General features: G+C 41.8%; 109 protein-coding genes and 3 other annotated features (2 of these 112 running past the window's edge). Of the genes, 83 read left to right on the top strand and 26 right to left on the bottom strand.

Annotated elements, in window-relative coordinates; translation table 11 throughout:
• Positions 1-315, top strand: partial view of an acetate--CoA ligase gene (acsA, locus tag MHI23_RS13545; protein WP_024426174.1) — the 3' end only. Its footprint begins 1,410 nt before the window's first position; 315 of the gene's 1,725 nt are visible here — the last part of the coding sequence; its start codon lies beyond the left edge, outside the window; it ends in the stop codon at positions 313-315.
• Positions 316-374: 59 nt separating this feature from the next.
• Positions 375-606: a binding site (T-box leader), on the top strand.
• Between the two features lie 52 nt (positions 607-658).
• Positions 659-1,927, top strand: coding sequence for a tyrosine--tRNA ligase (tyrS, locus tag MHI23_RS13540; protein WP_111926295.1), 1,269 nt, complete (start codon positions 659-661; stop codon positions 1,925-1,927).
• 75 nt (positions 1,928-2,002) lie between these two features.
• Here the strand turns inward: tyrS and MHI23_RS13535 are convergent, their stop codons facing one another.
• The gene (locus tag MHI23_RS13535; RefSeq protein ID WP_056768222.1) at positions 2,003-2,359 is read right to left on the bottom strand and encodes an antibiotic biosynthesis monooxygenase; all 357 of its coding nucleotides are present in this window, start codon (positions 2,357-2,359) and stop codon (positions 2,003-2,005) included.
• A 207-nt stretch (positions 2,360-2,566) separates the two neighbouring features.
• Between MHI23_RS13535 and MHI23_RS13530 the strand changes: the two genes are divergently transcribed.
• The 3 genes from MHI23_RS13530 to MHI23_RS13520 all read left to right on the top strand — a co-directional run bounded on the left by MHI23_RS13530 (position 2,567) and on the right by MHI23_RS13520 (position 5,108).
• Positions 2,567-3,208, top strand: coding sequence for a triacylglycerol lipase (locus MHI23_RS13530; RefSeq protein WP_103132353.1), 642 nt, complete (start codon positions 2,567-2,569; stop codon positions 3,206-3,208).
• 396 nt (positions 3,209-3,604) lie between these two features.
• Complete coding sequence (locus MHI23_RS13525) at positions 3,605-4,153, top strand: hypothetical protein (protein ID WP_339240137.1); 549 nt, start codon at positions 3,605-3,607, stop codon at positions 4,151-4,153.
• Between the two features lie 388 nt (positions 4,154-4,541).
• On the top strand, positions 4,542-5,108 hold the full coding sequence (locus tag MHI23_RS13520) for a cysteine hydrolase family protein (protein ID WP_103132354.1): 567 nt from the start codon (positions 4,542-4,544) through the stop codon (positions 5,106-5,108).
• Between the two features lie 26 nt (positions 5,109-5,134).
• Here the strand turns inward: MHI23_RS13520 and MHI23_RS13515 are convergent, their stop codons facing one another.
• From MHI23_RS13515 to MHI23_RS13505, 3 genes are all read right to left on the bottom strand, one after another.
• A complete protein-coding gene (locus MHI23_RS13515) occupies positions 5,135-5,695 on the bottom strand; it encodes a hypothetical protein (protein ID WP_103132355.1) in 561 nt (186 codons plus the stop codon).
• A gap of 297 nt (positions 5,696-5,992) precedes the next feature.
• Positions 5,993-6,595 (bottom strand): 30S ribosomal protein S4, encoded by a 603-nt coding sequence (gene rpsD / locus MHI23_RS13510; RefSeq protein WP_024424838.1) that lies wholly within the window; start codon positions 6,593-6,595, stop codon positions 5,993-5,995.
• Positions 6,596-6,898: 303 nt separating this feature from the next.
• Complete coding sequence (locus MHI23_RS13505) at positions 6,899-7,396, bottom strand: GAF domain-containing protein (protein ID WP_024426170.1); 498 nt, start codon at positions 7,394-7,396, stop codon at positions 6,899-6,901.
• 126 nt (positions 7,397-7,522) lie between these two features.
• Between MHI23_RS13505 and refZ the strand changes: the two genes are divergently transcribed.
• Positions 7,523-8,188, top strand: coding sequence for a forespore capture DNA-binding protein RefZ (gene refZ / locus MHI23_RS13500; RefSeq protein ID WP_024426169.1), 666 nt, complete (start codon positions 7,523-7,525; stop codon positions 8,186-8,188).
• On the opposite strand, the gene hisJ is transcribed toward refZ, so the two are convergent.
• Positions 8,158-8,973: a histidinol-phosphatase HisJ gene (hisJ, locus tag MHI23_RS13495; protein ID WP_342492012.1), complete on the bottom strand. Its 816-nt coding sequence runs from the start codon at positions 8,971-8,973 to the stop codon at positions 8,158-8,160. The genes refZ and hisJ overlap by 31 nt on opposite strands.
• Before the next feature lie 340 nt (positions 8,974-9,313).
• On the opposite strand from hisJ, the gene ezrA reads away from it, so the two are divergent.
• Entirely contained in the window at positions 9,314-11,017 is a 1,704-nt protein-coding gene (gene ezrA / locus MHI23_RS13490; protein WP_025092280.1) for a septation ring formation regulator EzrA, read from the top strand.
• A 41-nt stretch (positions 11,018-11,058) separates the two neighbouring features.
• Here the strand turns inward: ezrA and brnQ (MHI23_RS13485) are convergent, their stop codons facing one another.
• Positions 11,059-12,402, bottom strand: a complete 1,344-nt coding sequence (brnQ, locus tag MHI23_RS13485) for a branched-chain amino acid transport system II carrier protein (RefSeq protein ID WP_208945929.1) — start codon at positions 12,400-12,402, stop codon at positions 11,059-11,061.
• A 214-nt stretch (positions 12,403-12,616) separates the two neighbouring features.
• Positions 12,617-13,957, bottom strand: coding sequence for a branched-chain amino acid transport system II carrier protein (brnQ, locus tag MHI23_RS13480; protein ID WP_342492011.1), 1,341 nt, complete (start codon positions 13,955-13,957; stop codon positions 12,617-12,619).
• Between the two features lie 186 nt (positions 13,958-14,143).
• On the opposite strand from brnQ (MHI23_RS13480), the gene MHI23_RS13475 reads away from it, so the two are divergent.
• From MHI23_RS13475 to MHI23_RS13450, 6 genes are all read left to right on the top strand, one after another.
• Positions 14,144-15,286, top strand: coding sequence for a cysteine desulfurase family protein (locus MHI23_RS13475; RefSeq protein WP_208945931.1), 1,143 nt, complete (start codon positions 14,144-14,146; stop codon positions 15,284-15,286).
• Positions 15,287-15,290: 4 nt separating this feature from the next.
• A complete protein-coding gene (gene thiI / locus MHI23_RS13470) occupies positions 15,291-16,496 on the top strand; it encodes a tRNA uracil 4-sulfurtransferase ThiI (RefSeq protein ID WP_342492010.1) in 1,206 nt (401 codons plus the stop codon).
• An 89-nt stretch (positions 16,497-16,585) separates the two neighbouring features.
• The gene (locus MHI23_RS13465; protein WP_024424829.1) at positions 16,586-16,798 is read left to right on the top strand and encodes an alpha/beta-type small acid-soluble spore protein; all 213 of its coding nucleotides are present in this window, start codon (positions 16,586-16,588) and stop codon (positions 16,796-16,798) included.
• Between the two features lie 226 nt (positions 16,799-17,024).
• Positions 17,025-18,605, top strand: coding sequence for an acyl--CoA ligase (locus MHI23_RS13460; protein ID WP_342492009.1), 1,581 nt, complete (start codon positions 17,025-17,027; stop codon positions 18,603-18,605).
• 132 nt (positions 18,606-18,737) lie between these two features.
• Entirely contained in the window at positions 18,738-19,352 is a 615-nt protein-coding gene (locus MHI23_RS13455; RefSeq protein ID WP_034624225.1) for a LysE/ArgO family amino acid transporter, read from the top strand.
• Between the two features lie 262 nt (positions 19,353-19,614).
• Complete coding sequence (locus MHI23_RS13450; protein ID WP_342492008.1) at positions 19,615-20,967, top strand: amidohydrolase family protein; 1,353 nt, start codon at positions 19,615-19,617, stop codon at positions 20,965-20,967.
• A 38-nt stretch (positions 20,968-21,005) separates the two neighbouring features.
• On the opposite strand, the gene MHI23_RS13445 is transcribed toward MHI23_RS13450, so the two are convergent.
• The 10 genes from MHI23_RS13445 to MHI23_RS13400 form a co-directional block, all read right to left on the bottom strand.
• On the bottom strand, positions 21,006-22,943 hold the full coding sequence (locus tag MHI23_RS13445) for an ABC transporter permease (RefSeq protein ID WP_342492007.1): 1,938 nt from the start codon (positions 22,941-22,943) through the stop codon (positions 21,006-21,008).
• Positions 22,933-23,694, bottom strand: a complete 762-nt coding sequence (locus tag MHI23_RS13440; RefSeq protein ID WP_024426158.1) for an ABC transporter ATP-binding protein — start codon at positions 23,692-23,694, stop codon at positions 22,933-22,935. The genes MHI23_RS13445 and MHI23_RS13440 overlap by 11 nt, the downstream gene beginning before the upstream one ends.
• A 105-nt stretch (positions 23,695-23,799) precedes the next feature.
• Positions 23,800-24,804, bottom strand: coding sequence for a sensor histidine kinase (locus tag MHI23_RS13435; protein ID WP_125587160.1), 1,005 nt, complete (start codon positions 24,802-24,804; stop codon positions 23,800-23,802).
• Positions 24,804-25,493 (bottom strand): response regulator transcription factor, encoded by a 690-nt coding sequence (locus MHI23_RS13430; RefSeq protein WP_025092270.1) that lies wholly within the window; start codon positions 25,491-25,493, stop codon positions 24,804-24,806. Before MHI23_RS13430 ends, MHI23_RS13435 begins: the two co-directional genes overlap by 1 nt.
• Positions 25,494-25,602: 109 nt before the next feature.
• Positions 25,603-26,523 (bottom strand): iron-hydroxamate ABC transporter substrate-binding protein, encoded by a 921-nt coding sequence (locus tag MHI23_RS13425; protein WP_024424819.1) that lies wholly within the window; start codon positions 26,521-26,523, stop codon positions 25,603-25,605.
• Between the two features lie 197 nt (positions 26,524-26,720).
• Positions 26,721-27,320 (bottom strand): response regulator transcription factor, encoded by a 600-nt coding sequence (locus MHI23_RS13420; protein ID WP_024424818.1) that lies wholly within the window; start codon positions 27,318-27,320, stop codon positions 26,721-26,723.
• On the bottom strand, positions 27,317-28,453 hold the full coding sequence (locus MHI23_RS13415; protein WP_024424817.1) for a sensor histidine kinase: 1,137 nt from the start codon (positions 28,451-28,453) through the stop codon (positions 27,317-27,319). Before MHI23_RS13415 ends, MHI23_RS13420 begins: the two co-directional genes overlap by 4 nt.
• A gap of 118 nt (positions 28,454-28,571) precedes the next feature.
• Positions 28,572-29,627 carry a fatty acid desaturase gene (locus MHI23_RS13410; RefSeq protein WP_034624211.1) on the bottom strand — a complete coding sequence of 352 codons (1,056 nt, stop codon included), beginning with the start codon at positions 29,625-29,627 and terminating at the stop codon, positions 28,572-28,574.
• A gap of 188 nt (positions 29,628-29,815) precedes the next feature.
• Positions 29,816-31,258: a DEAD/DEAH box helicase gene (locus tag MHI23_RS13405; protein ID WP_327831376.1), complete on the bottom strand. Its 1,443-nt coding sequence runs from the start codon at positions 31,256-31,258 to the stop codon at positions 29,816-29,818.
• Positions 31,259-31,371: 113 nt separating this feature from the next.
• Positions 31,372-32,175: an NAD kinase gene (locus MHI23_RS13400; protein WP_024424814.1), complete on the bottom strand. Its 804-nt coding sequence runs from the start codon at positions 32,173-32,175 to the stop codon at positions 31,372-31,374.
• 445 nt (positions 32,176-32,620) lie between these two features.
• Here MHI23_RS13400 and sppA point away from each other — a divergent pair, with 445 nt between their 5' ends.
• The 14 genes from sppA (at position 32,621) to MHI23_RS13330 (ending at position 46,179) form a co-directional block, all read left to right on the top strand.
• Complete coding sequence (gene sppA / locus MHI23_RS13395) at positions 32,621-33,622, top strand: signal peptide peptidase SppA (protein ID WP_342492006.1); 1,002 nt, start codon at positions 32,621-32,623, stop codon at positions 33,620-33,622.
• Between the two features lie 14 nt (positions 33,623-33,636).
• Complete coding sequence (locus MHI23_RS13390) at positions 33,637-34,161, top strand: RDD family protein (protein WP_024424812.1); 525 nt, start codon at positions 33,637-33,639, stop codon at positions 34,159-34,161.
• Between the two features lie 98 nt (positions 34,162-34,259).
• Positions 34,260-34,967: a DUF2953 domain-containing protein gene (locus MHI23_RS13385; RefSeq protein WP_101676765.1), complete on the top strand. Its 708-nt coding sequence runs from the start codon at positions 34,260-34,262 to the stop codon at positions 34,965-34,967.
• 14 nt (positions 34,968-34,981) lie between these two features.
• A complete protein-coding gene (gene ytfJ / locus MHI23_RS13380) occupies positions 34,982-35,434 on the top strand; it encodes a GerW family sporulation protein (protein ID WP_007501733.1) in 453 nt (150 codons plus the stop codon).
• Positions 35,435-35,546: 112 nt separating this feature from the next.
• Entirely contained in the window at positions 35,547-36,047 is a 501-nt protein-coding gene (tpx, locus tag MHI23_RS13375; protein WP_024424810.1) for a thiol peroxidase, read from the top strand.
• 88 nt (positions 36,048-36,135) lie between these two features.
• The gene (locus tag MHI23_RS13370) at positions 36,136-37,110 is read left to right on the top strand and encodes a class I SAM-dependent methyltransferase (RefSeq protein ID WP_342492005.1); all 975 of its coding nucleotides are present in this window, start codon (positions 36,136-36,138) and stop codon (positions 37,108-37,110) included.
• A 412-nt stretch (positions 37,111-37,522) separates the two neighbouring features.
• Positions 37,523-38,707, top strand: a complete 1,185-nt coding sequence (locus MHI23_RS13365; RefSeq protein ID WP_024424808.1) for an acetate kinase — start codon at positions 37,523-37,525, stop codon at positions 38,705-38,707.
• 105 nt (positions 38,708-38,812) lie between these two features.
• Positions 38,813-39,328: a MogA/MoaB family molybdenum cofactor biosynthesis protein gene (locus MHI23_RS13360; RefSeq protein WP_024426150.1), complete on the top strand. Its 516-nt coding sequence runs from the start codon at positions 38,813-38,815 to the stop codon at positions 39,326-39,328.
• Positions 39,329-39,501: 173 nt separating this feature from the next.
• Positions 39,502-40,713, top strand: a complete 1,212-nt coding sequence (locus tag MHI23_RS13355; RefSeq protein ID WP_024424806.1) for an argininosuccinate synthase — start codon at positions 39,502-39,504, stop codon at positions 40,711-40,713.
• The gene (gene argH, locus MHI23_RS13350) at positions 40,710-42,083 is read left to right on the top strand and encodes an argininosuccinate lyase (RefSeq protein WP_034624205.1); all 1,374 of its coding nucleotides are present in this window, start codon (positions 40,710-40,712) and stop codon (positions 42,081-42,083) included. The genes MHI23_RS13355 and argH overlap by 4 nt, the downstream gene beginning before the upstream one ends.
• Before the next feature lie 119 nt (positions 42,084-42,202).
• Entirely contained in the window at positions 42,203-43,108 is a 906-nt protein-coding gene (locus MHI23_RS13345; RefSeq protein WP_268478636.1) for an aminoglycoside phosphotransferase family protein, read from the top strand.
• 95 nt (positions 43,109-43,203) lie between these two features.
• Entirely contained in the window at positions 43,204-43,959 is a 756-nt protein-coding gene (locus tag MHI23_RS13340; protein WP_342492004.1) for an SDR family oxidoreductase, read from the top strand.
• 65 nt (positions 43,960-44,024) lie between these two features.
• The gene (locus tag MHI23_RS13335; protein ID WP_044334924.1) at positions 44,025-44,708 is read left to right on the top strand and encodes a metal-dependent hydrolase; all 684 of its coding nucleotides are present in this window, start codon (positions 44,025-44,027) and stop codon (positions 44,706-44,708) included.
• Positions 44,709-44,856: 148 nt separating this feature from the next.
• Positions 44,857-46,179, top strand: coding sequence for a CBS domain-containing protein (locus MHI23_RS13330; RefSeq protein ID WP_024424801.1), 1,323 nt, complete (start codon positions 44,857-44,859; stop codon positions 46,177-46,179).
• A gap of 37 nt (positions 46,180-46,216) precedes the next feature.
• Here MHI23_RS13330 and MHI23_RS13325 read toward each other — a convergent pair whose 3' ends face one another.
• A complete protein-coding gene (locus MHI23_RS13325; protein WP_003216665.1) occupies positions 46,217-46,519 on the bottom strand; it encodes a YtpI family protein in 303 nt (100 codons plus the stop codon).
• Positions 46,520-46,666: 147 nt separating this feature from the next.
• On the opposite strand from MHI23_RS13325, the gene MHI23_RS13320 reads away from it, so the two are divergent.
• A complete protein-coding gene (locus tag MHI23_RS13320; RefSeq protein ID WP_024424800.1) occupies positions 46,667-47,608 on the top strand; it encodes a bifunctional oligoribonuclease/PAP phosphatase NrnA in 942 nt (313 codons plus the stop codon).
• 52 nt (positions 47,609-47,660) lie between these two features.
• On the opposite strand, the gene MHI23_RS13315 is transcribed toward MHI23_RS13320, so the two are convergent.
• The 3 genes from MHI23_RS13315 to MHI23_RS13305 all read right to left on the bottom strand — a co-directional run bounded on the left by MHI23_RS13315 (position 47,661) and on the right by MHI23_RS13305 (position 48,796).
• The gene (locus MHI23_RS13315) at positions 47,661-47,846 is read right to left on the bottom strand and encodes a hypothetical protein (protein WP_003216400.1); all 186 of its coding nucleotides are present in this window, start codon (positions 47,844-47,846) and stop codon (positions 47,661-47,663) included.
• A gap of 108 nt (positions 47,847-47,954) precedes the next feature.
• Complete coding sequence (gene ytrI, locus MHI23_RS13310) at positions 47,955-48,458, bottom strand: sporulation membrane protein YtrI (protein ID WP_003216226.1); 504 nt, start codon at positions 48,456-48,458, stop codon at positions 47,955-47,957.
• Complete coding sequence (locus tag MHI23_RS13305) at positions 48,455-48,796, bottom strand: YtrH family sporulation protein (protein ID WP_024424798.1); 342 nt, start codon at positions 48,794-48,796, stop codon at positions 48,455-48,457. The genes ytrI and MHI23_RS13305 overlap by 4 nt, the downstream gene beginning before the upstream one ends.
• A 137-nt stretch (positions 48,797-48,933) precedes the next feature.
• Between MHI23_RS13305 and dnaE the strand changes: the two genes are divergently transcribed.
• From dnaE to MHI23_RS13270, 7 genes are all read left to right on the top strand, one after another.
• On the top strand, positions 48,934-52,269 hold the full coding sequence (dnaE, locus tag MHI23_RS13300; protein WP_342492003.1) for a DNA polymerase III subunit alpha: 3,336 nt from the start codon (positions 48,934-48,936) through the stop codon (positions 52,267-52,269).
• Between the two features lie 141 nt (positions 52,270-52,410).
• Positions 52,411-53,643, top strand: a complete 1,233-nt coding sequence (locus tag MHI23_RS13295; RefSeq protein ID WP_025092260.1) for a malic enzyme-like NAD(P)-binding protein — start codon at positions 52,411-52,413, stop codon at positions 53,641-53,643.
• Positions 53,644-53,946: 303 nt separating this feature from the next.
• Positions 53,947-54,822 (top strand): acetyl-CoA carboxylase, carboxyltransferase subunit beta, encoded by an 876-nt coding sequence (accD, locus tag MHI23_RS13290; RefSeq protein ID WP_024424796.1) that lies wholly within the window; start codon positions 53,947-53,949, stop codon positions 54,820-54,822.
• The gene (accA, locus tag MHI23_RS13285) at positions 54,807-55,784 is read left to right on the top strand and encodes an acetyl-CoA carboxylase carboxyl transferase subunit alpha (protein WP_024424795.1); all 978 of its coding nucleotides are present in this window, start codon (positions 54,807-54,809) and stop codon (positions 55,782-55,784) included. Before accD ends, accA begins: the two co-directional genes overlap by 16 nt.
• A 341-nt stretch (positions 55,785-56,125) precedes the next feature.
• Positions 56,126-57,085 carry a 6-phosphofructokinase gene (pfkA, locus tag MHI23_RS13280; RefSeq protein ID WP_024424794.1) on the top strand — a complete coding sequence of 320 codons (960 nt, stop codon included), beginning with the start codon at positions 56,126-56,128 and terminating at the stop codon, positions 57,083-57,085.
• A gap of 27 nt (positions 57,086-57,112) precedes the next feature.
• Entirely contained in the window at positions 57,113-58,873 is a 1,761-nt protein-coding gene (gene pyk / locus MHI23_RS13275; protein WP_024426143.1) for a pyruvate kinase, read from the top strand.
• Between the two features lie 99 nt (positions 58,874-58,972).
• Positions 58,973-59,362, top strand: a complete 390-nt coding sequence (locus MHI23_RS13270) for an FxsA family protein (RefSeq protein ID WP_024424793.1) — start codon at positions 58,973-58,975, stop codon at positions 59,360-59,362.
• 26 nt (positions 59,363-59,388) lie between these two features.
• On the opposite strand, the gene ytvI is transcribed toward MHI23_RS13270, so the two are convergent.
• Positions 59,389-60,507 carry a sporulation integral membrane protein YtvI gene (gene ytvI / locus MHI23_RS13265; protein WP_024424792.1) on the bottom strand — a complete coding sequence of 373 codons (1,119 nt, stop codon included), beginning with the start codon at positions 60,505-60,507 and terminating at the stop codon, positions 59,389-59,391.
• A gap of 100 nt (positions 60,508-60,607) precedes the next feature.
• Between ytvI and MHI23_RS13260 the strand changes: the two genes are divergently transcribed.
• From MHI23_RS13260 to MHI23_RS13165, 20 genes are all read left to right on the top strand, one after another.
• Positions 60,608-61,072, top strand: coding sequence for a DUF441 domain-containing protein (locus tag MHI23_RS13260; protein WP_024424791.1), 465 nt, complete (start codon positions 60,608-60,610; stop codon positions 61,070-61,072).
• A 376-nt stretch (positions 61,073-61,448) separates the two neighbouring features.
• Complete coding sequence (gene citZ / locus MHI23_RS13255) at positions 61,449-62,567, top strand: citrate synthase (RefSeq protein WP_024424790.1); 1,119 nt, start codon at positions 61,449-61,451, stop codon at positions 62,565-62,567.
• Between the two features lie 148 nt (positions 62,568-62,715).
• On the top strand, positions 62,716-63,987 hold the full coding sequence (icd, locus tag MHI23_RS13250) for an NADP-dependent isocitrate dehydrogenase (RefSeq protein ID WP_024424789.1): 1,272 nt from the start codon (positions 62,716-62,718) through the stop codon (positions 63,985-63,987).
• 34 nt (positions 63,988-64,021) lie between these two features.
• Positions 64,022-64,960, top strand: a complete 939-nt coding sequence (mdh, locus tag MHI23_RS13245) for a malate dehydrogenase (RefSeq protein ID WP_008356047.1) — start codon at positions 64,022-64,024, stop codon at positions 64,958-64,960.
• 185 nt (positions 64,961-65,145) lie between these two features.
• Positions 65,146-65,874: a response regulator transcription factor gene (locus MHI23_RS13240; protein WP_024424788.1), complete on the top strand. Its 729-nt coding sequence runs from the start codon at positions 65,146-65,148 to the stop codon at positions 65,872-65,874.
• Positions 65,867-67,609 carry an ATP-binding protein gene (locus MHI23_RS13235; RefSeq protein ID WP_024424787.1) on the top strand — a complete coding sequence of 581 codons (1,743 nt, stop codon included), beginning with the start codon at positions 65,867-65,869 and terminating at the stop codon, positions 67,607-67,609. Before MHI23_RS13240 ends, MHI23_RS13235 begins: the two co-directional genes overlap by 8 nt.
• Positions 67,610-67,864: 255 nt before the next feature.
• Positions 67,865-70,504: a DNA polymerase I gene (polA, locus tag MHI23_RS13230; protein WP_285709274.1), complete on the top strand. Its 2,640-nt coding sequence runs from the start codon at positions 67,865-67,867 to the stop codon at positions 70,502-70,504.
• Between the two features lie 27 nt (positions 70,505-70,531).
• Positions 70,532-71,365, top strand: a complete 834-nt coding sequence (mutM, locus tag MHI23_RS13225; protein WP_025092256.1) for a DNA-formamidopyrimidine glycosylase — start codon at positions 70,532-70,534, stop codon at positions 71,363-71,365.
• A 174-nt stretch (positions 71,366-71,539) separates the two neighbouring features.
• Positions 71,540-72,172 (top strand): sporulation membrane protein YtaF, encoded by a 633-nt coding sequence (gene ytaF / locus MHI23_RS13220; RefSeq protein WP_025092255.1) that lies wholly within the window; start codon positions 71,540-71,542, stop codon positions 72,170-72,172.
• A 13-nt stretch (positions 72,173-72,185) separates the two neighbouring features.
• The gene (coaE, locus tag MHI23_RS13215) at positions 72,186-72,791 is read left to right on the top strand and encodes a dephospho-CoA kinase (RefSeq protein ID WP_025092254.1); all 606 of its coding nucleotides are present in this window, start codon (positions 72,186-72,188) and stop codon (positions 72,789-72,791) included.
• Between the two features lie 172 nt (positions 72,792-72,963).
• A complete protein-coding gene (locus MHI23_RS13210; protein ID WP_024425707.1) occupies positions 72,964-73,986 on the top strand; it encodes a glyceraldehyde-3-phosphate dehydrogenase in 1,023 nt (340 codons plus the stop codon).
• Between the two features lie 235 nt (positions 73,987-74,221).
• Positions 74,222-74,602 (top strand): adenosylmethionine decarboxylase, encoded by a 381-nt coding sequence (speD, locus tag MHI23_RS13205; RefSeq protein WP_003216492.1) that lies wholly within the window; start codon positions 74,222-74,224, stop codon positions 74,600-74,602.
• Between the two features lie 184 nt (positions 74,603-74,786).
• The gene (locus tag MHI23_RS13200) at positions 74,787-75,173 is read left to right on the top strand and encodes a hypothetical protein (RefSeq protein WP_024425708.1); all 387 of its coding nucleotides are present in this window, start codon (positions 74,787-74,789) and stop codon (positions 75,171-75,173) included.
• Between the two features lie 4 nt (positions 75,174-75,177).
• Entirely contained in the window at positions 75,178-75,636 is a 459-nt protein-coding gene (gene nrdR / locus MHI23_RS13195) for a transcriptional regulator NrdR (RefSeq protein WP_003216720.1), read from the top strand.
• 101 nt (positions 75,637-75,737) lie between these two features.
• Positions 75,738-77,162, top strand: a complete 1,425-nt coding sequence (locus MHI23_RS13190) for a replication initiation and membrane attachment family protein (RefSeq protein WP_342492476.1) — start codon at positions 75,738-75,740, stop codon at positions 77,160-77,162.
• A gap of 16 nt (positions 77,163-77,178) precedes the next feature.
• Positions 77,179-78,108, top strand: coding sequence for a primosomal protein DnaI (gene dnaI, locus MHI23_RS13185; protein WP_024425710.1), 930 nt, complete (start codon positions 77,179-77,181; stop codon positions 78,106-78,108).
• Positions 78,109-78,141: 33 nt separating this feature from the next.
• Positions 78,142-78,780, top strand: a complete 639-nt coding sequence (locus MHI23_RS13180; protein ID WP_125587150.1) for a TVP38/TMEM64 family protein — start codon at positions 78,142-78,144, stop codon at positions 78,778-78,780.
• 60 nt (positions 78,781-78,840) lie between these two features.
• Positions 78,841-79,710: a putative sporulation protein YtxC gene (gene ytxC, locus MHI23_RS13175; protein WP_125587149.1), complete on the top strand. Its 870-nt coding sequence runs from the start codon at positions 78,841-78,843 to the stop codon at positions 79,708-79,710.
• A 43-nt stretch (positions 79,711-79,753) separates the two neighbouring features.
• Positions 79,754-80,001: a binding site (T-box leader), on the top strand.
• Between the two features lie 45 nt (positions 80,002-80,046).
• Positions 80,047-81,987 (top strand): threonine--tRNA ligase, encoded by a 1,941-nt coding sequence (gene thrS, locus MHI23_RS13170; protein WP_024426134.1) that lies wholly within the window; start codon positions 80,047-80,049, stop codon positions 81,985-81,987.
• Positions 81,988-82,143: 156 nt separating this feature from the next.
• Positions 82,144-83,064, top strand: a complete 921-nt coding sequence (locus tag MHI23_RS13165) for a methyl-accepting chemotaxis protein (RefSeq protein ID WP_342492002.1) — start codon at positions 82,144-82,146, stop codon at positions 83,062-83,064.
• A gap of 53 nt (positions 83,065-83,117) precedes the next feature.
• Here MHI23_RS13165 and MHI23_RS13160 read toward each other — a convergent pair whose 3' ends face one another.
• A complete protein-coding gene (locus MHI23_RS13160) occupies positions 83,118-83,897 on the bottom strand; it encodes an HAD family hydrolase (RefSeq protein WP_024426132.1) in 780 nt (259 codons plus the stop codon).
• A 176-nt stretch (positions 83,898-84,073) separates the two neighbouring features.
• Here MHI23_RS13160 and MHI23_RS13155 point away from each other — a divergent pair, with 176 nt between their 5' ends.
• The 8 genes from MHI23_RS13155 to MHI23_RS13120 all read left to right on the top strand — a co-directional run bounded on the left by MHI23_RS13155 (position 84,074) and on the right by MHI23_RS13120 (position 89,648).
• On the top strand, positions 84,074-85,831 hold the full coding sequence (locus MHI23_RS13155; RefSeq protein ID WP_125587147.1) for a sensor histidine kinase: 1,758 nt from the start codon (positions 84,074-84,076) through the stop codon (positions 85,829-85,831).
• Positions 85,828-86,565, top strand: a complete 738-nt coding sequence (locus MHI23_RS13150; RefSeq protein WP_125587146.1) for a LytTR family transcriptional regulator DNA-binding domain-containing protein — start codon at positions 85,828-85,830, stop codon at positions 86,563-86,565. Before MHI23_RS13155 ends, MHI23_RS13150 begins: the two co-directional genes overlap by 4 nt.
• 137 nt (positions 86,566-86,702) lie before the next feature.
• A complete protein-coding gene (gene lrgA, locus MHI23_RS13145; RefSeq protein ID WP_024425718.1) occupies positions 86,703-87,146 on the top strand; it encodes an antiholin-like murein hydrolase modulator LrgA in 444 nt (147 codons plus the stop codon).
• 14 nt (positions 87,147-87,160) lie between these two features.
• Positions 87,161-87,856: an antiholin-like protein LrgB gene (lrgB, locus tag MHI23_RS13140; protein ID WP_024425719.1), complete on the top strand. Its 696-nt coding sequence runs from the start codon at positions 87,161-87,163 to the stop codon at positions 87,854-87,856.
• Positions 87,857-87,983: 127 nt separating this feature from the next.
• Positions 87,984-88,115 (top strand) — a sequence feature (ribosomal protein L20 leader region).
• A gap of 71 nt (positions 88,116-88,186) precedes the next feature.
• Positions 88,187-88,702 (top strand): translation initiation factor IF-3, encoded by a 516-nt coding sequence (gene infC / locus MHI23_RS13135; protein WP_024425720.1) that lies wholly within the window; start codon positions 88,187-88,189, stop codon positions 88,700-88,702.
• A gap of 24 nt (positions 88,703-88,726) precedes the next feature.
• Complete coding sequence (rpmI, locus tag MHI23_RS13130) at positions 88,727-88,927, top strand: 50S ribosomal protein L35 (protein WP_003216324.1); 201 nt, start codon at positions 88,727-88,729, stop codon at positions 88,925-88,927.
• 31 nt (positions 88,928-88,958) lie between these two features.
• A complete protein-coding gene (rplT, locus tag MHI23_RS13125) occupies positions 88,959-89,318 on the top strand; it encodes a 50S ribosomal protein L20 (RefSeq protein WP_007501659.1) in 360 nt (119 codons plus the stop codon).
• A 63-nt stretch (positions 89,319-89,381) separates the two neighbouring features.
• Positions 89,382-89,648 (top strand): DUF1294 domain-containing protein, encoded by a 267-nt coding sequence (locus MHI23_RS13120; RefSeq protein WP_024426128.1) that lies wholly within the window; start codon positions 89,382-89,384, stop codon positions 89,646-89,648.
• A gap of 17 nt (positions 89,649-89,665) precedes the next feature.
• Here the strand turns inward: MHI23_RS13120 and MHI23_RS13115 are convergent, their stop codons facing one another.
• Entirely contained in the window at positions 89,666-90,070 is a 405-nt protein-coding gene (locus MHI23_RS13115) for a hypothetical protein (protein WP_024426127.1), read from the bottom strand.
• 179 nt (positions 90,071-90,249) lie between these two features.
• On the opposite strand from MHI23_RS13115, the gene MHI23_RS13110 reads away from it, so the two are divergent.
• Together MHI23_RS13110 and cstA are read left to right on the top strand one after the other, a co-directional pair.
• Positions 90,250-91,338: a M42 family metallopeptidase gene (locus MHI23_RS13110; protein ID WP_039180527.1), complete on the top strand. Its 1,089-nt coding sequence runs from the start codon at positions 90,250-90,252 to the stop codon at positions 91,336-91,338.
• A 344-nt stretch (positions 91,339-91,682) separates the two neighbouring features.
• Positions 91,683-93,479 carry a carbon starvation protein CstA gene (gene cstA / locus MHI23_RS13105; protein ID WP_041086552.1) on the top strand — a complete coding sequence of 599 codons (1,797 nt, stop codon included), beginning with the start codon at positions 91,683-91,685 and terminating at the stop codon, positions 93,477-93,479.
• Positions 93,480-93,521: 42 nt separating this feature from the next.
• On the opposite strand, the gene sspI is transcribed toward cstA, so the two are convergent.
• Entirely contained in the window at positions 93,522-93,743 is a 222-nt protein-coding gene (sspI, locus tag MHI23_RS13100) for a small acid-soluble spore protein SspI (protein ID WP_024425725.1), read from the bottom strand.
• A gap of 113 nt (positions 93,744-93,856) precedes the next feature.
• Between sspI and MHI23_RS13095 the strand changes: the two genes are divergently transcribed.
• The 4 genes from MHI23_RS13095 to MHI23_RS13080 all read left to right on the top strand — a co-directional run bounded on the left by MHI23_RS13095 (position 93,857) and on the right by MHI23_RS13080 (position 99,711).
• The gene (locus tag MHI23_RS13095; RefSeq protein ID WP_125587145.1) at positions 93,857-94,600 is read left to right on the top strand and encodes an RNA methyltransferase; all 744 of its coding nucleotides are present in this window, start codon (positions 93,857-93,859) and stop codon (positions 94,598-94,600) included.
• A 376-nt stretch (positions 94,601-94,976) separates the two neighbouring features.
• The gene (gene pheS, locus MHI23_RS13090; RefSeq protein ID WP_041107190.1) at positions 94,977-96,011 is read left to right on the top strand and encodes a phenylalanine--tRNA ligase subunit alpha; all 1,035 of its coding nucleotides are present in this window, start codon (positions 94,977-94,979) and stop codon (positions 96,009-96,011) included.
• Positions 96,012-96,026: 15 nt separating this feature from the next.
• Positions 96,027-98,441 (top strand): phenylalanine--tRNA ligase subunit beta, encoded by a 2,415-nt coding sequence (pheT, locus tag MHI23_RS13085; RefSeq protein WP_125587144.1) that lies wholly within the window; start codon positions 96,027-96,029, stop codon positions 98,439-98,441.
• A 119-nt stretch (positions 98,442-98,560) separates the two neighbouring features.
• Positions 98,561-99,711, top strand: a protein-coding gene (locus MHI23_RS13080) for an IS3 family transposase (RefSeq protein WP_149125678.1) whose coding sequence is annotated in 2 segments (ribosomal slippage) — positions 98,561-98,834 and positions 98,834-99,711 — 1,152 coding nt in all. Because the reading frame shifts where the segments join, the coding sequence is not laid out codon by codon here.
• A 56-nt stretch (positions 99,712-99,767) separates the two neighbouring features.
• On the opposite strand, the gene rnhC is transcribed toward MHI23_RS13080, so the two are convergent.
• Positions 99,768-100,691: a ribonuclease HIII gene (gene rnhC, locus MHI23_RS13075; protein WP_125587580.1), complete on the bottom strand. Its 924-nt coding sequence runs from the start codon at positions 100,689-100,691 to the stop codon at positions 99,768-99,770.
• Positions 100,692-100,825: 134 nt separating this feature from the next.
• Here rnhC and zapA point away from each other — a divergent pair, with 134 nt between their 5' ends.
• The 14 genes from zapA to uvrC form a co-directional block, all read left to right on the top strand.
• The gene (gene zapA, locus MHI23_RS13070) at positions 100,826-101,083 is read left to right on the top strand and encodes a cell division protein ZapA (RefSeq protein WP_012010831.1); all 258 of its coding nucleotides are present in this window, start codon (positions 100,826-100,828) and stop codon (positions 101,081-101,083) included.
• Between the two features lie 7 nt (positions 101,084-101,090).
• The gene (locus MHI23_RS13065) at positions 101,091-101,624 is read left to right on the top strand and encodes a CvpA family protein (RefSeq protein WP_125587581.1); all 534 of its coding nucleotides are present in this window, start codon (positions 101,091-101,093) and stop codon (positions 101,622-101,624) included.
• A 114-nt stretch (positions 101,625-101,738) separates the two neighbouring features.
• Entirely contained in the window at positions 101,739-103,451 is a 1,713-nt protein-coding gene (gene polX, locus MHI23_RS13060; protein ID WP_125587582.1) for a DNA polymerase/3'-5' exonuclease PolX, read from the top strand.
• Between the two features lie 21 nt (positions 103,452-103,472).
• Positions 103,473-105,830, top strand: a complete 2,358-nt coding sequence (locus tag MHI23_RS13055) for an endonuclease MutS2 (RefSeq protein WP_024423224.1) — start codon at positions 103,473-103,475, stop codon at positions 105,828-105,830.
• Between the two features lie 14 nt (positions 105,831-105,844).
• Positions 105,845-106,249, top strand: coding sequence for a DUF350 domain-containing protein (locus tag MHI23_RS13050; protein WP_007501637.1), 405 nt, complete (start codon positions 105,845-105,847; stop codon positions 106,247-106,249).
• 162 nt (positions 106,250-106,411) lie between these two features.
• Positions 106,412-106,867, top strand: a complete 456-nt coding sequence (locus tag MHI23_RS13045) for an immunity 63 family protein (RefSeq protein WP_122631840.1) — start codon at positions 106,412-106,414, stop codon at positions 106,865-106,867.
• A 99-nt stretch (positions 106,868-106,966) separates the two neighbouring features.
• Positions 106,967-108,685 carry an AMP-binding protein gene (locus MHI23_RS13040; RefSeq protein WP_025092455.1) on the top strand — a complete coding sequence of 573 codons (1,719 nt, stop codon included), beginning with the start codon at positions 106,967-106,969 and terminating at the stop codon, positions 108,683-108,685.
• A 168-nt stretch (positions 108,686-108,853) separates the two neighbouring features.
• On the top strand, positions 108,854-109,438 hold the full coding sequence (locus MHI23_RS13035; RefSeq protein ID WP_024423221.1) for a TetR/AcrR family transcriptional regulator: 585 nt from the start codon (positions 108,854-108,856) through the stop codon (positions 109,436-109,438).
• Between the two features lie 26 nt (positions 109,439-109,464).
• Positions 109,465-110,244, top strand: a complete 780-nt coding sequence (locus tag MHI23_RS13030; RefSeq protein ID WP_061109447.1) for an enoyl-CoA hydratase — start codon at positions 109,465-109,467, stop codon at positions 110,242-110,244.
• 35 nt (positions 110,245-110,279) lie between these two features.
• Positions 110,280-111,053, top strand: a complete 774-nt coding sequence (locus MHI23_RS13025) for an electron transfer flavoprotein subunit beta/FixA family protein (RefSeq protein WP_048239049.1) — start codon at positions 110,280-110,282, stop codon at positions 111,051-111,053.
• 43 nt (positions 111,054-111,096) lie between these two features.
• The gene (locus MHI23_RS13020; protein WP_197198339.1) at positions 111,097-112,074 is read left to right on the top strand and encodes an electron transfer flavoprotein subunit alpha/FixB family protein; all 978 of its coding nucleotides are present in this window, start codon (positions 111,097-111,099) and stop codon (positions 112,072-112,074) included.
• 75 nt (positions 112,075-112,149) lie between these two features.
• Positions 112,150-113,628 carry an alpha-N-arabinofuranosidase gene (locus MHI23_RS13015; protein ID WP_326349526.1) on the top strand — a complete coding sequence of 493 codons (1,479 nt, stop codon included), beginning with the start codon at positions 112,150-112,152 and terminating at the stop codon, positions 113,626-113,628.
• A 246-nt stretch (positions 113,629-113,874) separates the two neighbouring features.
• A complete protein-coding gene (gene trxA, locus MHI23_RS13010; protein ID WP_007501629.1) occupies positions 113,875-114,189 on the top strand; it encodes a thioredoxin in 315 nt (104 codons plus the stop codon).
• A 139-nt stretch (positions 114,190-114,328) separates the two neighbouring features.
• Positions 114,329-115,343, top strand: the 5' portion of a protein-coding gene (gene uvrC / locus MHI23_RS13005; protein ID WP_025092459.1) for an excinuclease ABC subunit UvrC. It continues 758 nt past the right edge of the window; only the first 1,015 of its 1,773 coding nucleotides appear in the window; it begins with the start codon at positions 114,329-114,331; the stop codon falls past the right edge of the window.

Below are 115,343 nucleotides of genomic sequence, written 5' to 3'. Positions count from 1 at the left end.
CCATTTGAGGTGGAAAGTAAACTGGTCGAACATCCAGCTATTGCGGAGGCTGGTGTCATTGGAAAGCCAGATCCGGTCCGCGGTGAAATTATTAAAGCATTTATAGCGCTTAGAAGCGGATATGAGCCGACAGATGAGCTGAAAGAAGAGATTCGTACATTTGTGAAAAAAGGACTCGCAGCACATGCGGCACCGCGAGAAATTGAGTTCAAAGACAAACTGCCGAAAACGAGAAGCGGAAAAATTATGAGACGTGTGCTAAAGGCGTGGGAGCTGAATTTACCTGCTGGCGACCTTTCGACAATGGAAGATTAAATTTTTTCATCAGTTGACTTGATATCAAAAGTGTGTTAAAAATGACATTAGTTGAATATGAAAAGGTTTTGACTGAGATTCAGTAGAATGATCTTTCCCTGTTGAAGAGAGCTGACGGCTGGTGCGAGTCAGTACAAAGAGATATTCGAATTACCCTCACGAACCGCTTTTACGAAAAGGAGCATGCCCTGATTAGTGAAAGAACGGATCTGTCCGTTATCAGTGTAAGTGAAAAGACGAGATTTTTTGTCTTTTAAGCAGGGTGGTACCGCGATATATATCGTCCCTTCGTTCATTCGAAGGGGCGTTTTTTTGTTGAATTGTAAAAAAAGGAGATTTGGAAATGAGTCAATTGATGGAAGAGCTATCGTTCAGAGGATTAATTCAGCAGCAAACAGATGAAGAAGGTTTAACAAAATTATTAGCAGAAGAAAAAATCAAACTATACTCCGGCTTTGATCCGACAGCTGACAGCTTACACATTGGTCATCTATTGCCAATTTTAACATTACGCAGATTCCAAGAAGCAGGTCATCATCCGATTGCTCTTGTTGGCGGCGCAACTGGACTAATCGGCGACCCTAGCTTCAAAAAAGCAGAACGTTCACTCAACCCAGCAGAAATCGTCGAACAGTGGTCAGAAAAAATCAAAGGACAGCTGTCTCAATTTCTTGATTTTGAAGCAGGGGAGAATCCAGCCGTTATCGTGAATAACTACGACTGGATCAGCCAAATGAATGTCATCACGTTCCTTCGTGATGTTGGAAAGAACTTTGGTGTAAACTTCATGCTGGCAAAAGATATCGTGAGCTCACGTATCGAAACAGGGATTTCTTACACAGAATTCAGCTACGTTATCCTTCAGTCTTTAGACTTCTTAAATCTTTACAGAAATGAAAATTGTAAGCTGCAAATCGGCGGAAGTGACCAGTGGGGAAATATCACATCTGGACTTGAGCTGATCCGTAAGTCTGAAGCAGAAGGGGCAAAAGCATTTGGTCTGACGATGCCGCTTGTCACAAAAGCAGACGGCACAAAGTTTGGTAAAACAGAAGGCGGCGCCATCTGGTTAGATAAAGAAAAAACGTCTCCATACGAGTTCTACCAATTCTGGATCAACACAGATGACCGTGATGTCGTGAAATACTTAAAATACTTTACGTTCTTATCAAAAGAAGAGATCGCATCGTACGAAGAAAAAGTGCAAACAGCACCTGAAAAGCGTGAAGCGCAGCGCCGTCTAGCAGAGGAAGTGACAACACTTGTACATGGCCGTGAATCACTAGAACAGGCTGTTAACATCTCAAATGCACTATTCAAAGGTGAGATCAAATCTCTTACAGCTGAAGAAGTGAAAGTAGGCTTTAAGGATGTTCCATCAATGGAGAAAAGCAGCGCAGAAGAATTAACACTAGTCGATATCCTTGTGGAATCAAAGCTGTCTCCATCAAAGCGTCAAGCGCGTGAAGATATCACAAATGGTGCTGTCTCCATCAACGGAGAAAGACAAACAGATAAAGATTATGTTCTTTCCGCTGACGACCGAATTGAAAACCAATTTACCGTTTTAAGAAGAGGGAAAAAGAAATACTTCCTCGTGACGTATAAATAAATCTTTATGAAACAGTAAGCATCATGGAAAAGCACCCCAACATTGAGGTGCTTTTCTTTTTTATGTAGAAGTAGCTCATTCGTCTGCTTCTTGTTCAAGGAGTGAATCTTTGTTTGTATAAGCATGTTCTACCTTACAAATTCGGGTTGTGTAGGATTCATACCAATCTTTTTTCCCCTTTTTTTGAACACGCTGATGTGCTGTATGTGCTTTCCATTCTTTGATGGCTTCTAATGAATCCCAGTAAGAGACAGTGATTCCAACACCATGTTCATCTCGTACACTTTCTATTCCAAGAAACCCATCTAGATCTTTCGCTAATTCTTCCATTTTTTGAGCAGCTGCAGCGTATTCTTTTTGCTCGACATTTGTTCGTTTTGATGTGAAAATCGCGGCATAGTAGGGTGGTGCAGGTGTTTGAGTAAATAGCATCTAGTAGAACCTCCTTAGTCTATTGATATTATATATGAAAGAAAGAAGGTCTCGTAGTCTTTTTGTTTTAATTTAAAAAAGTCCAAGGTGCTTTTTGATTATTTATATTTTTGTAAAATCATCTCATAAACATTACCTTGTTCACTTTTCTGACATATTTTTCTTGTATAAAATAGAGTCGTATAAGATGAATAAGGGGGAATGAAAGTGATGTTTGTTAAGAAAAGGAGTTTGCAAATTCTCATTGCGCTTGCATTGGTGATTGGTTCAATGGCTTTTATCCAGCCGAAAGAGGTGAAGGCGGCTGAGCATAATCCGGTTGTGATGGTACACGGCATTGGCGGTGCCTCTTATAACTTTTTTTCTATTAAAAGTTATTTGGTTGGACAAGGCTGGGATCGAAACCAATTATATGCTATCGATTTCATAGACAAAACAGGAAATAACCGCAACAATGGTCCGCGTCTATCCAGATTCGTCAAAGATGTGTTAGACAAAACGGGTGCCAAAAAAGTAGATATTGTGGCTCATAGTATGGGCGGAGCGAACACATTATACTATATTAAGAATCTAGATGGCGGCGATAAAATTGAAAACGTTGTCACAATTGGTGGAGCAAACGGACTCGTTTCAAGCAGAGCATTACCAGGCACAGATCCAAATCAAAAAATTCTTTACACATCTGTCTACAGCTCAGCTGATCTCATCGTCGTCAACAGCCTCTCTCGTTTAATTGGCGCAAGAAACGTTCTGATCCATGGCGTTGGCCATATCGGTCTATTAACCTCAAGCCAAGTGAAAGGCTACATTAAAGAAGGACTGAACGGCGGAGGACAGAATACGAATTAAAAAAACGAAAAGACAGCGGCATATGCTGTCTTTTTTTTGTTAACGGTGAAAAAAGATTGTTTTTTATATTTAATATGAATCTAGAGGGAGATTAAAGTCCCGCTTTGTAATAACAATATCATTATAATAGTAGTTGTTTTGACTAGTGATTAATAACTAGTATGTTTAATAAATAATATGTACGAGGTGCTCTATACTTGCTGATTGGTTTAATTTTAGTATGAGCATATAAATATGAAAATAATACATTATAGAATAAAACTTTTATCTCAATAAATGAATGGAAAAGGATGTTATAGTATGTAGATGTTAGGGGGGAAGCGAATGTTTCATCTAAGAAGTTCACTCTTTAGATTACATATAGATTTTTAAATATTGCATTTCAAGGGGGATATAATGAGAAACAAATTATTCTTTAAAAAAACAACTTTTATTATGATAGCATTATTTTTGGGTTTTTCCGTTATTGCTTCACCAATCGCAGCTGCCAAATCAAACTCTAATGAAGAAAGTGTGAATTTACTGGCTAAAGATTTAAAATTTTTAATGGAGACAGCTAGTATATATGAGCAAAATAATCAGTTGGTTGGCTTTAATTTTGAAAAATTAAGAGAGAGATTTGGAGATACAAAAGAATTTACAATCTTAGAAAATGAAATAAAACAAAGTGGAATTCAATTAGAAAAGTCTTCAGATTTAAAAACTCAGGATGCTAAAGGAACTTGGGGCGATTGTATGATTGATTCATTAAAGGATCATTTTGGGGTGGCAATGATAGAAGTGGCTTTAACTGGTGGTCTTTGGAGCTATCTTGAAAAGAAGGCTTATAAAGAAGCTGCTAAGCTTTTATTGAAGATTGGCATTGGGGGAAATGTTATCGGTTTAGTAGCCTTCCTTACTTGGTATTCAGCTAAATGCATGGAGGGAAGAGGTCCATGGGCATAATTAACCGGCTTAATATAATAGGAGGAAGACAATGATGCAAAAACTAAAGTTATATTTCTTAGGTTATTTCCTTTATTTTCCTTTATCTTTTTTCATCATCTATTTCATATGGATGTTTATGGTCAAATCAGATAAACTATTTGATGTTTTTTCTAACAGTACATCAATCATTGGAATATATTATATAATTGTCAGTGTATTTTTTGTTTTTTTACTTCGTTCCAAATTTAAAGATGCTAATAGAATAAATTAAATTCATTGAAAAAGAAGCTGGTAAGTCTGCAAATGACTTCTAGGTTCTTTTTTCAATTTAATAAAAACATGTACAAAACGTCCGCTATTCCTTACACTACATGTAGTGAATGTGAATATTCGGAGGTGGGCGTTTGTGAAAACGAATCAAAAGGCTTTCATCATTGTAGATGTACAAAAAGCGTTCGAGCATGAAAAGTGGGGAGAACGCAATAACCTAGAGGCAGAGGAAAATATCAGCCGGCTATTGACGTTTTGGCGAGAGAAAGGCTGGAAAGTGATTCATATTCAGCATACATCCGACAAACCGAACTCTGTATTTCATCCGGCAAATGAAGGGCACCTTTTCAAAGATATGGCTAACCCGCTAGAGGGAGAAACAGTAATACAAAAGAAAGTCAACAGCAGCTTTATTGGTACTAACTTAGAGGAACATCTAAGATCCAACCAGATTGACACGGTCGTAATTGCAGGACTCACAACGCCTCACTGCGTATCAACGACCACAAGAATGAGCGGAAATCTTGGCTTTGATACGTACTTGATCTCAGATGCAACAGCCGCCTTTGGACTAACAGATCAAAACGGTACGTATTTTGACCCAGAAACGATCCACCGGCTTTCACTTGCAACCCTGCATGATGAATTTGCGACTGTTATGACAACAGAGCAGCTTATCACAAAATGGACAAGTCAAGAATGAACGATTGAAAGCTCCTAGAAAGATATCTAGGAGCTTTTTTGCGTATTAAGCGATTGTTTTCGTTGTTTCATACGTGAGTAAACGAGATCAATCTCAATAAATAAAAAACTGAGAAAGAATGATAAAATCAATAGGCCGTCATCCTCTATCGATACATTCATTAAGTTTAAGTAAAGGACATACTTGATAGAGAGATGTGAAACGATCCAAGAACTCACCCATTCCAAAGTATAAATGAGCCATAAAGGAAGTTTAAGGAGATAAGCCAGTCCTTTGCCTATGAATAGAAGGAAAGGTGACCAAAAAACGATGATAATACTCACGAACAAAGAGAAAGAGATCAAAGAAAAAAACGAATCATACGTGATGGTTTCTCCAAAAAGAAAATTCACGCCTAAAACGGCGATGTATAGCAATACACATGGAACCGCGATCACAAAGCAGATAGAAAAAAAGAGCAGGAAGATAAACAGACATGCAGCAAATCTATTGGGCGGCTCATCGATAACCTGTTTTTTTCTTAAAAGAGAATAGGCGATCACTGATAAGATTAAAAGTAAGAATAGAATGATTATGATACTAAACATGGAACTCCTCCATCTAAGTACTATAGAAGACCATACGACTGATATGTCATTCATCATTATTGTACCAATAGGAAATAGGCAATTCAATGAATTATTTCCTATATTTGTATTTAAAAATCAAGACAGGTTTGATCGAAGTAAGAATGGAGCAGGCAGCCGGGGAAAATAAGTGTTGAAAATGGAAGATGACTTCAAATGATTTCATGTATAATTGAGAACATACAAAAAAACCCTAGAAATCCTTGAACAATCAAGGGATCTAGGGTTTGTTTGCTCTCTCTTAGAGAAGTAATGAAATTAACGAGAGTAGAACTCAACGATTAGTTGTTCGCTGATTTCAGGCGCTAATTCAGAACGCTCTGGAAGACGAGTGAAAGTTCCTTCAAGCTTTTCAGCATCGAAAGAAAGGTATTCAGGAACGAAGTTGTTTACTTCAACTGATTCTTTCACTACTGCAAGGTTTTGAGATTTCTCACGAAGAGCAATCGTTTGACCTGGTTTCACAGAGAAAGATGGGATGTCTACACGGCTTCCATCAACAAGGATGTGACCATGGTTTACTAGCTGACGAGCTTGGCGGCGAGTACGAGCAAGGCCAAGACGGTATACTAGGTTGTCAAGGCGAGTTTCAAGAAGGATCATGAAGTTTTCACCTTGTTTACCAGGAAGTTTAGCAGCTTTGTCATATAGTGTACGGAATTGACGTTCGTTGACACCGTACATGTGACGAAGCTTTTGCTTCTCTTGTAATTGTAAACCGTATTCAGATAGTTTTTTGCGTTGTCCTGGACCATGTGGGCCTGGAGCGTAAGGGCGTTTTTCAAGTTCCTTACCTGTTCCGCTTAATGAAATGCCTAAACGGCGGGAAATCTTCCAACTTGGACCTGTATAGCGAGCCATAATGTGACTCCTCCTTATTGTTTTTATTTGTGAAAAATAAAAACCGTCTGTTCTTCCTCTTTTTCGTCATTATGTTTTCATGCATCCTCGCTCCAGCAGCAGGGAGTTACAAGATGCACCTTCATAATATAGAAGGAACAAAATGATACAAAAAAGCCGAACAAAAAGGCTGCCATATTTCACACAAACTCTATTATATGACGCTGGGTAGGAGAAGTCAACCTATTTAGAGGCAAAGGTGACGTTCTCCATTATATAAAGAAACATAAAAAAGCAGACAATGTGTCTGCTCTTTCTACATGATTACGCATCCGTAGAGACGGATAACGCCTGTTGGAGAATTTCTGTAAACTGAATAAGGTAGGTCTCATCTACTTCACTGAAGCGGTCTTTCACAGGGCTGTCAATATCGAGTACCCCAATGATCTGTCCATTGACCTTGAGCGGAATGACTATTTCAGATTGCGATGCGGCATCACAGGCAATATGTCCAGGGAATGCATGGACATCAGCGATACGCTGCACTTCACCTGTCGCAAAGGCTGTACCGCAAACGCCTTTTCCAGAAGGGATGCGCACACATGCAGGCAGTCCGTTAAATGGTCCAAGCACAAGCTCGCCGCCCTTTGCTAAATAAAACCCGGCCCAATTGACTTCAGGAAGTGAGTGATAGAGTAGCGCAGCTGCATTTGCCAAGTTGGCAATCAGATCAGGTTCACCATCTGTAATGGCTTCTACCTGTTTGACAAGCAATTGATAGTCTTTTGAAGGATCGCCAGACTGTTTTTCGACATGAAACATGAAAATCTCCTACTTTCTATCTTAAAAATACATAACTTGCGTCTCGCATGTGGGATTTGTCGAGCAATTGTAAAAGGAACTTCCGCCTTCATCTTGAAGTATGTACACATGAAGAGGGGTGAGCGGATGAAAACATCAACAACCGTGCAAACAAAAGATCGTATTATGGATGCTGCCATCAGACTTTTTAACCAAAAAGGATTTTCTGGAACCTCTGTCCGTGAGATTGCGAAGGAAGCAAACGTCAACGTTGCCCACATTTCTTATTACTTTCAAGGAAAAGGAGGGCTGCTTGAGCAGCTCGTATCCGATTTTTATGAAGGCTACATTCACATGATTGAATCACATCTCCATCACATGGAAACCCGTCATGCAAAAGAATGCTTACTACATGTGGTTTTTGATATTTTATCTTATCAGCACAAGCACCGTCAATTAACCCGTTTCGTTTATCGGGAGGTGACGATTGATTCGACACTCATCAGAGAAATCATGTCGACATATTTAACAAAAGAAAAGTATTTGTTTCAGCTCATCATTGAAAAAGGAAAAAGCACCCATGTCATTTGTGAGCAGCTTTCACTCGCATCCTTTATGATTCAGCTAAAATCACTTCTCATGATGCCATATTTACAGCCGCAATATTTAACAGAGGTGCTTTATTTGAACCCAAGTGAGCCGTATTTCTATCAAATGTACTTTAAGGAGCTGAGCCGCTCGCTTCATTATCTGTTAGAACCAAAAGAGCCGGCACTAGATTCTCATCTGAACCTCATGATGTCCTCGAATTGATCATACGCATATCCGAGATCTTCCGCTTGATGGGCATCAGAGCCGAATATGAGCGGAATTTTTTTCTTTTTTGCAAGCTCAATCATCCATTGATCTAAATAGATACTTCTGGCATATGTTTTACGAAGACCTGATGTATTAAAATCTAAGGACATGCCTTTTTTTGCCGTTTCTTCAAGGCAGAGGGTGACCTTTTGACAAAGTTCAGGTGACATTTCATATGGAAAAAGCTGTTTGAATTTCTGGACAAGGGTGATATGACCGATTCTCTTTGGCTTATATTGGCCTAAAGATGATAGAATAGAAGAATGAATTTGGTCATAGTAGCTTTGATAGACCTGTTCGATGCTGCCATAGATGCTTATTAGCTGCTGGAAGGCATGCTCGTCAAAATCAAGGCAAATATAATCATTGCCAGCAGGAAGAAAGTGAACAGATAAAATGGCGTCGTCTAGTTCTGGACCGTAGCAGTCTAAAAAGGTTCTTGTTTCCTCTTCATACTCTTTGATAAAGTCAACCTCAAGCCCAGTTTTTACTATTAATTGTCCTTTGTATTCTTGTTTCAGCTGAGCCAGTTTCGTTATATACGCTTCAAGGTCTTGGCGCTTCATGGCACTATCCTGCTCAGGTGTTGGATCTTGAAACGATGGAGGCAGCGGGGCGTGCTCGGTAAAGGTTATGGAATCAAATCCCTTTTTGATGGCTTTTTCAATATAAGAATGAAAAGAATCAAGCGAACCGTGCGGGCAAAACGGTGTATGTAGATGTGCATCTTGTTTCAGCATGTCGTCACCTCTTGTCGATATTTTGAAAAACGTGATGTTTATCAGCGAAAATAATGAAAAATCATGACCAAAAATGCTGGTTACATGGTATCATAATAACAATGAAAACGACAGCTTCCGCATACATAAAAGCAGGTCACATTGATACGTGTGATCAAATGATAGAAAGCGCACAAATACTTTCTTGAAAAAACATACATAAAACCGTGAATGGATGGTATTGGAAAACATACGATCCTGCTTATAAAAAACAAATGCAAAGCGGACACGAAAGGGTTCTCAGGTCTACTCGGGACACTTTTACCCTGACATCACTTAGATCACAACAAGGGGGCTCATTATGGAGTTAATCATCGGTTTAATTGTCATTTTGCTTGCTTTGTTTTCAGTCGGTTATTTCCTGCGAAAAAATATATATAAAGAGATTGACCGATTGGAAGCATGGAAAATTGAAATTTTAAACAGATCAATTGTAGAAGAAATTTCAAAGATCAAACATTTAAAAATGACCGGAGAAACAGAGCAATTTTTTGAAAGATGGCGTGCAGAGTGGGACGATATCGTCACAGCCCATCTTCCAAAGGTAGAGGAGCTATTATATGATGCAGAAGAGTATTCTGATAAATATCGATTCTCCAAAGCCAAGCAGGTTCTTACGCACATTGAGGACTTGCTGAGTGCTGCTGATTCGAACATTGAAGACATTTTAAAAGAGATTGCAGACCTTGTCACAAGCGAGGAGCAAAATCGCAAGGACATTGAAAAGGTCAAAGAACAATATCAAACAGTTCGAAAAAATCTGCTTGCGTACAGCCATTTATACGGCACCCTTTATGACAAAATGGAGCAGGACTTAGATGAAGCCTGGGAAGGGATCAAGCAGTACGAGGAAGAGACAGAAAACGGCAACTATATGAAAGCAAGAAAGATTTTGCTTGAGCAAGACCGCAGACTCGATCAGCTTCAGCTGTATATCAATGATGTACCGAAGCTCATTGCAGACTGCAAACAAACCGTACCAGGCCAGCTGACGAAGCTGAAAGACGGATATAAAGAAATGACAGACAAAGGCTACAAGCTCGAACACATCCAGATCACTAAAGAGCTTGAGAATTTAAACAAACAGCTGACCCGTGCGGAAAAACTGCTTATTGATGAACTCAATCTGGATGAGGCATCAAGCATTCTCCAAATGATTGATGATGCCATTCAGACGCTGTATGATCAGCTGGAAGCGGAAGTAGAAGCAGGTCAGGAAATCAAAAGCAAAATGCCTGAGCTGACGGAAGCGTTTGAAAAGCTAGAGCAGGATCACACCCAAACAAAGGCAGAAACAGCTCTTGTAAAAGAAAGCTACAAACTGACAGCCGGAGAGCTTGATCAACAGAAGGCGTTCGAAAAACGCTTAGAAGAAATTGAAAAGCTCATGAAACAAATTCGCGAGAAACTTGATCGTGATCATGTCGCATATTCCCTATTAATGAATGAAATCAATCAGCTTGAGACCTTTATCGATGATGCAAAAGCATTGCATGATACATTTAAGGATCATCTTCAATCATTAAGAAAAGAAGAGCTGCAAGCGAGAGAAACACTGGCTGAGCTCAAAACGATGCTGACAGATACAGTGCGTCAGCTGCAAAAAAGCAATATTCCAGGTGTACCTGCTGACATGAAAGAGCAGGCTGAAAAAGCGCAGGAGATGATTCAGCAAGTGCACGAGCAGCTGGAGAACCTGCCGCTCAACATGCCAGCTGTGAATGGGCAATTAAAAGAAGCCTCTGACACAGTGAGACATGTTGTGAATGAGACGGAAGAAATGCTCACAAAAGTGGATCAAATTGAACGAATCATTCAATATGGCAATCGTTTTAGAAGCCAAAATCATATTCTTTCAGAACAATTAAAAGAGGCAGAGCGAAGATTTTATGCGTATGATTATAACGGTTCATTTGATGTAGCAGCATCAGCTGTGGAAAAAGCATCACCTGGAGCCGTTCAGAAGCTATTAGCTCAGCACGAAAAAGAATATCAGCATCAATAAAAAAGCTGAAGTCCATTGATAGGACTTCAGCTTTTTTTGTATTATGATGCCTGCTTCTGACGTTCTTCTGAAGCAGAAGAAGTGAAAAGGGAGATCACGAACCCAATGGCGACTCCAAGTATCGCAGGGACAAGCCAGCCAATGCCAAGGTCATAAAAAGGCAGCACTGTTTGGAAAATGTCTTTTACTGGACCGATTGGAAGCTTTGCTGCTGCTAAGCCGTCAAATAAGCTCACGCACCCTGTCAAAATTAACGAGAGGACATATACAGGTCTTCTATGTCCAAGCCATTTATCAGCAAGTGATAGAACGATGATCACAATCGCCAGCGGATAAATCGCTGTTAAGACTGGAACAGAGAAAGCAACAATATGAGCAAGTCCAAAGTTAGAAATAATGAAACTAAACAATGTAACAAGTGTCACGACCATTTTATAAGAAAGCTTGGGAAGTAACTTTGAGAAATACTCTCCGCATGATGTGACAAGACCGATACTTGTTGTTAAACAAGCGACTGTAATAGCAGCTCCTAACACAATATTTCCTAGACTGCCGAAAAGGAATTGAGAAGACTGAGCTAAAATTTTGCTTCCATCTCCAACGAATCCAATGGCATGTGTACTAGAAGCACCTAGATATGCAAGTGACAGGTAAACGAAGGTTAATCCAGCAGCTGCAATCAAACCCGCTTTGATACAAGCAGAAGCCAGTGCCTTTTTACTTGTCACACCGCGTCCTTTAATCGCGTTGATGACAACAATTCCAAATACAATAGAAGCAAGAGCATCCATCGTTTTATAGCCCTCTAAAAATCCTTTGAAAAACGATCCGCTGCTATAAGATACATCTGGTGTACCAATGACGCCCATCGGTGTCAAAATGGCTTTGACAATGATAATAAAAATGATCGTAAATTTAATCGGTGTTAATATTTTCCCTACACGATCCACGATTTTCGTTGGATTTAAAGCAAGGTAATACGTAATACCGAAAAAGACGAGTGTAAATAAAAGAAGGGACAGCCAAGCTGGCACACTTGATAAAAATGGTAATGCCCCAATCTCATACGAAACTGTTCCTGTACGCGGAATAGCGAAAAGCGGCCCAATGGATAAATATAAAATGACGGTGAATGCTGTTCCAAACACTGGGTGAGCCTTATCTGCAAGTCCTTTTGCATCACGCCCTGTTAAAGCAATCGCAATAATCCCGAGTAGAGGTAAACCGACACCTGTTAATAAAAATCCGCCCATTGCTCTCCAGACATTTGTTCCGGCATATTGCCCAAGCTCTGGCGGATAAATCATATTTCCGGCGCCGAAGAATAAAGCAAATAACATAAAACCTATAATAATCGTATCTTTCGTCGACAATGTTGCCTTCATTGAATATAAAGCCTCCAATATTATGTTGAAATATTCTGTTAATTAGCTGCTAAAACGGTTCTTCATTAACATTCACTAATTATAAAGGATGTACGCCTGATGTCAACATGTGTTTTCATACAAAAGTCATGAATTTTTCTATTTTAGTATATGAAGAACAATAAAAAACATCCCCTTCTCCTATGAAGGGGATGTTTTTTGATTTGATGCTTGATTAAGCAGGCTGTTTAGGTGGGCTCGTAAACAAAGAAATAAGAAGACCAATAATGGCTCCAAGTACGGCAGGGATAGCCCAGCCGATCCCAAGTTTGTATAAAGGAACAGTAGCTTCTAAAATTTCATTTAAACCGCCAAGAGGAATCTTTGCTGCCACTAACCCGTCGATGACGGCAAACATACCTGTACAAATGAGTGAAGCGATATAAATAATCCGTCTTCCGTTGATCCAGCGATCAAGAAAAGATAAGAGAATGATCACGATGGCTAACGGATAAATCGCAACAAGAACCGGAACAGAGAGCGAAATAATTTGCGCCAGCCCAAGGTTTGCCACAAATGTACTGAATAAAGATACAACTAAAACAACAGTGCGATAAGAAAAGCGTGGAAATAGTGAAGAAAAATATTCCCCGCAGGATGAAACCAGTCCAATACTTGTGGTCAAACAGGCAAATAAAATTGCAGCCCCTAGCACAATATTACCAGCAGAACCAAATAAAAAGTTCGCCGCAAGCGAAAGGAGTTTTCCACCTTCATTTGCCCCGACCATACCTGTTGCCTCAGGACTTGATGCTCCGACATAAGCGAGTGATATGTACACAAGAGCTAGTCCAGCAGCTGCGACAAGCCCTGCTTTAATACAGGCTGCGGCAATCGATTTACGTTCTGTCATACCGCGCTCTTTCACAGCCGTGACAACGACAATTCCGAAAACGATTGAAGCAAGAGCATCCATCGTTTTGTAGCCTTCTAAAAAGCCGGTAAACAGCGGGCTTCCTTCATAAGTTGGATGCGGACTCCCAATTCCACCCATTGGTGTCGCGATCGCTTTGATCACAATTAAAGCAATGACAGCGAGTAAAATTGGTGTTAAAATTTTACCGATTCGGTCAACAAGCTTCGATGGATTTAAAGCAAGAGCATAGGTAATGCCGAAAAAAGCAATCGAAAACAAGAATAATGGAATCCATGATTCAGACTGCGCTTCAGACAGAAACGGCGCCAGCCCAATTTCATAAGAAACCGTTCCAGTACGAGGGATCGCAAAGAAAGGCCCAATGGATAAATATAAAATGACAGTGAAAATGGTACCGAATGTAGGATGAGCTTTGTCAGCAAGCCCCTTTGCACCAGTTCCTGTCAGGGCAACGGCGATGACACCTAAGAGTGGAAGCCCAACTCCGGTCAGTAAAAATCCACCGATCGCAAGCCATACGTTTTCACCTGCGTACTGTCCAAGTACAGGAGGGAATATCATATTGCCTGCGCCGAAAAAGAGTGCAAACAACATTAAGCCGATGGCTAATGTGTCTGTTTGACTTAACTTATTTTTCATAAGGTTATCCCCCTATTATTTTATTTTTCCGCCATGTTTAAATATTCTGTTAATTTAGGAAAAAATATGACAATGGCACTATGCATGATATAGTGAATTGATGAGGTTGTCAATATACCGCTTTATATTGAAATAAAAGGAATTCGGATCATATTAGTTAAACGCAAGAGGATAAGGAGTTTCGCAATGATGTATCTTGATAATAGTGCAACCACAAAACCGTACCCTGAGGTTTTACAAGTATATCAGCAAGTGAGTGAACGTTATTTTGGAAATCCATCTTCGCTTCATCAGCTCGGGATAGATGCAAGCCGGCTGTTAAATGAAACGAGAAAACAAATGCTTCACTACACGGGCTTGAAACAATATGAGATTATTTTTACGTCTGGTGCAACAGAAGCGAATAACATCGCCATTAAAGGAGCAGCACTTGCCAAAATGAACCGGGGCAAGCATATTGTGACCACAGAAATAGAGCATCCTTCTGTTATTGAATCGTTTGAACAGCTGAAGGCGTTATTTGGCTTTGACATCTCCTATATTCAAGTAAATGAGCATGGCCATGCAGATATGACTCATTTAAAAGAAGTGCTTCGCCCTGATACAGTGCTTGTCAGCATGATGCACGTCAATAACGAAACCGGTGCTATCCAGCCGATTGAAGAAGCTGCTGGTATCATTCGTGAGCATGCCGAAAACGCACTTTTTCATGTCGACGGGGTGCAGGGAATGTGCAAGGTCGCACTCAATAAACAGCTGGATGTAGACCTTTTGACGATGTCAGGCCATAAAATTCATGGATTAAAAGGCACAGGAGCACTCTTTTTAAAGAAAGATGTCACTCTCGCCCCTTTCATTACTGGGGGAGAGCAGGAATTAGGACTTCGTTCAGGTACTGAAAACCCTGCTGGAGCTGTCAGCTTAGCAAAAGCCATGAAACAATCATTTGAACAGCTTGACAAGTATCATAATGAGATGCTGAACTTAAAAACGCAGCTGCAAAAACAGCTTGGAGAGATAGAAGGTATTGTGATGAATACACCGAGGGCGCAAAGTGCGCCGCACATTGTGAATTTTTCAGTACCGGGTATTCAAATTGAGGTCCTCCTCCATATGCTTGAAAAAGAAGGCATATATGTTTCTACAACCTCTGCCTGTTCAGCCAAGAAAAAAGAGCCAAGCCGTGTACTGCTGGCAATGGGAAAACCAGAGGAAGTAGCCAAAAGCAGTATGAGAATCAGCTTGACGTATGGACAAGGACCAGAGCTAACGCCGCAAATCATCACATCGATCGCACAAAGTGTGAAAAAATTAAAAGGAATGAGATAACAGCATGAAATATGATCATATTTTAGTCCGTTTTGGTGAGATCTCAACAAAAGGGAAGAATAGAAAGAAATTTATTGAAAAACTAAGAAAGCACATTCGGTTCGTCTTAAAGGATTTTGAAGCATTAAAGGTTGCATCTGATAGAGACCACATCACGATTATGCTGAACGGAGAAGACCCTGAACCGATTTCAGAACAGCTCAAAAGTGTATTTGGTATTCAGAGCTTTAGTCTTGCGGTTAAATGCGAGACAAATCTAGATGCGATTAAAGAAGCGGCACTAACAGCAGTACAGGAAGTGTATGAACAAGGAAATACATTTAAAGTCTCAACGAAACGCTCTTATAAACAATTTGAACTTGATTCAAATGAAATGAACCGTGAAATTGGCGGACATGTTCTAAAGAATACGGAAAACTTAACGGTCAATGTGAAACAGCCGGATGTGCATTTACGCATAGAAATCAGAGAGCAAGCAACGTACATTACATTTAAAGATGTCAAAGGTGCAGGCGGCCTGCCGGTTGGTTCTAGCGGAAGAGCGATGCTCATGCTTTCAGGCGGCTTTGACAGCCCAGTTGCCGGCTATCAAGCAATGAAACGCGGAATTGAAATCGAAGCTGTGCATTTCTTTAGCCCGCCGTATACAAGTGAACGTGCCAAACAAAAGGTCATTGATCTTGCAGAATGCCTGGCAGCATATGGAGGCGAAGTGAAGCTTCACATCGTACCTTTTACAAAAATTCAAGAGCTGATCCATAAACAAGTACCTGAAAACTATACAATGACATCAACAAGAAGAATGATGCTGAAAATAGCTGACAAAATAAGAGAAAAGCGCGATGCCCTTGCGATTATTACCGGAGAAAGCCTTGGTCAAGTGGCAAGCCAGACACTTGAAAGCATGTATGCTATTAACCATGTGACCAATACACCAATCATCCGCCCGCTTATTGCTGTCGATAAAAATGACATTATTGATGAAGCGAGACGAATTGGCACATACGATACAAGCATTCAGCCTTTCGAGGATTGCTGTACGATTTTTACGCCGCCGTCTCCTAAAACCAAGCCAAAGCTTGAGAAGGTAGAACGCTACGAAAGCTTTGCTGATTTCGAGCCGATGCTGGACGAGGCAGTAGAGCAAATTGAAACAATTATTGTGACAAATGAAAAGAAAGCGGCAGACGAATTCGCTGATCTATTCTAAAACGAAAATTTCATAATAATTACCATAAAATCAATCGCATGAAGTCATGTGTTTCTACACATTCTATATTCACAAGGAGGTGAGAACACATGGCTCAACAAAACAGACAAAGCAGTTCTAACCAATTACTAGTACCAGGCGCTGCACAAGCTATCGACCAAATGAAGTACGAAATCGCTTCTGAATTTGGTGTAAACCTTGGTGCGGAAACTACATCTCGCGCTAACGGATCAGTTGGTGGAGAAATCACTAAGCGTCTTGTATCTTACGCTCAACAACATATGGGTGGCGGATCTTTCTAAGACACACAATTTAAAAGCTATGGCTTATGAGCGGGATCCTTCCCGCTCTTTTCTTTTTGTACATATAAATAGTTAGAATATTTTTAAAAAAGAAGACGGATTTAAAAAATTATGGCATAATACTAGGAGTAGGTCCTAATTCAAGCATTTTTCAGTTATGAGTGTTAGAATAGGTAAATTGAAACATGTTTCGTTTCATAAGAAAGAGGCTAAAAGGAGCTGTACCATGAAAAGAGAAGACTTAATTGCACCAGAACAATATAACTTAGTCAGTGAGATTGAAGCGTTCAGTCATGACAAGGAGAAAATGGCTCTGCACTGGCAGGACGGCAATGGCCACGAAGCACATGTGACGTATGCAGCATTAGTGGAAGAGGCAAATAAAATTGGACATGTTTTATTAAAAGCAGGCTTCAAAAAAGGCGATAAAATCATTGTGATGGTGCCGCGCATGCTCGAGGCATACAGCATTTATTTAGCAATTTTAAAAACAGGAATGGTCGTGATTCCTTGTTCTGAAATGCTGCGTGCGAAAGATTTAGATTACCGAATTGAACACGCAGAAGCAAAAGGAGCGATCGTCTACTCTTCATTCATTCAATCGTTCGACGGAACCAAAAAACCAAACGATTTTAAAACATTTTCAATCGGTGAAAACGATCATGGCTGGACAAACATTCTAGCGCAAAAGGAAGAGCAATCAAAGGAACTTGAATTGGCAGATACAAAGCGCACAGACATGGCGTTTTTATCCTATACATCAGGTACAACAGGGAACCCTAAAGGGGTTGTTCATACACACGGATGGGCGTATGCACATTTACGCACAGCTGCCAAAGCATGGCTCTCCATTAATGAAGGAGATAAAGTATGGGCGACAGCAGGACCAGGCTGGCAAAAATGGGTGTGGAGCCCCCTCTTATCTGTGTTAGGAAGTGGAGCAGAAGGCTTTGTATATGGAGGGAAATTCAATCCAAATACATACTTAGAGCTGCTTCAAAATAATGAAATCAATGTCCTATGCTGTACACCGACAGAATACCGCTTTATGGCAAAAGTAGATGATTTGAGTCAGTACGAGCTGCCGAAGCTGCATAGTGCTGTTTCTGCGGGAGAGCCGCTGAACCGTGAAGTCATTGATACATTCAAAAAGCATTTCGATATAGAAGTACGAGACGGCTATGGCCAAACTGAAAGCACACTGCTCGTAGGGGTATTAAAAGGAATGGACATCAAGCCAGGCAGTATGGGAAAACCAACCCCTGGCAACGAAGTAGATATCATTGATGAGGATGGAAACGTCTGCGCACCTGGAGAAATTGGTGACATTGCGGTGCATCTTGAAACGCCGGCTTTGTTTAAGGAATACTATAAAGACGAAGAGCGTACAAAAGCGCAGCGCCGCGGCAATTACTTTATTACGGGTGACCGCGCGAAAAAAGACGAAGATGGGTACTTCTGGTTTGAAAGCCGCAGAGATGACATCATTGTCAGCTCAGGCTATACAATTGGACCGTTTGAAGTAGAAGATGCACTGATCAAGCATCCAGCAGTGAAGGAATGTGCAGTTGTGGCGAGCCCAGATGAAATCAGAGGATCAATCGTCAAAGCATATGTCGTCCTTCGTGATGGAACTGATCAAAGTGATGAACTGATCAAAGAGCTGCAAACTCATGTGAAAAACACAACAGCACCGTACAAATACCCAAGAGAAATCGAATTCATTGACGAACTGCCAAAAACTCCGTCAGCGAAAATTCGCCGTGTAGAGCTGAGAGAAAGAGAGCTTGCACGAAAAGGTCAATAATAAAGAAGCGAGAAGCGTTCGGATGGAAGCATCCGGCGCTTTTTTTGTACGGAAAATGAAATTCGTTGAAAGCAAGCAGGGGGCTTTGTGTTAAAATATGTAGGAATTTCTGAAAAAGGAGAATGTTAGTAGATGTCCATTGCGATCATTCATGGAATTGTGCTTGCCTTTGGTCTCATTTTACCTTTGGGCGCACAAAATGTATTTGTATTTCAACAAGGAGCGCTGCAGCCTCGATTATATCGAGCAATGCCTGTCGTCATCACAGCTGCTCTTTGTGACACACTTTTAATTGCTTTAGCTGTCATAGGTGTTTCTGTTGTGGTGTTTACCATTCCTGTGCTGCAAATCGGCCTTTATATCATTGGTTTTTGTTTTTTAGTGTATATGGGATGGTCTGTATGGAACACAAGCTCATCTTCAGGTGACCAAGAGAAGCAGAAATTAATGCCTGCAAGAAAACAAATTGTATTTGCCTGTTCAGTTTCTCTTTTAAATCCCCATGCGATTCTCGATACGATAGGTGTCATTGGTACGAATTCGCTGCAATATAGCGGAGCAGAAAAGCTGGCGTTTACACTTGCCTGTATCATCGTGTCCTGGTTATGGTTTATGGGGCTCGCCCTTTTAGGGAAGATGTTAGGAAAGTTAGATACAAACGGCAAATGGATGAACCGTATCAATAAGGCTTCGGCGGTCATGATCTGGCTGGTAGCGTTATACATTGCGTATCAATTGATTGTGTAAAGGTACATAGAGAATCAAACAAAGAAGCGTTTGGACGTAATGATCCTGCGCTTTTTTATGTTGGAAGTGTAGCAGCCTTACAATATATCGGAATCAAACCTATGAAATTCTTTGAGTTTGGGATGATCGAAAGAACTATTTCAGAAACGTCTGCTCTTCATATATAAGATAAGTCACTTTTCTTCTAATTCGATCCTGTTCTGTTTTAAAATGTCATGGAGGCGGGGGCATTTATCCTCGTCATTTGAAAAGGGGGATATGGATGAAGAAAACATTGTTTAAAGATGCAGCTCTCTTAACACTGGATCCATCTTTAGGTTTTCTTGAAAAGGGAGATTTGTTAATTGAAGGGAAACATATTTTAGAAGTTAGGCCTTCAATTGAAGTAAGTGATGCAGACATCGTTGATGCATCTGATATGGTCATCATGCCAGGTCTTGTAGATACACATCGGCATGTGTGGCAGTCTGTCATCCGGGGCATAGGGACGGATTGGTCTTTGCAGACATATTTGAGCAAAATCTATTATGGCAACTATGGAGCGATGAGACGCCCATCCGACGATCGAATCGCCAATTATTTAGGGGCATTAGAGGCTTTAGATGCAGGTGTGACCACGTTTTTAGACTGGACGATGATCAATTCAATGGACCATACAGAAGAGCTCATTGAAGGATTAAAAGATGCGGGCATACGAGCTGTTTTTGCTTTTGGGTCCTCTGGAGATGCTGAATATTGGGATAGAGAGAGTACGCTCACTAATATGGAGGACGCAGCACGTGTGAAAAAAGCACATTTTCAATCATCAGATCAGCTTTTAACAATGGGACTTGCGATTCGTGGTCCAGAGTTTTCATCATGGGAGACGTCGGTATTTGAAATTGAAACAGCCCGTTCTCTAGATGCTCTATGCAGTATGCACATCGGCTTTGGGAATTGGGGAGCGGAGGATCGATCGATTGAGCGGCTTCACTTAGCAGGGTTACTCGGACCGGATTTGAACATGGTGCATATTAATGCAATTGATGCGGATCAAATGAAGATGCTGGCAGACAGCGGAAGCTCCATATCCATTACCCCTGAAATTGAAATGATGATGGGTCACGGTTATCCTGTCACAGGACTTGCGATTGAACAAGGTGTTCTTCCAACACTCGGTGTAGACGTAGTGACAGCGACAGGAGGAGATTTGTTTGCCCAAATGAAATTCGGACTTCAAGCAGAGCGCGCGATCCAAAATCAATCGTTGTTAATGGATGGGATCATGCCGGGGCCTGAACTTGGGCTGTCTGCTCATCAAATGCTTGAGGCTGCGACGATCAATGGGGCTCGTGCATTACAGCTCGATCATAAAATTGGGTCGCTTACACCTGGGAAAGAAGCTGATTTCATCCTAATCGACCGGACAAGCATGAATCTTCTGCCGATGACAGATCCGGCTGGCGCGGTTGTCCAAACGGCACACCCTTCAAATGTTGATTCTGTTTATGTGGCTGGAAAAGCAGTGAAACGAAACGGAAAGCTTGTTGATGTGAACCTAGAAGAGGTCAAACGAAAAGCTTATGCAGCAAGAGACCATATTTTATCACACAAGTTTGAATCGACACCTTCGTAAATAAAATAACCCCATAGGCGATGCCTATGGGGAATTGTTTACAAGGATTCTTTGATGACCTTTTTATAATATTGGACAGACAGGAATCCGAAGACAGAATAGAGGGCAGTGTAAATCGACATGACGATAAGCATTGGAGTCCACAATTCTCCGCCGAACAAAAACCAGCCTGATTGTACAGCAAAGTAGCTGTGCAGCAATCCGATGATGAGCGGAATCCCAAAGTTAAACAGCTGTTTAAGCCGGATGCCTTTTAATAGATCCTTCTCAGTAAAACCAAGCTTACGCAAGATCGTGTAGGAGCTTTGTTCCTCTTCACTTTCATTCATTTGTTTAAAGTATAAAATACAGCCTGAGGTGACAAGGAAGCTGAGACCTAAAAATCCGACCACAAACATCATTAGTCCTATTGTTTGTTTTTGCTGCTGAGCTGAAGCTAATTGAGACATGCTTTTGTCACTTAGTTTTAAAGATGTAAACACGCGATTTGCTTGTTCAAGATTTTTATTATCTTTTATATTGACTGCGTTATATTGGCTATTCTCAAACTGCAGCTTTGGATCTTTCTGTTTGTCGAGCTGCTCAAAAACATGTTGACTCACGACGGCAACAGGCAGACCGCCAAAAGTGAAGTTGTATGAAATGAGATAATCTTTCTTCATATCCATGACTTTCAAATCAACAGGCTCCTTGATGAGAAGCTTCACATCGCCTGAGCTTTGAATCGGCATGAATTTCTTTAATAGATCACTGTAGCCGCTTAAAATAACTTCGTTGTTCTCTACATGAATATTTGGTGCGTTTTTCTCACTGATCACAGGCAGTGTCAATACGCCTGGATCATTTTTCATATTTTTCAATTCTGAATCCATGATTTTTTTCGCATCAAATTTCGCTTGAATCACTTTGACGTGCTTTTGATCATAAGCAATATGTTTGTCAGAAAGTGCACGAGTGAAGGTTGCTGCTTCTTTTTCTGAGCCCATGACGAAATGAGCTGGAATTTGCTGCTCAGCGGTTTTTTCCGCTGAGTAATAAGAAATGTAGCTAAGAGCCAGCAAACCGATGGCAAGTGCAGATACGGTTGTAATAATCGTTAAAAGCAGTGCATTTGATTTTAGCCGGAACATAATGGATGACAATGATAACACTTCATGAATGGCGAGATAGCCATTTTTTCTTTTACGTACGATATTGGCAATGAAAGAAACAGAGCCTTTGTAAAAAAGAAAGGTACCGATGATGACAGAGGCTAGAATATAAATCATGGCTAAAAGTAACTCAAGCATCGACGTATATGAGCCGGTAAAAAGCTTAGAAGAAATATAATAGCCTGAGCTGATCAAGACAATACCGAAAACCCCAATGATGATTTCAAACACAGAGATCTTTTTCACACGCTGTTCTGTCGAAGATGTTGTTCTAAACAAAGATAAAATCGTCTGTTTTTTAATAAAACGCCTATTTCTCAGCATAATCAATCCATAGATAATGAAAAAGACAATAAGTGTTTGCAGAAGGGCCATGCCTGAAAAATGCAGATTGGCGATGGCGTTCACGCCGGTTACTTTAAATAACACCATCAGCATCAGCTTTGAACCGATAAAGCCGGCAATGATGCCGATAACCATAGCTGTCACGTATAGGATAAAGTTTTCTGCATTGAGCAGCCTGGCAATTTTTTGTTTCGTCATACCGATGAGCTGCAGGAGACCTATTTCTTTTCCTCTGCGTTTAATAAAAATGCTATTCGCATATAGCAGGAAAATACCGACGATCGCAATGAGCAGCACCGAAGCGGCTTTAATTGAAGCGCCGCCTTTAATGGAGCCTTTTACACCATCAAGTGCTGGCGAGTACTGCAAGGTGACAAAGGAAAAATAGAGCGCGACACTAAACACGAGAGCAAACACATATAAATAGTAATTCTTCAAATTTTTCTTCAAGTTACGGAAGATGAGCTGATTAATGTTCATGCTTCACACCGCCTAAGACACCTTGCGTTTTCATAATATCCTCGAAAAACATTTTTCTTTCTAAAGCGCCTTTATTCAACTGTGTATAAATCTGTCCATCCTTGATAAAAATGACGCGGCTTGAATAGCTGGCTGCGACAGGATCATGTGTCACCATCACAATGGTCGCTTTTCGTTTGCGATTGAAATCTTGCAGCTTGTTGAGCAGGTCAGATGCCGATTTGGAATCAAGTGCCCCTGTAGGTTCATCAGCGAAAATAAGACTTGGCTCATGAATGAAGGCACGAACCGCCGATGTCCGCTGCTTTTGTCCGCCAGAGAGTTCATTCGGGTATTTGTCTCTTAGTTCATAAATGCCCATGTCTTCTGCAAGCTGCTGAAAACGTTCAAAAGCTTCTTTTTTTGGCGTTTTGGATATGGATAAAGGCAAAAGAATATTTTCTTTGACTGTGAGTGTATCAAGTAAATTATAATCTTGAAAAACAAAGCCAAGCTGCTTTTTTCTAAATTCCGCAAGCTGCTGATCCTTCATTTGTGTCATCTCAGCATCTGCAATACGAATGGATCCGCTGGACACATGATCGATAGAGGACAATACGTTCAGAAGGGTTGTTTTCCCCGAGCCTGATGGCCCCATGATACTAACAAATTCCCCGGCTTCAATGGTCAAATCAATGCCGCTGAGCACCTCTTGTTTGTTGAATTTATTTCCATAGCTTTTATAAATTTTGCGAGCTTCTAAAATGTTCATTTGCTGAACCCCTTTTTCTTTTAATTGATAACTCTAGTATAAAAAGAAGCCTGCCAAACGTCCTTCGATTTGGCGAACAAAACAGACGAGCATGTGACATTGTTGTCACATGCTCGCAATATGAACAAAATCATTCTTTTTCGGAAAGATGAAGGTGAAAATTGTACCTTGATCTATCGTGGAGTTGACCTCGATCGTCATATGAAGAGCGTCTGCTCCTTTTTTCGTTAAATAGAGCCCCATTCCTGTTGAGGCGGTGTCATTGTGATGTCTAGTTGAGGTAAAGCCTTTTTCAAAAATACGAGAGATGTCTCTTGGATCAATTCCTCTCCCTTGATCTGTGATCTTCAGCATGACTTGGTCATTTATTTGCTTGCTTTCAATGACAATATCGGAAGAATGGCTGTATTTGACTGCATTTGTGAGTACCTGCCTGATCATAAAGGATAACCATTTTATATCACTTAATACGGTGCGTTCCTCCAGCGCCAGCTCAAAGCCGATTCCTTTTTGCATACACCATGATTGGAGCGCTTTGATTTCTTTCGCTATGATGCTTTGCAGGTCCAGCTTTTCAATGAATAAATCATTTTCGATATGACGTACTCTGCTTTGGTGCAGCTGGGCATCAAGTAATAAATGTATTCTGAGCCACTCATACGTCATATTTGATTTCAGCTGCTGATCTGTTAAGCGGTCAATCATTAAGCGCATCGCTGTAAGGGGGGTTTTGACCTCATGTATCCAAGAGAGCAATTCATCTTTTTCTTCTTCGAGAGCGATTTTCTGCTCTGCTGCCATCTGCCGGTAGCGTGCAATTTGCTCTGACGTTGCATCATGGATGAGCTGCTCAAATGGGGAAGAGGGGGTTAGCCGTATTTGATGTTCAATGTCATCATCCCATTCTTTCAACCTCTCATAATAAGCCGTTTCTTTTCGGTATCGGAAAAAGAGGAAGACAATCATAAGAAACGTAGACAATAGCACAATATAAAAAAGAGAAGCGATTGGAATGGTCGTATCCAAATAAGCAACAAACAGAATGAGGAGCTGCAAACTAAGAAAGAAAAGAATCCAGCTTCTTCGTTCTTTTAAAAATGCTTGCAGCATCATTGATCATCCTTTTCCTTTGCAAGATAGCCTTGACCCACTTTTGTCTCAATGAAGGCGCCAAGGGAGATCTCGTCTAGTTTTTTTCTGAGGCGGTTGACGTTTACAGTCAGTGTATTGTCACTGACAAAACGTTCATCCTCCCACAATGCTTGAATGAGTGATTCACGGCTGACGATATGATTTTTATGCTGAATCAATTCCTTGAGAATAAATAACTCATTTTTTGTTAATTCAACCTCACCATGATCATTTGTTACGGTATTTTTTTCTAGGTCAATCGCAGCGCCGCACCATACCTTTAGGCTGGCCGGTTCTGCATTATAATCATGCACGCGGCGAAGAACAGCACTTATTTTGGCAATGAGTACGTCAAAATGGAAGGGCTTTTGCACAAAATCATCGGCACCGAGCTGCATTGACATGACCATATCAGCTGGATGGTCTCTTGAGGAGAGGAAGATGATTGGAACATTTGAATGATGCCGAATCATCCGGCACCAGTGAAAGCCATCGTATTTTGGCAGCTGTATATCTATAATGACGAGATCAGGCTGGACAGACGTGAATTCCTGCAGCACCTGATGGAAATCTTGAATCCCATAGACATCATAGGACCAGTTGACTAGACGTTCTTTGATTTCCTGGAAGAGGGTTGTATCATCTTCAATTAGTAAAATCTTAAACAAAATCAGCACCACACTTTTTGTATTCGCTTGTTGTCATTGTAGCGGAAAAAAGGACCTGCCGCTAGAACCAGACAAGAAAAAAGCAAGGGAAGAGGTCCCTTGCTTCAGCTTATTTACCTAAAAAGTGCTTTTTAAAGAATGATAGTTGGAATTCAAGTGTAAGTGGGTCATTAAAATAGAATTCCTCTGCATTGGCTTCATACACACGATGTTTTTTGACAGCTGGGATGGACTTGTAAATTTCACTGTTTTGATAGGAATTGTCCATTTCGCTGTTTTTACTAATGATCATATAGTCTCCAGCAAATTCAGGAATGACTTCCTGTGAAACTGCGTAGTAGCCGGCTTTTAATGCTTTTTCTTTCACTTTCTCAGGCATTTTCAGTTTCATTGCTTGATAGAGAATTTCTGTTCCGCGGCCCCATGCATCTCCAAAAACGTAAAGATCTTTTGTGCCGCTTTCAAAGACAGAAACTGTTGCATCTTTTCCGATTTTTGCTTTGATTTCTTTTCCAGCTTCAGCTGCGCGTTTTTTGAAATCTTTTACCCAAGCTTTTGCTTCTTTTTCTTTGTTTAAAACTTTTCCAATTTCAATGTGCTGCTGAAGGTAATCAACTTTGTTATACGTAAACAAAACGGTTGGTGCGATTTTTTTGAGTTTTTCTACATTTTTAGTATTGCTTAAGCCAATGATGACATCAGGCTTTAGCTTCATGATTTTCTCTACATTTGCATCAGATACTTCTTCCACATTTTTTAATTTCTTTTGGAAACGCGGATTCTTTTTGGACCAAGAGTCAACGCCGACAAGGTTCACACCAAGTGACATGACATTCCCTGTGTAAGAACCGAGCACAACAACACGTTTTGGATGCGCTGGCAGCTTCACAGGCCCATTTTCAGATTGATATGTAATTTTGTCTGATGATGCTGATTGATTTCCTTTATTTGAGGAAGAGCTGCTGCTATTGCCACATGCGCTCAATGCAAGTACAAAGATGAGCATCAGAGGGAACAATATTTTCTTCATGAATGTAGACTCCTTTGAAATCGGCGCATAAGCCGGATATTGGTTGTATTAGTGATAATGATAATTATTATCACTTGGATATCATATCATAGGACTGTAGGTTGTTGTCAATGACATTTTGATAGCTGGTAATAAAAAATAAAGGGGGGATTTTCAATAAAAAAAGATCAAGGCAGCATGTGTCCTGATCTTTTTTCTTATTTAAACCAGCCTTTTTCTTTTGAGCGTGTAATGGCTTCGATGCGGTTTTTCACTTCCAGCTTATCTAAAATAATGGAAATGTAGTTCCGGACAGTGCCGCTTTTGATGCTGAGTTCTTTTGCAATTTCTTTTGTGTTTTTACCGTCTGCGACGAGTTCAAGGACCGATTTCTCTCGCTCCGTTAAAGGATTTTCATCACTATATAAGTCTTCCATCAATTCAGGGGCATACACCTTTTTCCCTTTCATCACACTGCGAATCGCACTTGCCAGCTCCTCGCTTGGACTGTCTTTCAGCATGTAGCCGCTGACGCCCGCTTTTAGCGCTCTTTGGAAATAACCGGAGCGGGCAAAGGTCGTTAAAATAATGATTTTCACATCTGATCCTTTGAGCTCTTCTGCTGCATCGAGTCCGGATTTTCCCGGCATTTCAATATCCATTAAGCAAATATCAACAGGATGTGTTTTGGCAAAATCGATGGCATCTTGGCCATTTGTACCTTTCCCAACAACCGTCATATCGTCTTCTAAATCGAGAAGTGAACCGAGTGCACCAAGCAGCATTTGCTGATCTTCTGCGATAAAGATGTTGATCATTTCATTCCCTCCTTTTCTTTTGCTGCTGAATCATTTGGAATGCTCATAATGAGCTTTGTCCCGTCCTTTGTTTCAATCCGCAGGCGGCCATTTGCAAATTCCAATCTTTCTCTTATTCCTAAAAGACCGTGACCCTTCGTTTGAGAGGATGGATAGTCGCCTTTAAATGTTCCGTCATCCTCAACGGTGATGATGGCTTCCTTTGACTTTTGGTGAATGGTGATTTTACAAACCGTTGCATCACTATGTTTGACAACATTCGTCACCGCCTCTTTGATACACATGCTCACAATGTTTTCGTTCAGAAGTGAGATGTGTTTCGGTGCTTCCTTTTCATCATAAATCAATTCAATTCCAGCTGCTTCGAGAATTTGCTCGATGTTCGACATTTCATCTTTAATTCGGATGCCTTTCATGGAGGAAACAATCTTCCGCACTTCATTGAGAGACGTTCTGGCGGTCTGCTGGACGCTTTTGAGTTCGGCACGAGCCTGTTCAGGGTCTTTATACACGAGTTTACGGGCAAGATCACTTTTTAAACCGATCAAAGAAAGCTTTTGTCCAAGGGTGTCATGCAGGTCGCGTGCAATGCGCTGCCGTTCTTCAAGCTTCACAAGATCTGCAATCCGTTCATTGGCATATTCTAATTTCTCCTCAAGCCGTTCACGTTCCTTCCTGCTCCGAATGCTGAGAGGAAGAAGAATGGCACTAATCAGAGTGATGACGACAAAAGGAATTTGTGTGAGAAACCAGCCCTTTTTTAAGATCAAACTAAAGTTCACTGCCACGGCGGCGCTCGCCAGATGGATATAGTACAAGATATAAAAGGGAACTTTTCGTTTAATATGTCCGTTAAAATAGGCGATGCAAAAAGCGAAATAAATATAGCTGTAGAGCATCACATAACCAGTTGAAATACCGATCAATAATAGGCCAAAGACATATAATGACCAGCCTTTTGCAACAAAGGCAAAACGATACACAGCGAAAAAGACGACGTTCAAAATAATGCCGATCACAATACCTAAAGTCGAAGGTGTCTTAAGGATAAAATAGAAGGGCAGGATGAAAAAAATGGCCCATATATAGGGGGAAATCCCATGCAATTTTTGAAGTTTAAACTGTTTTTTCATCCGTGTGCCACCTTTTTTCGTTTTTCATTGTTTTTCCTTACTTTATCAAATTCATCCTATTGGTGCATCCTGTAAATGACAACAAGCTCCTTCTCGTGTAAGAAAGAGCCTGCGCCGATTATGCATTTTTCTTGAGAATGTCTCCTTTGATAACAGGAACGTTCATCTTCTTAGCTTGCCGTGCTTCTCTAAACGTCACAAATGCTTTCGTTTCCTCATCCCACAGTCTAAATTTCATCGACTCAAGGCTTGTTTTCAACGTGATGGTCGGGACATTTTGCAGCGGTTCACTTTGGTCATGGGCATGCTCTAAAAGATAGTTCGGTACTCTTGGGCTTAAATGATGGACATGATGGTAGCCAATATTACCTGTTAACCATTGAAGAAGCTTTGGCAATTTGTAAAAGGAGCTTCCTTCAACAGCTGCCTGCACATAGTTCCAATGTTCATCTGCTTCAAAATAAGAGTCCTCAAACGTATGCTGTACATAAAACAACCATACACCGATAGATCCTGAGATCAGGAAGATCGGACCTTGAACAAGCAGGAATTCCTGCCAGCCAAAAAGAAGACATGTTGCGGCTGCTAACGCAATGATGCTCACGTTTGTGAAATACGTGTTCCAACGCTCTTTTTTACGAGCATTTTTGACGTTGAAACGGTTTTTTAAGAGAAAGACAAAGATCGGTCCTAAAATAAACATCACAAAAGGGTTACGATAAAATCTGTAGCGAAATTTCGTCCATGCTGATGCTTCTTGATATTCTTTGACTGTTAGGAGCCAAATGTCGCCAGTACCTCGTTTGTCTAAATTACTGCTTGTGGCATGGTGAATTGAATGATCTCGTTGCCATTGAAGATAAGGGAAAAGGGTGAGTACGCCCGTTAAAAAACCGAACAGGTGATTTAGCGGCTTCTGTTTAAAAAAGGATTGATGGCAGCAGTCGTGAAAAATAATAAAGACACGCACTAAAAAACCAGCTGCAATAACCGCAAAAAAGAGGGTTAAAAGGTAGGAGATATTCAGGCTATAATAGGCAAGAAACCAAAGCCCTAAAAATGGAATGAATGTATTAAAGAGTTGAATGATACTTTTTTTCGAATCAGCACCAGAGAATTGCCCCACTTGTTTTCTTAAAGTAGCTTGCTGCTGTGTGTTTGTTGAAGTCGTCATGAACGTTCAAGTCCTTTCCGTTTCTTTCTACTTCAAAGTATAGAAGGAAAGGTGTCATGCTCATAGTAGCACCCATCATGTATTCAATATGACATTTGTCATGTTTGTCATCAAAAAGGCTGATGGGATACGGTTTTGAGCTTATTTTAATATAAATAAAAAAAGTAAAGGCGCTGGGCCCTCACTTTTTATGAACGTGCTTCATGTACTTTTAACTGCTTGCCTTTAATGGTTGTGTGGCGCATGGCATTCAGCACAAGAGGGCCTTTGCCGTTTAAAATATCTACATATGTTTTTGTGTCTTGGATCGTAATAATCCCAATGTCATCGAATGCAACGCCTTCTATTTTGGCAATGGTCCCAACAAAATCAACAGCCCGCAGCTTCTTTTTCTTTCCGCCGTTAAAATAAAGCTTCATAATATCCTTCTCAACGCCTGCCTGTTTATTTTCCTTTTGAATAGGCGTTTCAATCTTTTCTTCAAAGCTTTCTACATGCTTTTCTGCTTCTTCCTTTGTCGGATAAGGCTGAGTTTGAAAGTCTATGCCGGCATCCTGCTTTAATTCATCAATGAGCGGTTTTGCATTCTTTGTCATAAACGCAATCGTTTTCCCGCTTTTTCCCGCTCTGCCTGTTCTGCCAGTCCGGTGAATATAGCGCTCTTTTTCATAAGGAAGATCATAATGAATGACATGTGTCATATCACTGACATCAATTCCCCGGGCTGCTATATCTGTTGCGATCAGATAACGGAATTCACCTTTTTTAAATTCATCCATCACATCAAAGCGGTCTTCCTGTCTCATACCGCCATGAATTTTGTCACAGGGCACATCCCATTCGTCCAGCTTCAGCGTGAGTTCATTCACCCTGTCTTGTGTATTACAGAAAATAATGCAGCTATCTGGATTTTCAATGACGATCGTACGCTGAAGAAGGGAGAATTTCGATTCTTCTTCCGTTTCAATGACGGTGTGGGTGATTTGCTGTACAGACGTTTCTTCATGTGCAATCTCAATGACTTTTGGTGATTGTAAAAACTGTTCGCTCAATTTCTTCATGTCATCAGACATTGTCGCTGAAAACAGCATCGACATGCGCTTTGGCGGCAGATACTGAATAATAGAAGAGACTTGATCGATAAATCCCATGTTCAGCATCTCATCCGCTTCATCTAACACGAAAAATTTGAGATTTTCTAAAGAAAGGGTGCCTTTCTCAAGGTGATCCAAAATGCGGCCTGGTGTCCCGCACACAATATGGTTTTTCTGTGAAAGCTCTATTTTCTGCGCTTGAAAAGAGGCTTTTCCATAAATGGCTGCGGCTTTGATTCGTTTGAATCGCCCAAGGCTTGTGAGGTCTTGTTTGACCTGCATGGCGAGTTCTCGTGTCGGAACGAGGATGAGGGCTTGAGGTTTATTTTCAGCCCAATCAACCATTTCACAAATCGGCAGACCATAGGCTGCGGTCTTGCCGCTGCCAGTCTGAGATTTGACGATTAAATCCTGCTTTGAAAAAGCAACGGATAATGTCTCGTGCTGAACGGGTGTAGGTGTATGGAAGCGAAGCGCTTCTAACGCTTGTTTCAATTCATCACTTAATGGATATTGATCAAAATGTTGTAATGTCATCGTGTTCTCCTTTTCGTACATTCATACTTGTGACATCATACCATAACCATGGCCGTGAATGAAAAGACATAAAAAAAGCCCCATAAAGGAGCTTTCAGCGTGCGGACAAATTCTCAAAGGAATCTGCGTTTTACTTTTTCCCAGTAAGAGTTGTCTTTTAATTTCACCGTTTTAATGACTTTTCCTGAAAGGCCAATGTCAATTTGTTTGACGTGTTTTGTGCCGAGCGCTTCGTTATCAAGCCCGATAATTGGATGATCGTTTCCATCCTGCACTACCTTGAGCGTCAGCTTGCGGTCACTGCTCAAGATGAAAGGAGCGCCTAATGTACGGTACGAGTTGTTATTCAGCGATGCAAGCTCTGTGACTTGCATACAAGGAAGCATCGGATCAACCACGGCGCCGCTCACGGATTTATTGTAAGCCGTTGAACCAGTCGGAGTGGAAATAATCATGCCGTCGCCTCTAAAAGTTTCAAAGTGGAAATCATCTATATACACATCGATCACAAATGTTTTAATAATGCTGGAGCGGATCGACAGTTCATTTAAGCAATGGAACTGGTTTGTGCTGTCAACGCTTACATCGATGATCGGATATTTTCTCACTTCAAGCTGTTCAGTGTTCATGGCATCAATCATTTTATCAAAATGCTCTAACGAGAAATCGCAGTATAAGTGCGTATTTTCTGATTTTGATACCCCTACATACAAGCAGTCATCCCGGAAGTTTGTTTTACGTACTGCTTGAAGAAATGTGCCATCCCCGCCAATTGAAGCAATAATATGGGCATCCTCTGCACGCTTGACGACGTGAAAGCCCTGATCGGTAGCGAGCTTCTCGAGAGAAGAAATGTGTCCATCCAATTCATGATCTTTTTTGTAAAAGAAAAATACATTGCGACGATTGTCTGTCATTGACGTTCTCCCCTTTGCTGTCAAAAATAATTTTCAATGATAAAGGGCTTACATGAAAACCCTTGCTCACATTTTACACTTTTTTCATATGAAAGTAAAAACTTTAGAAAGAACCGTCTGATGACCGGATTGCTTTATGAGAAATGAGTCGATGTGAGTGATTTGAAATGGCTGAATCCTGAGCATAATTGAATAGCCGTTTCTTTATGAAAGAATGGTTTAGGTGTTTCGTTGCGGTGGAGATATAGCCTATTAGGTGTAGGGAGAGGATAAAAAAGCCAATTTTTCGTCATGCGCTTGTCTAAGTAGACGACGTAAAGTTGATCGTTATTTAAGAGAGGTGCTATCATATGCCTACATGAAATGTAAAAAAACCACAATTCCTGTGAAACATTTCATGTGGGCATTCGTATGAATGAAGTGAGATAAAAAGGAGGAGAAAAAGATGAATGCGAAAAGATGGGTAGCGCTAATTATTGCACTTGGTGTTTTCGGATTTTCAATTGTGATTAGTGTCACGATGGCCTTGTTCGATAGCTTCAATGACAATAAAATGAGCTATCAATTCGGGGATGAAATAGAAGAGAAGGTACTAGAGAATGGCAGCGGTGCAGGCAAGATTGCTGTTCTTGAGATTAATGGAACCATTCAAGATAATGGCGGCGCATCGAGCCTATTAGGCGGAGAAGGTTATGATCATCGTGCATTCCTCAAGGAACTAGATAAAGCGAAAGAGGATGCTTCTGTAAAAGGTGTACTTCTGCGCGTAAACTCTCCTGGCGGCGGTGTCTATGAAAGTGCTGAAATACATAAAAAATTAGAAGAAGTGAAAAAAGCGAAGAAGCCGATTTACGTATCTATGGGTTCAATGGCAGCTTCTGGCGGCTACTACGTGTCAACTCCAGCGAAGAAAATCTTTGCTTCACCTGAAACATTAACAGGGTCGTTAGGGGTCATCATGCAAAGCTTGAATTATTCTAAGCTTGCAGATAATCTGGGTATTAAATATGAAACGATTAAGAGCGGGAAATTCAAAGATATCATGTCTCCAAACCGTGATATGACAAAAGATGAGCGCAACATCATGCAAAGCATGGTCGATAACTCTTATGAAGGATTTGTCAAAGTAATCTCGGAAGGACGCGGCATGTCAAAACAGGAAGTCAAGAAAATTGCCGACGGCCGAGTATATGACGGGACACAGGCAAAATCGAACGGATTAGTCGATGAGCTTGGGTATTATGATGATGCATTAAAAGCGATGAAGAAAAATGAAAAAGGCTTAAAAGGAGCAACAGTGGTCAGCTATTCTCAAAGCTTTGGCTGGAACTCTCTCTTCAACATGAGTGCAAGCAAGCTCTTTAAAAGCGAAATTGATTTTCTGAATTTAAAAGAAACACTGGCTGGCTCAAATGGGTCTAAACCGATGTATCTCTATTCAAAATAAAGGAGGGATCATAGATGGATTCTACATTCGATGAAGTAAGCGAAAGCCGCAGCCAAGAGGAAGAATCGAAGCCGGCCTTTGTGAAGCGCGCTTCAATTGAAGCACAGGCGTTTGCAGGTTTTTGGATTAGATTTTGGGCATTTATTCTTGATTGGCTCGTCGTCTGGGGTGTAAACCATTTGACGGTTTCTCCAATCTTTAGTCTGTTTGGCTGGTCCAAAGGAGGGGGATGGTTTTCTCCATTTTCCGTCACAACGACGATTGTATTCCTCCTTTATTTCGCCATCATGACGAAAATCTTTCAACAAACACTTGGCAAGATGGTGTTTGGAATTAAAGTGGTCTCACTTCAGCCTGAGAAGAAGCTGGCATGGGATGTCATTTTCTTTAGAGAGATTGTGGGGCGCTACATTAATACGATCTTTATTCTCTATGCTATCGTTGGGTTCTCACCGAAAAAGCAAGGGGTTCATGATTACTTTGCCGATACGGTGGTCGTCCATGAACATTTATATGAAAAAACAGAATCAAACGTATAATCAGAGGAGTTTGGCCGGGTACCGGTCAAACTCTTTTTTGTTGATTGGGTATAAAATCCAGAATGAGAGCCATAATCGTAGGGGAAGCATCATTTGTTATGGAGGAAGTGAGCACAGTGCTTTACGTTTGGATCGCAGCGTTTTTGTTTCTTGTGATCTTGTTGATTTTCATGAAAGTAACCATTTCGCTGGACTATTCGCATACAAACGACAATGACCACATTGCACTGAAGGTCATCACCTTATATGGATTGGTCAGACTCAAAAAAGATATTCCGATGGTGAGGGTCAATCCAGAAGACCAAACGATTGATATTCGTGAAAAGAAAATGGAAAGCGCTAAAAACCCTGATCACGAAAAAGAATCGATGCATAAAAAAGTAGGAAAGCGTGATATGAAGCAAATCCTTCATCAAATGGAGCGCATCACAAAAGAGATTGTCGATTTAAACCGGATCATGCGCAAGTTCTTCATTCACATAAAGGTTGTCTCATTTCACTGGTCGACATGGATCGGCTTTCATGACGCCGCTTTAACAGGTGTAGCAGCCGGCGGTGTGTGGTCAGTGAAAGGAGCACTGCTTGCCTTTATGCAGGAGCATCTCACCTTTAAGCATAAACCGGTGTATGAAGTCATTCCGGCCTTTCAGCACAATGTGTCACAGACTCAGTTTACATGTATAGCATATTTTCGTATTGGACATGCTATGCTTGCAGCCATTCGTTTACTTGTCCATTGGTTAAAAGGAAGAAAGGCGAGAAAAAGTGCCTCTCTTCAAGCAACGAAGAATGAATCATCTGTTTAAGGAGGAACCCGAAAATGGCAGATCATCCAATCCAAGGTCTCATGAAGACAGCGATGGAAAACTTAAAAGAAATGATAGATGTGAATACAATCATCGGCGATCCAGTCGAAACCCCTGACGGCAGTGTCATTCTCACTGTGTCAAAGGTTGGTTTTGGATTTGCAGCCGGCGGCAGTGAATTTAACGGGAACCAAAAGAAAGAGAAACGTTCTGATGAACAGGAACGAAAAGAGCCGAGACTCCCATTTGGCGGCGGAAGCGGCGGCGGGGTGTCGATTACACCAATCGCCTTCTTAATTGTAGGAACAAACGGAGTTCGAATGCTTCATTTGGATGAACACACACATCTGCTCGATAAAATATTGGATTCTGCTCCTCAAGCAATTGAACGTCTTCAGCACATGTTTAAGAAGGATGAGCGGGAGCACCGTCACAAAGAACGAAAACTAGATGACATAGACCTTTAAAAAGTTAGCTGCGCTGCAGTTAACTTTTTTTGCAAAAGGGACGATTAGGCTTTGCAGTTTTTTGCTTTCTCTACTATGATAGAACCATACATTTGAAAAGGGAGGAATTGTTTTGGCATCGATCACATTTAAAGGAAGTCCTGTCACGCTTGTAGGAAATGAAGTAAAAGTAGGCGAGCAGGCTCCTGATTTTACGGTATTAACGAACTCACTTGGAGAAGTTTCACTTTCTGATTTAGCAGGAAAAGTGACGATCATCTCAGTGATTCCTTCTATTGATACAGGTGTGTGTGACGCACAAACAAGACGTTTCAATGAAGAGGCAGCGGGTTTAGGTCCGGTCAATATTTATACGATTAGTGCAGACCTTCCATTTGCACAAGCACGCTGGTGCGGAGCAAACGGAATTGAAAATGTTGAAACATTATCTGATCACAGAGATATGTCATTTGGTGAAGCATTCGGAGTGTATATGAAAGAATTGCGTTTATTGGCGCGCGCAGTCTTTGTATTAGACCCTAACGGAAAAGTGGTTTACACTGAATACGTAAGTGAAGCAACGAATCATCCAAATTATGAAAAAGCCATTGAAGCTGCAAAATCACTGTTATAAAAGCAGCATCGACAAGAGCTCCGGCTTCAACCTGGGGCTCTTTTCAATGAGAACATATAGCTTTTAACAAAGCGAGGAGAGAAAAGCATTGCAGAAAGATCAAGTAAGTACTATTTTTGAACTGCTCGATACAGCTTCTATTCGATTAAAAAAGGAACAGGGCATTTCCTATATTGAAGCATTGGCAGAAGCAGGAGAAGCCTTTTTCCAAGCAAATGATCGAAACGGTTTATTAAAGGATTTAATAGAAAAGGCAGATTTTGCTTCTTATGATCATGAGCAGATTCGTAAAGCGTTTCAGCTCGCCGTATTGAAAGGTCAAAAGGATATTTCTCACCCAAATCGCCAGATGACACCAGATACGATTGGACTGTTTGTCAGCTATTTGGTGAATAAATTTTTAGACGGTCAAAAAGAGCTCGTAGTCTTTGATCCAGCAGCGGGAACAGGAAACTTACTTCTTGCTGTTTTAAATAATCTCACTGCAGAAACAAAACGCGGCTTTGCATCTGAAATTGATGATGTGCTCATTAAAATTGCTTGGGCCCAGGCGAATTTAGAGGAGAAAGAAGTTGAGCTTTTCCACCAGGACAGTCTTGAGCCGCTTCTGATCTCACCGGCAGATGTCACTGTATGCAGTCTCCCAGTGGGCTATTATCCAAATGATGAGCGTGCAGCAGACTTTGAACTAAAGGCAAAAGAAGGACATGCCTTTGCCCATTATTTATTCATTGAACAAAGCCTTCGCTACACAAAAGAAGGCGGCTTCTTATTCTTCATCATTCCAAATGATTTGTTTGAAGGAAAAGAGAGCGTACAATTAAAGGATTTCATCAAAGATCATGCGTATATGAATGCGTTAATTCAGCTGCCAGTGTCCATGTTTAAGGATAAAAAACACGCCAAAAGCTTATTTGTGATGCAAAAGAAAAAAGAAGGGCTGAAAGCACCAAAACGAATGCTGTTTGTCAATCTTCCATCTTTCTCACAGAAGGAAGCAATGGTCGGTGTGATGAGAAAATTAGACCAGTGGTTTATAGAAGAAAAAGAAACGAAAGAATAGCCAGAGTGATTTCTGGCTATTTCAGCGTGTAGACAAACCCTCGCATTCGCCCGCAGTTCTGCGCTCCGGTGCTCACGAATCCCAAATTCGCTCTACTCCGGTGCTCGCCCTTCCTAGAGCTGCAAAGGTTTTCTATCACGCTGAAAAGAAAACAAAGAGCTAAAATAAAAATCATTTCAGCTCTTTGTCAATAATCTGGATATTTTACTATTCAGAAAATAACGACTTATCGATGTAAGCGATAACAGTTTGAAGGTGCACTTGAAATGCAAAGTTTTCAATGTTTAAATGAAAAAGTCAGATATTTTTCGGACTTATCGTTAAACTATAAAAGACCCGTCAAACAGGTTGAATATAGCACCGGAAAAAACGTGAAACCTTATATAACAACTGAGTAAAAGGAGCGACAGTAATGTCCAAAATTATTGCAATCAACGCAGGAAGCTCATCTCTTAAATTCCAATTGTTCGACATGCCAGAAGAAACCGTTTTAACAAAAGGGCTTGTTGAAAGAATCGGAATGGACAACAGTATCTTCACGATTTCTGTAGATGGAGAAAAGAAAACAGAAGTGACAGATATTCCAGATCACGCAGTAGCGGTCAAAATGCTGCTTGAAAAACTAACTGAATTTCACATCATCAAAGACTTTAATGAAATTGATGGCGTAGGACACCGCGTTGTTCACGGCGGAGAGAAATTCAGCGATTCTGTTCTTTTAACTGATGAAGTGATCAATGACATTGATCAGCTTTCAGAGCTTGCACCACTTCACAATCCTGCAAACGTTGTAGGAATCAAAGCATTCAAACAAATTCTGCCTGACGTACCAGCGGTTGCTGTGTTCGATACAGCATTCCACCAAACTATGCCAGAGCAGTCTTACCTATACAGCCTTCCGTACGACTACTACAAAAACTTTGGTATTCGTAAATACGGATTCCACGGGACAAGCCACAAGTTCGTTACAGAGCGTGCAGCAGAGCTATTAGGCCGTCCGCTTGAAGAGCTTCGTCTAATTTCTTGCCACCTTGGAAATGGTGCGAGTATTGCAGCAGTTGAAGGCGGAAAATCAATCGATACATCTATGGGCTTTACACCACTTGCAGGTGTTGCAATGGGTACACGTTCTGGTAACATTGACCCTGCCCTTATTCCATTTATTATGGAAAAAACAGGACATACTGCTGAAGAAGTGCTTTCTACTTTGAATAAGAAGAGTGGTCTTTTAGGTGTGTCTGGTCTGTCAAGTGACCTTCGTGATATCGAAGAAGCAACAGAAGAAGGAAACGACCGTGCAGAAGTTGCTCTTGATATTTTTGCGAGCCGTATTCATAAATATATCGGTTCTTATGCAGCAAGAATGAATGGCGTAGATGCGATCATCTTCACAGCTGGAATCGGTGAAAACAGTTCAGAAGTAAGAGCACGTGTACTTCGTGGTCTAGAATTCATGGGCGTTTACTGGGATCCTTCCCTAAACAACATGAGAGGCGAAGAAGCATTCATCAGCTATCCGCACTCTCCTGTAAAAGTGATCGTCATCCCTACAAACGAAGAAGTAATGATTGCAAGAGACGTTATGCGTTTAGCGTAATCAAGTTTGAAAAGCTCTTTTCCAATAAGGAAAAGAGCTTTTTTCTGTTGAAAGCAGCATGCTATAATGTTGTCCAATATGAAGCAAAAGGGAGCGGTGCGAAAGATGAGCGTGACAGAACATAAACGTGAGGCGAAAGAAAGGCTTTATGTGAAAGTCATTACGGTCAGTGATACAAGAACGAAAGATACAGATAAAAGCGGCCGTCTGATGATTGATTTGCTCAAAGAACAGGGACATCTTGTTCTTGCATACGATATTGTAAAAGATGATATAGGATCGATTCAAGACGCTGTGCTCGAAGGAACAAGCGAACCGAAAATAGATGCCGTCTTGTTAAATGGCGGAACAGGTATTGCCGCAAGGGATGTGACCATTGAAGCGATCACTCCTCTTTTTTCCAAGGAACTGCCTGGCTTTGGTGAAATCTTCCGCATGCTCAGTTATACAGAAGACATAGGTTCAGCTGCTATTTTATCCAGGGCAACGGCAGGGGTCGTCAATCAAAAGGCTGTCTTTGCCACGCCGGGATCTACCGGAGCCGTTCGTTTAGCCATGACCAAACTCGTGATTCCAGAGCTTCCTCATGTCTTACGAGAGCTTGAAAAGGATCAAAAATAGCCCAAAATGACTCTGCCAAGAAAATTTGGCAGAGTTTTTTTCATAAAGGGGTTGAAAAAACAATTTTTCCTTGTTACAGTGTATACATACTAAATGCATGTTTATAAATTAAAACTTATTTTTATGCAAAAAACATTCACAGAATCAAAACAAGCGAGAGGAGCTTTTCAATCATGTCACAAAATAAAAAAGTCGTATTAGCATATTCCGGAGGTCTTGATACCTCTGTTGCAGTTAAATGGTTACAAGAGCAAGGATACGAAGTCGTTGCTTGCTGCCTGGACGTAGGTGAAGGAAAAGATTTAGCATTCGTTCAACAAAAAGCACTTCAAGTCGGAGCTGTTCAATCATACATGATTGACGCAAAAGAAGAATTTGCTGAAGAGTTTGCACTCACTGCATTACAAGCACACACAATGTATGAAGGAAAATATCCACTAGTATCTGCACTATCCCGTCCGCTTATTGCAAAAAAATTAGTGGAAGTAGCAGAAAAAGAAAATGCAGTAGCAGTTGCTCATGGATGTACTGGAAAAGGGAACGACCAAGTTCGTTTTGAAGTATCCATTAAAGCATTGAATCCAGACCTAGAAGTTCTTGCACCAGTGCGTGAATGGAAATGGTCTCGTGATGAAGAAATCGATTATGCACAAAAACACGGTATTCCAATTCCGATTAACTTAGACAGCCCATATTCAATCGACCAAAACCTTTGGGGCAGAAGTAACGAATGTGGCATTTTAGAAGATCCTTGGGCTGCGCCGCCAGAAGGTGCATACGATCTGACAAATCCACTTGAAAAAACGCCTGACACACCTGAAATCATTGAAATCACGTTTGAAAAAGGAAAACCGACAGCCATTGACGGTATCCAGTATTCATTATCTGATCTCATCCTTCATTTAAATGAAGTCGCTGGTCAGCATGGTGTTGGCAGAATCGATCACGTTGAAAACCGTCTTGTCGGCATCAAATCTCGCGAAGTGTACGAATGCCCAGGTGCAGTCACACTTCTAAAAGCGCATAAAGAGCTTGAAGACTTAACACTAGTCAAAGAAGTCGCACACTTTAAACCAATCGTAGAACAAAAAATGGCTGAATTAATATACAACGGCTTATGGTTCTCACCGCTTAAAGAAGCACTAGATGCATTCTTACAAGAAACACAGCAGAACGTAACGGGTGTTGTACGTGTGAAACTATTTAAAGGTCATGCCATTGTAGAAGGACGTAAATCACCATATTCACTTTATGATGAAAATCTAGCAACATATACAAAAGCAGATGAATTCGATCATGATGCAGCTGTAGGATTTATTAATCTTTGGGGCTTACCGACAAAAGTAAACAGCATCGTGAATAAAAAGGAGCAGGTTAAAGCATGAAAAAGCTTTGGGGAGGCCGATTTCAAAAAACACCAGAAAAATGGGTCGATGAGTTTGGCGCTTCCATTCATTTCGACAAACAATTAGTCAAAGAAGATCTGACCGGCTCCCTTGCTCATGCAAGTATGCTGAATAAATGCGGTATCCTCGGCGATGAGGAGGCCGCTGCCATCAAAGACGGACTAAATACGCTAATGAAAAAGGCAGAGGCGGATGAGCTGGAATTCTCAGTCGATTATGAGGACATTCATTTAAACCTTGAAAAAATGCTCATTGATGAGATTGGTCCGCTTGGCGGCAAATTGCACACAGCGAGAAGCCGGAATGATCAAGTTGCAACCGATATGCACTTGTATTTGAATAACCAAGTCGAGCATATCATTGAACTGATCTCTTCCTTTCAAACGGTGCTTGTAGAAAAGGCAGAACAGCACGTTGAAACGATTTTTCCAGGATATACGCACCTGCAGCGTGCACAGCCTATTTCGTTTGCCCATCATATGCTTGCCTATTTCTGGATGCTTGAGCGTGACAAAGCGCGCTTTCAAGATTCATTGAAGCGAATTAACGTGTCGCCGCTTGGATGCGGAGCGTTAGCAGGAACGACATTCCCGATTGATCGTGAATATACAGCAGAGCAGCTTGGCTTTGACCATATTTACGAAAACAGCCTCGATGGTGTGAGTGACCGGGATTTCATTTTAGAGTTTTTGTCTAATAGCAGTCTTGTGATGATGCACCTCTCACGTTTTTGTGAGGAAATCATTTTATGGTGCTCGCAAGAATTCAAATTCATTGAACTCGATGATACGTATGCAACAGGCAGCAGCATGATGCCGCAGAAGAAAAATCCGGATATGGCTGAATTAATCCGCGGGAAAACAGGCCGTGTGTATGGCAACCTGATGGGGCTTCTCACGATTATGAAAGGCTTGCCGCTTACGTATAACAAAGATCTGCAAGAAGATAAGGAAGGCATGTTTGATACAGTGAAAACCATCGCTGGCAGCCTGCAAATCTTCACAGGCATGATTCAAACGATGACAGTGAACGAAGATGTCATGAAAAAGGCAACAAAAGAAGATTTCTCAAATGCGACAGAAGTGGCTGACTACCTTGCGAAAAAAGGCATGCCATTCCGTGAAGCACACGAAATCGTTGGAAAGCTTGTGTATACATGTATTCAAAAAGGCATCTATCTAAGTGATCTTTCTTTTGAAACATTCACAGAAGCAAGCGATCTTTTTGAACAAGACATTTACACTGTTCTTGATCCATATGTTGCGGTTGAAAAAAGAACAAGTGCAGGCGGAACTGGATTCAAACAAATTCAGCTCGCTTTAGAAAAAGCAAAAGCCTGCCTGGCATAACTTATCATAACCATTCGTTTATACGGATGGTTTTTTTGTCATGGAAAAAGGAGATTGATGATCATTGGAGAAAATGAAAGCATACCTGCGTCAAGCAGAAGAGGGAGTGGCAGCAGATCATGAAGAAAACGCTTGAGGCTTTGTTTCATCAACCTATCGTATCAGTGAAAACGTTAGGAGAACAATATGACGGACGGGCTAATGATGTGTGGCTGATCTCCTTACAAGATAAAGCGGAATATGTAGTCAAATCTCCTAAAACTGCAAGAGAAGAAAGTGAATTTGTGTCTGGGATCAAGACGATCTATGGAGTAGATGACCGTACTGTAGAAGAGCATATCGATCAAATCAATCAAAAGCTGTCTCATACGAATTCCTTTCATGTTCCAGAAGTTGTTCGCAAAGTGAAGAAGGCAGGGAGACATTTTTATGTAATGGAAAAAGTAGAAGGAACACCTTGTACATCTTTTGAGGGACGTTCATCAGACTTTTATAAGGATTATGGGAGGAAACTAGCACATCTTCATTCATATCGTACTGACTTTTTTGGTGCAGTCTACGGAGCTAAAAAGAAGCATTTGAGAGAATTCCATGCTGTGTTAAAAAAGGCTGTATCCAAACTCATAGGCCGCTATTACGTTGATCAGCATGAATTTCACTGTTATGCAGAAATTGTGCTGCAAAAGATTGAAAAGCTAAAGCCCCCTGATTCAGCAAGTCTCATTTTAATTGATTTAGATCCGTCTCAATATATTGAAAAAGATGATCAAGTGACGAGTTTAGTTGATACAGAATATGTCGTATATGGACCAGCTGCGTTTGATTTTATTGCATTGGAATACCTTTTGACGAAAAAAGCTGCCCGCAATGTTCAGTTGGGCTATGAAGAGATTTGCCCGCTTCCTCATGATCTTTATGAGGTGAGAGAGTGCTATCGTTTTGTTTCTCTGCTGCTCGATATCCATGGCTCATGGGATTTGAAAAAGTGGATGAATCACCCTATATTGTTTGACTCATATCGATAAAGGGTTCATAAGTGCGCCAGATGCCGGTTTATAGTAAAGTAAAGATAACAAAAGAAACACGTGAACTTGCAACCTTTGCTTTAGGAGGAGATTGTGTGCGACACGCATTAATAACAGCGGGTTCTAAAGGGCTTGGCCGGAAAGTTACCGAGTCTTTACTGAATATGGGGTATTCTGTGACAGTGAATTATCGAAGTGATGATGAAGCTGTCCGGCAGATGAAAGAAGAATTACACCAGTACGAAGATAAGCTTCAATTTGTCCAAGGTGATGTGACAAAAAAAGAAGATTTGAAAAACATGGTAGAGCTGGCAGCAGAGCGATTTGGACGGATTGATGCCTTGATTAACAATGCTGGTCCTTATATTTTTGAACGAAAAAAACTGGCGGATTACTCTGAAGATGAATGGTATCAAATGATAGAAGGCAACCTATCAGCAGTATTCCATTTGTTCCGAATGGTCATCCCAACGATGAGAAAACAAGGCTTTGGCCGCATTATCACTTATGGCTTCCAAGGTGCAGACCATGCGCCAGGCTGGATGCACAGATCTGCCTTTGGAGCGGCAAAAGTGGGCCTTGCGTCATTGACGAAAACCATTGCGATTGAAGAAGCCGAAAATGGCATCACTGCTAATATGGTTTGTCCAGGCAAAATCGTTGGAGACATGAAAGAATCGACAATAGAGAAAGCCCGTCAAATCAAAGACGATGAAACGCCGATAGGCAGGTCTGGCACTGGTGAGGATATAGGGCGTATCATTTCATTTCTATGCGATGACCGTTCAGATCTCATTACAGGGACCGTCATTGAAGCAACAGGTGGTCTTAACGTGATTCACAGGTTTTAAGTTTTTCAGCTTTTTATAGAGGGAATAAATGATATGGGATCAAAATTGAAAGGTGGATATACTACATGAAAGCTACATATCATGGACATTCAGTTGTACACATTGAAACAAACGGATATCATATTTGGATTGACCCATTTTTAAATGGAAATAAGCACACAGAGATCAAACCGCAAGATGTGAAAGCGGATGTCATTTTACTGACACATGGACATGGAGATCACCTTGGTGACACCATTGAAATTGCTAAAAATAATGACGCTCTCGTCGTTGCGCCAAATGAGCTTGCCGTTTATTTAAGCTGGCAAGGGGTGAAAACGCACCCGCTTCATATCGGCGGCGGACGTGAGTTTGAATTTGGTAAAGTGAAGCTCACGCAAGCGTTTCATGGTTCAGCTGTCATTGATGAAGAGGCACAGACAATTACGTATACAGGGATGCCATCAGGTATTTTATTTACCGCAGAGGGTAAAACAATTTATCATGCAGGAGACACTGCACTCTTTTCAGATATGAAGCTGATCGGTGAACTGAATCATATTGAGCTCGCATTCCTTCCAATTGGTGATAACTTCACAATGGGACCAGAAGATGCAAGAATCGCAGCAGAATGGCTGCGGGCAAAACAGGTCGTTCCGATTCACTACAGCACATTCCCGCCAATTGAACAGGACCCGCATGCATTTGCAGACAGCCTGCATGGCGGCGTCGGTCATGTGTTAAACAGCGGGGAATCAATCGAAATTTAATCCTCATATGAAAAAAGCTGGCACACAAATGCCGGCTTTTTTTATTTGCCTTCATCTGCCGAAAGAAAAGACAAATTGCTATTAAAAGCCTCCTGCCCTTATAATGAAACATAGATGAAAACGCTGAAAACAAAAAGGGTGAACGGGATTGGCGACAAAGCATGAGCAAATTTTATCGTATATTGATTCATTAGATGTCGGAGAGAAAATTTCTGTCCGGCGCATAGCGAAAGAAATGAAAGTGAGTGAAGGTACCGCTTACCGGGCCATCAAAGATGCTGAAAATAAAGGATTCGTCAGTACCATTGAACGAGTCGGCACCATTCGAATTGAACAAAAGAAAAAAGAAAATATTGAAAAACTCACATATGCAGAAGTGGTCAATGTTATTGATGGTCAGGTCCTTGGAGGACGCGCTGGCTTACATAAAACGTTAAATAAATTTGTTATCGGAGCGATGGAGCTGGACGCAATGATGCGCTATACGGCTGCTGGCAACCTGCTCATCGTCGGAAACCGGATCAATGCCCATAGGCAGGCATTAGAGGCAGGGGCGGCTGTGCTGGTCACAGGCGGATTCTCAACAGATGATGAAATCATTCAGCTCGCAGATGAGCTGGAGCTGCCGATTTTATCAACAAGCTACGATACATTTACCGTAGCGGCTCTCATTAACAGAGCCATTTATGACCAATTAATTAAAAAAGAAATTGTGCTTGTAGAAGATATTTTAACGCCGATTGAACGCACCGTGTATTTATCACCAGAGGATAAGCTTGAAAAATGGTATGAAAAGAATTATGAAACTGGCCACGGCCGTTTCCCGGTCGCAGATGATCAAATGAAGATTCACGGAATCCTCACCTCAAAGGATATTGCGGGGCATGACCGCTCCACACCGATAGAAAAAGTGATGACGAAAAATCCGCTGACGGTCATTGGCAAAACATCTGTCGCTTCAGCTGCACAAATGATGGTGTGGGAAGGCATTGAGGTGCTGCCAGTTGTGGATGATCATGCGAAGCTGATCGGTATGATCAGCCGTCAGGATGTGCTCAAGGCGCTCCAAATGATTCAAAAGCAGCCGCAGGTCGGAGAAAAGCTGGATGATGTTGTCTCAAGAGGATTTAAAGAAGCCGATACAGAGAAACCAAAAGCGGATGCGGTTTATCAATACGAGGTTACCCCGCAAATGACGAACCAGCTTGGAAATATTTCATATGGGGTGTTCACACAAATTTTAATCGAATCTGCCAACCGCTTCTTAAAATCTCATAAAAAGGGCGAACTGATCGTCGAGAGTCTCTCTGTCTATTTCTTAAAGCCGGTCCAAATGGAATCCACCATCCAGATTAAGCCGAATATTTTAGAAGTAGGACGCAAGTTTGGAAAGCTGGAAGTGGAGGTTTATCACCAATCGAATATCGTAGGCAAAGCGATGCTGATGGTGCAGCTGATGGAAAGAGGATAATGATAAAAAGGGCGAACTCATGTCGCCCCTTTCCTTATTACGCGTGATCTTTTTCGCCTTCCTTTAAAAAGAGCGGAAGATAATGCTTGTAGGCTTTATACCCAGCCCACGTACTGCCGATACCAACAGCAACAAAAATAAATCCGATGACAAATGCGAGTGACGAGCGGTTTAAAAATAATTGATTCACACCGAAGAGCAGGACAAAGCAGCCAAGGGCCATACTGGATTTCGCCGACCAGAATTTTTTCTCGACTGGCCGGTTCGTACGGACATTTTTTGCTTTGTAGTATAAATAAAACATGGCAGAACAAATAATAAACACAATCAAAACAAGCATGTGCCAAGCCTCCATTGTAAGTGGTTACAACCCTATTTTAAACGTAAATAGGCTTGCTTACTAGAATAAATTGTCTATTCCTCACTTTTCCGTCACGATAGATTATGATTTAATAATAAAAAGAGTATCGCATGAGAAGGAGTTTTTATGAAAAAAGAACTGATTAGAACCATATCATTATATGACACCATCATCATCCATAGACATGTAAGACCAGATCCTGATGCGTATGGATCGCAGTGCGGCCTTACGGAAATCTTGCGTGCCACCTATCCAGAAAAAAATATTTATGCGACAGGAACGCCTGAGCCATCCCTTTCATTTTTATATGAACTCGATGAGGTACCAGATGACGTGTATAAAGGGGCCCTTGTCATTGTCTGTGATACGGCCAATCAAGCAAGAATCGATGATCAGCGCTATTTAATGGGCGATAAGCTGATGAAAATCGACCATCACCCGAATGAAGATCCTTATGGTGATTTGCTTTGGGTGGATACAGAGGCAAGCTCTGTGAGCGAGATGATTTATGAATTGTACTTAGAGGGGAAAGAAGAAGGATATCAGCTGAATACAAAGGCAGCTGAATTGATCTATGCCGGCATTGTAGGAGACACAGGCCGCTTCCTTTTCCCAAACACAACGAAAAAGACACTCAAATATGCAGGGGAGCTTATCGAATATCCATTTTCATCTTCAGATCTTTTCAATCAATTGTATGAGACAGATTTGAATGTCGTGAAATTAAATGGCTATATTTTTCAACATATTTCTTTGTCAGAGAACGGGGTTGCATCTGTTTTCATTAAGCGTGAAATTTTGGAATCGTTCCAAACAACAGCGCAGCAGGCCTCACAGCTTGTTGGGACACTAGGGAATATTGCAGGCATTAAGGCATGGGTCTTTTTTGTGGAAGAAAACGATCAGATTCGTGTGAGATTCCGCTCTAAAGGCGTCGTCATTAACACCATTGCGAAAAAATATCATGGAGGCGGCCACCCGCTTGCAGCCGGTGCGTCCATTTATGATTGGGCAGTAGCAGATGAGATTTTGCGTGATTTAGAAGAAGTATGTAAATCATCATCATAAGAGAGGAGGGATGTGAAGTCCCTTCTCTCTTTTTTTGTCATGGAGAAAAGGGTTACTTGCATACAGGGATAAACCAGCAGCCGATGTCTGTTGAATCTTCATAGGCTTGGAGATTTTGATGCTTTAATTCTTTTTTAATTAAATGAGCCATCATTTCTGTCTCAGCATAAGCACACATGCCGTCTTTGATCCGGCTTGCTTTGTCTCGTGCCATTTGACGATAGCTGTAAACCTCCATTGTCCTCACCTCTTTCTATTTAAGATCTCGTTCTACTTTTAGTGTATAAAAATGAAGCGTGAAAAGCGATCATTGAGGGCAGAAATTCATAAAAATTCCACAACCTCTTTATTCAGCAAATGAAATACGTACTTCAAGCGAAAGCTTCGTATAAATTGTCAGCTCTGTCACTTTGGCGCGATATGCCTTTTCCCGAATGGTATATTCTTTATTTTCTACTGTCCGTTTTAGTAATTCCTTTGTTTTATAGACACTTTCAATATCCTTTGTAATGACTTCTGAGATATCCTCCTTGACCTGATCTTCAAACTTTAGCGTATCTGGCTCTGGGATTTTATATTGCTCACGATTCACGAGATGAACATCTACGCTTTGGATCAGCAGCCGCTTCTTATTATCCTCATTTAACTTATGCAAATCTTCCCGATAGAGTGTGATTTGTTCTTTTAGACTGTCCATATGATGCTGCTGGCTTCTCAGCAGTGTTACTTGCTTTTCCTGAAAGGTTCCGTATGTAAAGAGAAAAATAAGCCAGCTTACAATCGCACCAAACATCATTCCTGCAAAAAAACGCTGCCAGCCTGGGCGTTTATACAGCTCCGGCACCCTCATGATGACACATGCTCCTGGGTAAGCCACGTAATAATGAGATACCCCGTTTGTGCACCGCCCATGGCAGAGATAATTAATAAAATCTGCTTGAAAATATCACGTGTGTTTCCTTCGAAAATGCCTCGTTCAAAGCTATAAACAGCATCAAATGTTCCGCCGATAGCGGCGACAAGCGCCCAAATCTTTAAACGGTTGGCAAGACTAGTAATAATGGATAAAGGCGGCTGACCAGATAAATAAGCACCAACACCGCCTATGATAGCACCACCCAAGATGACCCCTAGGGCGATAAAATAACAGCTGATAAAATTCGGAATAAAAGCTTCCTTCACATCCATTTTGTCCACCTCACTCTATTCAATATATGGCGTGTGCTGGACAAGTATGAACGGACAGAAAAGAAAGAACATTTGTTTCTCACCGCATCGCGTTTTATAATGAAAGAATGACTTTAGACGAAAGGAGTGGATTAAGCATGTCTTATGTTCATCTTCAGGTCCACAGTGGATACAGCTTGTTAAGCAGTGCAGCTAAAGTAAAGGAGCTTGTGCTGAAAGCAAAAGAACTTGGCTGCAAGGCGCTCGCTCTTACCGATGACCATGTGATGTATGGCACGGTTGAATTTTATAAGGAATGTAAAAAACATGGCATCAAGCCGGTTATCGGTTTAACAGCTTCTGTCTTCATAGATGAACAAGAGACAGAGGCTTATCCCTTGGTACTCCTTGCAAAAAACAATGAAGGCTATCAAAACCTAATCAAAATCAGCAGTGTGCTGAAATCAAAATCAAAAGCCGGACTGAAAGAAAAATGGCTTAAAAGCTATCACCGCGGGCTCATTGCCATCACACCAGGCGCATCTGGGTATATTGAAACGCTTTTGCAGCATGATCAGTTAGAAGAAGCGCGTGAAGCTGCCAACCAATTGAAGCATATATTTGGCGAGGGACATGTGTATATCGCACTTCAGCCATTTCAGCAGGACGAATCGCTCGCCGCCAAACTGCGGGACGTTTCACAAAGTACAGACATTCCTCTTGTTGCGACGGGTGATGTTCACTATATCAATCGAGAAGACAAAATGGCTTATACGTGCTTAAAAGCGATTAAAGCAGGTAAGCAGCTTTCAGAGATAGAGGAAGACCGAGGAGAAAAGCATTTCAGATCCTTTGAAGAAATGTTGGAATGGTATAAAGATGATCGAGAGCTGCTGACAAGAACGGTGGAGATTGCAAACCGCTGTGAAGTTGATTTAAATCTTGGGCAGACAAAACTCCCATCTTACCCGACTCCTGATCAATCAACAGCAGATCAGTTTTTACGCAGAGTGTGCGCAGAAGGGATGAAGCAAAGAAAGCTTGCTTCAAATGACATGTATGTCAAAAGGCTTGAATATGAGCTGAGCATTATCCAAAAAATGAATTTCAGTGATTATTTTCTCATTGTGTGGGATTTTATGAAGTATGCGCATGACAAAGGGATTGTCACAGGCCCTGGACGGGGATCAGCAGCGGGTTCACTTGTTGCATATGTTCTGTTTATTACAGATGTCGATCCGCTCCGTCACGGTCTTTTATTTGAGCGCTTCTTAAATCCAGAGCGGATCAGCATGCCAGATATTGATATTGATTTCCCCGACACGAGAAGAGATGAAATCATTTCTTATGTAAAAGACAAATACGGAGATATGCATGTGGCGCAAATTGTCACGTTTGGAACACTTGCAGCAAAAGCTGCTTTAAGGGATGTTGGTCGTGTGATGGGAATTGATTCAAAGGCAGCGGACCGTCTTGCCAAGCTGATTCCATCGAAGCCAGGAACGACGCTGAAAGAAGCGGTGACTGCATCTTCTGAATTAAAAGCGATGCTTCAGCAATCCGATGAGCTTCGAAAGGTCTTCCAAACTGCTTTAAAAGTAGAAGGCTTACCGAGACACACCTCGACACATGCAGCTGGCGTTGTGCTGAGCGAGGAGCCGCTGACAGAGGTCGTTCCAATTCAAGACGGCCATGAAGGTGTGTATTTAACGCAGTATGCCATGAATTATTTAGAAGATCTTGGACTTTTAAAGATGGATTTCTTAGGGCTCAGAAACTTAACATTAATTGAATCCATTAAAAACCAGATTGAAAGACAGGAAAACGTCCACATTAACTTTAGTGACATATCATATGAGGATCAGAAAACGTTTGAATTGTTATCTGCGGGAGATACAACTGGAATATTCCAGCTTGAATCACAGGGGATGCGTCAGGTGCTGAGGCGCCTAAAGCCGTCTAGTTTAGAAGACATCGTGGCGGTCAATGCTCTCTATCGTCCAGGTCCAATGGAAAATATCCCGCTTTTTATCGACCGAAAGCATGGCAGAGTCAAGGTCTCCTATCCTCATCCTGATTTGTATGACATATTAAAGGATACATATGGGGTCATCGTCTATCAGGAGCAAATCATGCTGATTGCAGCAAAGATGGCTGGTTTTCAGCTGGGAGAGGCAGATCTATTAAGAAGAGCTGTTTCAAAGAAGGATAAAAAGGTCCTTGATGAAGAGCGAAGCCATTTTGTTGAAGGATGCCTAAAAAAGGAGTATCCTGTTAACATTGCAAATGACGTTTATGACTTAATCGTCAAATTTGCAAACTATGGTTTTAATAGAAGCCATGCTGTTGCATATAGCATGATTGGCTTTCAGCTTGCTTATTTAAAAGCGCATTATCCGTTATATTTTATGTGCGGTCTTTTAACGAGTGTAATTGGAAATGAAGACAAAATTGCTCAATATTTCTATGAGGCGAAGGAAAAAGGGATATCAGTGTTGAAGCCTTCTATTAATAAGAGTGAGTTTCCATTTACGGTTGAAAAAGGGGAGATCCGCTACAGCTTAAGAGCGATCAAAAATGTCGGAGTGTCAGCTGTAAAGGATATATACAGAGCAAGACAGGAAAAGCCGTTTGAAGATTTATTTGATTTTTGCGCAAGAGTATCACCAAAGAGTGTCAACCGAAAAACGATTGAAGCGCTCATTTTTTCAGGGGCGATGGATGAGTTTTATCCCAATCGTGCTTCGTTATTAGCATCGATAGATATCGCGTTAGACCACGTGTCATTTTTAAATCCAGAGGATCAGCTGGACTTTCTTGGGGATACAACCTTCTCCATTAAGCCAAAATATGCGGAGATAGAAGAAATGCCGCTTGTTGATCTCCTGCAATTTGAAAAAGAGGCACTCGGGTTATATTTATCAAATCATCCAGTACAAGCGTACCGAGACCGCTTAAGAGAGAATGGTGCAGTGGAAATCATCAGACTTTCTTCCTGTATTAAGCGTAAAATCTCAATGGGTGGTCTTTTGACAAAAGTGAAATCGATTCGGACAAAAAATGGACAATCGATGGCATTTGTTACATTTGGGGATGAAACGGGAGAAATGGAAGGCGTCGTCTTTCCAGAGCAATTTAGAAAGCTGTCCCCCTTACTTGAGGAGGGCAACATGCTTTATGTTGAAGGCAGAGTAGAGGTCAGAAATGACAGCAGTCAAATCATCGTGCAAGAAGCTGCTTTGCTGGAAGAGATGGATGCAAAAAGAAAAGAGTCTGTCTACATTCGTGTGAAAGAAGAGAATCATACGCAGGAGCTGCTAGAGCAAGTAAAACGAATCCTTTCGATGCACAGCGGAGAAGCAGATGTCTATTTGTATTATGAGAAGCAAAAAAAGACGATGAGACTTCCAGATGCATACAAAGTTCATGCAGATCATGCTGTGATTTTCCAGTTAAAAGAGCTGCTCGGTGAACAAAACGTTGTGATTAAATGATGACAAATCGCCTGAATATGTTTTACAAATTCACCTATTGTGTTATCATTTTAAAGATTCTGTTTATTTAAAACTGCCAGTATGTGCTTATCAACTTAGCAAATCATTAAATCATTTTCCACTTGAAGGAGTGTTCATCACATGTCATTAAGAGAAGAAGCATTACATATGCACAAAGAGAATCAAGGCAAACTCGAATCAAAATCAAAAGTACAAGTGAAAAATGCGAAAGACTTGAGCTTGGCTTATTCACCTGGTGTTGCAGAACCATGTAAAGATATTTATGACGACACAAGCAAAGTGTATGATTATACAATGAAAGGCAATATGGTCGCTGTTGTCACAGACGGAAGCGCTGTTTTAGGACTTGGAAATATTGGTGCAGAAGCATCTCTTCCAGTAATGGAAGGGAAAGCTGTATTATTCAAAAGCTTTGCAGGCGTAGATGCCTTCCCAATCGCGCTTGCAACGAATGATGTAGACAAAATCGTTGAAACAGTGAAGCTCCTTGAGCCGACTTTTGGCGGTGTGAATCTTGAAGATATTGCAGCGCCTAACTGCTTTATCATCGAAGAGCGCTTGAAAAAAGAGACAAACATTCCAGTTTTCCACGATGATCAGCACGGAACAGCCATTGTGACAGTAGCAGGACTTGTGAATGCACTGAAGCTATCTGGAAAATCCATGTCTTCAATTAAAGTAGTGGCAAACGGCGCCGGAGCAGCAGGAATTGCGATTATCAAGCTTCTTTATCATTTCGGTGTACGTGATATCATTATGTGTGATACGAAAGGTGCTATTTACGAAGGCCGCCCGAACGGTATGAATGCAGTGAAAAACGAAGTAGCTAAATTCACGAACCAAGACCGCAAAGAAGGTTCATTAGAAGAGGTCATTGAAGGCGCAGACGTCTTTATCGGGGTTTCTGTAGCAGGCGCTTTAACAAAAGAAATGGTTGGAAAAATGGCAAAAGATCCTGTCATCTTTGCTATGGCTAATCCAAATCCAGAGATCATGCCAGAAGATGCACATGCAGCAGGAGCAAGTGTTGTAGGAACTGGCCGTTCTGACTTCCCGAACCAAGTGAACAACGTACTGGCATTCCCAGGAATTTTCCGCGGAGCATTAGATGTACGTGCAACTCACATTAACGAAGAAATGAAAATCGCAGCTGTTGAAGCAATTGCGTCTCTTGTTTCAGATGAAGAATTGTCAGCTGAATATGTTATCCCTGCACCATTTGATGCACGCGTAGCACCAGCGGTAGCAAAAGCGGTGGCAAAAGCAGCAATGGAAACTGGCGTTGCAAGAATCAAGGTCGACCCAGAAGCTGTCGCTGAAAAAACAAGAAAATTAACGATTATCGGCGAATAATCAACTGGAAAAGTGTGCACGTTCTTTCTGAAACTGGAGAAAAACGTGCACCATTTCCTCTCTTACGCGAAAATTTTTTCATCCGGAATGAGATTTTTTTGTAGACGTTCACAATTCAAACATATCAACTGCTCAGCGCCCCAAACACATACTCATTTCTCATCAATTCCCCACTGAAAAAATTGAATGAAGGATGACAGCGTTTGACAAAAAAAGTACAATAGTTTCGGTACAGTTATGACATGTCCTATAATAGTGGATGTGCGTGTAAAGAAAAAACCCTTCAAAAAGGGAGGTAGTCATTTGTCAATCAAGAATATTTTCAGTAAAAAGAAAAAATATGCATCTGTACCCTCTGAACAGGCAAGTCAAGATGTGCCTGAAGGCATCATGACCAAATGTCCGCAATGTAAAAAAATAATGCTCACCAAAGAACTAGATAAAAATTTACGTGTTTGTATGAATTGCGGCAGACATTTGCAAATGAATGCAAAACAGCGTATTGAAAGCCTTGTAGATGAAGGCACATTTGAAGAATTTAACGGGCACCTCATTTCATCAAACCCGCTCGGTTTCCCAGGCTACGAAGAAAAGCTTGAGAAAGACAGAGAAAAAACATCTTTGAATGAAGCCATTGTCACTGGTAAAGGTGAAATTGAAGGCCAAAGTGCTGTGATTGCTGTCATGGATGCCACGTTCCGTATGGGCAGCATGGGATCCGTTGTTGGTGAAAAGATCACGCTGGCGATCGAGAAAGCAAAAGCGGACAAGGTGCCATTTATTATCTTTACTGCTTCTGGCGGAGCGAGAATGCAAGAGGGAATTCTTAGTCTCATGCAGATGGCAAAAACAAGTTCAGCATTAAAACTGTTCAGCGAGGATCAAGGTTTGATTATCTCTGTGATGACGAACCCAACAACTGGCGGTGTATCAGCTAGTTTTGCGTCTCTCGGTGATTACAATTTTGCAGAACCTGGTGCTTTAATTGGTTTTGCAGGCCGCAGAATCATTGAACAAACGATTCGTGAAGACCTGCCAGAGGACTTCCAGACGGCTGAATTTTTAATGAAGCATGGACAGCTTGATGCTGTGATCCATCGTGCAGAAATGAAAGAAACACTAGGCCGAATCTTAGCACTACACAGCACAGGAGGTGAACGAGAGTGGCTGGAGAACTAGAATTTGAAAAACCTGTCATTGAACTTCGAGCGAAAATTGATGAACTGAAAAAGTTCACACAAAACTCAGAAATGGATTTAAGTGCAGAAATTGAGCGCCTTGAAACACGTCTGAGCAAGCTTGAAGCAGACATTTATACAAATTTAAAGCCGTGGGACAGAGTGCAGATTGCTCGTCATGCGATGCGCCCAACAACTCTCGATTACATTCAAGAGCTGTTTGACAACTTTTTCGAATGTCACGGTGACCGTTTTTATGGTGATGATGAAGCGATCGTTGGAGGAATTGCCACGTTTAAAGGGCTTCCTGTCACGGTTATTGGCCATCAGCGCGGTAAAGATACAAAAGAAAACTTGCGCCGTAATTTCGGAATGCCTCATCCAGAAGGCTACCGTAAAGCGCTGCGCTTGATGAAACAAGCAGATAAATTTAATCGCCCGATCATTTGCTTTATTGATACAAAAGGAGCTTATCCTGGTAAAGCAGCTGAAGAGCGCGGACAAAGTGAAGCAATTGCGAAAAACCTATTCGAAATGGCAGGACTTCGTGTACCGGTTGTCTGTATTGTCATTGGAGAAGGCGGAAGCGGCGGCGCACTAGGCTTAGGCGTAGGAAACCACCTATTCATGCTAGAAAACTCAACATATTCAGTGATTTCACCTGAAGGTGCAGCAGCACTGCTCTGGAAGGACTCATCACTTGCGAAAAAAGCTGCAGAATCAATGAAAATTACCGCTCCAGACCTAAAAGAATTAGATATTATAGATGATGTTATTAAAGAAGTGCAAGGTGGAGCACATCGAGACGTGAAACAACAAGCAGCTTACATGGAAAAAACATTAAAACAGTCACTTACATCTTTGCTCAAACTAACGCCTGAAGAACTAGTCGAACAAAGATATGAAAAATACAAAGCAATCGGGAAAGTCTCGATTGAAAATCAATATATTGGGGTAAACTAAATAAACGTACAGCCTTTTTGGCTGGCGTTTATTTTTTTCATCTTTTTTCATGAAAACCGTCTTCATGTAAGCGCTATTTGAAAATAATTTTCTTTTGTTTTCATAAAATTTGAAACGTCTGAAAACCTTGATATGACAAGGTTTATAGCACTTGCCTTTACAGATTTCAGAGAGATTTGCTTTCATGACGTTCTTAACTTTTGTTTAAAAACGGTTTATTTAATTGTATAATAAGTACGGTTTTAGAAATTCGTATTGAAAACATCCAAATTTGCTCATGATTGTTTTCAAGCAGTGGAAATGGTATGTTTAATTCATATATGGTCTCTGAGGTGAAAAAGATGAAGCGTATAGGAGTTTTAACAAGCGGTGGGGATTCCCCAGGAATGAATGCAGCTGTGCGCGCAGTTGTAAGGAAAGCAATTTACCATAATGTTGAAGTTTACGGTATTTATAATGGATACTCAGGTCTAATTAACGGTAAAATTGAGAAACTCGAAATAGGTTCAGTAGGCGATATCATTCATCGTGGAGGAACAAAACTTTACACGGCAAGATGTCCTGAATTCAAGACAGTTGAAGGTCGTGAAAAGGGAATCGAAAACTTAAAAAAATTCGGTATTGAAGGACTTGTAGTCATTGGTGGAGACGGGTCATTTATGGGAGCAAAGAAATTAACAGAGCTCGGTTTTCCATGTGTAGGTGTTCCAGGCACGATTGACAACGATATTCCAGGTACTGATTTCACTATTGGCTTTGATACAGCACTGAATACTGTCATTGATGCCATTGATAAAATTCGTGATACAGCCACATCTCATGAACGTACATACGTAGTGGAAGTAATGGGAAGACATGCTGGTGATATTGCTCTTTGGTCAGGTCTTGCGGGCGGAGCCGAATCTATTTTGATTCCTGAAGCAGACTATGACATGGACGAAATTATTGCTAGGTTAAGAAGAGGTCACGAACGCGGCAAGAAGCATAGTATCATCATCGTTGCAGAAGGCGTAGGCAGCGGTGTTGAATTTGGTAAGCGGATTGAAGAGGAGACAAGCCTTGAAACACGTGTATCTGTCTTAGGGCATATTCAGCGCGGAGGTTCTCCGAGTGCGTTTGACCGTGTACTGGCAAGCCGTTTAGGAGCATATGCAGTCGAGCTTCTTCTTGAAGGACAAGGCGGACGCTGTGTAGGCATTCAAAGCAATGAACTCGTTCATCACGATATTTTAGAAATCTTAGATAAAAAACATACAGTCGATAAAAATATGTACCGACTTTCACAAGAGCTCTCTATATAAAACGAGAAGACCTTAGGAGGAACAGTAATGAGAAAGACAAAAATCGTTTGTACAATCGGTCCAGCAAGTGAAAGCATTGAAAAGCTGACTGAATTGATTGAAGCAGGAATGAATGTAGCCAGACTAAACTTCTCCCATGGAGATTTTGAAGAGCATGGTGCACGCATTGAAAACATACGTAAAGCAGGTAAAACATTAGGCAAGGACATTGCGATCCTTCTAGATACAAAAGGTCCAGAGATCCGTACACGTACAGTTGAAAACGGCTCAATTGAGCTAGTCGCTGGTGCTGATCTTATCGTGAGTATGGAAGACATTGTTGGAAATACGGAAAAAATTAGTGTGACATACGAAGATTTAATTCATGATGTAGAAGTAGGTTCAACGATTCTATTAGATGATGGTCTGATTGGTTTAGAAGTAAAAGAAATTAACAAGGACCGCAAAGAAATCGTCACTAAAGTCATGAATACAGGCACGCTCAAAAACAAAAAAGGCGTCAACATCCCTGGCGTCAGTGTGAACCTGCCAGGTATTACAGAAAAGGATGCCAATGATATTCTGTTTGGAATTGAACAAGGCGTCGATTTCATCGCAGCTTCTTTTGTGAGACGAGCTTCTGATGTTCTTGAAATTCGTGAGCTTCTTGAAAAGAACAATGCGACTGATATTCAAATCATCCCTAAGATTGAAAACCAAGAGGGTGTTGATAACATCGACGAGATCCTTGAGGTATCTGACGGTTTAATGGTTGCGCGTGGAGATCTTGGTGTAGAGATCCCGGCAGAAGAAGTACCGCTTGTTCAAAAAATGCTGATCAAAAAATGCAATCGTTTAGGCAAGCCTGTCATCACAGCGACTCAAATGCTGGACAGCATGCAGCGTAACCCTCGTCCAACTCGTGCGGAAGCAAGTGACGTGGCAAATGCTATTTTTGACGGTACAGATGCGATTATGCTTTCTGGTGAAACAGCAGCAGGAACATATCCAGTAGAAGCCGTACAAACAATGCATAACATTGCATCACGTTCAGAAGAAGCACTAAATTATAAAGCCATTCTTTCTCGCAGAAGCGAAGAAGTAGAAGTCAGTATTACAGACGCGATCGGTCAATCTGTTGCACATACAGCAATGAAGCTTGATGTAGCAGCGATTGTGACACCGACGGAAAGCGGACATACAGCAAGAATGATTTCAAAATATAGACCAAAAGCACCAATCGTAGCAGTTACTGCAAACGAATCAGTTGCGAGAAAGCTATCTCTTGTATTCGGTGTATTTGCAAAGAGCGGCTCAAAAACGACGTCTACTGATGAAATGCTTGAGAATGCAGTAGAGAAGTCTATTGAAACAGGCTATGTAAGACACGGCGATTTAATTGTGATTACAGCCGGTGTGCCAGTTGGTGAAACAGGTACGACGAACTTAATGAAAGTATATGTTGTCGGTGACATTATTGCGAAAGGTCAAGGGATTGGCCGTAAATCTGCATTTGGACCGGTTGTCATTGCACAAAGCGGAAAAGAAGCAGAAGAAAAAATGTACGATGGTGCGATCCTAGTTGCAAACTGCACAGATCGTGATATGATGGGAGCTTTAGAAAAAGCATCTGCCCTTATCACAGAAGAAGGCGGTTTAACAAGCCATGCAGCAGTTGTTGGACTAAGCCTCGGCATTCCAGTGATTGTTGGTCTTGACAGCGCCACGACACTTTTAAAAGAAGGCGAAGAGATTACAGTAGATCCAGCACGCGGAGCGATCTACAAAGGCCGTGCGAGCGTCCTTTAAATCATCCAAGAGGGGAGTTGTCTGACTCCTCTCTTTTTTTATGTTACACTAAAAAAAGTAAACAGCTTTCGATGAAAGATACCCCATGAGGTGATATGGTTGAAGAAATATTTTCTACTATTATTAATTCTGTTCCCTGCGGTGGAAATTAGTTTATTTTTAATCTCAAGTAAAATTATTGGCATTTTGCCAACGATGCTGCTCATCGTGCTGACAAGTGCCTTAGGTGCTTATTTTGCAAGAAAACAAGGTATAGAAGCCTTCCAAAAAGTGCAGCGAGATTTGCAATATGGAAAGATGCCAGGGGGAGCGATTGTCGATGGTTTTTGCATTCTAATCGGCGGTCTGCTGCTGCTCATACCAGGCTTCTTATCGGATCTCATTGGGGCTTTGCTGCTCATTCCGGTGACGAGAAAGGGAATCAAGCCGCTCTTTGAACGCTGGCTTAGAAACATGTCTAATCGTAACCGCTACACGATCATTCGTTAAAGAGACCTTCAGGCTGAAGGTCTCTTTTATTTTTGCATGCCATACCGAATGTACTCATAAATATCTCTGAAAACTCCTGCATTACGGAACGCCTGCCACACGACAAGTGAGGCAGGGCCAATCACAAGTCCTAAGAAACCAAACCATTTTAACCCGACAAATAGCGCTACAAGCGTTGCTAAAGGATTAAGTCCGATGGATTTGCTTAAGACTTTTGGCTCTGATATTTGTCTTTGAATGAGGACGACAATATACAAAATGCCCAGTCCAATGGCGAGGGAAAGATTTCCTGTCATAGCAGAATAAATGATCCACGGTAGAAAAACAGTACCGCTCCCGATATATGGAAGTAAATCGACGAGCCCAATACATAAAGCAATCACAAGGGCGTGCTCAACTTTTAAAATGATGAGTCCAATCAATACAATACCAATCGTCATGGCCACAAGCAGGAGCTGGGCTTTCATAAAGCCAGTAATGGCTTTTTTGATTTCAGATAAAATGGCGCGTGTATGCTGCATCCATTTTGCGGGAAAGATACGTGAGCCATATGTTTTTAACGTAAACCAATCCTTCGTGATAAAAAAAGTTGCGAGAGCAGAAAATAACAGAGTGGCTGCTGCATCAGGCAAAAGACCTAAAAACGCTGGAATAAGCTCGAGTGTTTTCGAAAGAAAAGTCCCGATTTTTGCGGCCGCTTCATCACCGAGTGCTTGAATTTGTCCCAAAATCGATTCCTTTTGACCTGCTTGAAGCGTATTAAATTGGGCCGTCATATCATGATATAAAGGCAGAATCTTGTCTGTGAAAAATTGCTCTACAATACCAATCATTTGATCAAGATGGCCAGGCAGCACTTTTGCCAAATAAGCACTTCCTGAAATGATTTCCGCAACTAAAAGCGTCATTAAGCCGGCAGCTGCAACTAAAAAGAGCAAGAGCACAATGACCACAACAAATCCTCTCGGCATTCCGGTGATCTCTTCGATTTTGCATACGGCAGGATGAATTAAACAAGACACAATAAGGGCGATCCAAAAAGGATATAAAAACGGAAAAGACTGATATAAAAAGACAACCGCAAAAACAGCAATGCTGATCATCATCAAACTTCGCAGAAAAATGGCCACATAGGCGTGATTCACACAATCCCCTCCAAAAAACAAGCATGTCCGATACTTCATTTTATTCAAAAAGATTAGTAATATGAAAAGGTCGCAATAAAAAGAAAGAAAGGAGCGGCGTATGTTTACTCAAGCAAATTTATTTTTGGTACTTTTACTCGTTATTGCACTTATTGCAAAAAACAATTCGTTAATTGTAGCGGTCTCTGTGCTGATCGCGATTAAGCTGATTGGCCTGGATCAAAAAATTTTCCCGGTTCTCCAATCTAAAGGCATTAATTGGGGAGTCACTGTCATTACCATTGCTGTGCTGGTCCCGATTGCAACAGGTGACATTGGATTTAAGCAGCTTGGAGAAGCGATGAAATCTTCCTATGCTTGGATAGCTCTTGGAGCGGGTATATTAGTAGCATTAATTGCAAAAAACGGGATTGTGCTACTCGAAAATGATCCGCATATTACGGCAGCGCTTGTGTTCGGCACCATTTTAGCAGTCAGCTTATTTAAAGGAGTGGCTGTTGGGCCGCTTATCGGGGCAGGAATTGCTTATTTGGCGATGCAGGCTGTGAAATTTTTCAGCGGGTGAAAAGAGAGTGGTTCCTGCCACTTTCTTTTTTAAATTTTTTCTTGCGTGAGCTTTTGCAAAAAAACATAATTAAATATATTAAAAGAAGCAAAATCCCTTTATTCCATGCCTGATATGGGAGACTAGAAAAAAAAATATCAAAAAAAATTATAGTTAAACATTTAACAAATGTCTGATTATTGTTTATAATGGGAATAGGCTTAATTTTGAACTCATTGATCATACAAGAGATATGAGGCTAAAAGCGCTCTAACCGTATAGGTAAATGTAAGCATTTTCTTTTCTGAGCCTGTTATCTTATTCGGATTGGATAGCGCTTTCAAAAAGTGAGAATTCTGCAACGAAGGGGAATCTTTTTAAAAAGGGGAGATTGAACATGACAGCAACAAGAGGTCTTGAAGGTATCGTGGCAACAACTTCATCCGTAAGCTCAATTATTGATGATACTCTTACTTATGTAGGGTACAATATCGATGATTTAACTGAAAAAGCTACATTCGAAGAAATTGTCTACCTGTTATGGCACTTAAAGCTGCCGAATGAGCAGGAGCTGAGTGAATTAAAACAGCAGCTCAATGAAAATGCTCAGATTCCGCAAGAAATCATTGAGCATTTTAAATCTTATTCGCTCGATGGGGTTCATCCAATGTCTGCGATTCGTACAGCAGTATCCTTACTAGGTTTACTCGATGACGAATCAGAGATTATGGACAAAGAAGCGAATTACAGAAAGGCGATTCGCTTACAGGCGAAAATTTCTGGACTAGTCGCTGCGTTTTCACGTATTCGCAAGGGACTTGAGCCTGTACAGCCAAAAGAAGAATACAGCTATGCTGCAAACTTCTTGTATATGCTAAATGGCGAAGAGCCGTCACCAGTAGAAATTGAAGCCATTGATAAGGCACTTATTCTACATGCGGATCATGAATTAAACGCATCGACATTTACAGCACGTGTATGTGTTGCTACACTATCAGATATCTACTCTGGTGTAACAGCGGCTATCGGTGCGCTAAAAGGACCGCTTCATGGCGGCGCTAATGAAGGCGTGATGAAGATGCTTTCAGAAATTGGCGAAGTTGAAAACGTAGATTCCTATATTCATGGTAAGCTAGAGAAGAAAGAAAAAATTATGGGCTTTGGCCACCGCGTATACCGTCAAGGTGACCCGCGTGCAAAGCATCTAAAAGAAATGAGCCAGCGTTTAACAAACCTCACTGGCGAGCCGAAATGGTATGAAATGTCTGTTCGCGCAGAGGAAATCGTGACATCAGAGAAAAATCTTCCACCAAATGTTGATTTTTATTCTGCATCTGTATATCACAGTCTTGGGATTGATCATGACTTGTTTACACCAATTTTCGTGATCAGCCGATTCTCTGGATGGATTGCTCACATTCTAGAGCAATATGACAACAACCGTCTCATCCGTCCAAGAGCTGACTACATTGGACCTGATCTTCAAACCTTTGTTCCGATCAGTGAAAGAGACTAATGTTTATAGAATAAGCGGGGGCTGATTTCAAAAAGCCAATCAGCCTCCATATCAACAAAAAAACGAATCACGTGAAAAACTTTTTTGCTTGCAGACATCAAGCCAAGAAGTTTCAAATATTCACTACATAACCTGGGAGGTAATATCATTGTCACAAGGCGAAAAAATTACAGTTACTGGCGGCGTATTGAATGTACCAAATAATCCAATTATCCCGTTTATCGAAGGGGACGGAATCGGTCCTGACATTTGGAAAGCAGCATCAAGAGTACTTGAAGCAGCTGTAGAAAAAGCATATAAAGGTGAAAAGCAAATCACTTGGAAAGAAGTATATGCAGGTGAGAAAGCTTACAATAAAACTGGAGAGTGGCTTCCTGAGCAAACGCTTGAAGACATTCGTGAATACTTAATTGCGATTAAAGGACCACTAACAACACCAATTGGCGGAGGAATCCGTTCATTAAACGTGGCACTTAGACAAGAGCTTGATTTATTCACATGCTTACGTCCTGTTCGCTGGTTCAAAGGGGTACCTTCTCCTGTGAAACGTCCAGAAGACACAGATATGGTGATCTTCCGTGAGAACACAGAAGATATCTATGCTGGTATCGAGTATGCAAAAGGTTCAGACGAAGTGAAGAAGTTAATTGACTTCTTGAAAAACGAATTAGGTGTGAACAAAATCCGTTTCCCAGAAACGTCAGGTATCGGAATCAAGCCAGTTTCTGAAGAGGGTACATCCCGTCTTGTCAGAGCGGCTATCCAATATGCAATTGACCAAGGCCGTAAATCTGTGACGCTTGTTCACAAAGGAAACATCATGAAATTTACAGAAGGTGCCTTCAAAAACTGGGGCTACGAAGTGGCTGAAAAAGAGTTTGGCGACAAGGTCTTTACATGGGCACAATATGATCGTATTGTAGAACAAGATGGAAAAGATGCGGCAAACAAAGCGCAAAGTGAAGCAGAAGCTGCTGGCAAAATCATTGTCAAAGACAGCATTGCAGATATTTTCCTTCAACAAATCCTAACTCGTCCAGCTGAGTTTGATGTTGTGGCTACAATGAACTTAAATGGAGATTACATCTCTGATGCACTTGCAGCACAAGTTGGTGGAATTGGTATCGCACCGGGTGCGAACATCAACTACGAAACAGGACACGCTATTTTTGAAGCAACTCACGGAACAGCACCAAAATATGCTGGTCTTGATAAAGTGAATCCATCTTCTGTTCTTCTATCGGGCGTGCTTTTACTTGAGCACCTTGGCTGGCAGGAAGCAGCTGATCTAGTGATTCAATCTGTTGAAAAAACAATTGCATCTAAAGTCGTCACATACGATTTTGCTAGATTAATGGATGGCGCAACAGAAGTGAAATGTTCTGAGTTTGCTGACGAGCTCATCAAAAACTTGTCTTGATTCTTAAACTTTAAAGTTAAAGGGGAAAAAGGAAATGGCAAACAAGCGTAAAAAAGTATCTGTCATCGGAGCAGGTTTTACTGGAGCAACTACAGCATTTCTAACGGCTCAAAAAGAATTAGCGGATGTCGTATTAGTTGATATCCCGCAGCTTGAAAACCCAACAAAAGGGAAAGCTCTTGATATGCTGGAAGCAAGCCCTGTTCAAGGCTTCGATGCGAACATTACAGGCACTTCTAACTACGAAGATACAGCCGGTTCTGATGTCGTGGTCATTACGGCAGGAATTGCAAGAAAGCCGGGAATGAGCCGTGACGATCTCGTGTCCACAAATGAAAAAATCATGCGCAGCGTGACACGCGAAATCGTTAAATATTCTCCAGAAGCCATTATTGTTGTGTTAACAAACCCTGTTGATGCAATGACATATGCAGTTTATAAAGAATCAGGATTACCAAAAGAAAAAGTCATTGGACAATCGGGCATTCTTGATACAGCACGTTTCCGTACGTTTGTTGCTCAAGAATTAAACCTATCTGTCAAAGATGTGACGGGCTTTGTCCTTGGTGGACATGGCGATGACATGGTTCCGCTTGTTCGTTACTCTTATGCAGGCGGTATCCCGCTTGAAACATTGATTCCAAAAGATCGTATTGATGCGATTGTTGAAAGAACAAGAAAAGGCGGCGGCGAAATCGTAAACCTATTAGGTAACGGTAGTGCCTATTATGCACCTGCTGCTTCACTAGTAGAAATGGTTGAGGCGATTCTAAAAGATCAGCGCCGCGTCATCCCAACGATTGCATACCTTGAAGGTGAATATGGCTACGAAGGCATTTACCTTGGAGTACCAACAATCGTAGGTGGAAACGGCCTTGAGCAGATCATTGAGCTTGAGTTGACAGAAGAAGAAAGAAGTCAGCTTGACCGTTCTGTTGAATCTGTTAAGAACGTCATGAAAGTATTGTCTTAATATGAAAAAAAGAAGGCTTCTCTTATGAGGGGCCTTCTTTTTGTTTACAAAACAAATCTTGTCGAAATTTTAAATTGTCCTCTTGTTAAGCTTTCGTTAAAATGAAAGAGAAAGCATGACTTCTCGCTTTTCACATAAGATACAAAAAAACGGATGCAGGGGAAATCACTAATTGGAGGCACAACATGAATAAAAAAATATTAGTTGTGGATGATGAAGAATCGATTGTAACACTTCTAAGCTATAACCTTGAAAGGGCGGGCTATGATGTCGTCACAGCAAGAGATGGCGAAGAAGCGCTTGAAAAAGCAGCAAGTGAACAGCCTGATCTCATTGTATTAGATTTAATGCTTCCGAAGATGGACGGCATTGAAGTGTGCAAACAACTGAGAATTCAAAAAATGATGTTCCCTATTTTAATGCTGACAGCAAAGGACGATGAATTTGATAAGGTGCTCGGCCTTGAGCTTGGAGCCGATGATTACATGACAAAGCCATTTAGTCCTAGAGAAGTGGGTGCTCGGGTAAAAGCCATCTTGAGAAGAGCGCAGCAATCTCAGCCTGTCCCCGCGCAAGAGGAGAAGGAAGAGATCATTGCAGACCAAATCAAAATTGGTGAACTGCGCATTTTACCAGAACACTACGAAGTCTACTTCCAAGAAGAACGCCTAGAGCTTACGCCGAAGGAATTTGAACTGCTGCTTTATTTGGCCAAGCATAAAGGACGTGTCCTCACACGTGATCTGCTGCTAAGTGCCGTTTGGAATTATGACTTTGCAGGTGACACTCGTATTGTGGATGTACATATCAGCCACTTGCGGGACAAAATTGAAAAGAATACGAAAAAACCAACATACATTAAAACCATTCGCGGCTTAGGCTACAAATTGGAGGAGCCAAAGCCAAATGAGTAAAATTAGAACCCGTCTGTTTTCGGGCCTTATTTTTCTCCTTTTTATTGTGTTTGTTGCACTTGGCCTTTTTTTGGATCACATGTTCCATGTCTTTTATGAAACAAAATTAACGGAACGAATGGAAAATGAATCGAGCTTTCTTCTTTCTTCCATGGATGGTGATGATCTGCAGGCGAAGCAAAACAAGGAGATCCTCAATCAGGCAAAGCAGCATCTTGATATGAATGCGTCAATTGTGGACCTGAAGGGGAATATCATACATACAACAGGTCAAGCGGAGCAAAGGGGCATCATTCAAAACACACTGAACAATGAACGCCTTCAAACAAAAGGCGTCGTCATTGAGGATGAGAAGGATGCGCTGTTTCATTACGCCGTCCCTATCCTGAAACAAAACAAACCGGTGGGCTATTTATTTCTCCATGCGTCATTCCAGCCTTTAAATGAAATTGACGGCCAGCTTTGGCTCGCATTAGCCGTTTGTCTTGGCTCGGCGATTATTATTATCGTTTTCTTTGGATACCGCATGTCGATGAAATATGTAAAACCGATAGATTACGCCACAAAGGTAGCCAAACAGCTGGAACGCGGGAACTATGATACCAATCATTATGAAGAGCTCATCATCGAAACAAGTGAGCTTAATACATCAATGAAGCGCCTGGCAGAAAGCCTTCAAGAAATGACAAGCACTGGGGAAATGCAGCGGGACCGTCTGCAAACAGTCATTGAAAACATCGGTGCAGGAATTATTTTGATTGATAAGATGGGATATATCAACCTAGTCAATCGAACCTTCCGCAAGCAGTTTAAAGTGCAAAAGCACATTTACATGCACAAGCTGTACCATGAAGCATTTACTCATGAAGAAATTATTGAGCTGATTGACGAAATTTTCATGACAGAAACGAAGGTGCGGAAGTTTTTACGCCTGGCCGTTGACATTGAACGGCGCTACTTCCAGGTGGATGGTGTTCCCATTTTAAGTACAGACGATGAATGGAAAGGAATTGTCCTTGTATTTCATGACGTGACAGAAACAAAGCAGCTTGAGCAGATGCGAAAAGATTTTGTCGCCAATGTGTCTCACGAATTAAAGACACCGATTACGTCGATTAAAGGATTCTCCGAAACTCTTCTTGATGGAGCGATTGATGACAAAGAAGCGCTGACACAATTCCTTTCCATCATTCTAAAAGAGAGTGTCCGTCTCGAAACTCTCATTCAAGATTTACTCGATCTTTCCAAAATCGAGCAGCAGCATTTCAAACTGAATATTCAAGACGCCAATGCGACAGAAATCATTCAAGAGATTGAAGTCCTTTTAAAACAAAAGGCCGCAGAAAAAGGCATTCAATTACAAGTGCGAATCCCGAAAGAGCCTGTCTATGTGATGGCAGATCCGCTGAGGTTAAAGCAAATCTTCCTCAATCTCGTGAACAATGCCCTTACCTATACACCAGAGGGAGGGAGTGTCACCATTTCGGCAAGACCGCGGAAAGGCGCCTATGAATTTGATGTAGCAGATACAGGAATCGGCATGAAGAAAAGCGAGATTCCAAGAATATTTGAGAGATTTTATCGAATTGATAAAGATAGAAGTAGAAATTCAGGCGGTACAGGACTTGGTCTTGCCATTGTCAAACACCTTGTGGAGGCGCATGAAGGGACGATTTCGGTCCATAGCAAACAAGGTAAAGGAACGACTTTTACAGTGAGCCTGAAATCAAAATAGGGAAAAAAGGAAAGTCACGTTAAAATTTACATGATCTTTACAATGGATTCATGTTTAGTTAAACAATCATTGGTAGGATGAATAGGAACCCCTTCATCCAAGGAGCCAATTTTGTAAGGACGAAAACACTTGTTGTTTTCGTCCCTTTTTTTATGCAGGTTCGACTATTTTCTTTTCAAAATAAACTTTGATAAAATGATAATACAATGTGTGAAAGAGACGGCTGAAATGGCTCAGCCGATGGAGGATTAAAACATGACAGACAAAAAGAAATTAGTACTAGTGGATGGAAACAGTCTCGCATATCGAGCCTTTTTTGCATTGCCGCTATTATCAAATGATAAAGGCATCCACACAAATGCCATTTATGGCTTTGCGATGATCTTAATGAAGATGCTCGAGGACGAGAAGCCAACCCATATGCTTGTCGCATTTGATGCGGGAAAAACAACGTTCCGCCACGAGACATTTAAAGAATATAAAGGCGGAAGACAAAAAACGCCGCCAGAGCTATCAGAACAAATGCCGTTCATCCGTGAACTATTAGATGCCTATCAGGTAAAAAGGTACGAGCTTCCTCAATACGAGGCAGACGATATTATCGGGACATTGGCTGTGGAGGCAGAAAAAGACGGCTTTGAAGTCAAAATTTTCTCAGGAGATAAGGACTTAACGCAGCTCTCAACAGACCGTACGACGGTAGCAATTACGAAAAAAGGCATTACAGAAGTAGAATATTACACACCGGCTCATATTGAAGAGAAATATGGCCTGCGCCCAGATCAAATCATCGATATGAAAGGTTTGATGGGAGATTCCTCAGATAATATCCCAGGGGTGCCAGGTGTAGGTGAAAAAACAGCGATTAAATTGTTAAAGCAGTTTGAAACGGTTGAAAACCTGCTTGAACATATTGACGAAGTCAGCGGGAAAAAACTCAAAGAAAAGCTTGAAGAATATAAAGAGCAGGCAGTGATGAGTAAAAAACTCGCAACGATTCTTGTAGAAGCGCCAATTGATGTATCAAGCAAGGATCTCGCATATGAAGGTCCTCATATGGATCAAGTGATCTCTCTTTATAAAGAACTAGGCTTTCAAACGCTGCTAGAACGTCTAGGAGAAGCACCAGAAACAGGTGAACAGGTCGAAGTAGAAGCATTAGAAGTGAAAAAAATGACCGAAGTAACGGATGAGATGCTGACAGATCATGCCGCCCTTGTGGTAGAACAGCTTGGAGATAATTATCATGAAGCAGATTTGATTGGTTTTGCGATCCATAATGAAAATGGTGCGTTTTTTATCACGAAAGAAGATGCGCTTCAATCAGATGCATTTAAACAATGGGTACAGGATGAAACGAAGAAGAAATGGGTCTTTGATTCAAAAAGAGCAGTTGTCGCCCTCAGATGGCATGATGTCGATCTAAAAGGTGTCGATAACGATGTTCTGCTCGCTTCCTATGTCGTCAACCCTCAGAAATCGTATGAGGACGTTGCAAGTGTGGCGAAGGAATATGGTCTTAACATCGCTCTTTCTGATGAAAAAGTGTACGGAAAAGGAGCAAAGCAGGCGATTCCACCTGAAGATGAACTGAAGGAACATCTTGGACGAAAAGCAGCGGCGATCTCTGCTCTGCATGATTTAACACTTGAAGCGCTAGAAAAAAATGATCAGCATGAACTATATGAAGACTTAGAGCTGCCGCTTGCCCTCATCTTAGGTGAAATGGAATCCCTTGGCGTAAAGGTAGATATTGAGCGCCTAGAGAAGATGGGTGAAGAGTTAACGAAAAAGCTGAAAGAATATGAAGAAACCATTCACCGCTTAGCAGGTGAAACGTTTAACATCAATTCTCCTAAACAGCTTGGCGTGATTCTTTTTGAAAAATTAGGCCTGCCGATTATTAAAAAGACAAAGACGGGCTATTCGACATCTGCGGATGTTCTTGAAAAGCTTGAAGATAAGCACGAGATCATTCGGTCCATTCTGCATTACCGCCAAATTGGAAAGCTCCAATCGACCTATGTGGAAGGCTTAATGAAAGTAACGCGCAAGGATACCCATAAAGTGCATACACGATTTAATCAAGCGCTCACGCAAACAGGAAGACTAAGCTCAACAGATCCAAACCTTCAAAATATCCCGATTCGTTTAGAGGAAGGACGAAAGATTCGTCAAGCATTCGTCCCTTCAAAAGAAGGCTGGCTCATGTTTGCTGCTGACTATTCTCAAATTGAGCTGCGTGTACTCGCTCATATTTCTCAGGACGAGAATTTGATCGAAGCGTTTACGCAAGATATGGATATTCACACAAAGACAGCGATGGACGTGTTCCATGTCTCAGAAGAAGAAGTGACTTCCTCTATGAGAAGACAAGCCAAGGCAGTCAACTTCGGAATTGTATATGGAATCAGTGACTATGGATTATCTCAAAATCTTGGGATCACAAGAAAAGAAGCAGCTGCCTTTATCGAACGCTATTTAACAAGCTTTAAAGGCGTGAAAACCTATATGGAAGAGATCGTGCAGGAAGCGAAACAAAAAGGATATGTCACGACGCTTCTCAAACGCAGAAGGTATATCCCGGATATCACAAGCCGTAATTTTAATATCAAAAGCTTTGCCGAACGAACAGCCATGAACACACCGATCCAAGGAAGTGCAGCTGATATTATTAAAAAAGCCATGATTGATATGGCGCGAAAGTTAAAAGAAGAAAACTTGCAGGCAAATCTTTTATTACAGGTGCATGATGAATTGATCTTTGAAGCACCGAAAGAAGAAATTGCCATACTTGAAAAAATTGTCCCTGAAGTCATGGAAAATGCACTTCAGCTAGATGTGCCGCTAAAAGTTGATTTTGCTTCAGGCCCATCTTGGTACGACGCAAAATAATTAGAGAGAGAAAAAGGAGCGAGGAGCATGCCGGAATTACCAGAAGTTGAAACCGTCCGGCGCACACTCAAGCGGTTAGTCGAAGGAAAAACGATTGAAACGGTCGATATTAAATGGCCAAATATCATCAAACGTCCTGGGGAGCCGGAAGAGTTCGCAAGAAGGATGGTAGGAGAAACGATACAAACCATTGAAAGAAGAGGGAAGTTCCTGCTCTTTCATTTAGACCATTACGTGATGGTCTCCCATTTAAGGATGGAAGGGAAATACCGTGTACATGAAGCGCATGAGCCATACGATAAACATGTCCACGTTGTCTTTACGTTTACAGACGGTACTGAGCTTCGGTATCATGATGTGCGTAAATTTGGCACGATGCATTTATTTCAGCCGGGTGAAGAAGAAAAGGAACTCCCGCTCTCACAGCTGGGATATGAGCCTTTTGATGATCAATTCACTCCGGAATATTTATGGGAGCAATTGAAAAAAACATCCCGTGTGGTCAAAACAGCGCTGCTTGATCAAAAGATTGTCGTGGGACTAGGTAATATTTATGTAGATGAGGTTTTGTTTAAAGCGGGCATTCATCCAGAAACAAAAGCGAATCAGCTCAGCCTTGAATCCTGTAAAGTGCTTCACAGGCATATTATCGATACACTTCAAGTGGCGGTAGATGCAGGAGGCAGCACGATTCGATCATATATCAATTCACAAGGTGATATTGGAACATTTCAGCTGCAGCTTCTTGTGTATGACCGGCGGGGAGAGCCTTGTCAAACATGCGGAAGCATCATTGAGAAAACAGTAGTCGGAGGGCGTGGCACTCATTTTTGTGTAACCTGCCAAAAACATCCTCAATAAAAATCAGCCATCAGCATGCTTCCTTTTTGCTGTGCATACGATAAAAAACATTCATTTTTCAGCAAGGTGTAGACTGACACACAGCCCACCTGCTCTTCATATAGTGAAGAAGAGTCTAAGGACGCCTAGAGACTCTTGATCATCGTTGCATGAACAGAAAGGAAGAGTTCAGGTATGATTTCGATTTCGCTCCTGTTTTTAGCTATTGCAGTCAGTATTGACAGCTTTTCTGTAGGCTTTACGTATGGCCTTCGTAAAATGAAGATTCCATTTAAAGCGATTGTCATTATTGCATGCTGTTCAGGGATTGTGCTGCTCATTTCCATGCTGATTGGCAGCCTGCTGACGACATTCCTCCCTGTCTCAGTGACAGATAAACTTGGTGGAGGCATTTTGATCGCCATTGGACTTTGGGTCCTTTATCAATTTTACAAACCAGCGAAAGAGCGTGATTTGCTTCTTCATGAAAAGACATTGCTTAATGTGGAAGTGCAATCGCTTGGTCTTGTCATTCAAATTTTGCGAAAGCCGACAAGTGCAGATATTGACCGTTCTGGGACGATCAATGGAATGGAAGCGGTGCTTCTTGGGATTGCTTTATCCATTGATGCATTTGGCGCAGGGATTGGCGCTGCGATTCTAGGCTTTTCTCCAATTGTCATGAGTATCACTGTGGCCGTGATGAGCTCACTCTTTGTGTGTATCGGGCTCCGTGCCGGTCATTACTTGGCCAATTGGCGCTGGATCGATAAACTTGCATGCTTACCAGGGCTTCTGCTCATTTTAATTGGGGTGTGGAAGCTGTAAAGGAGGAAATCAATTGACGCTTGTCATTGGATTAACAGGCGGGATTGCTAGTGGAAAAAGCACCGTCTCGCAAATGATAAAAGAGCAGGGCATCAGGGTCGTGGACGCAGATGTCATTGCAAAAGAAGCGGTTGCTAAAGGTACACCAGCTCTTCAACAAATCGTTCAAGCCTTTGGTGAGGATGTTCTCCTGCCAAATGGGGAGCTGAACCGGCAGCAGCTTGGAGCCATCATTTTTTCTGATGAAGAGAAAAGAAAGCAGCTGAATGCGATTGTTCATCCTGAAGTGAGAAAAGAAATGCTCAAACAGCGAGATGAAGGGGTTAGTCAGAAGGAAACCTTCGTTGTCCTCGATATCCCGCTTTTATTTGAAAGTCAGCTGGAAAGCCTCGTCGACCGCATCATTGTGGTGTATACAACGCCCGAATTGCAGCTGTCGCGGCTCATGAATCGAAATGACCTTAGCGAGGAAGAAGCGCTGAATCGTATTCACTCTCAGCAGCCTCTTGAGGAGAAATGTAAAAAAGCAGACCGCGTGATAGAGAACACACAAGATCTCGCGTTTATTAGAAAGCAATTGCAGAACATATTAAATGAATGGGAACATACAGATAAGTAAGAGTACATACACGTACTCTTCTTTTTTTATGCTTTATTCTGATTTCCTTTGAAAAGAACAGCCCTTTTTAGAAAATATACGTTTATATACTGGCAATTACATTCTAATGTGATATACTAATTTCATAAATAAATTTATTGAGTATAACACATAATAGAGGAGTGACCTGTTCATGAAGGTAAAAGCAGCGATCAATGGGTTTGGCAGAATTGGACGCATGGTCTTCAGAAAAGCAATGCTTGATGATCAAATTCAAATTGTAGCGGTGAACGCAAGCTATCCTGCCGAAACGCTAGCACATTTAATTAAATATGATACAAATCATGGACGTTACGAATGTGATGTGACAGCAGAAGATGACGCCTTGATTGTGAATGGCAAAAGAGTTCTTTTGCTTAATAATAGAGACCCAAAGCAGCTTCCATGGGGAGAGCTTGGGATTGATATCGTCATTGAAGCAACAGGTAAATTTAATTCAAAAGATCAAGCGATGGGCCATATAGATGCCGGAGCGAAAAAAGTCGTTCTAACAGCTCCAGGTAAAAATGAAGACATTACGATTGTGATGGGTGTCAATGAGGATGATCTTGATCCTGAAAAGCACGTCATTATTTCAAACGCATCTTGTACAACAAACTGTTTAGCACCAGTTGTGAAACTGTTAGATGATGAATTTGGCATCGACAATGGTTTAATGACAACGGTTCATGCTTATACAAATGATCAAAAAAATATCGATAACCCGCATAAGGATCTGCGCCGGGCGAGAGCATGTGCTCAGTCCATTATTCCAACTACGACGGGTGCCGCTAAAGCGCTTTCTTTAGTGCTTCCGCACATGAAAGGGAAATTACATGGACTTGCACTTCGCGTACCAGTTTCCAATGTGTCGATGGTTGATCTTGTCGTTGACTTGAAAAAAGATGTGACAGCAGAAGAAGTCAATGCAGCCTTCTCGAATGCATCTAAAACATCTCTTGCCGGTATTTTAGATTACACAGATGAGCCGCTTGTCTCTACGGACTTTAACACAAACCCTTATTCAGCAGTCGTTGATGGACTGACAACGATGGTAATGGAAGGGAGAAAAGTGAAAGTTCTTGCATGGTATGACAATGAATGGGGTTATTCATGCCGAGTGGTTGACCTTGTAAAGTTTGTCGGCGCACAGATGAAAGAGCTGTCTGCTGTTTGAAATGAAGAAGACGATCGTCCCTTTTCAAGAAATGAGAGAAAATCCCACTAAAAACACAGCTTGCAAAATGGGTCTAAACAAAGTATACTATTTTTCGTGAACTTCTTGTTCGCAGACTCATTCGGGTATACTTAAAGGGTTAGGACCTCTTAGGACTAACTTTCCCCCGTGGTATATGTCCGGTCCGGCTGCTTAGAACTTCACTCTTTCATTCTTGTTTAAAGGGGGGTCCATGATGGAAACAATCGGACGTCACGTTATCTCCGAGCTATGGGGATGCGACTGTGATAAACTGAACGACATGGATTTTATTGAAAAAACGTTTGTAAATGCAGCTTTGAAATCAGGAGCTGAGGTAAGAGAGGTTGCTTTTCACAAATTTGCACCTCAAGGAGTAAGTGGAGTTGTCATTATTTCTGAATCTCATCTGACAATTCACAGCTTTCCTGAACATGGTTATGCGAGCATAGATGTTTATACTTGCGGTGACCTAGATCCGAATATTGCAGCAGATCATATCGGAGATGAATTAGGTGCTGAAACAAGAGAAAACATCGAAATTCCTCGAGGCATGGGACCTGTACAAGTAAAACAGGCACAAGCCAAAGCACTGTAAACATAAAAAAGATTGCAATGGGAGCTGGCCAAAAGCATTGAATGCCTTTGTGTTATGCTCCTTTTTATATTTTTTTTGATAAAAAATCCAACATTCCCCAGCTTGTCTATACTTTTGTTCTAGGAAAACAAAGGTTTTTTTTATAAAATAAAGAAAGAGGCATTATGGCAAAGGGGATACGTGTATGACTTTAAGACAAAAGTTTAAGCGATTCATGTCAAACCATACAGAAACATCTGACGAGCATCCAGTGTCAGAACTGAAAAGCCATTACTACAAATCGACGAATGCACAAGTTTTTCAAGCGGTGGAAACCATTCTTTCCCGAAGCGATTCTTATCAAGTGACATCTGTTTCAGCAGAACGAGGTGAAATCAGCGCAAACATACGATTGCCGAAAAAAGCCTTTCTCGTGGCGACTGTCATTTCAATTCGTCCTTTTGAAACAGCTGTCGATTTTAATGTGACAACAGAAACGGCCCTGCCAACAGATTTCGGCTATAGTCAAAAGACCGTTCTGTCCCTTTATGATGAACTAGACAAACAACTTCCAAGAATAGATCGGAGCTGATGAAATGAAATGTCCCACATGTCAGCACCTTGGCACAAGGGTGCTTGATTCAAGACCAGTAGATGAAGGGAAATCCATCCGTCGTAGAAGAGAGTGCGAAAGCTGCCAATATCGCTTTACGACGTTTGAAAAATTAGAAGAATTACCGCTGATTGTGGTGAAAAAAGAAGGGATTCGAGAAGAATTCAGCCGGGAAAAAATGCTGAGAGGACTCATCAAAGCGTGTGAAAAGCGTCCTGTCGCTTTAAAGCAGCTGGAGGATGTCTGCTTTAATATCGAAAAAGAACTGCGCAATCAAGGCATGTCAGAGGTGAAAAGCGAGCTTGTAGGTGAAATGGTCATGGACGAGCTGGCGAAAATTGATGAAGTGTCTTACGTCAGGTTTGCCTCGGTTTACCGGCAGTTTAAAGACATCAATGTCTTTATTGATGAATTAAAAGATCTATTAAAGAAAGAACGCTAAAAAGAGCTGGAGATTCTTCATGCTCTTTTTCCTGCGTAAAGCGTAAAACGTAAAAAGAGTGTACAATGGAAACAATCGCAATTCATGGGGAGGATCAGCATATGACAGAGCATTGGAAGGAAGTGCTAGCCGTCGATCCGTATGTCGTCAAAAGCGCTTCATTGCTCGGTGACATCGATAGACAGCTCATCACTCTTTTATATCAGCCGCTTATTGGCATGTCCGCTTTCAGCTTATACATGACGCTGTGGGGTGAGCTGGAACAAAATCGTATGTGGGGGAAACCTGCACCTCATCGGCAGCTCATGGTCATGCTGCAGACGAATTTAAATGATATTTTTGAGGAACGTTTAAAGCTTGAAGCGATCGGCTTACTCCGCACATATGAACAGGAAACGGAAGAAGGCAGACTGTTTACATATGAGCTTGTACCGCCGCTAAGACCGGATGAGTTTTTCCAAGATGGTATGCTGAATGTTTTGCTGTACCATCGTGTAGAGAAAGCAAAATATATGCAGCTGCGTGATTATTTCTCTTATCCAGGTGTTCCTGCAGAAGCAAAGAACATTTCACGGTCGTTTGAAGAAGTCTTTCACGTATTGCAGCCAGGCGAGCGCAAGATGACAGAAGAAATTCATCAGGCGTCATCGCTTGAGCAAGGCTATGAATATGTGACCGTTGGATCGAGTCAGCCGGCACCGCTCTCAGACGAATCCTTTGATTTCGATCTATTATTAGCCGGTATGTCTGACATGATGATTCCAAGGAAGGCTTTGACAAAGCAGGTAAAAGAAACAATTAAGAAGTTAGCTGTTGTATACGGCATCACCCCGCTTCAAATGCAAAATATTGTAGCAGGTGCATGCGGTTCTGATCAAATGATCTCAACAGAAGAGCTGAGAAAAGCAGCAAGAGACTGGTACCAAATTGAATACAGAGGCGAACAGCCAAAGCTGATTGATCAAAAACAGCCAAGACACTTGCGACAAGATGCTTCAAAGACGCCGGCAGCGGATACTCCAGATGCAAAATTGATTGAAAAACTGGATCATATTTCGCCTAGAGAGCTGCTAAAAGACATGGCAGATGGCATTGAGCCAACGTATGCCGACTTAAGAATTGTCGAAGATATCATGCTCGAGCAGCAGCTAGAGCCAGGTGTCATGAATGTTCTCATCTACTATACATTACTTAAAACAGATATGAAGCTGTCAAAAACATATATGCAAAAAATCGCCGCTCATTGGGTGAGAAAGAAAATCAAAACCGTAGCAGCTGCCATGAAAATTGCTAAAGAAGAGAACAGACAAATGACAGAGTGGGCGCAGCAGAAAAAGCAGCGCAGCCCATATGGTACAGGAAAAGTCGTCAGGGAAGAGAAACTGCCTGACTGGATGAAAGAAACTGAAACAAAAGAACAGCCGGCAAAAGAGAAAACGGACAATCTGTCTACAGAAGACCTCGAACGAGAAAAAGAAAAACTGTTAGATCAGTTTAAAAATATGAAAAAGTACAATGCACATTAAGGTGAGGTGAGATGGGATGAAACCGATCGGTCGTTCATTTGAACAGCTAAAAGGACGAGTAGATTTTCGTGTGAGATACAATCAGATTAAGGAAAGTGTGTTATCTGATGAAGATGTGAAGGCTTTTTTACAGAAGCATCAAGAAGAGATACATGAAGACATGATCAATCGCAGCTTGAACCGGCTCTTTGAATATGTGCAGCAGTCGAAGGGCTGCTCTTACTGCTTAGATGACGAAAACGTTAATGCGATTTTAGATGGGTATCACCCGAAGCTTGTGATCAAAGGTCAGAGTATTGATATTGAATATTCCCCTTGTCCAGTCAAGCTGCGGCTCGATAGACAGAAGAAACAGCAAGAGCTGATGAAAAGCATGTATATTCCGCAAAATGTCCTTCAAGCGACGTTCGCTGATCTGAACGTTGTGGGAAGACAAGAGGTCATTCAAAAAGTAGGTCAATTCCTCCAAAGCTATGATGAGACTGGAAAAGGAAAAGGCTTGTATTTACACGGAAAGTTTGGAGTAGGAAAAACGTATATACTAGCAGCTATTGCGCAGCAGCTAGCGGAGAAAGAATACCCATCTCTCCTTGTTTACGTGCCTGAATTTGTAAGAGAGTTAAAAAATTCATTAGCCGATCATACGCTAGAAGAAAAGCTGAATATGGTCAAGTCCACTCCTATTTTAATGCTTGATGATATTGGGGCAGAATCGATGACAAGCTGGGTGCGGGATGAACTGCTCGGTACGATCTTACAATACCGTATGGCAGAGCAGCTGCCGACATTTTTCTCTTCTAATTTCTCACCAAACGAGCTGAAGCATCACTTTACGTACTCACAGCGGGGAGAAAAAGAAGAGGTCAAAGCCGCTCGTTTAATGGAACGGATTCTCTATTTAGCAGAGCCAGTGTTGCTCGAAGGAGAAAACCGCCGTCATTTATAAAAACGTATGTCACCTGAAGGAGGAGCAAATGAAATGAACAAAAGAAAATGGCTGCTTTTTCTTGGGATTGGCATTTTTGCTGCTGCGCTGTGGTGGCTGAATAAACAGCATCTTCAGCTGGCGCCGAAAGATGTGAAGAATTGGGTGCTTCAATTTGGGATGCTGGCTCCCTTTGTTTTTCTTTTCTTATCTCTTTTTCGCCCGTTTGTTCTCGTCCCGATTACCGTCTTTTCGTTGGCGGCAGGTTTGGCATTCGGCAGTGTCCTTGGGACGATTTATGCCCTCATTGGAGCGACAGCCGGGGCAACAGGCTCTTTCATGATTGCTTCAACCTTTCGTGCAAAAAAGAAGGAAACAGAATCAAACAGCCGAAAGCTGAAAGCGGTGACGTCCCGCATTCAGGAGCATGGATTTCTTTATATTTTGTTATTGCGTATTGCACCGATTCACTTTGATTTTGTCAGCTATGCGGCAGCTGCTTCACGTGCAAATTATCGTGCATTTGTGGCAGCCACCTTTTTAGGCTTAATACCGGGGACAATTGCGTTAAATGTTCTCGGCTCAAGCTTTGTCAGCGGCAATTATGCCGCCTTAGTGGTTGTTTGTTTGATTTATTTAATCTTTATCTCTGTTCCACTCATTTTAAAAAGAAAGATGCCTGATTTATTTTAGGCGTCTATTTTTTATGTTCCCCCCATATATATGTAACAGATGTCGTTAGGGGGGACAAACATGCTTGAAATAATCTTTGAAGATGAATATGATACCGCCGCTTTTTTACATCTTGCTGAACACTTAGACAGTCGGCATCACATGTCAATTCAACAAGGGAAAGACCGGCTTCTCATAGAGGCGAAGGAATCCGAAGAAGCACTTGAGCACATTGTGCGGCCATTATTGGTTCACTTTTTTTTGGAATGCAAAGAAAATGAGCGCATGCGCAGCATCCTTGAAAACACCTATTTGTTTAAAGATCCTGAAGAGCAGCACCAAATTCTTTCCATCGCACACAGTATCATGAACGGGGATTTAGATGATATTCCCGGCATTCAGCAAGACCCGTCAAGAGAAGCCCTTTTAAAAAAGGAGCTTGAGGCGATTTCTTTACAGCAAGGCGTTTTTTCAATTGGTTCATTTATGACATTTAGGCTGTCAGAGTATGACCGAAGGCTGAAGAACTATGTTGAAGTGTCCATTGAAGAATACAAAATGGAGCAGGAGTATCAAAACTTCATTCAATCGCTTCGAGACTATGTGATGGCAAGAGAGCCTAGGCTCGAAAAAGTACATGTTGTGCATCAGGAACGCCTGGTGATTTGGGAATTTCGCTACGCTTCTGAGCGTGATCAAAAACAATACATAGACAGACAGTTTGTAAGAGAGCATCCAATGTATATTGATTCGCAGCTGATTGCACCGCTTGTCTCCATTGCACCGCAAAAAATTGACCTATTTACAAATGATACAGGTCACTCGATGGTGCAAACCATTCAAAATATTTTTCAAGAAAGGGTCGAGGTGTTCCCGTCTCATTCATTCCAAGAGCAGAATGTTCAATTTGTACATGCTCATTTCAACAAGAAAAGTGAAAAGCTTTCTTGATTTTCACGAAAAAACGTTTTATAATACGGTGTAACTTCATACAGAGACCGTATTGATAAGGACATGAACAAATGAACACCCGCTTAAAGAGAGGGAAGCCGCGGCTGAAAGCTTCCTAGCAGAGGACCATTTGCTTTACCACCTTTGAACATCAGCTGTGAACTTTTTAGTAATGGCTGACGGGAATTCCCGTTATCGAACCGCAAGCCGTATTTGCTTATGAAAAAGCAAGCTGCAAATACGGGAAAAAGGGTGGAACCACGATTCCGTTTATTCAACCTCGTCCCTTTCCAGGGGGCGGGGTTTTTATATTGCCAAAAAAAGGAGTGACCAGAGATGTCAGAACAAATTCAACTTACATTTCCAGATGGAGCAGTCAAGGAGTTTGACAAAACAGCTACAACAGAAGACATCGCGGCATCAATTAGCCCGGGCCTAAAGAAAAAAGCACTTGCCGGTAAATTGAACGGTAAAGAAATAGATCTGCGTACGCCGCTATTAGAAAGTGGAACAATCGAGATCATCACGGATAAAAGTGAAGAAGCACTCGACATTATGCGCCACAGCACAGCTCATTTGCTAGCGCAGGCGATCAAACGTCTGTATGGAAAAGAGCATCACGTTCAGTTTGGCGTAGGTCCTGTCATCGAAAATGGCTTCTACTACGATGTAGACATCGATGTTGCCATCACACCTGAAGACTTACCAAAGATTGAAAAAGAAATGAAGAAAATCATTAACAGCAATCTACCAATTGAGCGAATTGAAGTATCAAGAGAAGAAGCGAAAAAGCGCTTTGAAGCGATTGGTGATGAATTGAAGCTTGAGCTGTTAGAGGCGATTCCAGAAGGTGAAGCTGTGACAATTTATGAGCAGGGTGAATTCTTTGACCTCTGCCGCGGGATTCACTTGCCGTCTACAGGGAAAATCAAAGAGTTTAAATTGTTAAGCCTTGCCGGTGCATACTGGAGAGGTGACAGTAACAACCAAATGCTTCAGCGTATTTACGGAACAGCTTTCTTCAGCAAAGAAGATTTAAATGAGCACTTACGTCTGCTGGAAGAAGCGAAAGAGCGCGATCACCGTAAGCTTGGAAAAGAGCTGAAACTGTTTGCGAATTCCCAAAAGGTTGGTCAAGGACTTCCGCTTTGGCTGCCAAAAGGCGCTACAATCCGCCGCGTCATTGAGCGTTATATTGTCGATAAAGAAGTGCGTCTTGGCTATGAACATGTGTACACACCAGTTCTTGCAAGTGTTGAATTGTATAAAACATCAGGACACTGGGCGCATTATCAAGAAGACATGTTCCCAGTAATGGAAATGGACAACGAAGATCTTGTTCTTCGTCCGATGAACTGTCCGCACCATATGATGATTTACAAAAACGAGCCGCACAGCTATCGCGAATTGCCAATTCGTATTGCAGAGCTTGGTACAATGCACCGCTATGAAATGTCAGGTGCCTTATCCGGCCTTCAGCGTGTTCGCGGTATGACATTAAACGATGCACACATCTTTGTTCGTCCAGATCAAATCAAAGACGAGTTCATCCGTACAGTTCGTTTAATTGAAGAAGTGTATCAAGACTTTGGCTTGAATGACTACACATTCCGCTTGTCTTATCGTGATCCAGAAGATACTGAGAAGTATTTCGATGACGATGCGATGTGGAATAAAGCACAATCGATGCTGAAGGATGCAATGGACGAGCTTGGTCACGACTACTATGAAGCAGAAGGCGAAGCGGCATTTTATGGGCCGAAGCTTGATGTACAAGTGAAGACAGCTCTTGGAAAAGAAGAGACATTATCCACTGTACAGCTTGATTTCTTACTTCCAGAACGCTTTGATCTCACATATATCGGAGAAGATGGAAAACACCATCGTCCAGTCGTGATTCATAGAGGCGTTGTTTCTACAATGGAACGCTTCGTTGCCTTCTTAATTGAAGAATACAAAGGAGCCCTTCCAACATGGCTGGCACCTGTACAATTTCAAGTCATCCCAGTTTCACCGTCTGTTCATTTAGACTATGCGAAAAAAGTACAAGAACGTTTGCAGCTTGAAGGTCTTCGTGTAGAGCTTGACAGCCGCGATGAAAAAATTGGGTACAAAATTAGAGAAGCGCAAATGCAAAAGATTCCGTACATGCTTGTCGTCGGAGATCAAGAAGCAGAAAATGGCGCTGTCAATGTAAGAAAATACGGGGAACAAGATTCAGAAACAATGGATCTTGAAGCCTTTGTGAAACATGCAGTAGCAGAAGCAAAGAAATAATAAGCACAGCCAGTGATTCTCTTTAGATCACTGGCTTTTTCTTTTTGGAGAACACTTCCACTAGTGATCCAATTTCTAAAAAGAGACGTTTAGATAGTACAAAAGTAAGGGTAAGTATGTACTATTGGTTCGAGACAAATTGGGGGAATGAAAGCGATGATGCAAACAACAAACAATTTATTGTCACATGTATTGGAGCAATCAGCTGTTCTTCGTGCATTAGAGCACTCGCTGGCAATGATTGAATTTAATGTGACAGGTGAAGTTCTATGGGTGAACGATATTTTTGCAAAAGCCATGGGATATTCTAAAGAAGAGATGATCGGTCTTAAACATAGACAGTTCTGTCCTCCACATATTATAGAACACACGAGCTATCACATGTTTTGGAAGCGTTTGAGAGAAGGTCAAGTCTTTCAGGAAAAAGTGCAGCGGATCACAAAAAATGGCAGCAGCTTATGGCTTGAAGCGACATATTCACCTGTTCAAGATGAAGAAGGAACTGTAGTGGGTGTTGTGAAAGTGGCAACAGATATTACGGAAAGAGAACATACAATGAAGCAAGTCGTAGAAGACCTAAAGGAGATGTCTGCGAAATTAATGCAACGAGCAGAAGTTGGCATTCAGCATAGTCAAAGTGTCAATGCCTCCTTTGATCATATAGCAAACGAAACCGATCAAAATATGAGCTTGTTAAAAGGATTAACGGAGCAGGTAGAGTCCATCAGCTCCATTGCGGCAACCATCAACAGCATTTCTTCACAAACCCAGCTGCTCTCCTTAAATGCAGCAATAGAAGCGGCACATGCGGGTTCCTATGGAAATGGCTTTAGTGTAGTGGCAGCAGAGATTCGAAAGCTTGCGACAAATTCAAAAGAAGCGATCGTCAAGGTAGATCAATATGTGAAGGCGATCCATGCAGAAGTAGAGAAAGTCAGCAGCGGCACAAGCCGGGCAAAGACAACCGTGTTTACAAACCGGGATCTTGTAAAGCAGGCAAGTGAGGAATTCATCGTTGTAGGAGAAGCAGCACGCGGCTTAGACCGGCAAGCGCAAAGTCTAGCGGCAATCATATAGCTCTAAAAATACAAAAACACCCAATCTCGTCAGGAGAAGGGTGTTTTTTTGTTCTATTTTAATATATCAAACAATTCATGTAAGTCTTTGATTTCATAATCAGGCGTCACATCTGTTTCATTTTTCTTGCCATGGCGATTGATCCAAACGGTTTGGATACCAACGCGAGATGCGCCGAGAATATCTGTTTTCGGATTATCTCCAACCATGATCACTTCGTCTTTTGTTAAGTTTAACAGCTGAAGGCAGTGCTCAAAGATACCCGGGTCAGGTTTGCCTTTCCCGTAATCTCCTGAAATCACGATTTCGTTAAAATAAGGTGCAAGCTCAGGAACACCTGCCAGTTTCTCCTTTTGAAGGCTAGGATCTCCGTTTGTTAAAAGGAGCAATTCGTAGCTGCCTTTCAGGCGGTTTAAAACAGGGTATGTTTCTTCATAGACATATGGGCGTTTTCTGCGTTCTGCTGCAAAGAAATCAGCCAAATATTGTCCAAATGCCTCATCGTCAATTCCCGCTGTCTTTAAGCCGTTGGTCCAAGCGTTTTTACGATACTCTGGTGCAATGGCGTTCAGCTTTTGAAAGCCTTCGCTAATCGGTTCACTAAAATTGGACCACAGTCCTTCGAAAGGATTAATGCCGATCATGACAGTATAATCATATGTTTCATAGGAAGAGTACAGCTTTCTTGCTTCTTCACGTACAATCTGTTCAAACGATTCTGGATCAAGTCCATATTTCTTTTCCGCTTCCCGGCAAGTTTCTTGAAAAGTTGTATGAATGCTTTTTTCGTCCCAAAGCAAAGTATCATCTAAATCGAAAAATACGGCTTTCATGATCTTCTCCCTTGTTATGTATGTGTTACCTTCAACTGCAAGTGACAGGCTCAAGTTCATTTTACAATAGAAGAAGGGGCCAATAAAGAAAAGATTTGAGAGATCTTTGATCATTGACCGCACATGATAGAATAGAAAGACAGTAGATATGACATACATCATTTGAGGTGGCCGGTTTGCTTCATTTAATTATCATGATGATCGAGCGTGTGGGGATCATCGTTATTTTAGGATTTGTGCTTGCTCATGTGAAGGGCTTTCGCAATCTATTGCTACATAATCAAGGGTTTCGGAAAAAGGCAATCCTTGTCTTCATTTTTGCTTCTTTTAGTATTATCAGCAATTACACAGGAATTGAAATTCAGCAGCAAATTGTCATGAATCATGAGTTTTCTTATCATCTCGGCTCGTCAAGCTCTATCGCCAATACGAGAATTATGGGGATCGAAATGGGTGGTTTGATCGGGGGGCCGTTTGTAGGGATTGGCGCAGGGCTTTTAGCTGGAATCCATCGCTATACCCTAGGGGGAAGCACCGCGCTCAGCTGTGCGATTTCTTCCATTTTAGCCGGTGTCATTGCAGGCTATGTCGGCAGCAGGTTTAAGCGGAGGAATCGAATGGTGACTCCTCGCCAAGCAGCCCTTTTTGGTGTAGCGATGGAATCATTACAGATGATCATCATCCTTCTGTTTGCAAAGCCATTTGCGGATGCATGGGGGCTTGTCAGTATCATCGCTTTGCCGATGATCTTTGTGAATGGAATCGGCAGCTTTATCTTTTTATCTATTTTACAGTCAGTCATTCGGCAAGAAGAGCAGGCAAAAGCGATGCAGACACATCGTGTATTTTCGATCGCCGATCAAACACTGCCTTTTTTCCGCCAAGGGTTAAATGAACAGTCATGTAAAAGTGTGGCGGAGATCATTCATCGGTTGACTGAAACAGATGCGGTCTCCTTAACAGACACAGAAAAGATTTTAGCGCATGTCGGAGATGGAACAGATCATCATATTCCATCTAAAAGCTTGATTACGGGGCTGTCGAAACAAGTATTGATGAGCGGCAAGATTATGAAAGCACATTCGAAGGACGAAATCAATTGTTCAGTCGCCCATTGCCCTCTTGAAGCCGCAATCGTGCTGCCGCTCACTTCTAACGGTCAAACGATTGGAACGTTAAAAATGTATTTCAATTCTCCGGTCGGATTAAGCAGGGTGGAAGAGGAGCTTGCAGAAGGTTTGGCGATGCTGTTTTCCACACAGCTTGAGCTTGGGGAGGCGGAAACTCAAAGCCGCCTGCTAAAAGATGCAGAAATTAAAGCACTTCAAGCACAAGTGAACCCGCACTTTTTATTTAACGCCATTAATACCATCTCTGTTTTATGCAGAACCAATGTGGAGATGGCAAGGAAGCTGCTGCTGCAGCTAAGTATTTATTTTCGTTCAAATATGCAAGGTGCCCGCCAGCTGCTGATTCCAATGCATAAAGAGATTCAGCATGTGGAGGCATATTTATCACTCGAACAAGCAAGGTTTCCAAATAAGTACCATGTGACCTTTCAAATTGAAAAGGAGCTGGAGCAGGTGATGATTCCGCCCTTTGTGCTTCAGGTGCTTGTTGAAAACGCAGTGAGACATGCTTTTCCTAAACATCAAACGAATTGTGAAGTCATCGTATCCGCTTTGATGAAAGATGGGCATGTTTATATGAAAGTGACAGATAATGGACAGGGGATTGAAGATGATAAGATGGCTCAGCTATTAAAAGCGCCTGTCAAATCACTAGAAGGAACAGGGACGGCCCTTTTTAATTTAGATCAGCGGTTAAGAGGAATTTTTGGCAGACAAGCCGCTTTATCCATTCATAGTGACCAAGGCACTGACATCTCATTTCGCATTCCGATGGACTATGTAAAAAAGGATGATTCTCGTTGATGAAAGTATTAATCGTAGATGATGAAGTGTTAGCAAGAGATGAATTAAAATACTTATTACGAAGAACGAAAGAGGATGTTCAAATAGAGGAAGCAGAAAATATAGAATCTGCTTTTGACCGGATGGTCGACCATAAGCCGGATCTGCTCTTTTTAGACATTGATTTATCTGGTGAGAACGGATTTGATATTGCCAAAAGGCTTAACCGGATGTCTGATCCGCCAGCGGTTGTATTTGCGACAGCCTTTGATCAATATGCGCTGAAGGCGTTTGAGGTAAGTGCGCTTGATTACTTAACAAAACCATTTGATGAAGAGCGGCTGCTCCAGACCATCCAGAAGTTTAAAAAATGGAAATCTGTTGAGACGAAAGAGCACCAGCTGTCAGATGAGAAAGCGCCCCGCCAGCAAAAATTAGCGATCTCAGTCGATGACTCAATTGTGATCCTGCAAGTTGAAGAGATCATGTATGTAGGACTTATCGAGGGGAAAAAGGTCGTGAAAACAAAAAATCACATGTATGAGGTCTCAGAACCGCTTGTGGTCATTGAAAAGAAACTTCCTGAGGCTTACTTTATGAGGGTTCATCGCAGCTATATCGTGAATACCTCTCATATGAAAGAAGTACAGCCGTGGTTTAATTCGACGTATAATCTGCATATGACAGACGGGTCCATCATTCCTGTCAGCCGTACATATGCGAAAGAATTAAAGAAGTCGCTCCTGCTAGAGTAGGAGGGCTTTTTTTGTTTGTATTTCAATACTCGTTTTTTGCATTTCAGTCATTGAATCCAGCGAGTTTTATTGTAAACGCTTCATTCATTTATTTCATGCCCTATACTGAGGGCAGTCAAAGAAAGAGGTGAAGGGGCATGAGTGCCACGAAAGTATATGGATTTCTATCTCAAGCATTTATTTTTGCAACCGTAATGTTCGTTTCTAATCTCATTTCAATGTATTTACCGATTCCGATGCCCGCATCCGTCATTGGTTTGGTTCTATTATTTGTTTTGTTAACAACGAAAATCGTCAAACTAGAGCAGGTGGAGCAATTAGGTACATCATTGACAGGACTCATTAGCTTTCTATTTGTTCCCTCTGGGATCTCCGTTATTCAATCATTAGGTGTCATGCAAGAAGTGGGTGTGCAAGTCGTCGGTGTCATTATCATTGCAACCATTATGCTACTTGCAGCGACAGGGCTGTTTTCGCAGCTTCTCATGCAATTATCAGAAAGACCGCAGAAACGTAAAGAGACAAAGGAGAGTAAATCTGCTCCTTCTCATTCAAATAAACCAGCTTCAAGTACGCATTAAAGGAGAGATGCAAAATGGGTACAAGTACGATGAGCCCTTATTTTGGCATAGTCGTCTCATTGGTCGCTTTTGGAATAGGGACATTCTTATTTAAAAAATCAAAAGGCTTCTTCTTGTTCACCCCGCTGTTTGTGGCGATGGTACTAGGCATTTTATTTTTGAAAGTTGGCGGTTTTTCCTACGCAGATTATAATGAGGGCGGCAAGATTATCAAATTTTTCTTAGAGCCTGCAACGATTGCTTTCGCTATCCCGCTTTATAAGCAGAGAGCCTTGCTTAAAAAATATTGGTGGCAAATTTTATCTGCTATTTTTGTAGGTTCACTTTGTTCCATTACGATCGTATATCTCGTAGCAAAAGGAATTCATTTAGATGCGGCTGTGATGAAAAGCATGCTTCCACAAGCAGCGACAACAGCGATTGCTCTTCCAATTGCAAAGGATATTGGCGGAATCGCAGATATCACAGCCTTTGCGGTCATATTTAACGCAGTCATTGTCTATGCACTAGGTGCTTTCTTCTTAAAATTGTTTCGCATTAAAAACCCAGTGGCAAAAGGTCTTGCACTTGGTACTTCAGGACATGCGCTTGGGGTTTCTGTTGGAATTGAGATGGGAGAAGTAGAAGCAGCGATGGCAAGTATCGCCGTTGTAGTCGTAGGAGTTGTGACCGTTATCGTCATCCCAATCTTTATGCAGTTGATTCTTTGATGGCGCATGGTGTGAAAAAGTCTTGCCCAATTCGTCTCATCGTGTTAAACTGAAAAAGTTGTTTCAAGAGTTCGGTTACTTGACGGACAAATGAAAATTGTGTAGAATAGTTAACGAATTGAATAGATATCACAAGCAGAAGCACCCGCTTCTCACCTGATTGACACATGTTTGTAGTTGACAGGTTGACCGTACATTTATTTTTTCATGCAAATGTTCGCAGTGTGGGTGTTTTATATGCCCACACTTTTTGTTTGCCTGTAAAACATACAACGAAATGGTCAAAATGAATTGTGAACTCAATTCAAAATCTCATGGAGGTGGCTCACTATTAGCAAAGATCAATTAGTTAATGAAGGTATTCGTGCGCGTGAAGTTCGTTTGATCGGACAAAATGGCGATCAGCTTGGGATTAAAACCCGCCAGGAAGCTCTGGAAATTGCTGCTAAAGCTAATCTTGACCTTGTGTTAGTTGCTGCAAATGCAAAACCACCTGTTTGCCGAATCATGGACTATGGTAAGTTCCGATTCGAACAGCAGAAGAAGGAAAAAGAGGCACGTAAGAATCAAAAAATCATTAGCTTAAAAGAAGTTCGGTTGAGCCCGACAATCGATGAACATGATTTTAACACGAAGCTCCGTAATGCAATCAAATTCCTTGAAAAGGGAGATAAAGTGAAAGCTTCTATCCGCTTTAAAGGCCGTGCGATTACGCATAAAGAAATCGGACAGCGCGTGTTAGACCGTTTCTCTGAAGCTTGCGCTGAAGTAGCAACAGTAGAAACAAAACCTAAGATGGACGGACGCAGCATGTTCCTCATGCTTGCACCAAAAGTCGAAAAGTAAAGTAACAGAGGGAGGAAACATCCAATGCCAAAAATGAAAACTCACCGCGGATCTGCTAAACGTTTCAAAAAAACAGGTTCTGGTAAACTTAAACGTTCTCATGCGTACACAAGTCACTTGTTCGCTAACAAATCTACAAAGCAAAAACGTAAATTGCGTAAGAGCGCAATCGTAAGTGCTGGAGATTTCAAACGTATCAAACAACAACTTGCAAACATCAAGTAATTTGGAATAGGAATCATAGGAGGGAATTACAATGCCAAGAGTAAAAGGCGGAACTGTGTCGCGTCAGCGTCGTAAAAAGGTTCTTAAATTAGCAAAAGGTTATTTCGGTTCAAAACATAGATTATACAAAGTAGCAAACCAACAGGTGATGAAATCTGGAAACTACGCTTTCCGTGACCGTCGTCAGAAAAAACGTGACTTCCGTAAACTATGGATCACTCGTATCAACGCTGCAGCTCGTATGAACGGTCTTTCTTACAGCCGTTTAATGCATGGCTTAAAGCTTTCTGGTATCGAAGTAAACCGCAAAATGCTTGCTGACCTTGCTGTGAATGACCTAAATGCATTCAATCAGCTTGCTGATGCTGCAAAAGCACAACTAGACAAGTAAGTTTTATAAAAGATCATTCCTTCGAGGGGTGATCTTTTTTTCTCATCATGTGAGGTGAATTGAATGAATATGGCTTTAATCCTGCTGCTTATTTTAGTGAATGGCTATGGCTTTTTTCTCATGGGTGAGGACAAACGCCGGGCCAAAGCACATAAATGGAGAATTTCAGAGGCGCATTTATGGAGTGCTGCGGTTCTTTTTGGCGCTGCCGGATCGTATCTAGGAATGCAGTATTTCCGGCATAAAACAAAGCATCCTGCCTTTCAAATCGGCATGCCTGTATTAATTATTTTGCAGTTGATTCTATTGGGATATATCCAAGTTATTTGAAAAAGGAGCAGACGCCATTAGGACGGCGTGTCTGCTCCTTTTTTTTGTTTGATTTTTTTAATAGGCTGATCCCAATCAATTTTTGTTTGAGGATAACGCTCGATAATGTTTTCCTCCAGTTTTTCAAAGTCTTCTAATGTAAATTCACTCAGCTTCTCAGGTGACTCCGTCCAAACGTAAATGGAGTGGACAAACAGAGGATGATCCTTAGAAGGAACATGCTTCTCCCCTTCAAACAAGACACCTTTATAGACGAAATTAAAATTTTTGCGCGCATTTTGCTGTTCGTCCATAAAATAAAAGCCTTCTTTTAATTGTGCTTGCTTCAGCTTTCTTCTCGGATTTGAGAAGAATTTTACCGCCATGTAGAAGATGTAGACAAGCAGTGCAACAAGAGCTAGTCTCATGAGGATTACAAACATGACAGGATGCACCTCCAATACCGTTATCTGATGTACTACGAATGAAAACGCCAAAAGGTTTCAACTTTTTTTAAAAAAATATTTCGTAAAACGAAAAAATATTCATAAAAAGATCGTATTGAACGAAAGAGGTTTTGTATAATAAGAATGCACCATGAAGATAAAGGAGGATAAATGGAATGACAAAGCTCGATCAAACATTAACTATGCTGAAAGACCTAACGGATGCAAAAGGGATTCCAGGAAATGAACGTGATGTCAAAAAAGTCATGCAGACATACATAGAATCATATGCAGATGAAGTCTCTACAGACCGCCTTGGCAGCTTGATCGCTAAAAAGGAAGGAAACGCTAACGGACCTAAAATTATGCTCGCTGGTCACTTAGATGAAGTAGGATTCATGGTGACAAAAATTGATGACAAAGGCTACATTCGTTTTCAAACAGTCGGCGGCTGGTGGTCACAAGTCATGCTCGCCCAGCGTGTCACCATTGTGACGAAAAAGGGAGAGATCACAGGGGTAATTGGTTCAAAGCCACCACACGTCTTGTCACCTGAAGCTCGTAAAAAGTCAATTGAGATTACGGATATGTTTATTGATATTGGGGCGTCAAGCAAAGAACAGGCAATGGAGTGGGGCGTGCTGCCTGGAGATCAAATCGTTCCTTACTTTGAGTTTACAGTCATGAATGATGAAAAAATGCTCCTTGCAAAAGCATGGGACAACCGTATTGGCTGTGCAGCGGCCATTGATGTCATGAAAAACTTACACAATGCTCAGCATGAGAATATTGCTTACAGCGTCGCAACTGTCCAAGAGGAAGTAGGCCTGCGCGGAGCCAAAACAGCAGCGGCTACAATTCAGCCGGATATTGGATTTGCCATTGATGTAGGTGTAGCAGGAGATACACCAGGCATCACTGAGAAAGAAGCAACTAGCAAACTTGGCAAAGGCCCAACGATTGTTGTATTTGATGCTTCAATGGTCTCTCATAAAGGACTTCGTGATTTTGTTGTCCAAACAGCTGATGAGCTGAACATTCCTTATCAATATGACTCAATGCCTGGCGGTGGGACAGATGCTGGCGGTATTCATTTAACAGGTCATGGAGTTCCATCACTATCTATCGGGATTCCGAGCAGATATATTCATACCCATGCTGCAATGATTCACCGAGATGATTATGAAAATGCAGTGAAGCTTTTAACAGAAGTGATCAAAAGACTTGATCAAAAAACCGTTGAACAGATTACGTACGGTTCTTAAGTAAGAATGCCTTTCCTCAGTACAGGGGAAAGGCTTTTTTTATTGAATTTCCCAGGAAATGAACGGTGTGTTCAAGTTGAGCCAAAAGAACTGTTTTTGGTAAAAGAAGAGAGTGTTTCCTAGTGAATAAGGCACATGTGATCGAGCGTTTATTTTTGTAAGATGAAAGCAATAAAAAGGACAGAGCTAGAATGCCCTGTCAAAAGAGAGTTTATGGAAGTAGGTGAAGCTACCTTAAGAATAAACACATTATTCTTATTTGTCAACTTGGTTTTAAAAGAAAGAAAAACCAATCAATTTATGTTATATTTGTAACAAATTGTTTATACAAAGGGGATGGTTAAATGAATGCGGTTACAATTGTAATAGGATCTATGTGTATTTTAGCGATTGCCTATCGTCTTTATGGCACATTTATGATGGTCAAGGTATTAAAGGTCACAGATGATCATCCTACACCGGCTCACACGCTAGAGGACGGGAAAGATTATGTGCCGACAAATAAATGGGTCACATTTGGGCATCACTTTGCTGCGATTGCAGCTGCTGGTCCGTTAGTGGGTCCGATTTTAGCCGCTCAATTTGGATATTTACCTGGTCTCCTTTGGCTTTTAATTGGTGCAGTCATAGGCGGAGCTGTACATGATCTAGTCGTCTTATTTGCGTCGATGCGAAAAAAGGGGAAATCATTATCAGAGGTAGCGAAGGAAGAGCTGGGACCTGTTGCCGGGTTTTGTACAGGGCTTGCGATGCTGTTTATTATTACCATCACAATGGCAGGTTTGTCTATGGTTGTGCTTCATGCTTTAGAACGTAACCCTTGGGGGACATTTGCAGTTGGAATCACGATTCCGATTGCAATGGGGGTTGGTCTGTATTATAAAAAAACAGGCAATTTAAAGCTGGCGACATCTGCGGGATTTATTTTGCTGATGTTTGGTGTATTCCTTGGGCCAAATATTCAAGGAACGGCACTAGGTGATTTTTTAACACTTGATACAAAAACGCTTGCTCTTGCCCTGCCGATCTATGCCTTTTTTGCTGCGGCTCTGCCAGTTTGGCTGCTGCTTGCACCGAGGGACTATTTAAGTAGTTTTATGAAAATTGGTGTATTCATTGCGCTGATTGCCGGAATCTTTGTCGTGAATCCGTCTATTCAATTCCCGGCGTTTACAGAGTTTGTGAATGGAGGAGGACCTGTATTAGCTGGTCCTGTCTGGCCATTTATTTCGATTACCATTGCTTGCGGTGCTATTTCTGGTTTCCACGCATTTGTTGGTTCAGGGACAACACCTAAGATGCTGGACCGATGGAGTGATATGAAGCCTGTTGCGTTTGGCGCAATGCTTGTGGAATGCTTAGTTGGGATTATGGCTTTAATTGCGGCTACTGCCCTGCATCCAGGAGATTATTTTGCGATAAACAGTACACCAGAAGTGTTCCGAACACTCGGTATGAGTGTCGAAAACCTTCCGCAGCTGAGTAAGGAAATCGGCCTTGACTTAGAAGGAAGAACGGGTGGTGCCGTGACATTGGCGGTAGGGATGGCGTATATCTTTACGGGGATTCCGTTCTTTAGTCATTTGGCTTCTTACTTCTTCCAGTTCGTCATTATGTTTGAGGCTGTCTTTATTTTAACTGCTATTGATGCGGGGACACGTGTGGCACGCTACTTGATTCAAGACTTCTTAGGTGAAGCATATAAACCGCTTAAACGAACTGACTGGGTACCTGGTTCGGTGTTTGCAAGTGCGCTTGCTTGTTTTATGTGGGGATACTTACTTTATTCAGGAGACATCGGGTCTATTTGGGCGCTGTTTGGGGTTTCAAATCAGTTAATGGCCTCGGTTGGTTTAATCATTGGGGCAACCGTTGTATTAAAAATTGCAGATAAAAGGCGATATATGCTGACTTGTTTAATTCCGCTTGCTTACTTATATGTGACGGTGAATTATGCAGGCTATTGGATGGTAGCGAATGTATATCTCAATCCTGAAGCATCCGGTTACAGCGTGCTGAATGCGGTGCTGTCGATCATTATGCTGATCTTAGGTTTTGTGATTATTGTGTTTGCGATGAAAAAATGGGTTGAAATCTGGCGTGATCCAGCGCTTCGAATGGAAACGCCTATCACTGGCTAAATGAAAAAGGCCGGCTTGCTTTTATAAGCAAACCGGCTTCTTTTATTGCTGCTGCTGAGGCTTTAAGCCTTGTTCTAATGTTTCAAGGATCTCATTTTTCTCGTTTTCTGATGCTTCTTGCCATAGCACTTCGAACAACACGCCAAGGCCTGGCAGCATTTTTTCCTCGCCACTTTGAATAGCATCTAAAATCGTATGCTCAAGCTGTTCTTGATTATGGCCAGTAATGTTTTGAATGACTGCGCCTCTTAAATTAAAATCCATTGCCCACACTCCTTTTTTGATGGTAATAGCCCTATTCTGTCTCAAAGACAGGTTTATTATGTAGTGTGCATGAGATATAATAAATTCATGATAATTAAAGGAGTTAACGTCGCTTGAAATATATAGAATCAGCTAAAAACACAAACATTAAACAGTGGAAGAAGCTCCATACGAAAAAAGAACGAACGAAAACGGGGCTGTTTCTCGTTGAGGGAATACATTTAGTCGAAGAAGCATTAAAGAGCGGGATCGTGAAGGAATTAATGGTCACCTCGCCCGATATGCTTCCTTCTCATATCCAGCCAGACATTGAGCTTTATGAACTGAGCGAAGAGGCCTTTTCTGCCATGACAGAAACAGAAACGCCTCAGCACATTGCCGCGGTCTGTGCAGTTCCTGTTTTTGAAGAAAAGAAGGTTGAACGGCTTCTTTTATTAGACGCAGTACAGGACCCTGGGAATTTAGGCACACTCATTCGAACAGCAGATGCCGCTGGCCTTGATGCCGTGATCGTAGGAGAAGGAACAGTTGATGCGTTTAACGGAAAAACGCTCCGTTCGGCACAAGGGTCTCATTTTCACCTGCCTATCTTAAAGCAAACTCTTCAACAGGCGATCACGGAGCTGAAAGAACGAGGCATACCTGTATACGGAAGTGCTTTAAAAGATGCGAAAGAGTATAGAAGCGTAACGGCAGAAGGTCCGTTTGCATTAATTGTTGGAAATGAAGGGGCTGGTATTGACCCAGAGATTCTGCAAATGACAGACCAAAATTTATATGTACCAATGTATGGGCAGGCAGAATCATTAAATGTAGCTGTTGCAGCCGCTGTTCTTGTTTATCATTTGCGTGGATAATGTTGCAACATGCGTTTATTTTCACTATAATAAAACTAATATTTTAAAAACCATGATAGAGGAAGATTGTTTCAAGAAGCGGCCTTTTAGGGAGAATGCATCGTAGACTGAAAGTGCATTTAAGGAATGCTGAAACAGGAATTCACCTCTGGAGTTGTCACCGGGACCGCAGGCTTTGCGTAAAGGTGGACCGGATTCGTTTGATTCCGTTATGTCAATGAAGCTTATTCGCACATGCATTTGTGCTTAACAAGGGTGGTACCGCGACCACAACTCGTCCCTTCTTTTATGGAGGAACGAGTTTTTTTATTGTCTTCAAACGATCAAACAGCCGTTTATCCGAGCGGTTTTGTATATCAAAAGGAGGATCACACTCATGCAAGAAACGTTAAAACAGCTTGAAACAGAGGCGATAGCGAAGGTTGAAGCAGCTAGCTCGCTCAAAGAGGTCAATGACATTCGTGTTCAATACTTAGGGAAAAAAGGACCGATTACAGAAGTACTTCGCGGAATGGGCAAGCTCTCCGCAGAAGAAAGACCGAAAATGGGTGCACTTGCAAACGAAGTAAGAGAGCAGATTGCTAGTGCCATTGCTGAAAAAAATGAACAGCTGGAAAAAGAAGAAGTGAAGAAAAAACTTGCTTCTCAAACGATCGATGTTACTTTGCCGGCAAGTCCAATCAAAATGGGAGCAAGACATCCATTAACGATAGTTGTCGAAGATATTGAAGATTTATTTATCGGAATGGGCTACACCGTTGAGGAAGGTCCTGAAGTGGAAACGGATTATTATAACTTTGAAGCATTGAATCTTCCAAAGGAGCATCCGGCACGTGATATGCAGGACAGCTTCTATATTACCGAAGATACACTGATGAGAACACAAACATCACCAGTACAAGCACGTACACTTGAGAAATATAAAGGACAAGGTCCTGTGAAGATCATCTGTCCTGGGAAAGTATATAGACGTGACAGTGATGACGCGACTCATTCACATCAATTTATGCAAATTGAAGGGCTTGTCGTCGATCACAATATTAGCATGAGTGATCTAAAAGGAACGCTGGAGACAGTCGCAAGAAAAATGTTTGGGGAAGATCGTGAAATTAGACTGCGTCCAAGCTTTTTCCCTTTCACAGAACCATCTGTCGAAGTCGATGTGTCTTGCTTTAAATGCGGCGGGAAGGGCTGTTCTGTATGTAAAGGAACAGGCTGGATTGAGATTTTAGGTGCAGGAATGGTTCATCCGAATGTCCTGAAAATGAGCGGGTTTGATCCAGAAACTTACCAAGGCTTTGCTTTTGGAATGGGTGTGGAACGGATCGCGATGCTGAAATACGGCATTGATGATATTCGCCATTTCTACACAAATGACATTAGATTCACAAAGCAATTCAAGCAGGACTAAGAGGAGGAAATCAACATGTTTGTTTCATATAAATGGTTAGAAGACTATGTCGATTTAGAAGGCATCAAGCCGGCTGAATTAGCAGAAAAAATCACAAGAAGCGGAATTGAAGTGGAAGCCGTTGAATATAAAGGCGAAGGCATCAAAGGAGTTGTCGTTGGACACGTCATTGAACGTGAACAGCATCCGAATGCGGATAAATTAAACAAATGTCTTGTTGATATCGGCGAAGACGCACCGGTGCAAATTATTTGCGGGGCTCCGAATGTGGAGAAAGGACAGTATGTGGCCGTCGCAACGGTTGGCGCAGTCCTTCCTGGCAACTTTAAAATTAAAAAAGCAAAACTGCGCGGTGAAGAGTCTCATGGCATGATTTGTTCTCTGCAAGAATTAGGCGTAGAGAGCAAGCTCGTACCAAAGGAATATGCAGAAGGGATTTTTGTTTTTCCGAATGACGTGAAACCAGGGGATGATGCTCTTCAAGCACTTCAATTAGATGATGCGGTACTTGAGCTTGGCTTAACACCAAACCGTGCCGATGCCCTGAATATGCTGGGTGTGGCTTATGAGGTTGCCGCCATTTTAGGAAGAGATATCAAGATTCCTGATACAGCACATGACACTTCTTCCGAAAAAGCAGCAGACTATATTTCTGTTAAAATTGAGGATCAAGAAGCGAATCCACTTTATGCAGCGAAGATCATTAAAAATGTAAAGGTTGGACCAGCACCGCTTTGGATGCAAACAAGATTGATGAATGCAGGCATCCGTCCAATTAACAACGTTGTGGATATTACAAACTTTGTACTGCTTGAATACGGCCAGCCGCTTCATGCCTTTGATTATGACCGCTTTGGTTCAAAGCAGGTGGTCGTTCGTAAAGCGTCTGACAGCGAAATCATTCAAACACTCGATGAGCAAGAGCGTACATTGTCATCAAAGCATCTTGTCATCACGAATGGAACGAAAGCGCACGCGGTAGCAGGCGTCATGGGCGGCTTCGAATCAGAGGTACGGGATGAGACGACGACGATTCTTTTAGAAGCGGCATATTTCAACGGTCAAACAGTCCGTCAAGCATCTAGAGACTTAGGGCTTCGCAGTGAATCAAGCACACGATTTGAAAAAGGCCTCGATCCGCAGCGTACGAAACCGGCAGCAGAAAGAGCAGCTCAATTGATCAGCATGTATGCAGGCGGTGAAGTGCTAAGCGGTACAGTTGAGGAAAATCACCTTGAAGCAAGTATGAATGTCATCCACGTATCAACTGAGCGTGTGAACAAGGTGCTTGGAATGAGCATTTCAAAAGAAGATATGATTCAGATTTTCAACAAATTAGGCTTTACAGTGGGCGAATCAAATGATGTTCTTGTCGTAACAGTTCCTTCCCGCAGAATGGATATTACGATTGAAGAAGACCTCATTGAAGAAGTCGCAAGATTATACGGCTACGATAATATTCCATCTACACTGCCTGCGACAGCCGGCACTGTTGGCGGTCTCACCCCATACCAAGTAAAGCGCAGAAAGGTAAGACGTTTCTTAGAGGGCGCAGGACTTTCTCAAGCGATTACGTATTCATTGACAAATCAGCATAAGTCCACAGCTTTTGCCCTGCATCCAGCTTATGAAACGAGACTTTCTCTGCCAATGAGTGAGGAACGCAGTGTGTTAAGACAAAGTCTTCTGCCAAACTTACTTGATTCTGTAGCATATAACTTGGCAAGACAAGCTGATTCATTTGGATTTTATGAAACGGGCTCTGTTTTCTTAGCAGAAGCTGAAGGGGCAAAACCAGTGGAAAAAGAACATGTCGCTGGTGCGCTGACAGGCTTATGGCATAAAAATCTTTGGCAGGGCGAGAAAAAAGCTGTCGACTTTTATGTAGCGAAAGGAATTGCTGAAGGATTGTTTGAAAAGCTTGGTGTGTCAGACCAAATCACATATGTTCAAGCAGAGCGTGAGGGTCTTCACCCAGGGCGAACTGCAGATGTTCACTTAAATGGTCAAGTCATTGGCTTTGTTGCCGCACTGCATCCAGTCGTTGAAAAGGAATTGGATTTAAAAGAAACGTATGTCTTCGAGTTTGATTTAACAGATGTGATGACATCTGAAACGAAGGATATGAAATATACAGCGATTCCGAGATTCCCTGCTGTGACAAGAGATATTGCACTTGTTGTCGATCAGCATATCTCAAGCGGACAGCTGGAGCGTGTGATCTATGAAGCAGGCGGTCAATTACTCACAGACCTATCTGTATTTGATGTATACGAAGGGGAACATATGGAAGAAGGCAAAAAATCTGTTGCATTCTCACTTCAATATTTAAACCCTGAACAAACGTTGACCGAGGAAGAAGTCACAGCTGTTCATACAAAAGTATTGAAAGCACTAGAAGATACGTATCAAGCCGTCTTACGCGGGTAAAGAAAAAAAGCTATGGCCTCATGGGGGACTGACCCCATAAGATGAGACAAATAAAAAACACCTTCAAGTTTGAAAACGGATCGTTGTAATCCGAAATAAAACATGGAGGTGTTTTTTCTATGGGGACAAGAGTGAGTTATCCGGTTGAAGTCAAACAGAAGGCTGTAGAAATGAGATTGGCAGGCGTATCAATGAAAGAGATTTTGCGGGAATTGAATATCAAAAATAAAACGCAGGTTCAGACATGGGTGAGGTGGCATAAGGCTGGGGATACACACCGGTTCGAACAGCCTGTTGGAAAACAATATACCCATAGAAAGGGTCCCGAGTACTCTTCCGAATTAGAGAGACTGCAGGCAGAAAATCGCTATCTGAGTCAACAGAATGAAGTTTTAAAAAAGTACAACGAATTGGAAAGGAAGTTGATAAGGAAACGTCAATCAAACTGGTAGAAGAATTGTGCAAAACAATGACAGTACAGGACATCTGTGTCCATTTAGGCGTCTCACGCGCTTCGTACTATAGATGGAAAAAGAATCTGAATCAGAATCATTCTAAAAGACAACTAGAGAAACAAATCGGCACGTTGTGCCGAGAGCACAAGTATCGATATGGATACCGAAAAATCACAGCCTTACTAAAAGTGAGAATGCGTATTAACCATAAAACTGTTCAACGTATCATGCAGAAAAACCAGTGGCAGTGCCGGGTTAAAATGAAAAAGCGTAAGAAAAATGGGCAGCCCTATGCTGTGGCTGGTAATATACTGGATCGGAACTTTCAGTCTGATCGCCCTCTTGAAAAACTAGTAACGGACATCACGTATTTGCCTTATGGACAGAAACAATTGTACCTTTCCAGTATATTGGATTTATATAATGGAGAAGTGATTGCGTTTACGATTGGTGATAAGCAGGACACAGACTTTATTTTAAACACACTTGATCAGCTCCCAGCACTGCCTGAAAACTGTGTGTTACATAGCGACCAAGGTTCTGTGTATACATCTTACGAGTATCAGAAAGCTGTTCATATAAAAGGCATTACCATGAGCATGTCCCGTAAAGGGACGCCCGCTGATAATGCCTCCATCGAATCGTTTCATTCCTCGCTAAAGTCTGAAACGTTCTATCTTAACAGTATTGATCGAACTACGACCACCATCGTAGAACGCACTGTCAAAGAATACATTTATTATTATAACAACATTCGTATTCAAACAAAACTAAACAACCAATCACCGATCAACTATCGGCAATTGGCTGTATAAAGGTGTTTTGATCCCTGTCTCAAAAACGGGGGTCAGTCCCTGGGCCCTAGCTTTTTTCATAGCATTTTTTTCGCTTTTTGTGTGTTGGCAAAATGCAGCTTTGTAAATTGACGTAAAGCATCTTCACCATGCATTTTGATGAGCTTGGCGGCGGCCTTATCTACATGAGGACCGGCCCCTTTTGGGATGTCAAAGCCTGCAGCCTGTGATAATTTGTCCATTTCAATTAAAAAGGCGTACCTTGCGATAATGGAAGCTGCAGCGACTGACAAATGGATGCCTTCTGCTTTTGTACTAAAATACGTCCGCTCCCGAATAATTTTTTTCCCGGCAAGATGCTTGAAATAAATGCCTGGTTCTGCAAATTGGTCAATCAAAATGGCTTCAGGCTGCTTTCCATCGAGTTTTTCTAGCACAGAAGTGATGACTTGGTTATGAAGCAGTGCCTTCATTTTTCCTTGACTCATGCCCTTTTCCTGCATCGTATTGTACTTTTCATTTCGGAGAACGAGAAGACTGAACGGAATGGTTTTGATGAGATCCTTGGCAATGTTGATAATTTGCGGATCCTTTAATCCTTTTGAGTCTTTTACGCCAAGCTCTTTCATTAAAGCAAGCTGGCTGGCATCAACATAGGCCGCACAGACTGTGATCGGTCCGAAATAATCACCTGTACCTACTTCATCTGAACCGACGACCGACATGGAAGCAATGCCGGGCGGCGGACTGTATTTTGTGACAGTAGGTGATTTTTGACTTTTCGTATCAGCTGCTTGTAAATGGCTGAATTGACTGGCTTCAGCTTCTGCCTTTTGCCCTTGAAAGAGCACTTTCCCAGATCGATAAGCTGTAATCGTACAGCCAGGGACTTTTGCTTGAAAGAGGGCGCCTGGCGGCAAAGTGTCTGTTAAATGGTGCGCATACGCGCTCTTCATTTTTTTGAGGTCTTCTGATGTTGCTTTTAAAACGGATTGGGGCACAGTGGATAACTCCTTTTTACCTTGATATCATTGATTTCTAAAGTGTACCATAACAGGTAAGGGCTCGTCTTTCCATTCAATGTCTAAACATGTTATGATAGAGACTAGGATTCTCGTGGAATGGAGGAGAAACGTTGTCTGACGGCGGTAAAACGAAAACAACAGTTGAGATATACGGACAGTCCTATACGATCATCGGTCAAGAAACGAAGATGCATATGCGGCATGTTGCGTCAATTGTTGATGATAAAATGAGAGAAATAAATGAAAAAAATCCATACCTTGATATAAACAAATTAGCTGTACTGACAGCAGTCAATGTCGTCCACGACTACTTGAAATTAAAAGAGCAATACGAAAAATTAGAGATTCAGCTAAAAGAAAAGGAATGAAATTACCGTGATCGATATCATCATTTTGTTTTTGCTTCTTATGGGAACGCTTGTCGGTCTAAAACGCGGGTTTATTCTTCAATTTATTAAATTGATCAGCTTTGTTGTTTCTATCTTAGTGGCGTCCATGTTTTATCAGTCACTGTCACCACAGCTTACGTGGATTCCGGCACCTAATTTTAGTGGCGGTCAACCGCAGCTCGCTTTCTTTAGCGGGAATCTAGAAACAGCTTATTATAATACCATTGCGTTTATCATTCTGTTTATCTTGACCAAAATCCTGCTCGCCATCATTGGCGGATTGCTCACAACCATTGCAAGTATACCTGTGATTAAACAGGTGAACAAACTGCTTGGCGGTGTTTTAGGATTTCTTGAAACCTATTTATTTGTGTTTATTCTATTGTTTGTCGCTGCATTACTTCCAGTAGATGCGCTGCAAACAATGATGAGCAAATCAATGTTAGCAGATGTGATCGTAAACAACACCCCTTACCTGTCCGGTCTTGTCAAAGACCTATGGTCGACGTATGGAGTTTAAAAACTTCTCCTTTCCTGGAGAAGTTTTTTCTCATTCCATGACAGAAAGTTGTAGGATGAAGGGAAAGTTTGTATATTTATATAGGAAGATGCCAAAGCGGCTGGAGGATGAGAGATGAATAAAAAAGATATTATCAAACTTCTTGAAACAATTGCAGTATATATGGAACTAAAAGGAGATAATCCTTTTAAAATTTCTGCCTTTCGTAAAGCAGCAGCGGCACTGGAACAAGACGACCGCAGCCTTTCTCAAATAGATGATCTATTAGCATTACCCGGCATTGGAAAAGGAACCTTTGCTGTGATCACAGAGTATATCGAAAAAGGACAATCAGAAACACTCGAACAATTAAAAAAGGAAGTGCCTGAAGGACTTGTCCCGCTCTTAAAATTGCAAGGACTTGGCGGGAAGAAGATTGCTAAGCTTTACCAAGAGCTTGGAGTCCATGATGCACAGTCATTAAAGGAAGCATGTGAAGCGGAAAAAGTACAAGCGCTTGCAGGCTTCGGTAAAAAAACAGAAGAAAAGATTCTCGCTGCTCTTGAGGAGGCCGGAAAGCAGCCAGAACGACTGCCAATTGGCTTTGCATTAGATGTGGCAGAGCGGATTGATCATGCGCTTGAACAGATGAAGGGTATTCTTCGTTTTTCTAGAGCTGGCAGTCTAAGACGTGCAAGGGAAACTGTCAAAGATCTAGATTATATCATTGCGACCAGCGATCCTGAACAAGTCAGAGAGCAGCTCGTTGCACTTGATGATGTCAAAGACGTTATCGCAAGCGGTGATACGAAGGTATCTGTCATTCTTGCCCTTGATTTTGAGATCAGTGTAGACTTCCGGCTTGTGACAACAGATCAATTTGCCACAACGCTGCATCATTTCACCGGCTCAAAAGATCACAATATTCGCATGCGCCAGCTTGCGAAGGAACGCGGAGAGCGTATTAGTGAATATGGTGTGGAAACAATTGAAACTGGGGAAGTCAAAACGTTTGAAGACGAGGCCGCTTTTTATGCGCATTTTGAACTTCCGCTCATTCCGCCAGAAATTCGTGAAACCGGAGCGGAGATTGATACGTATAAAGAAAGTATGCAATTTGTAGAGTTAAAAGATATCAAAGGCGACCTTCATATGCACTCGACTTGGAGTGACGGTGCATTTTCTATTCGCGAAATGGCAGAGGCATGTATCGCAAAAGGCTATGAATACATGGCGATTACAGACCACTCGCAATATTTAAAAGTAGCAAACGGTTTAACAAAAGAACGTTTACGTCTGCAAGCAAAAGAAATTGACAAGCTGAATCAAGAATTCCAGCATTTTCACATTTTCAAAGGGGTCGAAATGGATATTCTCCCGGATGGATCATTAGATTATGATGATGACTTTTTATCAGACATGGATTTTGTGATTGCGTCTATCCATTCGAGCTTTTCTCAGCCAGAGGAAGTCATCATGGAGCGCCTTGAAAATGCGCTGCGGAATCAGCATGTGGATTTAATTGCACATCCAACAGGCCGTTTGATCGGCAGACGGGACGGCTATGCCTTAAATATAGATCAGCTTATAGAGCTTGCGAAGAAAACGGGAACTGCACTAGAGCTCAACAGCAACCCGTCAAGACTTGATTTGAAAACAGAGCATTTAATGAAAGCAAACGAAGCAGGTGTAAACATCATGATCAATACAGATGCACACAATATCGCCATGCTGGATCATATGGAAGTTGGTGTAACAGCTGCAAGAAAAGGCTGGACACCAAAAGCAAATGTCGTGAATACTTTTTCTCTAAACGAGATCAAAAAGTTTTTAACGCGTGACAGGTAGTCGTTAGGAGGCTGGACCATGCTGCAACAAAAAGTGTTAGCATCATTAGAATTTCATAAAGTAAAAGAAAAAGTCATGTCCTATACCGCATCCTCATTAGGAAAAGAAAGAGCGCAGGATTTAACGCCGCTGACGGATATAGAAACCATTCAGCATTTGCTGGAAGAGGTAGCAGAAGCACAGGATGTTATCCGCTTAAAGGGATCGGCGCCATTTGGCGGGCTGACGGATATTAGACGCGGGGTCAAACGGGCAGAAATCGGCAGTACATTAAGCCCGTCTGAGCTCATGGAAATTGCAGGACTATTATATGCTGTGAAGAATATGAAGCATTTTCTCAAGTCCATGTATGAAGATGGTGTAGACATACCACGACTTCATACATATGCAGAGACACTGATTTTACTGCCTGAAGTCAGAAAAGAAATCGAAAGCTGTATTGGTGATAATGGAGAAGTTCTCGACCATGCCACCCCGGCACTTCGTTCATTGCGCATACAATTACGTTCACTTGAATCAAAAGTTCGAGATAAATTAGAATCCATGATTCGCTCACAATCTGCTTCGAAAATGCTGTCAGACACGATTGTCACTATTCGTAATGATCGGTTTGTGATTCCGGTAAAGCAGGAGTACCGCTCGAATTACGGCGGAATTGTTCACGATCAGTCATCATCTGGGGCAACCCTTTTTATCGAGCCGCAAGTGGTCGTGGATTTAAATAACACCTTGCAGCAAACCCGTTTAAAAGAAAAACAAGAGGTCGAAAAGATCCTGCAAATGCTGACAGAGAGTGTGTCAGAACACATTGAGGAACTGCTTCACAATGTAAAGGAGCTTCAGACGTTAGATTTTATTTTTGCTAAAGCAAAATATGCAAAGGCAGAAAAAGCCACAAAGCCTGCTGTGAACGATCAAGGGGAAATTTATTTAAAGCGGGCAAGACATCCTCTATTGCCTAGGGATCAGGTTGTGGCAAATGACATCGAGCTCGGCAAAGATTTTTCAACCATCGTCATTACTGGCCCAAATACAGGGGGTAAGACAGTTACCTTAAAAACGCTTGGTCTTCTCACGCTGATGACGCAGTCAGGCCTTCATATTCCAGTTGAAGAAGGATCGGAAGTGGCGGTGTTTGACCAAGTCTTTGCTGATATTGGAGATGAACAGTCGATTGAGCAAAGCTTGAGTACGTTCTCATCTCATATGGTCAATATTGTGGATATCTTAAAGAATTTGACATCTAACTCACTCGTGTTATTTGATGAATTAGGGGCAGGAACAGACCCTGCTGAAGGTGCCGCGCTGGCCATGAGTATCTTAGATGAAGTGCATCAAACAAATGCACGCGTCATCGCAACGACTCACTATCCTGAGCTGAAGGCTTACGGGTATAACCGAGAAGGTGTCACAAATGCGAGCGTGGAGTTTGACATTGAAACCTTATCACCAACGTACCGCTTGCTCATCGGTGTGCCCGGACGAAGTAATGCATTTGAAATTTCTAAACGTCTTGGTTTGCCAGATCACCTCATTGACCGGGCAAAAGCGGATATGCATGCCGAACATAATGAAGTAGACCAAATGATTGCTTCATTAGAAGACAGCAAGAAACAAGCAGAAGAAGAGCTGCATGAGACAGAAATCTATAGAAAAGAAGCAGAAAAGCTTCATAAAGAATTGCAGAGACAAATTCTTGAATGGAATGAGCAAAAGGACAAACTGCTAGAAGAAGCTGAACAAAAAGCGGCAGAAAAAATTGAACAAGCCTCAAAAGAAGCAGAAGATATTATTCAAGAGCTTCGGTCGATAAAAAATGAGCATCGCTCATTCAAAGAGCATGAACTCATCGATGCGAGAAAGCGTCTTGAAGAAGCAGTTCCTGAGTTTGACCGGAAGAAAAAGCCAGAGCCGGTGAAAAAAGCAGCAAGACAGCTAAAATCAGGCGACGAAGTGAAAGTGCTCACCTTCGGGCAAAAAGGAACGCTGCTTGAACAAACAGGTGACAAAGAATGGAGTGTCCAAATGGGCATTCTGAAAATGAAAGTAAAAGAAAAAGATATGGAATTTATCAAATCAGCACCTGAATTTAAGCAGGAAAAAGCCATTACGGCAGTCAAAGGAAAAGACTATCATGTATCGCTTGAGCTTGACTTAAGGGGCGAGCGTTATGAAAATGCCTTAAGCAGAGTCGAGAAATATTTAGATGATGCTGTCTTAGCTGGTTATCCGCGAGTGTCAATCATTCACGGAAAAGGAACTGGCGCCCTTAGAAAAGGGGTTCAGGAATTACTGAAACAGCACCGAAGTGTGAAAAATGCTCGTTTTGGGGAACAAGGCGAGGGAGGATCAGGCGTTACCATCGTCGAATTAAAGTAAAAAGGAGAAAACGCATGAAAGCCTTTTGGGAAAATGAACTTGTGGAAATTGCCGCCTATTACAGCGTGGCCGTCCTATGTCTTGTCTTATTTCTAACCATTTTTGAACTCGTTACCTCCTATAAAAACTGGGAGGAGATCCAGCGTGGGAACTTAGCTGTTGCCATGGCAACAGGCGGAAAGATTTTTGGGATTGCGAATGTGTTTCAGCATTCAATCGCACAGCACAATTCCCTTCTGCAAATGGTTGGATGGGGCGTATACGGCTTTGTGATGCTGCTTGTCAGCTATTTCATTTTTGAATTTTTAACACCGCGATTTAAAGTAGACAAAGAGATTGAGAATGATAATAGAGCGGTCGGGTTTATTTCACTCATTATTTCAGTTGGGCTGTCTTACGTAGTAGCAGCCGGCATTTAAGGAGACGACATGGAAAAGCTAGCAAAAGTATTAATCGTAGTTGCCTGCACTTTTGCGGTCATTGGTGCCGTTTACATGTTCCTGTGAAATGAAGAAGACAAAGTGAGAAAGCTGTCAGGGGTCCCTTGGCAGCTTTTATCTCACCCAAAGGCGGCGAATCACATGAAGAAAATTCTGCAAAAAGACGAACTCATAAAGCGCATTGATACATGTCTCCAAATGACATCCCTGCCAAGAGACATATATGAACCGTATATTGCACGCCCATTTCAAACGACTGGATTTTTTGATGATTTGAGCCCTTATATTCAAATCGATCCGAGTGGCTATATTCTCATTCAATATGAACGAGGAATCCAAATGCTGCATAAAAGAACAAAAGCGGCGGATGAAGTCATTTACTGGATTTTAGAAGACACGATCTTTCTTACAGTCTACATAGACATGATGAGGCAGTATCAAGTCGACAACATCCAGACGCATTTACCTAATGACCCGAGTATCCATCAACAGATCGTGGAGAGAGTAAATGAGTCATTCCGTGCAATTGGTGGATTATATGAACAGTGGCATCATGAAGGAAAAAGAGCATCGATCGAAACACCAGCGAAGAAATAAAGATGGCATGGAACCAAGCTCTATTTGAAAAAAGCAAACTGCCTTAAGGAAAAGTTTGCTATAATAAAATAGTACGAAAGTTCAGGAAGGAGGGTTTTTATGCAGTCAGATAAACGTTGGCTTCTGCATTACCCGAATCAAATTCCCCACGAACTCACCATCCCAAATGAGACGTTACAATCTTACTTATTCAGCTCCGCAGAGGCTGCACCTGAGCATACAGCCATTCATTTTCTAGGAAAAAACATCACCTATGAACAGCTCCAGGAAGAAGCATTGAAACTAGCTGGTTACCTGATGAAAATTGGCGTGAAAAAAGGCGACAGAGTAGCGATCATGCTGCCAAACTGTCCTCAATCTGTCATTTCTTATTATGCTGTTTTAATTGCAGGCGGCATTGTTGTTCAAACGAACCCGCTTTATACGGAGAAAGAACTGGCATATCAAATGGAGGACAGTGGCTCAAAAGTGCTGATTACACTGGATTTATTGTATCCAAAGGCCTATAAAATGAAAGCGCTGACAAGTATGGAGCACTTGATCATCACCAAACTACAGGATTATTTACCATTTCCGAAAAACATTCTGTTTCCTATCGTCCAAAAAAGAAAAAATAAAATGGTCATCCAAGTGGAGAAAAGTGAGACCATTCATCACTTCTCACAAATTATGAAAGAATCGTCAGAAGAACAGATTCCGGCGCTTGCCTTTGAACCGAAAGAGGATGTCGCTGTTTTGCAATATACAGGCGGAACGACTGGTTTACCAAAAGGGGTCATGCTGACGCATGAAAATATTTTAGCGAATACTGAAATGTGCGCTTCTTGGATGTATAAAACGACAAGAGGCAAAGAACGAATCCTCGGCATCATTCCGTTTTTTCATGTATACGGAATGACGACCGTATTAAATCTTGCTGTCAAAGAAGGGCATTCAATGATTCTCCTTCCGCGATTTGACGCAGCTGATACCCTCAAAACGATTGAAAAACAGAAACCGACGCTCTTTCCAGGTGCACCCACCATGTATATTGCCTTGCTGCATCATCCGAACATTGAAAAATATGACCTGTCGTCCATCACTGCATGTTTAAGCGGCTCGGCGGCTCTTCCTGTTGAAGTCAAACAGAGCTTTGAGAAATTAACAGGAGGGCGTTTAGTAGAGGGGTATGGTCTTTCAGAAACTTCACCAGTGACCCATTCTAACTTTTTATGGGGAGCGAACAAAACAGGCAGCATTGGCTGTCCGTGGCCTGGGACAGACGCAGGCATTTATTGCGAGGAAACGGGTGGCCTTAAAGAGCCGTATGAGCACGGAGAAATTATCGTCAAAGGGCCGCAAATTATGAAAGGCTATTGGAATCAGCCAGAGGAGACAGCAGCTGTATTAAGGGATGGATGGTTTTTCACCGGAGATATTGGGTATATGGATGAGGACGGTTTTTTCTATATCGTTGACCGGAAAAAAGATGTCATTATTGCGAGCGGTTATAATATTTACCCAAGAGAGGTCGAAGAAGCCCTATATGAGCATGAGCTTGTACAAGAAGTCGTTGTCGCAGGTATACCAGATCCTTATAGAGGCGAAACAGTAAAAGCGTTTGTTGTACCGAAAAAGGATGCTTATTTAACAGAGGATGAACTCGATCGCTTTGTCAGAACGAGAATTGCTTCATTTAAAGTACCGCGCGTGTATGAATTTAAAGAATCACTGCCTAAAACGGCTGTCGGAAAAATTTTGCGCAGAGTATTAATTGAAGAAGAAAAAAGAAAGCAAGCTTCATCATCTGAGACACCTGTCGATCAATTGAAGAAATAACGGCCTTCATCATCCGGTCGAGCGGCCGGATGATTTGAATGCTGACAGTCTGCTCTGGTATGATAAAGGTTGAAAAGAAAGAAGAAGATCTCTTGACAAATCACCCGTTTCTTTTTAACATAAAGTTATGAATGAATGCTCATTCAATTTAGAAAGGGACGAAGCACATTGAAGCAGAAAAGACCGAAGTACATGCAAATTATTGATGCAGCAGTTGTGGTGATTGCAGAGAATGGCTATCATCAATCACAAGTTTCAAAGATTGCGAAACAAGCAGGGGTGGCAGACGGAACCATTTATCTCTACTTCAAAAACAAAGAGGATATTCTCATCTCATTGTTCAAAGAAAAAATGGGACAATTCATCGAACGGATGGAGACAGATATTCAAAAGAAGCCGTCTGCCAAAGAAAAGCTTCTACTGTTGATTGAGGAGCATTTTCGCATGCTGGCGCAAAATCATCATTTGGCTCTTGTGACACAGCTTGAACTCAGGCAGTCAAACCTTGAGCTGCGGCAAAAAATCAATGAGGTGCTAAAAGGGTATTTAAATATGCTCGAGTCGATTTTAACAGAAGGAAAGAAAACAGGAGAATTCAGACAAAATTTAGATGTCCGCTTAGCGAGACAAATGGTATTTGGGACGATTGATGAAACCGCAACAACATGGGTCATGAATGATCAAAAGTATGATCTGCCTGCACTCGCAGAAAATGTACATGATCTACTGTTAAACGGAATACATCAATCCTAAAGACAATGTGAAAAAGGATGATTGACATGGAAAAAATACTCAGCTTACATCATGAAGGACAGACAGCGCTCATCACGATTCAGAACCCACCTGCAAATGCCTTATCCTCTCAGCTGCTCACAGAGCTTAATGACATGTTCGATGAGCTCGAACAGAATGAAGAAGTAAGAGCGATTGTGATCCACGGAGAAGGCAGATTCTTCTCAGCAGGTGCTGATATTAAAGAATTTACGACTTTACAGGAAGAGTCTGATTATGCAAGCCTCGCTGATAGAGGACAGCAAGTCTTTGAACGGATTGAACAGTGTCCAAAGCCAGTCATTGCCTCGATTCACGGAGCAGCATTAGGCGGAGGCCTTGAGCTTGCCATGTCTTGTGATATCCGAATCGCAACAAAAGATGCGAAGCTTGGACTGCCAGAACTAAACCTCGGCATCATTCCAGGATTCGGCGGCACACAGCGCCTCCCGCGCTACGTTGGTTCTGCTAAAGCGCTTGAAATGATGGGAACAGCTGAACCGATTACAGGTGAAGAAGCATTTACGTGCGGCCTTGTTACAAAGCTGGCAGAAACAGAGGAAGAAGCGCTCGAAGCGGCTAAAACACTTGCGGGGAAATTTGCAGCGAAAAGCCCAAAATCACTTGAATATGTGCTGGATTTATTGAACGCAACAAAATTGTATTCATATGACGGAGGAATGAAGCTGGAAGCCAAGAAATTTGGTGAGGTTTTCCAATCAAATGACGCCAAAGAAGGCATCCAGGCCTTTATCGAAAAGCGCAAACCGAACTTTAAAGGGGAATAAATAAGGGATAAGTACGACACAAGGGGGAGAAATAAATGAATATATTTGTTTTGATGAAGCGTACGTTTGACACGGAAGAGAAAATTTCTATTCAGTCTGGTGCAATTCAAGAAGATGGAGCAGAGTTCATTATTAATCCTTATGACGAGTATGCCATTGAAGAAGCCATTCAGCTTCGCGATGAGCACGGGGGAGAAGTGACCGTTGTGACAGTAGGCGGTGAGGATGCGGAGAAACAACTGAGAACAGCACTTGCTATGGGCTGTGACAGGGCCGTCTTATTAAACGTCGAAGATGACCTAGAAGAGTGGGACCAATATTCAGCTTCTACCATTCTTTATCACTATTTAAAAGACAAAGAGGCTTCCTTAATCTTAGCAGGGAATGTAGCAATTGACGGCGGCTCTGGACAGGTAGCCCCGCGTCTTGCTGAATTACTTGGCTTTTCATATGTAACAACAATAACAAGTATTCAAATTGACGGCAGCTCTGCGTCGATTGAACGAGATGCAGAGGGTGATGTGGAAGTCATTTCTGCCGAACTCCCGCTTGTCGTCACAGCGCAGCAAGGACTCAATGAGCCCCGCTATCCATCATTACCAGGCATTATGAAGGCAAAGAAAAAGCCTTTAGAAGAATTGGAACTTGATGATTTAGATCTAGATGAAGACGATGTACCATATAAAATCAAAACAATTGAACGTTTCTTACCGGAGAAAAAAGAGGGTGGCAAGGTGCTGAGCGGCGAGCTTCAGGATCAAGTCAAAGAACTGACAGATCTACTCAGAAATGAAGCAAAAGTCATCTAAACATCCACTTTACGATATCACGAGAACAAGGGGGAGCTTGAAGATGAGTAAAAAAGTTGTTGTACTTGGAGAAAGTCGTGACGGTAAATTAAGAAATGTGACATTTGAAGCCATTGCTGCCGCTCACAAAGTGGCAGATGGCGGTGAGGTCATTGGCGTGTTAATAGGGGATGACGTCAAAGGCCTAGCGGATGAACTGCTTTACTATGGAGCGAATCATGTGATGATTGTGGAGCATCCACACCTTTCATATTATACGTCAGATGGTTTTGCGCAGGCGCTTCAAGCCATATTAGATCAGGTTGATCCCGATGCTGTGCTATTTGGCCATACATCGATCGGAAAAGACTTGTCGCCGAAAATAGCCGCACGTCTCCAGACTGGCTTGATCTCAGATGCGATCGATGTAAGCGTTACCGGCGAACATCTTGTTTTCACTAGACCAATTTACTCTGGAAAAGCCTTTGAAAAAGTCATTTCGACAGACCGTCTGCTTCTAGCAACCATCCGGCCAAACAATGTGGCACCACTTGAACGGGATACGTCACGAGGCGGAGAAGTCACACCGGTTTCTGTCGATATTCAAAACCTTCGGACGATCGTGAAGGAAGTCATTAAAAAAACGTCAGAAGGTGTAGATTTATCTGAAGCAAAGGTCATTGTTGCTGGAGGGCGCGGGGTTAAGAGCAAGGAAGGCTTTGAACCGCTGAATGAACTCGCTGAGACGCTGGGGGCAGCAGTCGGAGCCTCGCGCGGCGCCTGTGACGCCGACTACTGTGATTATGCCCTGCAAATTGGCCAAACGGGAAAAGTCGTCACACCAGACCTTTATATTGCATGCGGGATATCAGGAGCGATTCAGCATTTAGCGGGAATGTCTAACAGTAAAGTCATTGTGGCAATCAACAAAGACCCCGAAGCGGAAATCTTCAAAATCGCCGATTACGGAATCGTTGGTGACTTGTTTGAAGTGGTACCGCTTTTGAATGAAGAGTTAAAAAAGATGAATATCCACTCGTAACGCTCATACACTCAGAATGCCTAGGTATTCTGGGTTTTTTTGTATGTGATCAAGCAGAAAAGGAGCGGTTGACAAGTGAAGGGGACAGTCAAAGTCAATGACGTGATCGGACACATTTCTAAACACATTTATGGGCACTTTCAGGAGCATTTAGGAAGAGGGATTTATGACGGGATATGGGTAGGAAAAGACTCAGAGATTGATCATATTGAGGGAATTCGTACCGATGTGCTGAAGGCCCTTCAAGCATTACATATTCCGGTGCTGAGGTGGCCGGGAGGCTGTTTCGCAGACGAGTATCACTGGGCAAATGGTGTAGGTGATCTCAGTGAACGAAAGCCGATGGTCAATACCCATTGGGGTGGTACGGTTGAATCCAATGCATTTGGTACGCATGAATTTATGACATTGTGTGAGCTGCTTGAATGTGAGCCTTATATTTGCGGCAATGTGGGAAGCGGGTCTGTTCAAGAATTAGCCGATTGGGTCGAATACATGACATTTCCAAATGGGACACCTATGTCAGACTGGCGCATTCAAAATGGAAAACAAGAGCCTTGGAAGCTGACCTATGTTGGTGTAGGCAATGAAAGCTGGGGCTGCGGCGGGAATATGACGCCTGAATACTATGCAGATTTATATAAACGCTATCAAACGTACGTAAGAGAATTTGCAGGGCAGCGTATTTATAAAATCGCCTGCGGCGCGAACTCTAATGACGTGAATTGGACGAAAGTATTGATGGAGCAGGCTGCACCGTGGATGGATGGGCTCAGTTTACATTATTACACCGTACCTGGTACATGGGAGAAAAAGGGGTCAGCAACTGAATTTGATGAAGATGAATGGTTTATCACGCTGAAAAAAGCCTATGAGATGGAACGGCTTGTCGAAGACCATGGAGAAATCATGGATCGTTATGACCCAGACAAGCGAATCGGGATGATTATTGATGAATGGGGGACATGGTATGACCCAGAGCCAGGGACAAATCCTGGGTTTTTATATCAGCAAAACACACTAAGAGACGCCCTTGTGGCCGCCCTCCATTTTCATATTTTTCATCGCCATTGCGAGCGGATTCATATGGCAAATATTGCTCAGACGGTCAATGTGCTGCAAGCGATGGTATTAACAAAGGACGAAAAGATGCTTCTGACGCCTACGTATCATGTATTTCACATGTTTCAAGTGCATCAAGAGGAAGAAGCGCTTGAAGTAGAGTTCGTTTCACCCCCGTATGAACGAAGAGGTGAAAAAATTCCTCAGGTCAGTGTGTCAGCCTCACGTTCATCAGGGAAGATGCATATTAGCTACTGTCACCTGAATCCGCATGAACAAACAGAGATATCCCTTGCCATTGCAGGGATTGATGAACAAACGAAAGTCACTGGACGTGTGCTGACGGCCGATCGCATGAATGCCCATAATACATTCGATGAACCTCATTCTGTTCAGCCAAAAGACTTTCAGCAAATGACTGTAAAGTCCGGCGAACTAACGGTGGAGCTGCCGCCAATGTCAGTGGTCATGATAACTGTCGACCTCGCTTAATTGCATATTTCGATGTTTGATGAGAAGAATGTTGGGGCATCATACATTGTAAATGAAGCGGAAAGGGTGTCATGTCATATGCTTAGAACCATTCTAATGATCATCGGTGCGATTGTTGTTATTGGTGCGATTATACGGTTTGTTTTTTAATTCATTTCCTAAAAAATGATTCGTAAGCATTTCATTCGCAAGTCACATTGGTAGATGCTATACTAAAAAGCATAATTTACATTGGAGGAATGAATAATGGCAATCGTAAAAGCTACTGACGCAACATTTTCACAAGAAACTGCAGAAGGTGTTGTTCTTGCAGACTTTTGGGCACCATGGTGTGGACCTTGTAAAATGATTGCTCCAGTTCTTGAAGAACTTGATCAAGAAATGGGCGACAAAATGAAAATTGTAAAAATTGATGTAGACGATAACCAAGAAACTGCTGGTAAATACGGCGTTATGAGTATCCCAACACTTCTTGTTTTAAAAGACGGTGAAGTTGTAGAAACTTCTGTTGGTTTCAAACCAAAAGAAGCACTTGCTGAACTTGTCAACAAACATCTATAAACCGATCTATGTCCAAGCGGCATAATCATTGAAGCGGTTCTCGTAAAGACGAGAGCCGCTTTTCTTTCAACATGGTATAAAACAAATGTTCGTGATACACTAGAAGGAGTGAAAGAGGAAAACAAGGACGGATGAAAATATGAACAAACTAATCAAAGAAAAGCTGTCAGTCCTGCCGGATCAACCAGGCTGTTACTTAATGAAAGATAGACAAAATACGATCATTTATGTAGGAAAGGCAAAGGTTTTAAAAAACAGGGTGCGCTCTTATTTCACTGGATCACATGACGCCAAAACGCAGCGGCTTGTCAGTGAAATTGAAGACTTTGAATACATTGTCACCTCTTCTAATATCGAGGCGCTCATTTTAGAGCTGAATTTAATCAAAAAATATGACCCAAAATACAATGTCATGCTCAAGGATGACAAGACATATCCTTTTATAAAAATTACGAATGAACGCCATCCTAAGCTGATCGTCACCCGCAATGTAAAAAAGGACAAAGGAAAATATTTCGGTCCATACCCAAACGTACAAGCAGCTCGAGAAACAAAAAAGCTGCTCGACCGCTTATATCCACTGAGAAAATGCGCCACCCTTCCTGACCGCGTCTGTCTTTATTATCATCTTGGACAATGTCTTGCGCCATGTGTGTATGACATTTCCGAGGAAACGAATAAGCAGCTCGTGGACGAAATCACAAGGTTTCTAAACGGGGGACATCAGCAAATCAAAAAAGAACTCACCGAAAAGATGCAGGAAGCTGCTGAAAATTTAGAGTTTGAACGGGCAAAAGAACTGAGAGACCAAATCGCATATATCGACTCAACGATGGAAAAACAGAAAATGACGATGAGTGATTTATCAGATCGAGATGTCTTTGCCTATGCCTATGATAAAGGCTGGATGTGTGTCCAAGTCTTCTTTATCAGACAGGGGAAATTGATTGAACGTGATGTCAGCCTGTTTCCAATGTATCAGGACCCTGAAGAGGAGTTCCTCACGTTCATGGGGCAATTTTATGAAAAGAACAACCATTTTCTGCCGAAAGAAATTCTGGTTCCGGACAGTGTCGATCAAGAGATGATTGAGCAATTGCTTGAGACGAACGTTCACCAGCCGAAAAAAGGAAAGAAAAAGGATCTGCTTTTAC

This window comes from Bacillus sp. FSL M7-0003 (assembly GCF_038628485.1).
In the GTDB taxonomy this organism is placed as follows: Bacteria; Bacillota; Bacilli; order Bacillales; family Bacillaceae; genus Bacillus; species Bacillus safensis.
The sequence above is the reverse complement of the archived record's forward strand: the minus strand, read 5'-3'. Positions and strand labels throughout refer to the sequence as shown.

Coding starts and splice junctions, on each gene's coding strand:
- tyrS (WP_111926295.1), top strand. CDS start 659: ATGAGTCAATTGATGGAAGAGCTATCGTTCAGAGGATTAATTCAGCAG.
- MHI23_RS13535 (WP_056768222.1), bottom strand. CDS start 2,359: ATGCTATTTACTCAAACACCTGCACCACCCTACTATGCCGCGATTTTC.
- MHI23_RS13525 (WP_339240137.1), top strand. CDS start 3,605: ATGAGAAACAAATTATTCTTTAAAAAAACAACTTTTATTATGATAGCA.
- MHI23_RS13515 (WP_103132355.1), bottom strand. CDS start 5,695: ATGTTTAGTATCATAATCATTCTATTCTTACTTTTAATCTTATCAGTG.
- rpsD (WP_024424838.1), bottom strand. CDS start 6,595: ATGGCTCGCTATACAGGTCCAAGTTGGAAGATTTCCCGCCGTTTAGGC.
- MHI23_RS13505 (WP_024426170.1), bottom strand. CDS start 7,396: ATGTTTCATGTCGAAAAACAGTCTGGCGATCCTTCAAAAGACTATCAA.
- refZ (WP_024426169.1), top strand. CDS start 7,523: ATGAAAACATCAACAACCGTGCAAACAAAAGATCGTATTATGGATGCT.
- hisJ (WP_342492012.1), bottom strand. CDS start 8,973: ATGCTGAAACAAGATGCACATCTACATACACCGTTTTGCCCGCACGGT.
- ezrA (WP_025092280.1), top strand. CDS start 9,314: ATGGAGTTAATCATCGGTTTAATTGTCATTTTGCTTGCTTTGTTTTCA.
- brnQ (WP_208945929.1), bottom strand. CDS start 12,402: ATGAAGGCAACATTGTCGACGAAAGATACGATTATTATAGGTTTTATG.
- brnQ (WP_342492011.1), bottom strand. CDS start 13,957: ATGAAAAATAAGTTAAGTCAAACAGACACATTAGCCATCGGCTTAATG.
- MHI23_RS13475 (WP_208945931.1), top strand. CDS start 14,144: ATGATGTATCTTGATAATAGTGCAACCACAAAACCGTACCCTGAGGTT.
- thiI (WP_342492010.1), top strand. CDS start 15,291: ATGAAATATGATCATATTTTAGTCCGTTTTGGTGAGATCTCAACAAAA.
- MHI23_RS13465 (WP_024424829.1), top strand. CDS start 16,586: ATGGCTCAACAAAACAGACAAAGCAGTTCTAACCAATTACTAGTACCA.
- MHI23_RS13460 (WP_342492009.1), top strand. CDS start 17,025: ATGAAAAGAGAAGACTTAATTGCACCAGAACAATATAACTTAGTCAGT.
- MHI23_RS13455 (WP_034624225.1), top strand. CDS start 18,738: ATGTCCATTGCGATCATTCATGGAATTGTGCTTGCCTTTGGTCTCATT.
- MHI23_RS13450 (WP_342492008.1), top strand. CDS start 19,615: ATGAAGAAAACATTGTTTAAAGATGCAGCTCTCTTAACACTGGATCCA.
- MHI23_RS13445 (WP_342492007.1), bottom strand. CDS start 22,943: ATGAACATTAATCAGCTCATCTTCCGTAACTTGAAGAAAAATTTGAAG.
- MHI23_RS13440 (WP_024426158.1), bottom strand. CDS start 23,694: ATGAACATTTTAGAAGCTCGCAAAATTTATAAAAGCTATGGAAATAAA.
- MHI23_RS13435 (WP_125587160.1), bottom strand. CDS start 24,804: ATGCTGCAAGCATTTTTAAAAGAACGAAGAAGCTGGATTCTTTTCTTT.
- MHI23_RS13425 (WP_024424819.1), bottom strand. CDS start 26,523: ATGAAGAAAATATTGTTCCCTCTGATGCTCATCTTTGTACTTGCATTG.
- MHI23_RS13420 (WP_024424818.1), bottom strand. CDS start 27,320: ATGATCAACATCTTTATCGCAGAAGATCAGCAAATGCTGCTTGGTGCA.
- MHI23_RS13415 (WP_024424817.1), bottom strand. CDS start 28,453: ATGAAAAAACAGTTTAAACTTCAAAAATTGCATGGGATTTCCCCCTAT.
- MHI23_RS13410 (WP_034624211.1), bottom strand. CDS start 29,627: ATGACGACTTCAACAAACACACAGCAGCAAGCTACTTTAAGAAAACAA.
- MHI23_RS13405 (WP_327831376.1), bottom strand. CDS start 31,258: ATGACATTACAACATTTTGATCAATATCCATTAAGTGATGAATTGAAA.
- MHI23_RS13400 (WP_024424814.1), bottom strand. CDS start 32,175: ATGACAGACAATCGTCGCAATGTATTTTTCTTTTACAAAAAAGATCAT.
- sppA (WP_342492006.1), top strand. CDS start 32,621: ATGAATGCGAAAAGATGGGTAGCGCTAATTATTGCACTTGGTGTTTTC.
- MHI23_RS13390 (WP_024424812.1), top strand. CDS start 33,637: ATGGATTCTACATTCGATGAAGTAAGCGAAAGCCGCAGCCAAGAGGAA.
- MHI23_RS13385 (WP_101676765.1), top strand. CDS start 34,260: ATGGAGGAAGTGAGCACAGTGCTTTACGTTTGGATCGCAGCGTTTTTG.
- ytfJ (WP_007501733.1), top strand. CDS start 34,982: ATGGCAGATCATCCAATCCAAGGTCTCATGAAGACAGCGATGGAAAAC.
- MHI23_RS13365 (WP_024424808.1), top strand. CDS start 37,523: ATGTCCAAAATTATTGCAATCAACGCAGGAAGCTCATCTCTTAAATTC.
- MHI23_RS13360 (WP_024426150.1), top strand. CDS start 38,813: ATGAGCGTGACAGAACATAAACGTGAGGCGAAAGAAAGGCTTTATGTG.
- MHI23_RS13355 (WP_024424806.1), top strand. CDS start 39,502: ATGTCACAAAATAAAAAAGTCGTATTAGCATATTCCGGAGGTCTTGAT.
- argH (WP_034624205.1), top strand. CDS start 40,710: ATGAAAAAGCTTTGGGGAGGCCGATTTCAAAAAACACCAGAAAAATGG.
- MHI23_RS13345 (WP_268478636.1), top strand. CDS start 42,203: ATGAAGAAAACGCTTGAGGCTTTGTTTCATCAACCTATCGTATCAGTG.
- MHI23_RS13335 (WP_044334924.1), top strand. CDS start 44,025: ATGAAAGCTACATATCATGGACATTCAGTTGTACACATTGAAACAAAC.
- MHI23_RS13325 (WP_003216665.1), bottom strand. CDS start 46,519: ATGCTTGTTTTGATTGTGTTTATTATTTGTTCTGCCATGTTTTATTTA.
- MHI23_RS13320 (WP_024424800.1), top strand. CDS start 46,667: ATGAAAAAAGAACTGATTAGAACCATATCATTATATGACACCATCATC.
- MHI23_RS13315 (WP_003216400.1), bottom strand. CDS start 47,846: ATGGAGGTTTACAGCTATCGTCAAATGGCACGAGACAAAGCAAGCCGG.
- ytrI (WP_003216226.1), bottom strand. CDS start 48,458: ATGAGGGTGCCGGAGCTGTATAAACGCCCAGGCTGGCAGCGTTTTTTT.
- MHI23_RS13305 (WP_024424798.1), bottom strand. CDS start 48,796: ATGGATGTGAAGGAAGCTTTTATTCCGAATTTTATCAGCTGTTATTTT.
- dnaE (WP_342492003.1), top strand. CDS start 48,934: ATGTCTTATGTTCATCTTCAGGTCCACAGTGGATACAGCTTGTTAAGC.
- MHI23_RS13295 (WP_025092260.1), top strand. CDS start 52,411: ATGTCATTAAGAGAAGAAGCATTACATATGCACAAAGAGAATCAAGGC.
- pfkA (WP_024424794.1), top strand. CDS start 56,126: ATGAAGCGTATAGGAGTTTTAACAAGCGGTGGGGATTCCCCAGGAATG.
- pyk (WP_024426143.1), top strand. CDS start 57,113: ATGAGAAAGACAAAAATCGTTTGTACAATCGGTCCAGCAAGTGAAAGC.
- MHI23_RS13260 (WP_024424791.1), top strand. CDS start 60,608: ATGTTTACTCAAGCAAATTTATTTTTGGTACTTTTACTCGTTATTGCA.
- citZ (WP_024424790.1), top strand. CDS start 61,449: ATGACAGCAACAAGAGGTCTTGAAGGTATCGTGGCAACAACTTCATCC.
- mdh (WP_008356047.1), top strand. CDS start 64,022: ATGGCAAACAAGCGTAAAAAAGTATCTGTCATCGGAGCAGGTTTTACT.
- MHI23_RS13240 (WP_024424788.1), top strand. CDS start 65,146: ATGAATAAAAAAATATTAGTTGTGGATGATGAAGAATCGATTGTAACA.
- MHI23_RS13235 (WP_024424787.1), top strand. CDS start 65,867: ATGAGTAAAATTAGAACCCGTCTGTTTTCGGGCCTTATTTTTCTCCTT.
- polA (WP_285709274.1), top strand. CDS start 67,865: ATGACAGACAAAAAGAAATTAGTACTAGTGGATGGAAACAGTCTCGCA.
- mutM (WP_025092256.1), top strand. CDS start 70,532: ATGCCGGAATTACCAGAAGTTGAAACCGTCCGGCGCACACTCAAGCGG.
- ytaF (WP_025092255.1), top strand. CDS start 71,540: ATGATTTCGATTTCGCTCCTGTTTTTAGCTATTGCAGTCAGTATTGAC.
- MHI23_RS13210 (WP_024425707.1), top strand. CDS start 72,964: ATGAAGGTAAAAGCAGCGATCAATGGGTTTGGCAGAATTGGACGCATG.
- speD (WP_003216492.1), top strand. CDS start 74,222: ATGGAAACAATCGGACGTCACGTTATCTCCGAGCTATGGGGATGCGAC.
- MHI23_RS13200 (WP_024425708.1), top strand. CDS start 74,787: ATGACTTTAAGACAAAAGTTTAAGCGATTCATGTCAAACCATACAGAA.
- nrdR (WP_003216720.1), top strand. CDS start 75,178: ATGAAATGTCCCACATGTCAGCACCTTGGCACAAGGGTGCTTGATTCA.
- MHI23_RS13190 (WP_342492476.1), top strand. CDS start 75,738: ATGACAGAGCATTGGAAGGAAGTGCTAGCCGTCGATCCGTATGTCGTC.
- dnaI (WP_024425710.1), top strand. CDS start 77,179: ATGAAACCGATCGGTCGTTCATTTGAACAGCTAAAAGGACGAGTAGAT.
- MHI23_RS13180 (WP_125587150.1), top strand. CDS start 78,142: ATGAACAAAAGAAAATGGCTGCTTTTTCTTGGGATTGGCATTTTTGCT.
- ytxC (WP_125587149.1), top strand. CDS start 78,841: ATGCTTGAAATAATCTTTGAAGATGAATATGATACCGCCGCTTTTTTA.
- thrS (WP_024426134.1), top strand. CDS start 80,047: ATGTCAGAACAAATTCAACTTACATTTCCAGATGGAGCAGTCAAGGAG.
- MHI23_RS13165 (WP_342492002.1), top strand. CDS start 82,144: ATGATGCAAACAACAAACAATTTATTGTCACATGTATTGGAGCAATCA.
- MHI23_RS13160 (WP_024426132.1), bottom strand. CDS start 83,897: ATGAAAGCCGTATTTTTCGATTTAGATGATACTTTGCTTTGGGACGAA.
- lrgA (WP_024425718.1), top strand. CDS start 86,703: ATGAGTGCCACGAAAGTATATGGATTTCTATCTCAAGCATTTATTTTT.
- lrgB (WP_024425719.1), top strand. CDS start 87,161: ATGGGTACAAGTACGATGAGCCCTTATTTTGGCATAGTCGTCTCATTG.
- rpmI (WP_003216324.1), top strand. CDS start 88,727: ATGCCAAAAATGAAAACTCACCGCGGATCTGCTAAACGTTTCAAAAAA.
- rplT (WP_007501659.1), top strand. CDS start 88,959: ATGCCAAGAGTAAAAGGCGGAACTGTGTCGCGTCAGCGTCGTAAAAAG.
- MHI23_RS13120 (WP_024426128.1), top strand. CDS start 89,382: ATGAATATGGCTTTAATCCTGCTGCTTATTTTAGTGAATGGCTATGGC.
- MHI23_RS13115 (WP_024426127.1), bottom strand. CDS start 90,070: ATGTTTGTAATCCTCATGAGACTAGCTCTTGTTGCACTGCTTGTCTAC.
- MHI23_RS13110 (WP_039180527.1), top strand. CDS start 90,250: ATGACAAAGCTCGATCAAACATTAACTATGCTGAAAGACCTAACGGAT.
- cstA (WP_041086552.1), top strand. CDS start 91,683: ATGAATGCGGTTACAATTGTAATAGGATCTATGTGTATTTTAGCGATT.
- sspI (WP_024425725.1), bottom strand. CDS start 93,743: ATGGATTTTAATTTAAGAGGCGCAGTCATTCAAAACATTACTGGCCAT.
- pheS (WP_041107190.1), top strand. CDS start 94,977: ATGCAAGAAACGTTAAAACAGCTTGAAACAGAGGCGATAGCGAAGGTT.
- pheT (WP_125587144.1), top strand. CDS start 96,027: ATGTTTGTTTCATATAAATGGTTAGAAGACTATGTCGATTTAGAAGGC.
- polX (WP_125587582.1), top strand. CDS start 101,739: ATGAATAAAAAAGATATTATCAAACTTCTTGAAACAATTGCAGTATAT.
- MHI23_RS13050 (WP_007501637.1), top strand. CDS start 105,845: ATGAAAGCCTTTTGGGAAAATGAACTTGTGGAAATTGCCGCCTATTAC.
- MHI23_RS13045 (WP_122631840.1), top strand. CDS start 106,412: ATGAAGAAAATTCTGCAAAAAGACGAACTCATAAAGCGCATTGATACA.
- MHI23_RS13040 (WP_025092455.1), top strand. CDS start 106,967: ATGCAGTCAGATAAACGTTGGCTTCTGCATTACCCGAATCAAATTCCC.
- MHI23_RS13030 (WP_061109447.1), top strand. CDS start 109,465: ATGGAAAAAATACTCAGCTTACATCATGAAGGACAGACAGCGCTCATC.
- MHI23_RS13025 (WP_048239049.1), top strand. CDS start 110,280: ATGAATATATTTGTTTTGATGAAGCGTACGTTTGACACGGAAGAGAAA.
- MHI23_RS13020 (WP_197198339.1), top strand. CDS start 111,097: ATGAGTAAAAAAGTTGTTGTACTTGGAGAAAGTCGTGACGGTAAATTA.
- trxA (WP_007501629.1), top strand. CDS start 113,875: ATGGCAATCGTAAAAGCTACTGACGCAACATTTTCACAAGAAACTGCA.